This is a genomic window from Streptomyces sp. NPDC051173 (assembly GCF_040689515.1).
Taxonomy (GTDB): Bacteria; Actinomycetota; Actinomycetes; order Streptomycetales; family Streptomycetaceae; genus Streptomyces.
Genome location: NZ_JBFBBD010000010.1, coordinates 1 through 114,322 on the forward strand (window position 1 = coordinate 1; position 114,322 = coordinate 114,322).

The 114,322-nt window shown below is 71.8% G+C and carries 99 protein-coding genes, 1 pseudogene and 1 riboswitch (1 of these 101 cut by a window edge); of the genes and pseudogenes, 36 read left to right on the top strand and 64 right to left on the bottom strand.

Going from position 1 to position 114,322, the window contains the following annotated elements; all coding sequences use genetic code 11:
* Positions 1–157: 157 nt before the first annotated feature.
* Complete coding sequence (locus AB0435_RS08740; protein ID WP_366006612.1) at positions 158–1,300, bottom strand: glycosyltransferase family 4 protein; 1,143 nt, start codon at positions 1,298–1,300, stop codon at positions 158–160.
* A gap of 155 nt (positions 1,301–1,455) precedes the next feature.
* On the opposite strand from AB0435_RS08740, the gene AB0435_RS08745 reads away from it, so the two are divergent.
* A complete protein-coding gene (locus AB0435_RS08745; RefSeq protein ID WP_366006613.1) occupies positions 1,456–2,703 on the top strand; it encodes a glycosyltransferase 87 family protein in 1,248 nt (415 codons plus the stop codon).
* A 7-nt stretch (positions 2,704–2,710) separates the two neighbouring features.
* Here AB0435_RS08745 and AB0435_RS08750 read toward each other — a convergent pair whose 3' ends face one another.
* The 5 genes from AB0435_RS08750 to AB0435_RS08770 form a co-directional block, all read right to left on the bottom strand.
* Positions 2,711–3,988: a hypothetical protein gene (locus tag AB0435_RS08750; RefSeq protein ID WP_366006614.1), complete on the bottom strand. Its 1,278-nt coding sequence runs from the start codon at positions 3,986–3,988 to the stop codon at positions 2,711–2,713.
* A 158-nt stretch (positions 3,989–4,146) separates the two neighbouring features.
* Entirely contained in the window at positions 4,147–5,193 is a 1,047-nt protein-coding gene (locus tag AB0435_RS08755) for an NlpC/P60 family protein (RefSeq protein WP_366006615.1), read from the bottom strand.
* Between the two features lie 251 nt (positions 5,194–5,444).
* Positions 5,445–6,512, bottom strand: a complete 1,068-nt coding sequence (locus AB0435_RS08760; RefSeq protein ID WP_366006616.1) for an NlpC/P60 family protein — start codon at positions 6,510–6,512, stop codon at positions 5,445–5,447.
* A 275-nt stretch (positions 6,513–6,787) separates the two neighbouring features.
* Complete coding sequence (locus AB0435_RS08765) at positions 6,788–8,092, bottom strand: NYN domain-containing protein (RefSeq protein WP_366006636.1); 1,305 nt, start codon at positions 8,090–8,092, stop codon at positions 6,788–6,790.
* A gap of 94 nt (positions 8,093–8,186) precedes the next feature.
* On the bottom strand, positions 8,187–8,426 hold the full coding sequence (locus AB0435_RS08770) for a hypothetical protein (protein ID WP_366006617.1): 240 nt from the start codon (positions 8,424–8,426) through the stop codon (positions 8,187–8,189).
* A 198-nt stretch (positions 8,427–8,624) separates the two neighbouring features.
* Between AB0435_RS08770 and AB0435_RS08775 the strand changes: the two genes are divergently transcribed.
* Entirely contained in the window at positions 8,625–9,389 is a 765-nt protein-coding gene (locus AB0435_RS08775; RefSeq protein ID WP_366006618.1) for a rhomboid family intramembrane serine protease, read from the top strand.
* Between the two features lie 10 nt (positions 9,390–9,399).
* Positions 9,400–9,681, top strand: a complete 282-nt coding sequence (locus AB0435_RS08780) for an Lrp/AsnC ligand binding domain-containing protein (RefSeq protein ID WP_366006619.1) — start codon at positions 9,400–9,402, stop codon at positions 9,679–9,681.
* 46 nt (positions 9,682–9,727) lie between these two features.
* On the opposite strand, the gene AB0435_RS08785 is transcribed toward AB0435_RS08780, so the two are convergent.
* From AB0435_RS08785 to AB0435_RS08810, 6 genes are all read right to left on the bottom strand, one after another.
* Positions 9,728–11,107: an aminotransferase class V-fold PLP-dependent enzyme gene (locus AB0435_RS08785; RefSeq protein WP_366426524.1), complete on the bottom strand. Its 1,380-nt coding sequence runs from the start codon at positions 11,105–11,107 to the stop codon at positions 9,728–9,730.
* Between the two features lie 189 nt (positions 11,108–11,296).
* Positions 11,297–11,413: riboswitch (SAM riboswitch) on the bottom strand.
* Positions 11,414–11,617: 204 nt separating this feature from the next.
* Positions 11,618–12,682, bottom strand: coding sequence for an anthranilate phosphoribosyltransferase (gene trpD, locus AB0435_RS08790; RefSeq protein WP_366006621.1), 1,065 nt, complete (start codon positions 12,680–12,682; stop codon positions 11,618–11,620).
* Positions 12,683–12,847: 165 nt separating this feature from the next.
* Entirely contained in the window at positions 12,848–14,473 is a 1,626-nt protein-coding gene (locus AB0435_RS08795; RefSeq protein ID WP_366006622.1) for a cytochrome b N-terminal domain-containing protein, read from the bottom strand.
* Positions 14,470–15,528, bottom strand: a complete 1,059-nt coding sequence (locus AB0435_RS08800; RefSeq protein WP_366426525.1) for a Rieske 2Fe-2S domain-containing protein — start codon at positions 15,526–15,528, stop codon at positions 14,470–14,472. Before AB0435_RS08800 ends, AB0435_RS08795 begins: the two co-directional genes overlap by 4 nt.
* Positions 15,525–16,337 (bottom strand): c-type cytochrome, encoded by an 813-nt coding sequence (locus AB0435_RS08805; RefSeq protein WP_366006624.1) that lies wholly within the window; start codon positions 16,335–16,337, stop codon positions 15,525–15,527. The genes AB0435_RS08800 and AB0435_RS08805 overlap by 4 nt, the downstream gene beginning before the upstream one ends.
* 77 nt (positions 16,338–16,414) lie before the next feature.
* Positions 16,415–17,035 (bottom strand): heme-copper oxidase subunit III, encoded by a 621-nt coding sequence (locus AB0435_RS08810; protein WP_361523343.1) that lies wholly within the window; start codon positions 17,033–17,035, stop codon positions 16,415–16,417.
* 295 nt (positions 17,036–17,330) lie between these two features.
* On the opposite strand from AB0435_RS08810, the gene AB0435_RS08815 reads away from it, so the two are divergent.
* Positions 17,331–17,738: a hypothetical protein gene (locus AB0435_RS08815; protein WP_366006625.1), complete on the top strand. Its 408-nt coding sequence runs from the start codon at positions 17,331–17,333 to the stop codon at positions 17,736–17,738.
* A gap of 214 nt (positions 17,739–17,952) precedes the next feature.
* On the opposite strand, the gene AB0435_RS08820 is transcribed toward AB0435_RS08815, so the two are convergent.
* The 4 genes from AB0435_RS08820 to coxB form a co-directional block, all read right to left on the bottom strand.
* On the bottom strand, positions 17,953–19,200 hold the full coding sequence (locus AB0435_RS08820; protein WP_366426526.1) for an Ig-like domain-containing protein: 1,248 nt from the start codon (positions 19,198–19,200) through the stop codon (positions 17,953–17,955).
* Between the two features lie 181 nt (positions 19,201–19,381).
* Positions 19,382–19,780: a cytochrome c oxidase subunit 4 gene (locus AB0435_RS08825; RefSeq protein ID WP_366006627.1), complete on the bottom strand. Its 399-nt coding sequence runs from the start codon at positions 19,778–19,780 to the stop codon at positions 19,382–19,384.
* Positions 19,777–21,510, bottom strand: a complete 1,734-nt coding sequence (gene ctaD / locus AB0435_RS08830; RefSeq protein WP_366006628.1) for a cytochrome c oxidase subunit I — start codon at positions 21,508–21,510, stop codon at positions 19,777–19,779. Before ctaD ends, AB0435_RS08825 begins: the two co-directional genes overlap by 4 nt.
* Complete coding sequence (coxB, locus tag AB0435_RS08835) at positions 21,507–22,478, bottom strand: cytochrome c oxidase subunit II (RefSeq protein ID WP_366006629.1); 972 nt, start codon at positions 22,476–22,478, stop codon at positions 21,507–21,509. Before coxB ends, ctaD begins: the two co-directional genes overlap by 4 nt.
* Before the next feature lie 402 nt (positions 22,479–22,880).
* Here coxB and AB0435_RS08840 point away from each other — a divergent pair, with 402 nt between their 5' ends.
* Positions 22,881–24,263: an aminotransferase class V-fold PLP-dependent enzyme gene (locus AB0435_RS08840; RefSeq protein ID WP_366426527.1), complete on the top strand. Its 1,383-nt coding sequence runs from the start codon at positions 22,881–22,883 to the stop codon at positions 24,261–24,263.
* Positions 24,264–24,450: 187 nt separating this feature from the next.
* Here the strand turns inward: AB0435_RS08840 and AB0435_RS08845 are convergent, their stop codons facing one another.
* Complete coding sequence (locus AB0435_RS08845; RefSeq protein ID WP_366006631.1) at positions 24,451–25,425, bottom strand: carbohydrate kinase family protein; 975 nt, start codon at positions 25,423–25,425, stop codon at positions 24,451–24,453.
* 188 nt (positions 25,426–25,613) lie between these two features.
* Here AB0435_RS08845 and AB0435_RS08850 point away from each other — a divergent pair, with 188 nt between their 5' ends.
* Together AB0435_RS08850 and AB0435_RS08855 are read left to right on the top strand one after the other, a co-directional pair.
* Entirely contained in the window at positions 25,614–25,832 is a 219-nt protein-coding gene (locus tag AB0435_RS08850; RefSeq protein WP_366006632.1) for a hypothetical protein, read from the top strand.
* Positions 25,833–25,932: 100 nt separating this feature from the next.
* Complete coding sequence (locus AB0435_RS08855; RefSeq protein WP_366426528.1) at positions 25,933–27,483, top strand: hypothetical protein; 1,551 nt, start codon at positions 25,933–25,935, stop codon at positions 27,481–27,483.
* Positions 27,484–27,568: 85 nt separating this feature from the next.
* Here AB0435_RS08855 and erpA read toward each other — a convergent pair whose 3' ends face one another.
* A complete protein-coding gene (erpA, locus tag AB0435_RS08860) occupies positions 27,569–27,925 on the bottom strand; it encodes an iron-sulfur cluster insertion protein ErpA (RefSeq protein WP_215080573.1) in 357 nt (118 codons plus the stop codon).
* A gap of 246 nt (positions 27,926–28,171) precedes the next feature.
* Here erpA and nadA point away from each other — a divergent pair, with 246 nt between their 5' ends.
* Positions 28,172–29,350, top strand: a complete 1,179-nt coding sequence (nadA, locus tag AB0435_RS08865) for a quinolinate synthase NadA (RefSeq protein ID WP_366006634.1) — start codon at positions 28,172–28,174, stop codon at positions 29,348–29,350.
* Between the two features lie 238 nt (positions 29,351–29,588).
* Here the strand turns inward: nadA and AB0435_RS08870 are convergent, their stop codons facing one another.
* The 7 genes from AB0435_RS08870 to AB0435_RS08900 form a co-directional block, all read right to left on the bottom strand.
* Positions 29,589–30,533, bottom strand: coding sequence for a hypothetical protein (locus AB0435_RS08870; RefSeq protein WP_366426561.1), 945 nt, complete (start codon positions 30,531–30,533; stop codon positions 29,589–29,591).
* On the bottom strand, positions 30,442–31,410 hold the full coding sequence (efeU, locus tag AB0435_RS08875) for an iron uptake transporter permease EfeU (protein ID WP_366007546.1): 969 nt from the start codon (positions 31,408–31,410) through the stop codon (positions 30,442–30,444). Before efeU ends, AB0435_RS08870 begins: the two co-directional genes overlap by 92 nt.
* Positions 31,411–31,444: 34 nt before the next feature.
* Positions 31,445–32,713, bottom strand: a complete 1,269-nt coding sequence (efeB, locus tag AB0435_RS08880) for an iron uptake transporter deferrochelatase/peroxidase subunit (protein WP_366426562.1) — start codon at positions 32,711–32,713, stop codon at positions 31,445–31,447.
* Positions 32,714–32,774: 61 nt separating this feature from the next.
* Positions 32,775–33,905, bottom strand: a complete 1,131-nt coding sequence (gene efeO, locus AB0435_RS08885) for an iron uptake system protein EfeO (protein WP_366426529.1) — start codon at positions 33,903–33,905, stop codon at positions 32,775–32,777.
* A gap of 152 nt (positions 33,906–34,057) precedes the next feature.
* Positions 34,058–34,903, bottom strand: a complete 846-nt coding sequence (locus tag AB0435_RS08890) for a heme ABC transporter ATP-binding protein (protein ID WP_366426530.1) — start codon at positions 34,901–34,903, stop codon at positions 34,058–34,060.
* Between the two features lie 37 nt (positions 34,904–34,940).
* Positions 34,941–35,948 (bottom strand): iron ABC transporter permease, encoded by a 1,008-nt coding sequence (locus AB0435_RS08895; protein WP_366426563.1) that lies wholly within the window; start codon positions 35,946–35,948, stop codon positions 34,941–34,943.
* A gap of 94 nt (positions 35,949–36,042) precedes the next feature.
* On the bottom strand, positions 36,043–37,005 hold the full coding sequence (locus AB0435_RS08900) for an ABC transporter substrate-binding protein (protein ID WP_366426564.1): 963 nt from the start codon (positions 37,003–37,005) through the stop codon (positions 36,043–36,045).
* Between the two features lie 194 nt (positions 37,006–37,199).
* Between AB0435_RS08900 and AB0435_RS08905 the strand changes: the two genes are divergently transcribed.
* On the top strand, positions 37,200–38,591 hold the full coding sequence (locus AB0435_RS08905) for an HtaA domain-containing protein (protein ID WP_366426531.1): 1,392 nt from the start codon (positions 37,200–37,202) through the stop codon (positions 38,589–38,591).
* A 137-nt stretch (positions 38,592–38,728) separates the two neighbouring features.
* On the top strand, positions 38,729–40,357 hold the full coding sequence (locus AB0435_RS08910) for an HtaA domain-containing protein (protein WP_366007552.1): 1,629 nt from the start codon (positions 38,729–38,731) through the stop codon (positions 40,355–40,357).
* Positions 40,358–40,408: 51 nt separating this feature from the next.
* On the opposite strand, the gene AB0435_RS08915 is transcribed toward AB0435_RS08910, so the two are convergent.
* From AB0435_RS08915 to AB0435_RS08925, 3 genes are all read right to left on the bottom strand, one after another.
* Entirely contained in the window at positions 40,409–41,542 is a 1,134-nt protein-coding gene (locus AB0435_RS08915) for a methyltransferase domain-containing protein (RefSeq protein ID WP_366007553.1), read from the bottom strand.
* 11 nt (positions 41,543–41,553) lie between these two features.
* The gene (locus AB0435_RS08920) at positions 41,554–42,450 is read right to left on the bottom strand and encodes a radical SAM protein (protein ID WP_366007554.1); all 897 of its coding nucleotides are present in this window, start codon (positions 42,448–42,450) and stop codon (positions 41,554–41,556) included.
* A 137-nt stretch (positions 42,451–42,587) separates the two neighbouring features.
* A complete protein-coding gene (locus AB0435_RS08925; RefSeq protein ID WP_366007555.1) occupies positions 42,588–42,815 on the bottom strand; it encodes a hypothetical protein in 228 nt (75 codons plus the stop codon).
* A 133-nt stretch (positions 42,816–42,948) separates the two neighbouring features.
* On the opposite strand from AB0435_RS08925, the gene AB0435_RS08930 reads away from it, so the two are divergent.
* Both AB0435_RS08930 and AB0435_RS08935 read left to right on the top strand, forming a co-directional pair.
* A complete protein-coding gene (locus AB0435_RS08930; protein WP_366426532.1) occupies positions 42,949–43,884 on the top strand; it encodes a helix-turn-helix transcriptional regulator in 936 nt (311 codons plus the stop codon).
* Positions 43,853–43,972: pseudogene (locus AB0435_RS08935) on the top strand (DUF397 domain-containing protein); the annotation flags it as partial. The gene AB0435_RS08930 and the pseudogene AB0435_RS08935, both read left to right, overlap by 32 nt.
* Before the next feature lie 68 nt (positions 43,973–44,040).
* On the opposite strand, the gene AB0435_RS08940 reads toward AB0435_RS08935, so the two are convergent.
* Positions 44,041–44,703, bottom strand: coding sequence for a biliverdin-producing heme oxygenase (locus AB0435_RS08940; protein WP_366007557.1), 663 nt, complete (start codon positions 44,701–44,703; stop codon positions 44,041–44,043).
* Between the two features lie 145 nt (positions 44,704–44,848).
* Entirely contained in the window at positions 44,849–45,706 is an 858-nt protein-coding gene (map, locus tag AB0435_RS08945) for a type I methionyl aminopeptidase (protein WP_366007558.1), read from the bottom strand.
* Between the two features lie 69 nt (positions 45,707–45,775).
* On the opposite strand from map, the gene AB0435_RS08950 reads away from it, so the two are divergent.
* Positions 45,776–46,003, top strand: a complete 228-nt coding sequence (locus AB0435_RS08950) for a hypothetical protein (protein ID WP_366007559.1) — start codon at positions 45,776–45,778, stop codon at positions 46,001–46,003.
* A 255-nt stretch (positions 46,004–46,258) separates the two neighbouring features.
* Here the strand turns inward: AB0435_RS08950 and AB0435_RS08955 are convergent, their stop codons facing one another.
* Entirely contained in the window at positions 46,259–47,548 is a 1,290-nt protein-coding gene (locus AB0435_RS08955) for an MFS transporter (RefSeq protein ID WP_366007560.1), read from the bottom strand.
* Positions 47,549–47,682: 134 nt separating this feature from the next.
* Positions 47,683–48,309 (bottom strand): hypothetical protein, encoded by a 627-nt coding sequence (locus AB0435_RS08960; protein WP_366007561.1) that lies wholly within the window; start codon positions 48,307–48,309, stop codon positions 47,683–47,685.
* 178 nt (positions 48,310–48,487) lie between these two features.
* On the opposite strand from AB0435_RS08960, the gene npdG reads away from it, so the two are divergent.
* Together npdG and AB0435_RS08970 are read left to right on the top strand one after the other, a co-directional pair.
* Positions 48,488–49,192: an NADPH-dependent F420 reductase gene (gene npdG, locus AB0435_RS08965; protein WP_366007562.1), complete on the top strand. Its 705-nt coding sequence runs from the start codon at positions 48,488–48,490 to the stop codon at positions 49,190–49,192.
* 369 nt (positions 49,193–49,561) lie between these two features.
* Positions 49,562–49,753, top strand: a complete 192-nt coding sequence (locus tag AB0435_RS08970) for a hypothetical protein (protein ID WP_366007563.1) — start codon at positions 49,562–49,564, stop codon at positions 49,751–49,753.
* Here AB0435_RS08970 and AB0435_RS08975 read toward each other — a convergent pair.
* Positions 49,743–50,549, bottom strand: a complete 807-nt coding sequence (locus AB0435_RS08975) for a site-2 protease family protein (RefSeq protein ID WP_366007564.1) — start codon at positions 50,547–50,549, stop codon at positions 49,743–49,745. The genes AB0435_RS08970 and AB0435_RS08975 overlap by 11 nt on opposite strands.
* Positions 50,550–50,702: 153 nt before the next feature.
* Here AB0435_RS08975 and AB0435_RS08980 point away from each other — a divergent pair, with 153 nt between their 5' ends.
* A complete protein-coding gene (locus tag AB0435_RS08980) occupies positions 50,703–54,182 on the top strand; it encodes a BTAD domain-containing putative transcriptional regulator (RefSeq protein ID WP_366426533.1) in 3,480 nt (1,159 codons plus the stop codon).
* Between the two features lie 25 nt (positions 54,183–54,207).
* On the opposite strand, the gene AB0435_RS08985 is transcribed toward AB0435_RS08980, so the two are convergent.
* The 3 genes from AB0435_RS08985 to panB form a co-directional block, all read right to left on the bottom strand.
* Positions 54,208–55,038, bottom strand: a complete 831-nt coding sequence (locus AB0435_RS08985; protein ID WP_366426534.1) for an ABC transporter permease — start codon at positions 55,036–55,038, stop codon at positions 54,208–54,210.
* Positions 55,035–56,051 (bottom strand): ATP-binding cassette domain-containing protein, encoded by a 1,017-nt coding sequence (locus AB0435_RS08990; RefSeq protein WP_366006162.1) that lies wholly within the window; start codon positions 56,049–56,051, stop codon positions 55,035–55,037. Before AB0435_RS08990 ends, AB0435_RS08985 begins: the two co-directional genes overlap by 4 nt.
* A 374-nt stretch (positions 56,052–56,425) precedes the next feature.
* A complete protein-coding gene (panB, locus tag AB0435_RS08995; RefSeq protein WP_366426535.1) occupies positions 56,426–57,295 on the bottom strand; it encodes a 3-methyl-2-oxobutanoate hydroxymethyltransferase in 870 nt (289 codons plus the stop codon).
* A 157-nt stretch (positions 57,296–57,452) separates the two neighbouring features.
* On the opposite strand from panB, the gene AB0435_RS09000 reads away from it, so the two are divergent.
* The 7 genes from AB0435_RS09000 (at position 57,453) to AB0435_RS09030 (ending at position 63,119) form a co-directional block, all read left to right on the top strand.
* The gene (locus AB0435_RS09000) at positions 57,453–59,063 is read left to right on the top strand and encodes an MFS transporter (RefSeq protein WP_366006160.1); all 1,611 of its coding nucleotides are present in this window, start codon (positions 57,453–57,455) and stop codon (positions 59,061–59,063) included.
* Positions 59,060–59,731: a TetR/AcrR family transcriptional regulator C-terminal ligand-binding domain-containing protein gene (locus AB0435_RS09005; protein WP_366426536.1), complete on the top strand. Its 672-nt coding sequence runs from the start codon at positions 59,060–59,062 to the stop codon at positions 59,729–59,731. Before AB0435_RS09000 ends, AB0435_RS09005 begins: the two co-directional genes overlap by 4 nt.
* Positions 59,732–59,958: 227 nt before the next feature.
* Positions 59,959–60,978 (top strand): endonuclease/exonuclease/phosphatase family protein, encoded by a 1,020-nt coding sequence (locus AB0435_RS09010; protein WP_366006168.1) that lies wholly within the window; start codon positions 59,959–59,961, stop codon positions 60,976–60,978.
* Positions 60,979–61,155: 177 nt separating this feature from the next.
* Entirely contained in the window at positions 61,156–62,385 is a 1,230-nt protein-coding gene (locus tag AB0435_RS09015; RefSeq protein WP_366426537.1) for an MFS transporter, read from the top strand.
* A 53-nt stretch (positions 62,386–62,438) separates the two neighbouring features.
* Positions 62,439–62,675 (top strand): DUF2277 domain-containing protein, encoded by a 237-nt coding sequence (locus tag AB0435_RS09020; RefSeq protein WP_366426538.1) that lies wholly within the window; start codon positions 62,439–62,441, stop codon positions 62,673–62,675.
* A 73-nt stretch (positions 62,676–62,748) separates the two neighbouring features.
* On the top strand, positions 62,749–63,000 hold the full coding sequence (locus AB0435_RS09025) for a hypothetical protein (RefSeq protein ID WP_366426539.1): 252 nt from the start codon (positions 62,749–62,751) through the stop codon (positions 62,998–63,000).
* Positions 62,997–63,119 carry a hypothetical protein gene (locus tag AB0435_RS09030; protein ID WP_361535242.1) on the top strand — a complete coding sequence of 41 codons (123 nt, stop codon included), beginning with the start codon at positions 62,997–62,999 and terminating at the stop codon, positions 63,117–63,119. Before AB0435_RS09025 ends, AB0435_RS09030 begins: the two co-directional genes overlap by 4 nt.
* 172 nt (positions 63,120–63,291) lie before the next feature.
* Here AB0435_RS09030 and AB0435_RS09035 read toward each other — a convergent pair whose 3' ends face one another.
* Entirely contained in the window at positions 63,292–65,046 is a 1,755-nt protein-coding gene (locus tag AB0435_RS09035) for an NAD+ synthase (RefSeq protein ID WP_366426540.1), read from the bottom strand.
* A 169-nt stretch (positions 65,047–65,215) separates the two neighbouring features.
* Between AB0435_RS09035 and AB0435_RS09040 the strand changes: the two genes are divergently transcribed.
* Positions 65,216–65,692 (top strand): DUF4234 domain-containing protein, encoded by a 477-nt coding sequence (locus tag AB0435_RS09040; protein ID WP_366006155.1) that lies wholly within the window; start codon positions 65,216–65,218, stop codon positions 65,690–65,692.
* Positions 65,693–65,753: 61 nt separating this feature from the next.
* Here the strand turns inward: AB0435_RS09040 and AB0435_RS09045 are convergent, their stop codons facing one another.
* Positions 65,754–67,328 (bottom strand): multicopper oxidase family protein, encoded by a 1,575-nt coding sequence (locus AB0435_RS09045; RefSeq protein WP_366006154.1) that lies wholly within the window; start codon positions 67,326–67,328, stop codon positions 65,754–65,756.
* A gap of 96 nt (positions 67,329–67,424) precedes the next feature.
* Complete coding sequence (locus AB0435_RS09050) at positions 67,425–67,910, bottom strand: DUF6153 family protein (RefSeq protein WP_366006153.1); 486 nt, start codon at positions 67,908–67,910, stop codon at positions 67,425–67,427.
* 104 nt (positions 67,911–68,014) lie between these two features.
* On the opposite strand from AB0435_RS09050, the gene AB0435_RS09055 reads away from it, so the two are divergent.
* Together AB0435_RS09055 and AB0435_RS09060 are read left to right on the top strand one after the other, a co-directional pair.
* Positions 68,015–69,484 carry an APC family permease gene (locus tag AB0435_RS09055; RefSeq protein ID WP_366006152.1) on the top strand — a complete coding sequence of 490 codons (1,470 nt, stop codon included), beginning with the start codon at positions 68,015–68,017 and terminating at the stop codon, positions 69,482–69,484.
* Positions 69,485–69,614: 130 nt separating this feature from the next.
* On the top strand, positions 69,615–70,484 hold the full coding sequence (locus tag AB0435_RS09060; protein ID WP_366006167.1) for an alpha/beta hydrolase: 870 nt from the start codon (positions 69,615–69,617) through the stop codon (positions 70,482–70,484).
* 203 nt (positions 70,485–70,687) lie between these two features.
* Here AB0435_RS09060 and AB0435_RS09065 read toward each other — a convergent pair whose 3' ends face one another.
* Positions 70,688–72,412 carry a VCBS repeat-containing protein gene (locus AB0435_RS09065; protein WP_366426541.1) on the bottom strand — a complete coding sequence of 575 codons (1,725 nt, stop codon included), beginning with the start codon at positions 72,410–72,412 and terminating at the stop codon, positions 70,688–70,690.
* Between AB0435_RS09065 and AB0435_RS09070 the strand changes: the two genes are divergently transcribed.
* The 4 genes from AB0435_RS09070 (at position 72,395) to AB0435_RS09085 (ending at position 77,832) form a co-directional block, all read left to right on the top strand.
* Positions 72,395–72,610 (top strand): hypothetical protein, encoded by a 216-nt coding sequence (locus AB0435_RS09070; protein ID WP_366006150.1) that lies wholly within the window; start codon positions 72,395–72,397, stop codon positions 72,608–72,610. The genes AB0435_RS09065 and AB0435_RS09070 overlap by 18 nt on opposite strands.
* A 77-nt stretch (positions 72,611–72,687) precedes the next feature.
* A complete protein-coding gene (locus AB0435_RS09075) occupies positions 72,688–73,098 on the top strand; it encodes a hypothetical protein (protein ID WP_366426542.1) in 411 nt (136 codons plus the stop codon).
* Between the two features lie 237 nt (positions 73,099–73,335).
* Positions 73,336–74,697: a type I glutamate--ammonia ligase gene (gene glnA / locus AB0435_RS09080; RefSeq protein ID WP_366006148.1), complete on the top strand. Its 1,362-nt coding sequence runs from the start codon at positions 73,336–73,338 to the stop codon at positions 74,695–74,697.
* Positions 74,698–74,766: 69 nt separating this feature from the next.
* Complete coding sequence (locus AB0435_RS09085; protein WP_366006147.1) at positions 74,767–77,832, top strand: bifunctional [glutamine synthetase] adenylyltransferase/[glutamine synthetase]-adenylyl-L-tyrosine phosphorylase; 3,066 nt, start codon at positions 74,767–74,769, stop codon at positions 77,830–77,832.
* 217 nt (positions 77,833–78,049) lie between these two features.
* Here AB0435_RS09085 and AB0435_RS09090 read toward each other — a convergent pair whose 3' ends face one another.
* The 6 genes from AB0435_RS09090 to AB0435_RS09115 form a co-directional block, all read right to left on the bottom strand.
* The gene (locus tag AB0435_RS09090) at positions 78,050–78,910 is read right to left on the bottom strand and encodes a phosphatase PAP2 family protein (protein WP_366426543.1); all 861 of its coding nucleotides are present in this window, start codon (positions 78,908–78,910) and stop codon (positions 78,050–78,052) included.
* A 36-nt stretch (positions 78,911–78,946) separates the two neighbouring features.
* Positions 78,947–80,080: a LacI family DNA-binding transcriptional regulator gene (locus tag AB0435_RS09095; RefSeq protein WP_366006145.1), complete on the bottom strand. Its 1,134-nt coding sequence runs from the start codon at positions 80,078–80,080 to the stop codon at positions 78,947–78,949.
* Between the two features lie 25 nt (positions 80,081–80,105).
* Positions 80,106–81,761 carry an alpha-amylase family glycosyl hydrolase gene (locus tag AB0435_RS09100; RefSeq protein ID WP_366426544.1) on the bottom strand — a complete coding sequence of 552 codons (1,656 nt, stop codon included), beginning with the start codon at positions 81,759–81,761 and terminating at the stop codon, positions 80,106–80,108.
* Between the two features lie 127 nt (positions 81,762–81,888).
* Positions 81,889–82,737 (bottom strand): carbohydrate ABC transporter permease, encoded by an 849-nt coding sequence (locus AB0435_RS09105; RefSeq protein ID WP_366006143.1) that lies wholly within the window; start codon positions 82,735–82,737, stop codon positions 81,889–81,891.
* Positions 82,734–83,708, bottom strand: coding sequence for a sugar ABC transporter permease (locus AB0435_RS09110; RefSeq protein ID WP_366006142.1), 975 nt, complete (start codon positions 83,706–83,708; stop codon positions 82,734–82,736). The genes AB0435_RS09105 and AB0435_RS09110 overlap by 4 nt, the downstream gene beginning before the upstream one ends.
* Before the next feature lie 89 nt (positions 83,709–83,797).
* Positions 83,798–85,102 (bottom strand): extracellular solute-binding protein, encoded by a 1,305-nt coding sequence (locus AB0435_RS09115; protein WP_366006141.1) that lies wholly within the window; start codon positions 85,100–85,102, stop codon positions 83,798–83,800.
* Between the two features lie 323 nt (positions 85,103–85,425).
* Between AB0435_RS09115 and AB0435_RS09120 the strand changes: the two genes are divergently transcribed.
* Both AB0435_RS09120 and pulA read left to right on the top strand, forming a co-directional pair.
* On the top strand, positions 85,426–86,826 hold the full coding sequence (locus AB0435_RS09120) for an alpha-amylase family protein (RefSeq protein WP_366426545.1): 1,401 nt from the start codon (positions 85,426–85,428) through the stop codon (positions 86,824–86,826).
* Between the two features lie 334 nt (positions 86,827–87,160).
* Positions 87,161–89,761: a pullulanase-type alpha-1,6-glucosidase gene (pulA, locus tag AB0435_RS09125; protein WP_366426546.1), complete on the top strand. Its 2,601-nt coding sequence runs from the start codon at positions 87,161–87,163 to the stop codon at positions 89,759–89,761.
* A 13-nt stretch (positions 89,762–89,774) separates the two neighbouring features.
* On the opposite strand, the gene AB0435_RS09130 is transcribed toward pulA, so the two are convergent.
* The 10 genes from AB0435_RS09130 to AB0435_RS09175 all read right to left on the bottom strand — a co-directional run bounded on the left by AB0435_RS09130 (position 89,775) and on the right by AB0435_RS09175 (position 102,479).
* Entirely contained in the window at positions 89,775–90,473 is a 699-nt protein-coding gene (locus AB0435_RS09130; protein WP_366006138.1) for a TetR/AcrR family transcriptional regulator, read from the bottom strand.
* An 83-nt stretch (positions 90,474–90,556) separates the two neighbouring features.
* Positions 90,557–92,503, bottom strand: coding sequence for a hypothetical protein (locus AB0435_RS09135; RefSeq protein WP_366426565.1), 1,947 nt, complete (start codon positions 92,501–92,503; stop codon positions 90,557–90,559).
* A 182-nt stretch (positions 92,504–92,685) separates the two neighbouring features.
* The gene (locus AB0435_RS09140) at positions 92,686–93,477 is read right to left on the bottom strand and encodes a tyrosine-protein phosphatase (protein ID WP_366006137.1); all 792 of its coding nucleotides are present in this window, start codon (positions 93,475–93,477) and stop codon (positions 92,686–92,688) included.
* A gap of 31 nt (positions 93,478–93,508) precedes the next feature.
* Positions 93,509–94,117, bottom strand: a complete 609-nt coding sequence (locus AB0435_RS09145) for a rhomboid-like protein (RefSeq protein ID WP_366006136.1) — start codon at positions 94,115–94,117, stop codon at positions 93,509–93,511.
* Positions 94,118–94,197: 80 nt separating this feature from the next.
* A complete protein-coding gene (locus tag AB0435_RS09150; RefSeq protein ID WP_366426547.1) occupies positions 94,198–97,317 on the bottom strand; it encodes an alpha-N-acetylglucosaminidase TIM-barrel domain-containing protein in 3,120 nt (1,039 codons plus the stop codon).
* Positions 97,318–97,596: 279 nt separating this feature from the next.
* Positions 97,597–98,244 carry a response regulator transcription factor gene (locus AB0435_RS09155; RefSeq protein ID WP_366426566.1) on the bottom strand — a complete coding sequence of 216 codons (648 nt, stop codon included), beginning with the start codon at positions 98,242–98,244 and terminating at the stop codon, positions 97,597–97,599.
* A 38-nt stretch (positions 98,245–98,282) separates the two neighbouring features.
* Positions 98,283–99,560 (bottom strand): sensor domain-containing protein, encoded by a 1,278-nt coding sequence (locus AB0435_RS09160; protein WP_366426548.1) that lies wholly within the window; start codon positions 99,558–99,560, stop codon positions 98,283–98,285.
* A 216-nt stretch (positions 99,561–99,776) separates the two neighbouring features.
* Entirely contained in the window at positions 99,777–100,343 is a 567-nt protein-coding gene (locus tag AB0435_RS09165; RefSeq protein ID WP_366006719.1) for a winged helix-turn-helix domain-containing protein, read from the bottom strand.
* 588 nt (positions 100,344–100,931) lie between these two features.
* Positions 100,932–101,906 carry a hypothetical protein gene (locus AB0435_RS09170; RefSeq protein WP_366006718.1) on the bottom strand — a complete coding sequence of 325 codons (975 nt, stop codon included), beginning with the start codon at positions 101,904–101,906 and terminating at the stop codon, positions 100,932–100,934.
* Positions 101,907–102,107: 201 nt separating this feature from the next.
* Positions 102,108–102,479, bottom strand: a complete 372-nt coding sequence (locus AB0435_RS09175; protein ID WP_366006717.1) for an arsenate reductase family protein — start codon at positions 102,477–102,479, stop codon at positions 102,108–102,110.
* A 118-nt stretch (positions 102,480–102,597) separates the two neighbouring features.
* Between AB0435_RS09175 and AB0435_RS09180 the strand changes: the two genes are divergently transcribed.
* Positions 102,598–102,867, top strand: coding sequence for a hypothetical protein (locus tag AB0435_RS09180; protein WP_366006716.1), 270 nt, complete (start codon positions 102,598–102,600; stop codon positions 102,865–102,867).
* A 167-nt stretch (positions 102,868–103,034) separates the two neighbouring features.
* Here AB0435_RS09180 and glnA (AB0435_RS09185) read toward each other — a convergent pair whose 3' ends face one another.
* On the bottom strand, positions 103,035–104,444 hold the full coding sequence (glnA, locus tag AB0435_RS09185) for a type I glutamate--ammonia ligase (RefSeq protein WP_366006715.1): 1,410 nt from the start codon (positions 104,442–104,444) through the stop codon (positions 103,035–103,037).
* A gap of 252 nt (positions 104,445–104,696) precedes the next feature.
* Between glnA (AB0435_RS09185) and AB0435_RS09190 the strand changes: the two genes are divergently transcribed.
* Positions 104,697–105,164: an RDD family protein gene (locus AB0435_RS09190; protein ID WP_366006714.1), complete on the top strand. Its 468-nt coding sequence runs from the start codon at positions 104,697–104,699 to the stop codon at positions 105,162–105,164.
* A gap of 173 nt (positions 105,165–105,337) precedes the next feature.
* Here AB0435_RS09190 and AB0435_RS09195 read toward each other — a convergent pair whose 3' ends face one another.
* The 4 genes from AB0435_RS09195 to lipB all read right to left on the bottom strand — a co-directional run bounded on the left by AB0435_RS09195 (position 105,338) and on the right by lipB (position 108,403).
* A complete protein-coding gene (locus AB0435_RS09195) occupies positions 105,338–106,018 on the bottom strand; it encodes a DUF4191 domain-containing protein (protein ID WP_366006713.1) in 681 nt (226 codons plus the stop codon).
* Positions 106,019–106,028: 10 nt separating this feature from the next.
* Complete coding sequence (locus AB0435_RS09200; RefSeq protein ID WP_116211337.1) at positions 106,029–106,277, bottom strand: hypothetical protein; 249 nt, start codon at positions 106,275–106,277, stop codon at positions 106,029–106,031.
* 219 nt (positions 106,278–106,496) lie between these two features.
* Positions 106,497–107,459 (bottom strand): lipoyl synthase, encoded by a 963-nt coding sequence (lipA, locus tag AB0435_RS09205; RefSeq protein ID WP_366006712.1) that lies wholly within the window; start codon positions 107,457–107,459, stop codon positions 106,497–106,499.
* Positions 107,460–107,620: 161 nt separating this feature from the next.
* Complete coding sequence (lipB, locus tag AB0435_RS09210; RefSeq protein ID WP_366426549.1) at positions 107,621–108,403, bottom strand: lipoyl(octanoyl) transferase LipB; 783 nt, start codon at positions 108,401–108,403, stop codon at positions 107,621–107,623.
* 309 nt (positions 108,404–108,712) lie between these two features.
* Between lipB and AB0435_RS09215 the strand changes: the two genes are divergently transcribed.
* Positions 108,713–110,164, top strand: a complete 1,452-nt coding sequence (locus tag AB0435_RS09215) for a regulator (protein ID WP_366006710.1) — start codon at positions 108,713–108,715, stop codon at positions 110,162–110,164.
* 293 nt (positions 110,165–110,457) lie between these two features.
* On the opposite strand, the gene AB0435_RS09220 is transcribed toward AB0435_RS09215, so the two are convergent.
* The 3 genes from AB0435_RS09220 to AB0435_RS09230 all read right to left on the bottom strand — a co-directional run bounded on the left by AB0435_RS09220 (position 110,458) and on the right by AB0435_RS09230 (position 113,398).
* Positions 110,458–111,783, bottom strand: a complete 1,326-nt coding sequence (locus tag AB0435_RS09220) for an NAD(P)/FAD-dependent oxidoreductase (protein WP_366426550.1) — start codon at positions 111,781–111,783, stop codon at positions 110,458–110,460.
* Between the two features lie 172 nt (positions 111,784–111,955).
* Positions 111,956–112,855, bottom strand: coding sequence for a TIGR01777 family oxidoreductase (locus AB0435_RS09225; RefSeq protein ID WP_366006708.1), 900 nt, complete (start codon positions 112,853–112,855; stop codon positions 111,956–111,958).
* A gap of 21 nt (positions 112,856–112,876) precedes the next feature.
* Positions 112,877–113,398, bottom strand: a complete 522-nt coding sequence (locus tag AB0435_RS09230) for a DUF4240 domain-containing protein (protein ID WP_366006721.1) — start codon at positions 113,396–113,398, stop codon at positions 112,877–112,879.
* A gap of 187 nt (positions 113,399–113,585) precedes the next feature.
* Between AB0435_RS09230 and AB0435_RS09235 the strand changes: the two genes are divergently transcribed.
* Positions 113,586–114,322, top strand: partial view of an SDR family oxidoreductase gene (locus AB0435_RS09235; RefSeq protein ID WP_366006707.1) — the 5' portion only. Its footprint extends 193 nt past the window's final position; 737 of the gene's 930 nt are visible here — the first part of the coding sequence; it begins with the start codon at positions 113,586–113,588; the stop codon falls past the right edge of the window.

The following is a 114,322-nucleotide window of genomic DNA, read 5'->3' on the forward strand; positions in this document are numbered from 1 at the left end:
TTCGGGCGCGTCCTCAAACGCCGGACGGGCTGGATGGTGCGGACCGTAGCCGCATATCCAGCCCGTCCGGCGTTTGAGGACAACGCGCGAAGGGCGCTGGGGTCCGGGGTCTCCCCGGGTTTCGGGAAGGGGCGGGTAGGGGAAGGAAAACCGCCACCTACAGAAGCTCGCGCAGCCGCCCCGCCAGCAGATCCCAGCGCCACCGCTCCTCGACCCATTCACGCCCCCGCTCCCCCATACGAGCCCGCAGCGCGGGATCCCGCAGCAGCGTCACGATCCGGTCGGCCGACTGCTCCGCCGAACCACCCCGCACCACAAACCCCGTCTCGCCGTCCAGCACCGCATCCGGCGCCCCGCCGGAATCCCCCGCCACCACCGGAAGACCCGTCGCGGACGCCTCCAGGTAGACGATGCCGAGCCCCTCGACGTCCAGCCCGCCCCGCCGCGTGCGGCACGGCATCGCGAAGACGTCGCCCGCGCCGTAGTGCGCGGGCAGTTCCTCCCACGGGACGGGGCCGGTGAAGCGGACGGCGTCGGCTACCCCCGTCCCGTCGGCCAGCTCGCGCAGGTCCTTCGCGTACGGGCCGCCGCCGACGATCAGCAGCACCGCGTCCGGCACGGCCGCCAGGATCCGCGGCATGGCCCGGATGAGCGTGTCCTGGCCCTTGCGCGGGACGAGCCGCGAGACACAGACGACGACCGGGCGGTCGGCGAGCCCGAGGCGGGCCCGTACGGCGTCGCCGCCGGAGTCCGGGTGGAAGGTCTTCTCGTCGACGCCGGGCGGCAGTTGGACCATGCGGGCGGCCGCCTCTGCGGTCAGCGCGCCGGCGATCCTCGACCGGGTGTACTCCCCCAGATAGGTGAGGGTGTCCGTGCCCTCCCCGATCCGCCGCAGCAGCTGCCGGGAGGCCGGCAACTGCGCCCAGCCCGCCTCGTGGCCATGGGTGGTGGCGACCAGCCGCCGGGCGCCCGCCCGGCGCAACGCGGGCCCCATCAGCCCCAGCGGGGCGGCGGCGCCGAACCACACGGAGGAGCAGCCGTGTTCCCGCAGCAGCCCGGTCGCGCGCCGGGTGACCCGGGGCGTGGGCAGCAGCATGGTCGTGCGGTCGCGGACGACCTGGAAGGGCTGTTCGGCGTCGAAGCGGGCGGTGGCCTCCGCGCCCTCCTGGCCGCGCTTCCAGGTGGAGGCGTAGACGACGATCTCCGACGGGTCCAGGCGCAGCGCCATGTTGTGCAGGAATGCCTGGATACCGCCGGGCCGGGGCGGGAAGTCGTTGGTGACGATCAGGGTCTTGTGCATCGGGCCCGACAGTACCGGGTGCGCGGGGGCGGCGATCGGGCGGCAACGGCGCGGTGCCCGGGCACGTCACCGGCCACCGGCGGCCCGGAGGGGCATCATGCCTTCCAGCAGCGGGTGCTCGCGGCGTGTGAGGACCGTGAAGAACGAGGTGAATGATGGCGGGCGCTGGATTGCGGCTCTCGATCGCGGTGTGGGCCGTCACCCGGGCCGTGCTGCTGCTGTGCGTGTTCCGGGTGTGGGTGATGCCGGGTTCGGACGTCTCCGTCGACATCGAGGTCATCTACCAGGGCTGGTACGGGGTGCTGCGCACCGGCATGTTCCCGTACGACGACGTGACCTGGCAGTACCCCCCGGCCGCCGCGCTCGCCGTGCTCGCTCCCGGGCTGCTGCCCTTCCTCGACTACGCCCCGGCGTTCTTCCTGATGTGCTTCGCCGCGGACGCCGCGGTCCTCGCCCTGCTGCTGTACGCGGTGCGGGGCGGCCGGCGCAGTGTGAAGGGGGTCTGGGTGTGGGTGGTGGGGGTGCCGCTGCTGGGGCCGATCGTCTATGCCCGCTATGACGTGATGGTGACGGCCGTCGCGGTCGCGGCCCTGCTGGCGGCGGGGCGCAGGACCCGGCTGGCGGGGGCGCTCATGGGCTTCGGCGCGCTGCTGAAGGTCTGGCCCGTGCTGCTGCTCGTCGGGACGCCCCGGGGCCCCCGCACCCGTGCGGCCTGGAGTGCGGCGGCGCTGGGCGCGGTGGCCGTCGGGCTGTTCTTCGCGGTGACGATGCCGGGGGCGCTGGCGTTCCTGAACTTCCAGCGGGCCCGTGGCACGGAGGTGGAATCGCTGGGGTCGCTGGTCTTCCATCTGGGCCGGCACGTGGGGTGGCACGGTCACGCCCGGCTGAACTACGGCTCGGTGGAGTTCCTCGGCCGGTACGTGCACACCGTCAGCAGGCTCGCGCTCGCCCTGACCGTGCTGGCCTTCGGCTGGCTGCTGGTGTGGCGGCTGCGCGCGCGGAGGTTCACGGCGTGCACGCCCTCCGACGCGGCCTTCGCGGCCGTCCTGCTGTTCACCACGACGAGCCGGGTGATCAGCCCGCAGTACGTGATCTGGCTGATCGGTCTCGCCGCCGTCTGCATGACGATGCGGGCGACACGTCAGGGCCTGCCCATCGCGCTGGTGCTGCTGGCGGTTCCGCTGACCCAGCTGGAGTTCCCCATCTGGTTCTCCCATGTGGTGGCCAGTGACAAGCTGGGCGTGGCGACGCTGACCCTGCGCAACACCCTGCTGGTGGTGGCCACGGTCATCTCCTGTGCCCGGCTGTGGCGGGAGACGGTGACCGGGGCGGGCCCCTCCGGGGCGACGGACCCGCCGAAGGACCCGCCCACGGAGAAGGAGGCGGCGCTGACCGCCGGCTGAGTGCCGCTCAGCCCAGCTGCTGGGTCACATAGGCGCGCCACCGCTTGGTGAAGTCGGCCTCCGAGACGCCCAGCACCTGGCGCAGCGCCGCCGCCGTCGCCCCCGCCCGCCGCTGGTGGCCGCCCACCGCGCGGTAGAAGGCGACGAGCTTCTCCTCGCCCCAGTGTTCGGCGATCATGCGGCAGGCCAGCCAGCCCTCCTCGTACGCGCGGGCCAGCCTCCCCTGCTCCCCCGCGAAGCCGAAGCCGGCGTCCGTGGGCAGGTCCTTGGGCGGCCTGCCCTCGCCGACGGCGCGCGCCAGTTCGGGGGCGGCCTGGCGGGCGGTGCGCCCGGTGCCGCGGTAGGCGGTCCAGTCCGCGAAGCCCTCGGAGAGCCACAGCGGGGTCGCGGCCGAGGTCAGCGAGCGGGTCGCGACATGGGTGGTCTCGTGGGTGAGGACGATGCGGCGGCCGAAGTCGCCGAGCGTCCCGTACGCCTCGGGGTTGACGATGATCCGGTCGGCGGGGGCGTTGCCGGAGCCGCCGACCTCGCCGGTGGTGACGGCGGCGATGCCCCGGTAGTTCGCCGCCTGCGAGTCCAGGAGCTCGGCCATCCGGTCGACCGACGCGGGCATCTCGACGACGACCCTGCCCGGCCAGTCGCCCTTGTGCCGCGCTGGGGTGGCGGTCGTCCCGTCGAGCTTGGGCGGCGCCGTGCCCGGGGTGCCCGTCCCGCCGCGCCAGGCGGCGCTCACCGCGGGCACCGCGGCGTCGGCGAGGTCCGCGAGGGCCTTCAGCCGCGCCTGGTCCTGGCCGACGCCGAGGACCAGGCTGTGCGCGCCCCGCACGGCCGTGACCGGGCCCTGCTGCCAGAGCTGCCGGGGGCCGTGCCGGGTGTCCTCGGCCGCCACGTACCACCGGTCGTCCTTGCGCACGGCCGTGAACCGCTCGGTGGTGGTGACCGGGACGGTGTCGTAGCCCGCCAGCCGGTAGCGCAGTTCGGCCTCGACGGCGACGCGGTGGCCGTCGCCGCCGGAGGGGGCGAAACCGCCGGTGCGCACCAGGTGGTACTCCCAGGAGGCGAGGGGCACGGCGGCGAGGTTGGCGAACTGCGCGCGCTGCTCAGTCCCGAAGCCCGTCGCGTCGGGGTCCAGGGCCGCGAGGAAGGCGCGCTCGTCGCGGTCCCGCAGCGCCTTGGCCCACCGGTCCAGCAGGGCGGTCACCGCCTTGCGCTCGCCGTCCTGACCATCGGGGAGCCCCACGGAGCCGCAGCCGCACAGGACCTGGAGGACGAGCAGGCCCGCCACCAGCGAACGGACGAGCGCCCCGTGCGGGGCGCGGGGAACCGCGCCGCTAGAAGGCAGGCCGCGGGGCCGTCCGCCAAGGACTCCGCTCCACCTCCACCGGCCCGTCACGCCCCGCATCGTACGAGCCCCGCGCCCCGTGCCGTGCGCTCAGGTGGCGTTCATGGCCGGGTGACGGACGAAATCGGCATCATGTTGGCCGGGTCGTAGCGGACCCGGGCGCCCGGGTAGGGGGCGTGCACGACCTGCCCGTTGCCGACGTACATGCCCACGTGGCTGGCGTCGTTGCGGTAGATCACCAGGTCCCCGGGCTGGGCCTCGGCCAGGGAGACGTGGCGGCCCGCGTTGCGCTGCGCCTGCGAGGTGCGCGGCAGGCCCACCCCGGCGCGCCCGTAGGCCCACTGCATCAGGCCGGAGCAGTCGAAGGCGCCCGGCCCGGTCGCACCCCAGGCGTAGGGGGTGCCGACGGCCGAGCGGGCGGCCATCGCGGCGGCCGCCCCCCGCGAGGAGAGACCGGCGAGGTTCGGCAGTCCGGCGAGCGAGCCCTCCGAGCGGTCCCCGCCGGAGCGCGAGGCCCGCGCGTACGCCTCGCGGTCCCGCTCGGGCAGTGCGTTCAGCAGGCGGCGGGCCGTGGCGAGCTTGCCCTCGACCTCGCGCTTGTGCTGCTCGACGGCCTGCCTGCTGTCCTCCAGCTGTGCCAGGACGCGGACGGCCTCCGCGCGCTCCTGGCGCAGGGTACGCTGCGCCTCCAGGAGCGACTTGAGCTGCTCGGCCTGACGGCCCGTGACCCGGTCGAGGACGGCGGCCCGTTCCAGATAGGCGTCGGGGTCCGAGGACAGCAGCAGCTGGATCGCCGGGTCGACGGCGCCGTTGCGGTACTGCGCGGTGGCGATCATGCCCAGCGCCCGGCGCATCCGGTTGACGTGCTCCTGGCCGCGGACGACGCGGTCGGTGGCCTGGGCGACCTTCTGCCGCAGGGTGCCGGTGCGCTCGCCGGCCGCGTTGAACTTCTCGGTGGCCGCTTCGGCCTGCTCGTAGAGCCGGTCGACCTGTGCCTTCACCGTGCCGGTCCCCTTGGCCGTGCCCGAGGGGTCGCCGGGCGCGGCCCCGGCGGGTGCCGCCAGGCCGGCGGCCGCGGTGGCCACGGCGGCGGACAGGACGGTGACCCGGGTGAGACCGGGCTGCGCGGGACGACGGTGTGACGCCACGGGCTGCCGCACTCCTTCCGTTCTTCCACTGGGTGCGCGGTGCCCTCCTGCCGCCCGGAGACGGGCGGAGCACTGTGCCGGGTGCCGCGCGCCAGACAGTAGCGGCGCGGTCACCCCCGGTTCAAAGACCCTGTGGAGCGGGAACGTTGACGCCCCGCCGGAGACGCAGGTCACCGGCGGGGCGCGGAGTCAGCGGGGCTCGCCGCGATTCGCCCGAACGGGCGGCACGTCAGCCGTTCGGCCCAAGCGCGTCAGCCTATGCGCACACCGAACTGGAAGGGCATGTTGCCCATCGACTCGTAGCGCACGTTGGCGCCCGGCTTGGGGGCGTGCAGCGTCATGCCGTTGCCCGCGTAGAGGCCGATGTGGTGCAGGTCGCCGTAGAAGAGCACCAGGTCGCCGGGCTGGAGCTGGCTCTGGTCGTAGATGCGGGTGCCGTCGTTGGCCTGGTCCTGCGAGACACGGTCCAGGGTGACGCCCGCCTGCGCGTACGCCCAGGAGGTCAGGCCCGAGCAGTCGAAGGAGTCGGGCCCGGTCGCGCCCCAGACGTACGGGGAGCCGATCCGGCCCTGGGCGGCCGCGAGCGCGGCGGCGGCGCGGCCCGAGCCGGCGGGAATCTTGATGTCCGGGCGGCTGTCGCCGCGGCTGGCGCGGTCGCCACCGCCGCCGCTCTTGCCGTCGCCCTGCCCGGCACCCGTTCCGTCGCTGCCGGTGATCTCGGCGCGCTCCTTGGCGGTGAGGGTGTTGAGGAGCTCCTTGGCGTCGGCGAGCTTGCCCTGGACCTCATCCTTCTTGTCACCCAGCGCCTTGCGGGTGTCGGCGAGGTCCTTGAGCTTGCCGGTCGCCTCCTCGCGCTGCTGCTTGAGGGTGCGCTGCTTCTCGGATATCTGCTTCAGGGTGTCGGCCTGCTTGGCGCTCAGCTGGTCGAGCGTGGAGGCCTTCTCCAGGAAGGTGTCCGGGTCGGAGGAGAGGAGCAGCTGGAGGGAGGGGTCGATGGCGCCGCTGCGGTACTGCGCGGTGGCCACGGAACCGAGGCTGTCGCGGAGCTTGTTGAGCTCCTCCTGGCCGCGGGCGACCTTGTCCTGGAGGTCGCCGACCTGCTTGTCGAGCTTGTCCTGCTTCTCCTTGGCCCCGTTGTACTTCTCGGTGGCCTGCTCCGCCTCTTCGTAGAGCTTGTCGACCTTCGCCTTGGCGTCCGACTTCGACGGCGAGTCGGCGTGCGCGGCCTGGGCGGAGAGGGCGACGGCCGCGGCGGCGGTCGCGGTCAGCACGGTCACGCGGGTGCGGCCCGGCTGCTTGGGTCGACGGTGGGACGCCACGGAGACGGGCTCCTTCTTCCTCAGCCGCCTGCCGCGCGAAGTCCGCGGTTCCGGCGGGACCTTCACCGTCACCCCGAATGGATGATCACCGCGCGAAGGTTCGAGGCCCGACCTTAGTGACCTCCCCATGATCCGTTCAAATCCCCGGGCGGAAAATCTCGCCCCACAAGCGCATCCTTTACCCGCGCGACACAGTGGGTTACGTCTGATAGACACTCAGACACCAAGCGGAGGCTTGCATTCCACCCGCATCGGGAGAAGCCACGCGCAAGCGGTCAGGTGCGGGCGAGCCGCTTGAGCAGCAGTGCGGAGGCCACCGGGCGGGCGCCCGCCTTCGCCACCCCGTCGGCGACCTCGCGGTCGGTGGAGACCACGACGACCGGCCGGCCCGGCGGCTCGGCCCGTACGAGCTGGCGGATCAGCTCGTCGGCCGTCACACCGGGCTTGCTGAAGAGCACCCGCACCCCGCGCGGCGGCGCCAGCAGCACGGGCGCGGCCAGCTCCGCGCCGTCGAAGACACAGGTCATCTCCGCACCCGTCTGCGCGGCCAGCATCGACAGGCCGCCCAGCAGCCGCAGCCGCTGCTTGTCGAGCGGCATCGTCGGATATCCGGTCTTGGTGACGTTGTAACCGTCGACCACCAGATGCGCCTGCGGCAGGGCGAGGAGCTGGTCCAGGAGCGCCGGGTCCATCTCCGAAAGGGCGCGCGTGGCGATGTCCTTGGGCGTCATCCGGCCCGGCTCCACGGCGTCCACGGTGTCCGCGGGCCGCGTGGACGCGGGCGGCAGCGCCAGCTCGCGGCGCAGCCCCTGCGCCGCGTCCAGGACGGTGTCGAGCAGCAGCCGCAGCCGCATGTCCTCCACGCTGCGGCCCTCGCGCACCGCCCGGCGGCTCGCCTCCAGCCCCGCCTCGGCCTCCGCGAGCCGCGCCTTGAGCCGCCGCGCCTCGCCCAGGGCGGCCGCCTTCTCGGCGGCCCCGGCGGCCCGTACCGCCTCCAGCTCGCCCTCCGCCTTGCGCAACGCCGCCTCGCCGCGCCGCACATCGCTCAGCGCGCTGCGCAGCTTGCGCTGCATCGCGTCGTTCTCCTTGCGGGCGGCCTCCAGCTCGACGCGGATCCGGTCGGCCTCCGTGCGCGCGTCGGCACGGGCCTCGGCCAGCTCCTCGCGCAGCCGCCGCAGCTCGCGCTGGGCCTCCTCGCCGGCCCGCTCGGCGCTCGCCCGCTGGGCCTCCTCGCCGGCCGCGGTGACCAGCTTGACCCAGCCCGTGGGCCGCAGCACGAAGGCCATGGCCGCGACGTCCTCGGGGTCCGCCGCCGCGGGCGGCGCCCCGGCGTCGAGCGCCTCGGCCAGCTCGGAGCCCGTCTCCCGCAGCCGGGCGGAGATCCGCTGCCGGAAGGCGGCGTCGTTCTCCACGGCGGCGGCCATGGCGTTGCCCGCGAACTTGGCCCGGCGGCTGGGGGTGAAGCGGGCGTACTGCCGCAGCGCGGGCGGCAGTTCGGTGACCGTCAGACCGCCGAACGCCTCGGCGACCAGATTGACCACCCGCCGCCGCACGCCCTCGGGCAGGGGCCGGTCGAGCACCTCGGCGACGCCGTCGGCCCCACCGGTGTCATCCGGTTCACCGGCCGCGTCCTCGCCGCCTGTGTGCTCAACCACCGCTCACCGCTCCCGTTCTTCAGGCGCTCGCGCCCGGCCTGTCCACCAGCTCGATCTGGTCGACCGCGTTGCACCACCGGCAACGTACGGACTCGATCGTCTCACTGACCACGTCCCGCTCCTCCACCCGAGGCGCTCCGGCCAGGTCGAGGTGCACGTATTCCACAGCCTTGGTGGTCCGCGTGACGTCGAACCGGGTCAGATTGCCGCACAGCGTGCAGCGCCAGCGCGTCCGGTCCGTCGGCTGGGGAACGCCCATGATTCGTCGTCCGTCCTCGTCAACTGCGTCGTGCGCGACAGCGCCGTGGGGCCCACGGCGCTGTCACCGCCAGGGTGCTTCCCGTAACCCTACGGCCTGATGGTCATGCGGCGCGGGGTACAGCCGGGCCCGGGCCGTCCGGCACCGGCCCGGCGAGGCACTCTGTGCGCTTTGCTGCCCGTACGCCATGATCTGGCCATGCTCGGAAAGGCAGCGCGCCGGAGCCCACCGCCCCACCGCCGGGACAGGCCCTGGGTCACCTACGCCCTCATCGGCGTCTGCTGCGCCGTCTTCCTCGTCGGCCCCGCCTCGGGCCTGACCGCTCCCCGGGGCACCCACGGGAGCGCCGCCGATCTGCTGGTCGCGCAGACCGCCTACTTCGAGCGCTGGGGCGTGGTGCCCGAGGAGCTCTGGCACGGCTCGCCGGGGCGGCTGCTCACCCCGCTCACCGCTCTCTTCGTGCACGGCAACTGGCTGCATCTGCTGGGGAACATGCTCTTCCTCCATGTCTTCGGCGCCATGGCCGAGGAGCGGATGGGCCGGGCCTCCTTCGCCTTCTTCTACCTCGCCGCCGGGGTGCTGGCCCTGCTCGGCTACGCGGCCGTGCACGCCGACTCCGTCCAGACGCTGGTGGGGGCGTCCGGGGCGATCTCCGGGGTGCTCGGGGCGTTCCTGTGTCTCTTCCCCAGGGCCCGGGTCACCAGTCTCTTCCCGTTCCTCTTCTTCCTGCCGCTGCGCTTCCCCGCGTGGGCGGTGCTGCTCTTCTGGTTCGTCCTCCAGTGGCTGGCGGCCCGCACCGCGGGCGACCGGCCCGGGGTGGCCTACCTCGCCCATGTGCTGGGCTTCTCGCTGGGCTTCCTGTACGCGTGGGCCCGGTACAGGTGTGCGGCTAGAGTGAAGAGAACGGCCGCGTCCGGCGACGGGCCGCGAGCCCCCGGGGACCCACCCCCCGGCCCCCGATAGGAGCCCAGCCGTGATCACCTCGATCGTGCTCATCAAGACCGACGTCGACCGGATCCCCGAGATCGCGGAGCAGATCGCCGCGCTGGAGGGCGTCAGCGAGGTCTATTCGGTGACCGGCGCGCAGGATCTGATCGCCCTGGTGCGGGTGGCCCGCCACGACGACCTCGCGGACGTCATCCCGGGCCGCATCAGCAAGGTCCCGGGCGTCGCCTCCACGGAGACGCACATCGCCTTCCGCACGTACTCCCAGCACGACCTGGAGGCGGCGTTCGCGATCGGGCTGGAGGCGTAGCTCTCCCGCGCCTGCGGACGCACACCGGACCCAGGACACGCGGCCGTCAGGCGGGGACGCAGCGGCCGTTCTCGGTGCGGTAGGACCACCGCGCGCCCTCGCGCACCAACTCCCCCACCGCCCGCACGAACCGCTCCACGTGCTCGTCCGGCGTCCCCGCCCCGAAGCTCACCCGCACCGCGCCCCGCGACTGCCCCTCCGGCGCACCGCACTCGCCGGGTGCGTCGCCTTCGCCGCCGAGCAGCGTGCGGACCAGCGGGTGGGCGCAGAACAGCCCGTCGCGCACCCCGATCCCGTACTCCGCCGACAGCGCCGCCGCGAAGTGCGAGCTGTTCCAGCCGTCGACGACGAAGGAGAGGACGCCCACGCGCGGGACCTCCCCTTCTCCGTCGCCGAAGAGCGACAGGACGCGGACGCCCGGCACCCGGGCGAGGCCCTCGCGGACGGCCGCGACGAGCTGCTCCTCCCGCTCGACGAGCCGGTCGAAGCCCGCCTCGCTGAGCGCCTTGCAGGCCGACGCGATGGCGTAGGCGCCGATGACGTTGGGCGAGCCGGCCTCGTGCCGGGCGACGGTGTCGTGCCACTCGACGTCCACACCGCCCCCCGCGCCCCGCGTCACCGCCCGGCTCGCGCCGCCGCCCGCGAGGTACGGCTCCGCGTCCCGCAGCCAGTCCGGCCGCCCGGCCAGCACCCCGGCGCCGAAGGGCGCGTACAGCTTGTGCCCGGAGAAGGCGATCCAGTCGGCGCCCAGCTCCGTGAGGTCCACCGGGTGGTGCGGCACCAGCTGCGCCGCGTCGACGACGATCCGGGCGCCGTGCGCGTGGGCGGCGGCCGTCAACTCCCGTACGGGCCACAGCTCGCCGGTCACGTTGGACGCGCCCGTCACACAGACCAGGGCGGGGCCGTGGGGCTCGCGGTCGGCGAGGGCACGCTCCAGGATCTCGACCGCCTGGCGGGGGCAGCGGGGCGCGTCGAGGTAGGTGACGGTGACGTCCGCGCGCCGCTCCCACGGCAGCAGCGCGGCGTGGTGCTCGGACTCGAAGACGAACACCCGGGTGCCCGGCGGGAGCACGGCCGCCAGGAGGTTGAGCGAGTCGGTGGTCGAGCGGGTGAAGACGACCTGGTCACCGGCGCGGCAGCCGAGGAACGCGGCGATCTCCGCCCGGCTGTTCTCGAAGAGGTCGGTCGACAGCTGCGAGAGGTGCCCCGCCCCGCGGTGCACGCTGCCGTAGTACGGGGCGTACGCCGCGACGTCGTCCCACACCCGCTGGAGGGCGGGGGCGCTCGCCGCGTAGTCCAGGGCCGCGTAGGTCACCTCTCCCCCGGTGACGAGCGGGACGCGGACGTCGTGGCCGAGGACGGGCAGGGGGGCGCGGTCGGCGGTGGGCACGACGGTGGGCTCGGCGGCAACAGGGCATGCGGACATGGCGAATTCTCCCGGGTACAGGCGGAAAGGCGGTGTACACGCACCCGCGAGAGACCTCTGCGGTGTGCGGAAAGGACGACCCAGCGCACGGCGGTGCCGTGGCGGGACGCGGGGGGAACGGGCCTTCGGCCCTATCGCATTCGCTGAATCATGGAGGATCTCCCTCGACAACCAGGATCCCTGGCGAGGGATCCGCGCTTGCCGCAGACCTCGTTGCCTGCGACCTGGTCATCACCCGGGGCACCCCGCCACGGAAGGAGGGTTGCCGGACAGCGGGCCGGGGCCGTGTCGCTGTCACTCGTGACCTGGCGGAGAGTATGGCACAACTGATCGTCGCGAGAAAAGGTTGTCCGCATCGCGGGATTCCGTCTGCGCACCACCGCCGCGCGGCGGCGTCCTCACGCCGGGCTGGCTGAATTGCGCACCCACATCAGCCAAATCCAGCCCGTCCGGCGATTGAGGACACGCCCGAAGGGCGTTCCCGCCGCAGGCGGCAACGCACCCGCAGGTTCAGACGTTGCTGGCCACCACCCACCGGTCAAGCACGCGCTTCGCCGCCCCCGAGTCCACCGACTCCGCGGCGCGGGCGATGCCCGCCGCGATCTGCTCGGTGAGCGGCGCGTCCGTCGGGTCCACCGCCACCAGCGCCGCGGCCGCGTTCAGCAGCACCGCGTCCCGCGCGGGGCCGGTCTCACCGGCCAGCAGGCGGCGGGCGACATCGGCGTTGTACGACGCGTCGGCGCCCTTCAGCGCCTCGACGGGGACCAGCGGGATGCCCACGTCCCGCGGGTCGAAGGGCTGTTCCTCGACCCGGCCGTCGCGGACGGTCCAGACCCGTGAGGTCGCGGTGGTGGTCAGCTCGTCCAGCCCGTCGTCCCCGCGGAAGACCAGCGCCGAGGAGCCGCGCTCGGCGAGCACCCCGGCGAGGATCGGGGCCATGCGGGCGTCGGCGACACCGGTCGCCTGGGCCCGCACCTGCGCGGGGTTGGTCAGCGGGCCGAGCACGTTGAAGGTGGTGCGGATGCCCAACTCGCGCCGCGCGGCCGCGACGTAGCGCAGCGAGGGGTGGAACTTCACCGCGAAGCAGAAGGTGATGCCCGCCTCCTCGGCGACCTCCACCACCCGCCGCGGCGTGAGGTCCAGATTGACGCCCAGCTTCTCCAGGACATCCGAGGCGCCGCTGGAGGAGGACGCCGCGCGGTTGCCGTGCTTGACGACCTTGACGCCGGTGCCGGCGACGACGATCGAGGCCATGGTGGAGATGTTGACGGTCTTGGCGCCGTCGCCGCCGGTGCCCACGATGTCCACGCTCGGGCCGGGCACGTCGATGAGGTTGGCGTGCGAGTACATCGCGCGCACCAGACCGGAGATCTCGGCGACGGTCTCGCCCTTGGCCCGCAACGCGACGGCGAATCCGGCGATCTGGGCGTCGGTGGCCTCACCGCGCATGATCCGGTCCATGGCCCAGGCGGTGTCGTCCGCGCCGAGGTCCGAACCGCTCAGCAAGGTGTTCAGCAGACCCGGCCAGGAAGGTGCCACCGCGCTGTCGCCGCCCGCCGGGGTCACAACGTTCATGGTCCACGCTCCTGGTGGTCGGTCGGAGAGCCGCGGCCGTCCGGGGCTCTGCCGGTCCAGCCTATCCAGGCCCGGGTACGGCGAAGAGCCCCGTCCACGCGCTGGACGGGGCTCTTGCTGTGGCGATCAGCGATCACTGACCGGCCGGGGCCGGTGCGAGGCGGATCAGTGGTGGCCGTGGCCGCTGGTGATCTCCTGGAACTCCTCCGCGGTGGCCTTGGGGATCTGCGTCCCCTCGCCGTAGAAGCCCTTGGAGAGCTTCACACGGAGCTTCTGCGTGGCGCCGAGCTTGCGCTCGACACCGTTCTCGTCGACCTCGGGGGTGAGCTCGAGCGGCTTGGGCTGCTCGTGCGCCGTGAGGGTGTGCAGCTGCTCCTGCGAGAGCGGCTCGTGGACCTCGACGAACTCACCGTGCGGCAGGCGCTTGATGATGCCCGACTCGCGGCCGTGCAGCACCTTGTCCCTGTCACGGCGCTGGAGGCCCATGCACATCCGGCGGGTGGCCACGAAGACCAGGACCGGGACGGCGAAGAAGCCGATGCGGACGAACCAGGTGATGGCGTTGATCGAGAGGTGGAAGTGGGTGGCCCACAGGTCGTTTCCACCACCGACCAGCAGCACGAAGTACCAGCTGATCCACGCGGCGCCGAACGCGGTGCGCGTCGGGGCGTTCCGCGGGCGGTCCAGCAGGTGGTGCTCACGCTTGTCGCCGGTCACCCAGGACTCGATGAACGGGTAGACGGCGATGGCGGCCAGCACCGTCGGGAAGATGATCAGCGGGATGAGCACGCCCAGGACGAGCGTGTGGCCCCACAGGTTGATCTCCCAGCCCGGCATGACACGGATCAGGCCCTCGGAGAAGCCCATGTACCAGTCGGGCTGGGCACCGGTGGACACCTGGTCCGGCCGGTACGGGCCGATGGCCCAGATCGGGTTGATCGTGGCGATCGCGGAGACGGCCGCGATCACACCGAAGACCAGGAAGAAGAAGCCTCCGGCCTTGGCCATGTAGACCGGCATCAGCGGCAGGCCGACGACGTTCTTGTTCGTCCGGCCGGGGCCGGGGAACTGCGTGTGCTTGTGGTACGCGACGAGGATTATGTGCGCCACGACCAGGCCGAGCATGATGCCCGGCAGCAGCAGGACGTGGATCGAGAAGAACCGCGGCACGAAGTCCGAGCCGGGGAACTCGCCACCGAAGAGGAACATCGAGATGTACGTACCGATGATCGGGATGGAGAGGATCGCGCCCTCCATGAACCGCACACCGGTGCCGGACAGCAGGTCGTCCGGCAGGGAGTAACCGGTGAAGCCGGTGAACATGCCCAGCACGAACAGCAGGAAGCCGAACAGCCAGTTGATCTCACGCGGCTTGCGGAACGCGCCCGTGAAGAAGACGCGCATCATGTGGACGAACATGCCCGCGAGGAAGATCAGCGCGGCCCAGTGGTGGATCTGCCGGACCAGCAGACCGCCACGGACGTCGAAGCTGATGTTCAGCGTGGAGGCGAACGCCTCCGACATCCGCATGCCCTGCATGGGGACGTAGGGACCGTGGTAGACGGTCTCTTCCATGCTCGGGTGGAAGAACAGCGTCAGATACACACCCGTGAGGATGATGATCAGGAAGCTGTAGAGGCAGACCTCGCCCAGCATGAAGGACCAGTGGTCCGGGAAGATCTTGCGCAGGTTGGCCTTGGCCAGGCTGTAGATGCCCAGTCGGCCGTCGGCCCAGTCGGCCACCCGCTCGCCGGCTGGCGCCTTGCGCCTGTTGTCTGTTGCAGTACTCATCCGCGCTCCCAGAAGGCAGGACCGACGGGCTCGGCGAAGTCGCCCATCGCCTCGAGGTAGCCCTTGTCATTGACCTTGATCCGCAGCTGCGGCAGAGCGTGTCCGGCCGGACCGAAGATCACCCGTCCGCCGTCGGACAGGTCGAAGGTGGACTGGTGGCACGGGCAGAGCACGTGGTGCGTCTGCTGCTCGTAGAGGCTGATCGGGCAGCCGACGTGCGTGCAGATCTTGGAGAAGGCGACGATACCGTCCGCCGACCAGTCGAGTTCCTTCTTGTCCTTGATGTTCTCCGGACGGAGCCGGACGATCATCAGGGCGGCCTTGGCGATCTCCTTCTGGAAATCGTGGTCCTCCTCCTTCATGCCCTCGGGCATGGCGAAGGTGAGGGACCCGACCTGGATGTCCTCGGGGCGCAGCGGCTGATTCGTGTTCTGGTTGATCAGCATCTTGCCCTCGGACCAGGCGGTCTTGCGGAGCTTGGTGCCCGGCAGCGGACCGAGGTCGCGGAGCAGCACCACACCGGAGAGCGGCACCAGGGCCAGCGCGCCGAACATGGTGTTGCGGATCAGCTTGCGGCGGCCGAACGCCGACTCCTCGGCACCGGCCGCGAAGTCCGCCAGGACCTTGGTCCTGACCTCGGGCTCGGCGGCGATGGCGTGCCGGTCGTCGGCGACCTCCACGTCGGACATCAGGGTGCGGGCCCAGTGGACCGCGCCCGCGCCGATGCAGAACAGCGCCACGCCCAGGGTCAGGCCCAGCGCGAAGTTCAGCGCGCTGATGTGGCCGATCGGGAAGACGTAGATGTTCTTGTGGACCGGGACGGACACGTACGAGGCGATGAACCCGACCGTGGCCACCATCGACAGCAGGAACAGGAAGGCGACCGCACGCTCGGAGCGCTTGGCGGCCCGCTCGTCGATGTCCTGGACGCGGTGCTCGTGCGGCGGCAGGCCCGGGTCGGCGAACGGGTCGCCGGCGGGCTCGGTCAGGGCACCGGTGTGCGTGTGGCCCTGCGCGCTCGGCAGGTGCTCTTCTGGAATGTCTTGGCTACTCATGACTTCTTGGCCTTTGCGGTCCGGGCGGCAACCCAGATGGCGACGGCGATCAGCGCGCCCAGGCCGAAGATCCACGCGAACAGGCCCTCGCTGACGGGGCCGAGGCCACCGAGTTCGAGGCCGCCCGGGCTCTCCGACTTGCTGCTGTTGACCGTGTCGAGGTAAGCGATGATGTCCTTCTTGTTCTTCTCCGACATCGTGGTGTCGGGGAAGGAAGGCATGTTCTGCGGGCCGGTCTGCATGGCCTCGTAGATGTGCTTGGGGTTGACGTCCTCAAGCGACGGTGCGAACTTGCCGTTCGAGAGGGCGCCGCCCTTGCCGGTGAAGTTGTGGCACTGGGCGCAGTTCGTCCGGAAGAGCTCGCCACCCTTGGCGATGTCCGCGCCGTCGGGGCTGTACTGGTCCTTGGACGGAACCGACGGGCCGGCGCCGAGCGAGGCGATGTAGGCCGCGAGCTGGTCGATCTGGGCCTGGTCGTAGATCGCCTTCTTCTTCGGCGCCTGGGCACCCTGCTGCTGGAGCGGCATGCGGCCGGTGCCGACCTGGAAGTCGACGGCCGAGGCGCCCACGCCGACGAGGCTCGGGCCGTCGGAGGTGCCCTGACCGCCGGTGCCGTGGCAGCTTGCGCAGCCCACGGAATAGAGCTTCTTGCCCTCCTCGATGGCAAGGGACTGGGCGGCGGTGTCATCGGCCTTGGCCGTGTCCGCCGGCGCGAACGCGGCGTACAGCCCCCCAGTTACCGCCAGCGCGAAGAGTAGGACGACGACCGCCGCCAGCGGATGGCGTCGTCGTGCGGAGAGCTTTTTCACGGATTACCCCGGTGTCAGGATCTTCTGCGTCGATGCTGGACTGTTTGGTCCGGTCGGACCGAAACCGAAATCTTCGATTACTTGATCAAGTAGATCGTGGCGAAGAGGCCGATCCAGACCACGTCGACGAAGTGCCAGTAGTAGGACACGACAATGGCCGCCGTCGCCTGGTGGTGAGTGAACCTCTTGGCCGCGTACGTCCTGCCAAGGACCAGCAGGAAGGCGATCAGGCCGCCCGTCACATGCAGTCCGTGGAAGCCGGTCGTCAGATAGAACGCCGAGCCGTACGGGTCGGAGGACAGGGAGAGCCCGTCCTTCTTGACCAGGTCCGTGTACTCGAAGATCTGACCGCCGATGAAGATGGCACCCATCACGAACGTGATCGCGAACCAGGTGCGCAGCTTCTTCACGTCGCCACGCTCGGCGGCGAAGACACCGAGCTGGCAGGTGAGGGAGGAGAGCACCAGGATCGTGGTGTTCGTCGCCGAGAACGGAACGTTCAGCGAGGACGCCATCTCCTTCCAGTGGTCCGTGCCGGTCACCGATCGGAGGGTGAAGTACATCGCGAAGAGGGCCGCGAAGAACATCAGCTCGGAACTCAGCCAGATGATGGTTCCGACGCTGGTGAGGTTCGGCCGGTTGACCGACGGGTGCGCGTGCCCGGTATCTACTGCTGTTGCTGTCGCCACGACCGACATTATGTCGGTCGCTTATCTCGCGCTCACTCCGGGGGGTGCCGTTCGGTGTGTCAAGAGCGTATGCGCTGCTCGTACGGCCCAGGCCGGCGATCCCCCAAAGGGGGGAAGCGTGGCCTCCGCGGGCCCGTGCGGCCCCGGTGGGCGGCGCTGGTGACGGGCCGTCGGGCCGGCTCGCGACGCATCCGGGTTTTCCCGCCCCTCCTCGGGCGCGGCGCCCGCGGAGTAGCATCCGCGCATCGGTGCGTTCCGCGCCCGAGCCACAGCCGTGCCCTTCGTCCACAAGCCTGGAGGAACGATGCAGCCGACCGCCACGGTGCTGGTCTACAGCGACGACGCGGGCACCCGCGAGCAGGTGCGGCTGGCCGCCGGGCAGCGTCCCGCCGCCGATGTGCCACCGGTGCGGTATCTGGAGTGCGCGACCCTTCCCGCGGTCCTGAAGGCCCTGGAGGAGCGCCGGATCGACGTGTGCGTGCTGGACGGCGAGACGGCGCCCGCGGGCGGCATGGGCGTCTGCAGGCAGCTCAAGGACGAGGTGTTCCGCTGCCCGCCGGTGCTGCTGCTCATGGGCCGCCCGCAGGACGCCTGGCTGGCCACCTGGAGCCGCGCTGACGCCGCGGTCACCCACCCGCTGGACCCGGCCGCCTTCGCCGACACCCTGGCCGGCCTGCTGCGCGACGCCACGCGGCACGCGGTGGACGCCTGAGGGCCGATCAGGGCCCGGAGCGGACCAGGGCCTGTCGGCGGGTCGTTGCTTGGCTGCGGGCTGTCTGCCTCCCCCAGAGGTGCCCCCACGGGCTGTTATTGCGCACCCAGCAGCATCAGCCACATCCAGCCCGTCCGGCGATTGAGGACACCGCCGCGCAGCGGTGGTGCGGACGACGACCACTCGCAGAACCGACCAGGTCCGCCGGACAGGCCTAGAGCTGGGGGCGGAGGCGGGCCGCATCGGCGGGGCTGCTCCCGTCGCGCTTGCCGGCCGCCAGGGCGCTGCCCTCGCGCCACTGCTGCCACGACAGGTTCCAGTCGCCGAAGCCGTTGTCGAAGGGCGTCATGGTGGCTCCGGCGCTGCCCACGACCTTGACGACGTCGCCGAGGTGGATGGTGTCGAAGAACCACTTGGCGTTGTCGGTGCTCATGCCGGTGCAGCCGTGGCTGACGTTCTCGGCGCCCTGCGACCCCTCGGACCAGGGGGCGGCGTGCACGTACTCGCCGCTCCAGGTGACCCGGGTGGCCCAGTAGACGGGCAGGTCGTACGAGTCGTCGCTGCCCTCGGCGATGCCGATGCTGGTGCCGCGCATCCGTACGAAGGATTCCCGGCCGAGGACCACCTTGACCCCGTTGCGGGTGGAGTAGCCGGGCTTGCCGGTGGTCACCGGGATGGACCGGATCTCCTGGCCGTTGCGGAACACGGTCATGCTGTGGCCGGCCGCGTCGGTGACGGCCTCGATGCGGTCGCCGATGGTCAGCTTCACGGGCTTGGAGGACCCTCCGTAGAGGCCGCCGCCCACCTTGATGCCGTCCAGGCCGGAGCGGGCCTCCACGGTCGCGTGGGCGGGCCAGTAGTCCTTGGGCCGGTAGTGCAGCGTGCGGTTGTCCACCCAGTGCCAGGCGCCCTCCACGGAGGGCTCGGAGTCGACCTTGAGGGCCCGCTCGATGGTGGTCCGGGCGGCGGGGTCCTGGACGGGGGCGCTGAGTTCCGCGGTGATGGGCTGTCCGACGCCGTACGTGCCGCTCTGCGGGCCGAAATTCACCCTCAGCAGGCGATCTGCCGCACTGGTGTCGAAACCGATCGTCCGGCGCCCTGGAGCGCCGTTCTCGTCCTCGGTGCTCACCCGCACCGTGTAGTGGGCGCCGGCCGCCAGGGCGCCGGTGCTGTGCCAGTGGGTGCCGTCGGGGGCGAGCTCGCCCTGTACGAAGCGCCCGGCGGCGTCCGTGGCGGTGACGTCGGTGATCCGGTCGGAGCCGCTCGCCCGCACCTCCAGCGGCTTGCTGGGGTCGGCCTTCTCCCCGTCGCCGGCGCTGGCGAGCATGACCTGCCCGGTCGCGTCGTAGGGCTTGTCTGCCAGCGGGTTGGACGAGTCGCCGCACGCGGAGACCCCCAGGGCCAGGGAGACCATCAGCAGGGCCCCCCGGAACACCGTGCGGCATCGAGGTGAGTGACTCATGGTCACACCGTAGGAAGGAACGGGGGGCACGGCCTGCGGGATGCTGCGAACGGGTGCACTTGGCGGCGGCGGGCCGCCACTGCTCCATCCGTGGCACCGCCCCGGGCCCCCGGGGGAGAACGCGACCGGGCCCCGCACACCTTGCGGTGTGCGGGGCCCGGCGTACGCGGTCCGGCGGAACCTACTGGTTCGCGTTCTCGCCGCGGTAGAACTCGAACACCCAGCCGAAGAGGCCGACCAGGATGACCGGGGCGGAGAAGTACATCAGCCACCAGCCGAAGATGACGCCCATGAAGGCGAGCGCGCCACCGACGGCCAGGGCCAGCGGCTGCCAGCTGTGCGGGGCGAAGAAGCCCAGCTCACCGGCGTCGTCCGCGACATCGGCGTCCACGTTGTCCTGGGCGCCCACGTCCACCCGGCGCGCGGTGAACGCCAGGTAGTAGCCGACCATGATGCACAGGCCGAAGGCCAGGAACAGCGCGGTGGTGCCGGCCGGCTCCTTCGACCACACGCCATAGACGATCGCCATGGCGAGGACGAAGACGGAGAGCCAGATGAACATCCGGCCTTGGACCTTCACTTGCCGGCCTCCTTGCCACCCGCGAGGGCCTTGTCATGCGAACCGGCGAGGTTCTCCTCGAGCTCCAGGGCCGCGATCTCCGGGTGGTGCAGATCGAAGGCCGGGGCCTCGGAGCGGATGCGCGGCAGCGTGAGGAAGTTGTGCCGCGGCGGCGGGCAGGAGGTCGCCCACTCCAGCGAGCGGCCGTAGCCCCACGGGTCGTCGACCTCGACCTTCTTGCCGTACTTGGCGGTCTTCCAGACGTTGTAGAAGAACGGCAGGATCGACAGGCCGAGCAGGAACGAGCTGATCGTCGAGATCGTGTTCAGCGTGGTGAAGCCGTCCGCCGCCAGGTAGTCGGCGTAGCGGCGCGGCATGCCCTCGACACCCAGCCAGTGCTGGACCAGGAACGTGCCGTGGAAGCCCACGAACAGCGTCCAGAAGGTGATCTTGCCCAGGCGCTCGTCCAGCATCTTGCCGGTGAACTTCGGCCACCAGAAGTGGAAGCCGGCGAACATCGCGAAGACGACCGTACCGAAGATCACGTAGTGGAAGTGCGCCACCACGAAGTACGAGTCGGAGACGTGGAAGTCCAGCGGCGGCGAGGCCAGGATGACACCGGTCAGACCACCGAAGGTGAAGGTGATCAGGAAGCCGATGGCCCACAGCATGGGCGTCTCGAAGGAGAGCGAGCCCTTCCACATGGTGCCGATCCAGTTGAAGAACTTCACACCGGTCGGGACCGCGATCAGGAAGGTCATGAAGGAGAAGAACGGCAGGAGCACGCCGCCCGTCACGTACATGTGGTGCGCCCACACCGTCACCGAGAGACCGGCGATGGCGATCGTGGCGGCGATGAGGCTGCCGTAACCGAACATCGGCTTCCGGCTGAAGACCGGAATGACCTCGGAGATGATGCCGAAGAACGGCAGGGCGATGATGTACACCTCTGGATGGCCGAAGAACCAGAAGAGGTGTTGCCACAGCAGTGAGCCGCCGTTGGCCGCGTTGAAGATCTGCGCACCGAATTTACGGTCCGCCTCCAGGGCGAACAGCGCGGCCGCGAGCACCGGGAAGGCCAGCAGGACCAGCACACCGGTCAGCAGGACGTTCCAGGTGAAGATCGGCATGCGGAACATCGTCATGCCGGGAGCGCGCATGCAGATGATCGTGGTGATGAAGTTGACCGAACCGAGGATCGTGCCGAAGCCGGAGAAGGCCAGACCCATGATCCACATGTCGGCGCCGACGCCCGGCGAGCGGACCGCGTCCGACAGCGGGGAGTAGGCGAACCAGCCGAAGTCGGCCGCACCCTGCGGGGTGAGGAAGCCGGCCACCGCGATCAGCGAGCCGAAGAGGTAGAGCCAGTAGGCGAACATGTTCAGCCGCGGGAACGCCACGTCGGGCGCACCGATCTGCAGCGGCATGATCCAGTTCGCGAAACCGGCGAACAGGGGCGTCGCGAACATCAGCAGCATGATCGTGCCGTGCATCGTGAACGCCTGGTTGAACTGCTCGTTCGACATGATCTGCGTGCCGGGACGGGCGAGCTCGGCGCGCATGAGGAGCGCCATCAGGCCGCCGATGCAGAAGAACGCGAACGACGTGACCAGATACATCGTGCCGATGGTCTTGTGGTCAGTGGTGGTGAGCCACTTGATCACCTGATTACCGGGCTGCTTCTGGCGTACGGGTGGTGCTGCCGTGGCCGTCGCGGCGGCGGCACCCTGGGGTTCGTTGAGGATGCTCACTTGTTCTTGGTCTCCGCGTTCTTCGCGTGATCCGTCTGCGCGATGCCCGCCGGCTGGTAGCCGGTCTGGCCCTTCTTCGCAAGATCCTTCAGATGCTGCTGGTAGCGCTCAGGAGAGACGACCTTGACATTGAAGAGCATGCGGGAGTGGTCCTGGCCGCAGAGCTCGGCACACTTGCCGAAGAAGGTGCCCTCCTTGTTCGGGGTCACCGTGAAGCTGTTGGTGTGCCCCGGGATGACGTCCTGCTTCATCAGGAACGGCACCACCCAGAAGGAGTGGATGACGTCCCGCGAGGTCAGGACGAACTCCACCGTCTCACCCTTGGGCAGCCACAGGGTCGGGCCCGGGTTGCCGTTCTGCGGGTTCCGCTCACCGGGGGTACCGACCTCGTACACACCCTCCGCGCCCTGCGGTGCCTTCTTCAGGAACCGGTCGGGAATCGCCTCCAGCTCCTTGTTGTCACGGAGCGGCTGCGCCGGGGTGGCCGTGTTGCCGTCGACGTTCTCCATGTAGTTGAACGCCCAGCTCCACTGGAAGCCCACCACGTTGATGAGGTGCTTCGGCTTCTCAGGGTTGGTCAGAAGCTTGTTCTCATCGCGCGCGGTGAAGTAGAAGAACACCGACACGATGATGATCGGAACCGCGGTGTACAGCGCCTCGATGGGCATGTTGTACCGGGTTTGCGTGGGGATCTGCACCTTCGTCCGGCTACGCCGGTGGAAGATGACGCTCCAGATGATCAGGCCCCACACAAGGACGCCGACCACGAGGGCGGCGGCCCAAGAGCCCTGCCACAGGGAGAGGATCCTCGGAGCCTCTTCCGTGACGGGAGTGGGCATTCCGAGGCGGGGGAAGTCCTTGGATGTGCAACCGGAGGCGGTCGCCAGGACAGCGCCCGCGGCCAGCGCCTGCAGCAGCTTCCGCCGCACCGGGCGCCGCGACGAGCGGTCGGAGCCGTTGGGACTCACGTAGCGCCTTCCCGAGAGTCTCGCCCGTGCGGCCGGCTGCGGCCGTCTGCTGGTCGGTCGCCGGCCCGCTGCGGGCAGGGGTTTGGATGTTTATGCGGACCAAACCCTACTGGACGCTATTTGGGGTCGCGCGGGGAGGGTGCCCAACGCGCCGGGTCACTCCCCGAAGGGATGGAATCTCGGCGTCCGGAGGCTATCTGGAAGACCGTCAGGAAGGGCACCCGACGCGCGGTGAGGTCACGCGATGGAGTGTCTTCCCGGCGCGCGACCGGCCGCCGCGGGCAAGCCGTTCAGCTAGTGGATCAAGCGTGGGCCGACCGGGCGCGGCGGGGCCTCGTACGGGCGGGGCGGGCGGGCTCCCGCCGAGGAGCCCGGTCATGACGGGCCGCGTTAGCGTAGGGCGTGCCCTACTTCGACGCCGCTTCCGCCGCGCCCCTGCACCCCGTCGCCCGTCAGGCCCTGTTGGCCTCGCTCGACGAGGGGTGGGCCGACCCCGCCCGGCTCTACCGCGAGGGGCGGCGGGCCCGCCTGCTGCTGGACGCCGCGCGCGAGGCCGCTGCGGACGCCGTGGGCTGCCGGCCGGACGAGCTGGTGTTCACCCCTTCGGGCACGCGCGCGCTGCACGACGGCATCGCCGGCGCCCTCGCGGGCCGGCGGCGGACCGGCCGCCATCTGGTGGTGTCCGCGGTGGAGCACTCCGCCGTCCTCCAGTCGGCCGCGGCGCTCGAAGCGGCCGGTGGCACCTGCACGCAGGTGCCGGTGGACCGTACGGGCCGGGTGGCGCCGGGCGCGTACGCGGCGGCCCTGCGGGCGGACACCGCGCTCGCCGCCCTCCAGTCCGCCAACCACGAGGTGGGCACGGAGCAGCCGGTCGCCGAGGTGGCCGAGGAGTGCCGGGCAGCGGGCGTGCCGTTGCTCGTGGACGCGGCGCAGTCGCTCGGCTGGGGGCGCGTCGCGGACGGCTGGTCCCTGCTGACGGCCAGCGCGCACAAGTGGGGCGGGCCCTCGGGCGTGGGGCTGCTGGCCGTGCGCAAGGGGGTGCGGTTCGCGCCCCAGGGACCGGCGGACGAGCGGGAGTCGGGGCGCGCGCCCGGCTTCCCGGACCTCCCGGCGATCGTGGCGGCGGCGGCCTCCCTGCGGGCCGTGCAGGCGGAGGCGGCGGCCGAAGGGGCCCGGCTGCGGGCGCTGGTGGACCGCGTCCGGGCGCGGGTGCCGGAGCTCGTACGCGACGTGGAGGTCGTCGGCGACCCCGAGCGGCGGCTGCCGCACCTGGTCACGTTCTCGTGCCTCTACGTGGACGGCGAGAGCCTGCTGCACGCCCTGGACCGGGCCGGTTTCTCCGTGTCGTCCGGTTCCTCGTGCACGTCCAGCACACTGACGCCCAGCCATGTGCTGCGGGCGATGGGGGTGCTGTCGGAGGGCAACGTCCGGGTGTCGCTGCCCTCGGGCACGGCCGAGGAGGACGTCGAGCGGTTCCTGGAGGTGCTGCCCGGGGTGGTGGCGTCGGTACGGGAGCAGCTGGGCGCCCCGACGGAGGCGGCCGCTCCGGCCGGGGAAACGGCGGAGCTGGTCATCGACGCGCTCGGCAAGCGGTGCCCGATCCCGGTGATCGAGCTGGCGAAGGCGTTCCCGGGGGTGCCGGTGGGTGGGCTGGTCACGGTGCTGTCCGACGACGAGGCGGCTCGGCTGGATGTGCCGGCGTGGTGCGGCATGCGGGGGCAGGAGTATGTGGGTGAGCGGGTGGTGGAGGGCGGGGTCGCTTATACGGTGCGGCGGCTCTCCTGATTCGGCCGCCGGCTGCGGGTCCGTGGCGCCTGCGGCGGGCTTTTTCCCCTACCCGCCCCTTCCCCAAACTGGGGGCAAGCCCCCAGACCCCCGAAGCACGCTTCGCGCGCTGTCCTCAATCGCCGGACGGGCTGAAAACCCGCCCGTCCGGCGATTGAGTCCGCTCCCGCCGTAGGCGGCAGCAGACCTAGCCCAGGCGGCCCTTCACCTCGGCCGCGGCGTCCTCGCCGTACGCCTTGGCGAAGCGCTCCATGAAGTGGCCTCGGCGGAGCTCGTACTCCTGCGTGCCCAGCGTCTCGATGACGAGCGTGGCCAGCATGCAGCCGAGCTGGGCCGCGCGCTCCAGGGACAGCTCCCAGGTGACGCCTGCGAGGAAGCCCGCGCGGAAGGCGTCGCCGACGCCGGTCGGGTCGACCTTGGCCTCCTCCTGGGCGCAGCCGACCTCGATGGCCTCCTCGCCGACGCGCTCGATGCGCACGCCCCGCGCGCCCAGCGTGGTGACGCGGGTGCCGACCTTGGCCAGGATCTCGTCCGCCGACCAGCCGGTCTTGGACTCGATGAGGGCCTTCTCGTACTCGTTGGTGAAGAGGTAGGCCGCGCCGTCGACCAGCTGGCGGATGTCGTCGCCCTCGAGCCGGGCGAGCTGCTGGGAGGGGTCCGCGGCGAAGGGGATGCCGCGGGAGCGGCACTCCTCCGTGTGGCGGAGCATCGCCTCGGGGTCGTCCGCGCCGATGAGGACGAGGTCGAGGCCGCCGACGCGGTCCGCGACCGGCTGGAGCTCGATCTGGCGGGCCTCGCTCATCGCGCCGGTGTAGAAGGACGCGATCTGGTTGTGGTCGGTGTCCGTCGTGCAGACGAAGCGCGCGGTGTGCAGGACCTCGGAGATGCGGACGGAGGCGGTGTCGACGCCGTGCCGGTCGAGCCAGGCACGGTACTCCGCGAAGTCCTGGCCGGCCGCGCCGACGAGGACGGGACGCAGGCCGAGGAGGCCCATGCCGAAACAGATGTTGGGGCCGACGCCACCGCGGCGCACGTCCAGTTCGTCGACGAGGAAGGAGAGGGAGACGGTGTGCAGCTGGTCCGCCACGAGCTGATCGGCGAAACGGCCGGGGAAAGTCATCAGGTGGTCGGTGGCGATGGAGCCGGTGACAGCGATACGCACGGCGGGTCTGCTCCTGCGGGGCGAGGTGAACATGGCGGCAAGACTGGACGAACGGGAAAACGGGAAAAGCCACACCACGCTATCGGGTCCCGACCCCGTCCCAGGGGGGCAAATCAAGCCACCGAAGGGACAAAATTACCTAATAGTAGCCCTTTCTCGGTGTGCTCCATGGTGCGTACGGTGCCGGTATGCCGAACCCTGTGAAGCACGTCACTTTCCCCGAGACCGAACGCGACCCCGAGTCGCTGGAGGAGCTGCGCGGGCTCTGCGCCCGGATGGCCCCGCACTGGGCGACGCCCAAGGCGGCAGCGGCCGTCGTCCCCGTACCGCCGTCGCGGATCCACGGGGTGTCGGTGCCCGTGCGGTCCGCCCGGCTGCTCGACGCCATGTCGGAGTACGGCGACTGAGCACTGGTGGAACCGCTCGCTCCTCCGCTCCGTCCAAGCGGCGTCCCCTTCTCGGGGGACAGGGCAGTACAGACATTGAGCGGAGCGAAGGAGCGATGTGGTGAGCACCGAGGGCGGCACACCGGACAGCAATGCCCCCGCCGATCGCAACCCGGACCCCAAGGGGCGGCGGAAGCACCCGCGGCTGGCGGTGGCGTCGGTGGCGGCGTCGGTGCTGCTGGCCGGTGGCGGCGGCGCGTACTGGGCGTCGACCGCGTCGGACGGGGACGCCAAGGCGTCCGGCGGGCCGGGCGGTGACGGCCCTCCCCCGCCCCTGGTGCTGGACGGCTACCGCACGGGCGGCGGTTCCTCGCAGGGCATCGCGGTGGGCGAGCCGGATCCGAACGGCGTGCGCTACCGCGCGGAGGGCCAACTGCCGCAAGGGCCGCGGAAAGCGGCGGTGTACTCGCCCGGGGGCGATGTCGGCAAGGACCAGGTGGCGGCGCTGGCCAAGGCCCTGTCGGTGCAGGGCGCGCCCCGGCTCGAAGGGGGCGTGTGGCGGGTGGGCGGCGCGCCCGGTTCCGACGAGCCGACCCTCCAGGTGAAGCAACAGGGGCCGGCCGTCTGGTCGTTCTCGCGGTACGGCTCGCCGGGCGGCGGCTGTGTGCACCCGCCGGGCGCGGGTCCGCAGGAGAGCGCGGACAAGGGCCTGGACAAGTCCCTCGCCTCCCCGTCCATGAACTGCCCGCAGTACAGGGGCATCGCGCCCGGTGACGCGCGGGCGGTGACGCAGGAGAGGGCGAAGAACGCCGCGGCGCCCGTGCTGAAGGTCCTCGGCCAGTCCGACGCGAAGCTCGACGCCCACCAGACCTTCGGTGCGGTACGGGCCGTGCGCGCCGACCCGGTGGTGGACGGCACGCCCACGTACGGGCGGCAGACGACGCTTGAGGTCGGCTCGGACGCGCAACTGGTCAAGGGTGCCGGGCAGTTGGAGACCCCGCGGAAGGGCGCCGAGTATCCGCTGGTCAACGCGACCGAGGCGCTGAAGGAGCTCAACAAGCACAGCGGTCCGGGGCAGCCGGTGGCCGTCGGCGGCTGCGCGACGGCCGTGCCCGCCACGCCGGACGCCACCGCGCCCTGCCCGCCGGCGTCCGCCGCGCCGGGCGGGGAGCCGGCGACGGTGCGCAGCGCGTCGTTCGCGCTCGCCCAGCTCTACGTGCGGGGCCGGGAGACGCTGGTGCCGTCGTGGGTCTTCCAGGTGCGGATGGCGGGGGCGACGGACAAGGAGGCCACCGTGCCCGTCGTCCAGCCCGCCGTGGACCCGAAGTTCCTCGCGGCGCCGTCCGCCTCGCCCTCGACGCCGTCCGGCCCTCCGGCGACGGGCGCGCCCAGGACGACGGCGGTGCGGGTCTACGCGTACGACCAGGACGGCAAGAACCTCGTCCTGCACTTCTGGGGCGGGGTGTGCGACACCTACGCGGTGTCGGCCGAGCAGTCGTCGGACGCGGTGACGGTGAAGGTCACCGGCACGGAGAAGCAGCCCGGCCGGATGTGCGTGATGATGGCGGAGCGCTTCGACCGGACGGTGACGCTGGACCGCCCGCTGGACGGGCGGAAGGTGGTGGACGCCGTCACGGGCGGGACCGTGCCGGAGTCGGACCGGGGGAAGTAGCCCGCGGGAACGCCGAAGGCGGCGCCCCTTTCCGGGGGCGCCGCCTTCACGCGTCGTTCCGGGCCGTGCCGAGCGGCCGGTCCGCTTAGCTGAAGGAGTCGCCGCAGGCGCAGGAGCCCGTGGCGTTGGGGTTGTCGATCGTGAAGCCCTGCTTCTCGATGGTGTCGACGAAGTCGATGGAGGCGCCGCCCAGGTAGGGGGCGCTCATGCGGTCGGTGACGACCTTGACACCGTCGAAGTCCTTGACGACGTCGCCGTCGAGCGCGCGCTCGTCGAAGAAGAGCTGGTAGCGCAGACCGGAGCAGCCACCGGGCTGGACGGCCACGCGCAGGGCGAGGTCCTCACGGCCTTCCTGCTCCAGCAGGGCCTTGACCTTGGCGGCCGCGGCGTCGGACAGGAGGATGCCGTCGCTCACAGTGGTCTTCTCGTCCTGAACGGACATCTGCTTCACTCCCGGGTTTTGTGCGGACTGCTTGCCCTCGGCTGCAACCGCCGGTCTCCCGGATTCATTCCGGGCCTGGCATGTCACTTCTCGCCTTTCATGCTCGCACACCACACACCCGATCGGGAATGCGTCACATCGACACTATGGGCATCGTCAAAGTGACGTGAAGCGGTTATGATAGATAGCGTCAAATTGACGACAAGGCCGTTCAGGGCCGTCAGCGGAACAGAAAGGGTGCGTGTCGTGACCACCGCCCAACCCTTGGATGTCCAGCCCACCCCCCTCGCGCTCCTGCTGCTCGGCCGCGAGGCCGACCCCAGGAGCGAACGCGGCGTGGAATGTCCGGGCGACCTGCCGGCTCCGTCCGACCCGGACCTCGTCGAGCGCGCCCGGGCCGCCAAGGCCAGGCTCGGCGACAAGGTCTTCGTGCTGGGGCACCACTACCAGCGCGACGAGGTCATCGAGTTCGCGGACGTCACCGGGGACTCCTTCAAGCTCGCGCGCGACGCGGCCGCCCGGCCCGACGCCGAGTACATCGTCTTCTGCGGCGTCCACTTCATGGCCGAGTCCGCGGACATCCTCACCACCGACGCCCAGCAGGTCGTCCTGCCGGACCTGGCGGCCGGGTGCTCGATGGCCGACATGGCCACCGCCGAGCAGGTCGCGGAGTGCTGGGACGTGCTGACCGAGGCGGGTGTCGCCGAGGTGACCGTCCCCGTCTCGTACATGAACTCCTCCGCCGACATCAAGGCGTTCACCGGCAAGCACGGCGGCACGATCTGCACCTCCTCCAACGCCGAGCGCGCCCTGAACTGGGCCTTCGAGCAGGGCGAGAAGGTGCTCTTCCTGCCCGACCAGCACCTCGGGCGCAACACCGCCGTCCGTGACCTCGGCATGTCCCTGGACGACTGCGTGGTCTACAACCCGCACAGGCCGAACGGCGGGCTGACCGCCGAGCAGCTGCGGGACGCGAAGATGATCCTGTGGCGCGGACACTGCTCCGTGCACGGCCGCTTCTCGCTGGACTCCGTACGCGACGTGCGCGAGCGCATCCCGGGCGTCAACGTGCTGGTGCACCCCGAGTGCAAGCACGAGGTCGTGGCCGCGGCGGACTACGTCGGTTCGACGGAGTACATCATCAAGGCGCTGGAGGCCGCCCCGGCCGGCTCCAAGTGGGCCATCGGCACGGAGCTCAACCTCGTACGCCGCCTGGCGAACCGTTTCGCCGACGAGGGCAAGGAGATCGTCTTCCTCGACAAGACGGTCTGCTTCTGCTCGACGATGAACCGGATCGACCTGCCGCACCTGGTGTGGACGCTGGAGTCCCTGGCCGACGGCAAGGTCGTCAACCGCATCGAGGTCGACCCGGAGGTCGCGGCGTTCTCGAAGCTGGCACTGGAGCGGATGCTCTCGCTGCCGTAGGCGGCGGGTTGTGGGGGTGCGGGTCCGTTGCCGCCTGCGGCGGGAGCGCCCTTGGGGGTCCCCCCCGGACGAAGTCTGGGGGAGCGTCCTCAAACGCCGGACGGGCTGGATTTGGCTGATGTGAGCACACAATTCAGCCCGTCCGGCGTTTGAGGACACGCGGCGCAGCCGCGTTGGGGTCCGGGGTCTCCCCGGTTTCGGGAAGGGGCGGGGCTGGGGAACAAAGCGCCGCACGCGACTACTCCCCCTTGACCCCCGTCACGCTCTCGATCCGGTTCAGGAAGACCACCGCTCCCGACGACTTCGGGATCCGTACCGCCGACTCCGAGACCTTCGTGTACGTCACGGACCGCTTGAGGTCACCGCTCAGGAGAGCCTTCATCCGGGGATCGGTGATCGCGGGCCGCAGGCCCTGGGCCATCGTGCGTCGTTCACGGTGATGCGCGGTGAAGAAGGCGAGCGCGCCTCCGTCGGCGGTGCGCAGGGCCGGCGTGGGGAAGCCGTCGGGGCCCTCGGGGGTGTCGATGAACTCCGTCCAGAAGGTGGGGGTCCGCCTGATCTTGTCGCGGTCCTCGCGCAGGCCCGTGGTGCGCGGCCCCGGCGCGAACGTCCGGCCGGCGCCGGTCCGCAGGAAGTCGGTGTACGCGGCGCTCACCGCGTCCGGCGCGACGGCCGGACGCGGGTCCTTGCCCTTGGCGGCCGGCACGGCCTCGGCGTAACCGTCCTTGTCGGTCGCGAAGGACGGCACCTTGTCGGGGCTGAGGATCGACAGATAGGCGGCCCGCCAGGGCTCCTTGACGCCGTCGCGCAGGAAGACCACGAACCAGCGGTTGCCGTCGCGGTTGCTGCGGGTGTCGGCGAGGAAGAACTTCGGCCAGCCGGCCTGCTTGGGGATCGTGAAGCGGGCGTCGTCGAGGACGAGGGGCGGATACGAGGGGTTGCCGCCCGGCGTCAGCGCGCTCTGCGTCGTCATGTCGGCGTTGCCGATCTCGGCGAGCGGACCGCTCTCGACCCGGGCTATGACACCCGGGTCGAGCTTGCGGTACGCCTCGTTGTAGCCCTCCGTGAAGCGCTGGAGGACCTTGGGGGCCTCAGCCCTGTCCACCGCCGGGATGATCTCCCGCTCGCCGTGCACCGTCACGCATCCGGTCGCCGTCAGCAGCAGCGCCGACACGGTCAGCACCGCGGGGGCTATCGGCGATCGGCGGGACGGCCGGGGTCTCATGGGACGTCGACTCCTTGGTGGCGGCTCGGGACGGCGCCACCCTACCCGGGGCGAAGAAGACCACGAGGGTGGGTATCAGATACAGCGCCCACACCGCGACCTGGAGCCAGGTCGGGTCCGGCTGGAAGTTGAAGACGCCCTTGAGCAGGGTGCCGTACCAGCTGTCGGCCGGGATCTGCTCGCTGATGTCGAACGCCTTGCTGCCCAGCCCCGGCAGCGCGTCGGCCTCCTGGAGGTCGTGGAAGCCGTACGCGAGCACACCCGCGGCCACCACGATCAGCATGGCGCCGGTCCAGGTGAAGAACTTCGCGAGGTTGATCTTCAGCGCGCCCCGGTAGAACAGCCAGCCCAGCACCACGGCCGTCAGCAGGCCCAGCAGCGCGCCGACCAGCGGCCGTACGCCGTCGTCCGTCGCCTGCACGGCCGTCCAGATGAACAGCGCGGTCTCCAGGCCCTCGCGGCCCACAGCGAGGAAGGCGGTGACGACCAGCGCGGTGGTGCCCATCGCGAGCGCCGCGTCGAGCTTGCCGTGCAGCTCCTTCTTCAGGTGCCGCGCGGTGCGCCGCATCCAGAAGACCATCCATGTCACCAGGCCCACCGCGACGACCGACAGCGAACCGCCGAGCATCTCCTGGGCCTTGAACGTCATGCTCCGCGAGCCGAACTGGAGCAGCGCGCCGAAGCCCATGCTCAGCAGCACGGCCACGGCGATGCCGAGCCACACCGGCTTCAGCGCGTCCTTGCGCCCGGTCTTGACCAGGTAGGCGACGAGGATGCAGACGACCAGGCTGGCCTCCAGACCCTCGCGCAGGCCGATCAGGTAGTTGCCGAACATGCGGCGTCCCCTCCTGTTTCCGCTGAAACGTCGATCACGCGAAGAGCGCCTTGCCCCACCAGTCGTCCTTGCCGCGGACGCCCGGCGGGACGGCGAAGACCGCCGAACCCACGTGCTGGATGTACTCGTTGAGGGCGTCCTTGGCCGCGAGCCGCGTCTGGAGCGGCACGAAGCCGTCCCGTACGTCCTTCTGGTACGCGATGAAGAACAGGCCGGCGTCCAGGCGGCCCAGGCCGTCGGTGCCGTCGGTGAAGGAGTAGCCGCGGCGCAGGATCGTCACGCCGCTGTTGCTGTCCGGGTGGGCCAGCCGCACGTGCGCGGTGTCCTTCATCGCCCTGAGGTCGGGCTCGTCGTGCTCGCGCTGCTTGCCCTGCGGGGCGCCCTCGGCCTTGTCGCGGCCGAAGACGTCCTCCTGCTCCTTGAGCGAGGTGCGGTCCCAGGTCTCGATGTGCATGCGGATGCGGCGGGCGACGAGGTAGGAGCCGCCCGCCATCCAGTCGGGGCCGTCCTTCTGCCCCACCCAGACGAACTTGTCGAGGCGGTCGGTCTCGGTGCCCGCGATGTTCCGCGTGCCGTCCTTGAAGCCCATCATGTTGCGCGGGGTCTGCGCGTCGGGCGTCGTCGAGGACGTCTTGCCGAAGCCCAGCTGCGACCAGCGGATCGCGACCCGGCCCATGCCGATGCGGGCGAGGTTGCGGATCGCGTGCACGGCGACCTGGGGGTCGTCCGCGCAGGCCTGGACGCACAGGTCGCCGCCGCTGCGGGCCGCGTCGAGGTTGTCGCCGGGGAAGGCCGGCAGGTCGATCAGGGCCTTGGGGCGGCGGGACTTGAGCCCGAAGCGGTCCTTGCCGTCCTTCTCGAAGAGGCCGGGCCCGACGCCGAAGGTCAGGGTCAGCCGGGAGGGCTTGAGGCCGAGGGCCTCGCCGGTGTCGTCCGGCGGCAGCTCCTCGTTGTCGCTGATCGCGCCCTCGCCGACCTCGTGACCGGCCGTCATCGCCGCGGCCGCGGCCGTCCACTCCTGGAGCAGCTTGACCAGCGCGGCACGGTCGGTGGTGGTCACGTCGAAGGACGCGAAGTGCAGGCGGTCCTGCACGGCGGTGGCGATGCCGGCCTGGTGGTCGCCGAAGAACGGCACGGCGTCGCCCGCGGAGGCGGCGGGCGAGGCGTCGTCACCGCTGCGCAGCGCGGCGGCGGTGCCCCCGGCGACGGCCGCGCCCAGTGCGAGCCCGGCACCGCCCCAGCCGAGTATCGAGCGGCGGGAGGGCGCGGGCTTCTTCCCGCCGGTGGACGTCTCGTCCGTCATCTTCGGGTCCGTCATCTTCTCGTCAGCCATTTTCTCGTCAGCCATGGAAGTCGGTCCCCGATTACTTGGCGACGGCCGCGGCGAGCTTGGACAGCGGCTCGGAGAGGGCGTTGACGGCGTCGGACAGCTTCTTGCGGTCGTCCTTGCCGACCGTGTCGTACGACTTGAAGCTGTCGCCGTCGCGGTAGTCGCCGAGCGCCTTCTTCACCGCGTCGAACTGCTTGTCCAGTTCCTTGGTGAGCTCCGGGTCGTGCTTGGAGGCGACCGGCTTCAGCAGGCCGTACGCCTTCTCGGCGCCGTCCACGTTGGCCTCGAAGTCGATCAGGTCGGTGTGGCTGTAGCGCTCCTCCTCACCGGTGATCTTGTTCCGGTAGACCTCGTCGAGGAGTTCCTTGGCGCCGTTGGCCATGCTGGTCGGGGTGATCTCGGCGGTGCCGACGCGCTTCTGCCAGTCCTTGAGGTCCGTCATCAGCTGGTCGGCGAGCTTCTTGTCGTCGTCCGAGATCTTCTTGTCGTCCCAGAGCGACTTCTCCAGCTTGTGCCAGCCGGTCCACTTCTGGTCCTTCTCCAGGCCGTCCTCGCGGACGTCCACCTTCGGGTCGATGTCACCGAAGGACTCCGCGACCGGCTCGGTCCGCTCCCAGCCGGTGCGGGAGACGGCGTACTGCTTCTTCGCCTCGTCCAGGTCGCCGTTCTTGACCGCGTCCGCGAACTTCTGCGCCGCGGGGAGCGTCTCGTCGGCCTGCTGCTGCACGTACTTGCGGTACTCCGCGACGGCCTTGTCCAGCTCCGGGTCGCTCTTCTTCTCCGCGCCGCCGCCCGTCACGGTGATCTTCTGACGGATGCCGTCGCCCTTCATGCCGGGCTTGCAGGCGACCTCGTACGAACCGGCCTTGATGGTGGCGGTGATCTCCGCCTTGGTGCCGGGGCCTATGTTCTCGCGCTCGGTCACGATCCGGTCGTCCGGGGTGTAGACGTACACCTCGGTGACCTTGGAGCCCTTGTTCTGGACATTGATCTTGACGTGCCCGGCCGGGAAAGAGGTCTTGGAGACCTCGCACTTGTCGTCGGATGCGGTGACGTTGACGGCGTCCGAGCCCTTGCCGTCCGACTTCTCGGCGCAACCGGACACGGCGGTCAGGGCCGCTGCCGCTGCGATGGCGGTGACGACGGAGGAGCGGAGGGCTCGCATACGGGGCTCCAGGCATGCTCAAGGAGGGCGGACTCAAGGAAGGCGGAACTGAACTCGGCCGAGCGTGGCCGAAACAGCATGGCCTAATTAGGCTGCCCTAACTTATCTGAGGCTTGCCTATCCTGTTCCCCAAACAGCGCGTGATTCTGCTCTCACGGGGCAAAATCTCGTCCCGCCCGTCTCGGTATCACCAAAGGGTCACCGGTGCGCGGATGATCAATTACCTCCACCGGCTGTGCGTAGACATGACTCAGCAATTCCGCGTCGAAGACCTCGGACGGCGGACCCTCGGCCGCGATCCGGCCCCGGTGCAGCACGGCGACCCGGTCCGCGTACGCCCCGGCGAGCCCCAGGTCGTGCAGGACGACCACCACCGCGTCGCCCGCCGCGGCCCGCTCCCGGCACACCCCCAGCACCAGTTCCTGATGGCGCAGGTCCAGTGCGGCGGTCGGCTCGTCGAGCAGCAGCAGCGGGGCGCGCTGCGCGAGGACGCGGGCGAGCGAGACCCGGGCCCGCTCGCCGCCGGACAGCGCGGCGAAAGGCCGGTCCGCGAAGCCGGTCACCTCGGCGGCGGCCATGGCACTGCGCACGGCCTCGTCGTCCTCGTCCTCCGCGTCGGTGCCGGCCCAGGGCGCGCGGCCCATCCGTACGACGTCCCGGGCCGCGAAGGGGAACGACAGTTCCGCCGACTGCGGTAGCACGGCCCGGCGCAGCGCGAGGTCGGCGGGCGTCCAGGCGGCGGCGGGCCGCCCGTCGATCCACACCTCGCCCGACTCCGCGGGCAGGTCGTGGGCGAGCGCGGCGAGCAGGGTGGACTTCCCGGCGCCGTTCGGCCCGACGAGCACGAGCACTTCGCCTCCGGCGACGGCCAGTTCGACCTCGGAGAGGACGGTACGGTCCCCGAGCCGCACCCGCAGGGCACGGGCCTCGGCCCGCACGGTCCCGATGGGGGAGGGCAGCGGCAGATGCCGCGTGCGCGACCGGAAGAGGGAACGCATCAGGCCGGGCCTCCTTGCGTACGGTGCCGACGAGTCATCAGGCCCAACCTCCTTGCCTGCGCCGCGTCCGCCGCAGCAGCCAGAAGAAGAACGGGCTTCCCAGCAGTGCCGTCAGGACGCCCAGCGGGAGTTCCGCCGGACGGGCCGCCGTGCGGGCCGCGAGGTCGGCGGCGACCAGGACGAGCGCGCCGCCCAGCGCGCTGCCCGGGACGAGGAAGCGGTGCCCCGGGCCCGCCGCCATGCGCAGCAGGTGCGGCACCAGCAGCCCCACGAAGGTGACGATCCCGGCCACGGCCACCGCGGCCGCCGTCAACAGCGCCACCACCAGCACCAGTACGAGGCGCAGCCGCTCGACGTCCACCCCGAGGTGGCGCGCGGGGCGCTCGCCGAGGGCGAGGAGGTCCAGCTTCCGGGCGAACCAGGGCGCGACGGCCAGCCCCGCCACCGCGCACGGCAGCACGGCGAGCACTTTCGGCCACGTCGCCTGGGCGAGCGAACCGAGCTGCCAGAAGGTGATCTGGGTGACCTGAGCGCTGTCCGCGAGGAAGAGGAACAGGCCGATGAGGGCGCCCGCGAAGGCGTTCACCGCGATGCCGGTGAGGATGAGGGTCACCACCTCCGTACGGCCGCCGGACCGCGACAGCGCGTACACCAGCAGGACCGTCACCAGCCCGCCCGCGAACGCGCAGCCCGCCACCGTCCAGTTGCCGAGGAAGGTCAGCCCGAGCGCGATCGAGGCGACCGCCCCGACGGCCGCGCCCGCCGAGATGCCGATGACACCGGGCTCGGCGAGCGGATTGCCGAACACGCCCTGCATCAGCGCGCCCGCGCACCCCAGCGACGCGCCGACGAGCAGCGCGAGGGCCACGCGCGGCAGCCGGACGTTCCACAACACGCTCTCGCCGACCCGGTCCAGCGCGTGGCCGCCGAGGCCCGTGCGGTGGAGCAGCGAGCCGAGGACGTCGCCGACGGGGATGTCGTACGCGCCGAGGCCCGCCGAGAGGAGGCACAGGGCGAGGAGGGCCGCGGCCATGCCGAGGGCCAGGAGCGGGCCCGTACGGCGGCGCCGGGGCGGGGCGTCCTCTCCGGTGGCCGAGCCGGTGGCCGACCGTTCGCGCGGCTTGGCCAACAGGGCCACGTCAGGCCCCCTTCGGGTGGATCTGCCCGATCAGGGAGGCGAGGACGGTGTCGGTGCGGGGCCCGAAGTTCAGCAGGACGCCGTCGTCGACCGAGGCGACGCGGCGGTCCATCCCGGCGGGGGTCTGGGCGACCCCCGGGATCTTGAGGAGGCCGTCCACGCCGCCGACCGAGTCGAGGCCCTTGCTCATGACGAGCACCACGTCGGGGGCCGCCTTGGCCAGGGCCTCGCTGGTGATGGGCGTGAAGTCCCTCTTCAGCCCCGACTCCTTGCCCGCGTCCACCCCGCCCGCCGCCTCGATGAGCGAGTCGGCACCGGATCCCGCGCCGCCGAGGAGATAGACGGAGGCCGAGCCGCGCAGATAGAGGAACGCGACCCGCGGCTTCTTCCCGCCGTCGTGCGGGATGTTCTTCCTCGCGGCGTCGACGCGCTGCTCGGTGCGGTGGCGCAGTTCGTCACCGGCGGGGCGGACGCCGAGAGCCGCGGCCACCTTGTCGATGCGCGGGCCGACGTCGTCGAGCTTCTTCGCCGGGTCGAGCACGACGAGCGGGATCCCGGCGGCCCGGATCTGGTCGACGGCCTCGGCCGGGCCGGTGGTGGTCTCCGCGAGGACGAGCGTCGGCTTGAGCGAGAGGACACCCTCCGCGGAGACGTCGTGGGCGCGGGTGACGACGGGGAGCTTCTTCGCCTGGTCGAAGGTGGCGGTGACGTCACGGGCCACGACGTGGTCGCCGAGACCGAGGGTGAAGACGGTCTCGGCGAGCGCCCCGGTGAGCGGCACGATCCGGTCGGCGCTGCGTACGGTCACGTCGTGGCCGTCCACCGACCGCACCGTGACGGGAAGTTGGGGATGCGGCGCGTCCTTGAGCGGTTCGACGCGGTCGGCGGCGGCCGCGCTCCGCGACGGGCTTCCGTTTCCGCTTCCGTTCTTCGAGCAGGCGGTGAGGCCGGTGAGCGCGGCCAGGAAAGCCAGCAGGGCGATGAGTGTGCCGAGGCGGCGCGGGGTACGTATCGGAGGGCCCGCCGACTGCCGTTGAAGCACGGTTCCGCCTTTCGCTCCGGCCGGGGGTTTCCGACCTGATGGGATGCAGCTTAGGTTAGCCTTACCTAAATTGCCATCCGGTGAAGCCTGTCGACCCGCCCGAAAGGGGCCCCCTCATGTCGCTCCCGTCCAGACCCGCCCGCCTCCCGGCCCTCGGCCTCCTCACGGCGCTGCTGGCGGCGCTGGTGCCGATGTCCGCCGCGCACGCGGCGGAGTCCCGGGAGATAGCCGGCGGCCGGCTGGACTGGGGGATCAAATCCTCCTTCCAGAGCTATGTCACCGGACCTGCCGCACACGGCAGTTGGGAGCTCCGGGACGGTGCGGCGACGGAGGGCGACAACCAGTTCCGCTTCCACTCCGCCAAGGGCTCGTACGACTCCGACGCCGGCGCGTTCGACGCGTCCTTCCAGGGCGGGGTGCACTTCACCGGCCACAAGAAGCCCGACGGCTCGTACGACCTCGACCTCACCCTCAGCAGCCCGGCCGTCGGCGTCTCCGGCGGCAAGGGCACGCTCTACGCCGACATGACCGGCAAGTCCAGGGGGACGGGCGAGGTCACCACGGCCACCCACGTACCCTTCGCCTCGCTCGACCTCTCCGGTGTGAACCTGCGCGGCGACGACACCGCCGCCGTCACGCTGACGAACGTCCCCGCCACGCTCACCGCGGAGGGTGAGAAGGCGTTCGCCGGTTACTACAAGGCGGGCACGGCCCTCGACCCCGTGAGCCTGTCCGCCGACGTCGGGGATGCTTCGGCCGCTACGAAGTCTGACGAATCGGATCTGCCCAAGGGCGAGTTCAAGGAAGCCGCCGTCGACTGGGGAGTGCGCCGCACCTTCCGTGAGTACGTCTCGGGCCCCATCGCCCAGGGCTCCTGGAAGGTGGGTGACGGTGCCCAGGACGGCGGTGCGCTGTTCCGCTTCCCGAAGGGCAAGGGCGCGTACGACGGGGAGAAGAAGGCACTCGACGCGTCCTTCGACGGCACCCTCCACTTCACCGGCAAGCACCTCGATCTCACCCTCGGCGGGGTCAAGGCGGCCGTGAAGGACGGCAAGGGCACGCTGTCGGCGGACGTCACCGGCGGGAGCGGCGCGGGCAAGGCCCTCCCCCTCGTCACCTTCGACGCGTCCGAACTGACCGAGAAGGACGGCCTCGCCGCTATCACCGCGGCCCCGGCGAAACTGACGGCCGAGGGCGCGAAGGCGTTCGGCGGCGTGTACAAGGAGGGCGCGGACATGGACCCCGTCTCGCTCGCCGTACCGCTGACGACGAAGGCGAAGCTTCCGGCGCTGCCGAACCTGGGCAAGTCCTCACCTTCTGCGCCGCCTGCGTCCGCGCCTGCACCTGAATCGGCCGAGGAATCCTCTTCGTCCGACTCCTTCCCGGTGCTTCCGGTTGTGGTCGCGGGGGTGGGTGCGCTGATGCTGGTGGGCGTCGTTTTCCTGGTGATCCAGCGGCGCCGAGCGGTGCCCGCAACGGGCGCATCTGATTCCGTTTCAGGCGAATGACTGGCCTGCCTGGTGTTGTCCGTGACGTCCTCCCATGCGTCACGGCCGACCCAGGCCTTCCCCGCTCCCCGGCGACCTGATGTCATGGAGGTCAAACTCTGACCCAGTTGTCTCAAGTTTCTCTAGGAGAACCAAACATGACCGTCACCGCACGCCGTGCCGCGCTCGCTGCGCTGGCTACGGCGACTGCCCTTGGGGCGACTGTGCTGACTGCGCCCGCGTTCGCGGCGGAGCCGCCGAACGCTCAGCCGCAGGGCGAGGCGTCGGCGTCGGCTTCGGCGTCAGCCTCAGCCGGTGCGTCGAAGCCGGGCGGCGCTTCGAAGTCGGTCGAGGCCCCGTCGTCGAGCCACGCGTCGAAGGCTGAGCCGGAGCTCAAGGACGGCAAGCTCGAGTGGGGGGTGAAGCAGTCGCTTCGTGACTACCTCAAGGGCGGAATCGTCGACGTCGCCGACGGGGCGCAGAAGGCCGAGGGCACCGGCGTCTACACGTTCGTCGGGGACAAGAGCACTTACGACAAGTCGACCGGCTCGTTCACCACGACCTTCAAGGGCAGCGTGCACTTCCGGGGGCACGGGGATGCGGAACACGGCTACAAGCTCGACCTCAAGCTCTCCGACCTGAAGGTCGTCACCGCGACCAAGGAGAAGAAAGGTGAGATAACGGCCACTGTCACGAAGGGGAACGAAAAACCCCTGGAGAAGGTCATCGCCACGCTGGACTACGTCGAGCACACTGCCCCGGGGGGCGTCCACACCTTCAAGAAGATACCCGCGAAGCTGACGGCGGACGGGGTGGCGGCATTCACGTACGTGGGCGACGAGAAGCCCTACAAGGTGGGCGAGGAACTCGACCCGCTCGACTTCTCGGTGAAGCCGACGGCGAGTGGCCAGGACGGCGGTGGCGATGGTGCGGGCCATGGGCAGGGCCAGACCGGTGGCGATGCGGGCAAGGCCGACGGGGAGAAGAGTGAGAAGGGTGTGGAGCTCTTCGACGGCAACCTCGACTGGGGGCTGTCGGAAACCTTCCGGAAGTACATCGACAACGCGAGCGGTAAGGCCACTGTCTCCGGCGGCGCGAGGTCGTTCAAGGGGGGCTACCGCTTCCCCAAGGGTGAAGGCACGTACGACGCCAAGACCTCGACCCTTACGGTCACGTTCAAGGGTTCTGTCCGCTTCACTGCTAACGGGGGCAGCCTGAACTGGAATTTCTCCGACTTCAAGGTTGAGGTGCATGACAAGGTCGGCTCGATCAGGGCCAACGTCACGGCTGAGGGTAACTCCGCCCTCACCAACGATGTCGTGCTTGCCAACCTGACGATCACGGACTCCCCCAAGCCCAAGGACGGCGTGGTGGGCCTGTCGGCACTCCCGGCGACGCTGACGAAGGATGGGGAGAAGGCGTTCACCTTTAAGAAGGACCCGATCGTCAAGAGCGGCGACGCCCTGGACCCGCTGACAGTCAACGTCGCAACAGACAAGAATGCCAAGCTCCCTGACGTCCCGTCGGACACCGGCTCGGACAAGAGCACGGACACGACCGGCTCGACCGGCACCACCGGCGCGACCGCCACCAACACCTCCGCCACCACGGGCTCGACCGGCTCCACCGGCGCTACGGCGACCGACATCACCGCCTCCGGCTCGCTCGCTTCCACCGGCGCGAACACGCCCACCGGCCCGCTCCTCGGCGGTGCGGCAGCGCTGATCGCCGTCGGTGGCGGCGCGGTCTACGCGGCGCGCCGCCGCAAGGCCGGCCAGCAGGGCTGATGTCCAGGGCCTCGCCCACACGCCTTCGTGTGGGCGAGGCGGCCGTCAGGCCTACTTGATGACGGCGGACCACTTGCCCCGGGTGAGGTGGCAGGTTCCGTCAGGTTCGATCTTCACGCGACTGCCGTGGACCGGTAGGCCACCCTCGGCGTTCTGCCGGTGCCGGATGCGTTCGAGGACGTCCCAGAGCCGGCGGGGGCCGCTCTGGTGAACGGTGGGCGGGTCCAGCCGTGCGGCGGTCGCCCGCGCCCATGATCCGTCCTCGTGGACGAGCCATGCGGTGCGCTGCCCGCCCTCCTGCCGGTAGTGGGTTTCCACTCCGGGGACGGAGAGTTCGAGCATCGACCGCAGCTCCCACGCGTCGGTGAGGTTCAGGACCGGGTACCGGCCTCGGGTGACGTGTTCTCCCTCCGAGTCCTTGATCGCGTCGAGTTGGCTCCCGAGTCCGGGCGGATAGTCGTCGCCTCGGCGGGTGTGCATAAATCCGGCCCAGTCGCGTTCGATCTGTCCGACCGCCCCGCCGTCGTCGGTCTTCCATGCCGTGAGGATCATCGACGTGTTCGCGATGGTCGTCACGAGACGTCCGCCGGGCCGGAGCGCGGACAGCCACGAGGCCGGCACGGGCCAGACGGAGACCATGGACACGATCCGGTCGTAGTCGCCCGGGACCGGGCCTGTCGCATCACACGTGATGACGTTCGGCCGAAGCCCGATGCGGTCGAGGCGGTCCCGCGCGGCCTCTGTGAGATAGGGGTCGACGTCCAGTGCTGTGACGTGTTGTTCCCCGAATACGCGGGCGGCCAGAGCGGTTCCGTAGCCCGAGCCCGTGGCGACGTCGAGAAGATCGGCGCCTTCGTACAGTCGGCCGTAGCGGTACATCTTGACGACCAGGCCGGGCAGCGTCGAGGACGATGTCGGCCGCCCGACGGCGGTCCCGTCGCCCCCGGCCCGGTCGGCGTGGAGCGGTCCGATCCGGGTGACGAGCGTCTGATCCGCGTAGGCGGCGGCCATCCACGCGCCCGGCTCTCCGGGCCCATCGCGCAAGACCCATCCGCCGCTGTCGGCCCGTTCCCACCACCGGGGTACGAAGATGTGGCGGGGAGTCGCAGCGATCGGCACACCCCACCGCGAGACGGGATCGACCACCTGCGTGGCGAGTTGCTGCGCGTGTGGCTTCCAGTCCACGGGCATCACTCTCACTTCTTGTCGCTGTCACCGACATCGGCGTACGCGGGGTCACATGCTTCCTGCTCCGCGGGGGCGCAGTCACCCCCGTCCAGCGCCGGGAGGCAGTCGGGGTCGCACGGGTTCTCCGCGCGAGCCGGAATGCTCTCCAGCACGTGCCGCCACTCGGCGCTTCCCAGGATGTCCGCAAGAGGCCGCTCCTGCACCGTGCCACAGGGCAGGAACCGGGACATGGCGCAGGGAACGACTTTGCCGTCGGGGAGGACGGCCACTTGCCCCGTGCCGCACCTGCCACACAGTTCCGAGGTGTCAGGGGTCCCTTCGGTCGCTGCCCGGCCGATGGCGCGCACGCGATCGACCCTCACGTGGGTGACGCCCAAGGCCCTCAGTTCCGCACGGGCCGGCTCGACCCGCTGTCCTTCGAGGACGTGCACGATGCCCGCGCGGACGGGGACGCCCCGGCGGACGGCTTCCTCGATGTTGTCGCAGGTGCGTCGGTAACTCCCGACCCGCGTGGTGATCTTGTCGTGCTCGTTCGCGTGGTCACTGTAGTAGCTCGTCGCGAGCGATACGCCGTCACGGGCAAGCACGTCCCACCACTCGGGCCGAACGTGGAAAAGGTTGCTGTAGACCTCGACTCGGAGTCGCAGAGACAGGGCGTGCTCGACCAGGTCGATCCACTGGGGGTAGAACGTCGGTTCACCGCCAATGAGTTGGAAATGAGGGATGCCCATCGCTGCCGCGTCGCTGATGACGTTACGCCACTGGTTGAAGGTCATGGTGCCGTGAGTACCGCGCGGGCCCGAGGCCGCGAAGCAGTGCTCACAGCTGAGCGGGCACTTGCCCGTGACCTCGACCTGAATGCTCTTCTGTGCCGGAGCGACCGGCCGTTCCGCGACTGTCGCCATGTCTGCCTTCCTGGTGCCGACTGTGCCGACACAAGGCCTGTCCCTGTGTCGTCGTGCGATGTGGTGCACCCGTCCGGCCGGACCTGCCAAGCCGACGGCCGGACGGGCGTCTGGGGCCCGCCCTAGGGGTGCAGGTATCAGCCCATGTCCCGCGGCCCGAGGCCGAGCGTGCGGCGTTCCTCGTCAGTGGCCAGGCGGATCGCCGCCGCCGGTGCCGTCCACCGCTCGGTGCTCCCGACCCCCGCGAGCGTGTACCTCTCGCCGTCGAACGCGTGGGACACGCCCAGCCGGCCGGTGGTCTTGTCCACCACCAGGGCGCCGGATCGGTAGCCGGTCCAGAGGGCAGCGCCCGTCGTCTCCGTCATTGCGTTCGAGCCTCCGTGTGTTCCGCTCATGAGGAGCGGGCATCAACCGTGAAGCTCAGATTCCACCGGTGCCGCTAGGCTGACCAGGGCTCCAGCCATTCCAAGTGAGGCTGGAATATGGGGAGTTGAACACATGAGCGATGAGTCGGGCTCGCCGGAGTCGCCTGTCGGGACGTTCGGTGCGGAGATCAAGTACGCCCGTGAGGCGCGCGGGTGGTCGCAAGCCGTGCTCGCCGAGAAGCTGTGCTGTCAACAGCCTTACGTCAGCAAGGTGGAAACGGGGCAGCAGCTGGCCAGCCCACAGTTCGCCGAGCAGTGCGACAAGGTCTTCGGTACGCCGGGGGTCTACGCCAGAATGCGCCAGCGAGCGGCGGACGCGGGCAACCCGGCGTGGATGATCCCATATCTCCAGTTGGAGCGTGAGGCGGCCGACGTCTGCGACTACTCGCCCGTCCTGGTGGCAGGGATATTGCAGACTCCCGAGTACGCCGAAGCTCTCTATCGGGCGGCCCGGCCAGGTGATGCGACACCGCAGATCAAGCAGCGCGTAGACGACCGAATGCGGCGCCGGGAAGTGTTCGACAGGCCCAAGCCTCCATCGTTCTGGGTCATCCTGCACGAGGCTGCGCTGTGGTCCGGTGTGGGCGGCGCTGACGTGATGTTGAGGCAACTCCGGCACTTGGTGGCGGTAACCGAGCACCCGCGCATCACGGTTCAGGTGCTCCCTTTCGATGGAGCCCCTCCCAGGGGAACGCCGTTTATCTTGCTCAGGCAGCAGGACGGAACCGAAGTCCTGTACGCGGAGAGCTATGTGCAGGGGCAGGTGTATGACCAAGCGGCAACAGTCGCCGAAGCGCGCGTGACCTATGAGCGGATGCGCGCCAACGCCCTGTCACTCGATGACTCCCTCTCCCTCATCCGGTATGTCATGGAGGCGTACGAATATGAGCACCACCCTCGACCTCACCCGCGCGATATGGGTGAAGTCCAGCTACAGCGACGGGAACGGCGGAACCTGCGTCGAATGGGCCCCCGCATTCGCGGTCTCCGGCGTCGTCCCCGTCCGTGACAGCAAGACCCCGCAGAACCCTGCGCTCATGCTTCCGTCCGGCGCCTGGTCCTCGTTCGTCTCCGCCGTCAGAGGCGGCGCGCTCTGAACCCCCGCCGGGCCGGGTGGCGCGGGCCTGAGCCCGAGACCCGGCCCGGCAGCGGATCCGCCGAAGAGCTACGCGCTCAGCGGGAATTCCCGGCCCAGTGCGAGGAACACCTCCGTGTTCAGCGCGAAAGCCCGCTTGCACTCGTCGATCACCCGCTGCTTCTCCAGGTCGTCCACCGGCAGCGCGTCGAGCAGCTCGCGATACTCCCGCTTGAACGCCGCGGGGTTGCCGATGCCCTCGAAGACATAGAAGCGGACGCCGTCGCCCTTGCGGGCGAAGCCCCACGTCTTCTCGGCGGTGCCGCGGATGATCTGGCCGCCGGAGAGGTCGCCCAGATAGCGGGTGTAGTGGTGGGCGACATAGCCGGCGGGCCAGGCGCGGGCGCACTCCGCGACGCGGGCGGCGTACGCGGCGGTCGCCGGGAGCGGCTCCAGGCCCGTACGCCAGTCCGGGCCGCCGAGGTGGGTCAGGTCGCGCTCCAGCTCGGGCGTGCGGGCGAGCTCGGGGCGTATGAAGGGGCCCGCGACCGGGTCGTCCGCGAGGGCCGCGGAAGCGGCTTCCAGGGCGCGGTAGACGAACCAGAGCTGTTCCGTATAGCGGCGGTAGGCAACGACGCCGAGCCGCCCGCCGAGCATGTCGCTCATGAACGACGAGTTCTCGGCCTCCGTGTGCTGCTCGTGGGAGGCGGTGCGGATCAGCGTGGAGAACGGCGTGGTGGCGGGCGCGTCCAAGGCGGACCTCCGGAGACCGAGGGGCGGGGGCGGCGGGACGAGCGCGCGGGGGCGCGCCGACGTCACCGATTCTCTCTACTTAGGCTTACCTAAGTCAATGGTTTCCCGACGTGCTGTCGGTAAAACCTTACCGCCCCCGGCCGCCCTACGGGAGGGTGAGAATCTCCGCCCCGGAGTCCGTCACCACCAGCGTGTGCTCGAACTGCGCGGTCCGCTTGCGGTCCTTCGTGACGACCGTCCAGCCGTCCGCCCACATGTCGTACTCGTACGTCCCCAGCGTCAGCATCGGCTCGATGGTGAAGGTCATCCCGGGCTGGATCAGGGTGTCGTGGTGCGGGCTGTCGTAGTGCGGGACGATCAGGCCGGAGTGGAAGGACGAGTTGATGCCGTGACCGGTGAAGTCGCGGACGACGCCGTAGCCGAAGCGCTTGGCGTACGACTCGATGACCCGGCCGATGATGTTGATCCGGCGGCCGGGCCTGACCGCCTTGATGGCGCGGTTGAGCGCCTCGCGGGTCCGCTCGACCAGCAGGCGGGACTCCTCGTCCACGTCACCGCACAGGTAGGTGGCGTTGTTGTCGCCGTGCACGCCGCCGATGAAGGCCGTCACGTCGAGGTTGACGATGTCGCCGTCGCGCAGCACGGTCGAGTCCGGGATGCCGTGGCAGATCACCTCGTTCACGGAGGCGCACAGCGACTTGGGGAAGCCGCGGTAGCCGAGCGTGGAGGGGTAGGCGCCGTGGTCGCACATGTACTCGTGCGCGACGCGGTCCAGCTCGTCCGTCGTCACGCCCGGGGCGATGAGCTTGGCCGCCTCCTCCATCGCCCGCGCGGCGATGCGGCCCGCGGTCCGCATGCGCTCGATCGTTTCGGCGCTCTGGACCTCGGGGCCGTCGTACGGCGTCGGAGTGTCCTTGCCGACGTACTCGGGCCGCGGGATCGAGGCGGGTACGGGGCGGGAGGGGGAGAGCGTCCCCGGAGTGAGAAGCGACTGGCCAGACATGTCAGCGAGTGTATCCAGGGCGCATCGGGGAGCATGTGGGCGAGAGCCCGATGAGTGAGGGAGGCCCCGATGGCACTGTTCAAGAGGCGCGCGACCGGCAAGGCGGGGGAGTGGTACTTCTGCCTCAAGCACGGCGTGGTGGAGGAGGGGCCGGAATGCCGGGCCGCCGACCGGATGGGTCCTTATGGGACGCGGGAGGAGGCGGGGCATGCGATGGAGACGGCGCGCGAGCGGAATGAGGAGTGGCGGGAGGATCCTCGTTGGAACGATGACGGGGGGCGGCCGTCGGGGGAGTGACGGGGGTTGGGGGGCGGGTGCGTGGCGCCTGCGGCGGGCTTTTTCCCCAGCCCCGCCCCTTCCCGAAACTGGGGCTCCGCCCCAGACCCCGAAGCACGCTTCGCGCGCTGTCCTCAAACTCCCCCAGCTACCGCTGGGAGGTGCCCCCAACGGGCTGGTTGTGCTGGCTACGGTCCGCACCATTCAGCCCGTCCGGCGTTTGAGGACGCGCCCGCAGGGCGCTCCCGCCGCAGGCGGCAACGGGCCCGCAGCCGGCTACGCGGCCTCAGCCACCTCCGCCGCCTTGCGCTGGCGCAACCGCACCGCGTGCTCGTCCGTCCGCCCGTCATAAGCCAGAAGCTTCGGCAAGGCGACAGCCAGCAGGCCCACCGAGGCCACACAGGCGACACCCCCCGCCCACACAGACGTACGCGCATTGGTCAGCGAAGCCATGCCGCCCGCCCGGACCTGGCCTATCTGCGGGCCCAGGGAGTAGGACAGCATTTCTATGCCTGCCAGGCGGCCGCGGAGTTCGTCCGGGATCGTCTGGTCCCAGATCGCGGAGCGGAAGAGGCCGCTGATCATGTCGCAGCCGCCCGCCACCGCGAGGAAGAGCAGCACGAGCCAGATGTTGTGCATCCAGCCCGCCACGGCCATCGCCGCGCCCCAGCCGAGGGCCGCGAAGACGACCATCCGGCCGTGCCGGTGGACCCGTGAGGCCCAGCCGCTGGTCAGGCTCACGACGAGGGAACCGACCGCGCCGGCCGAGTACATCAGGCCCAGTGCCCAGGGCACACCCAGGTCGTCCGCGAGGAAGGGGAAGATCGCGGTGGGGAAGGCGAACAGCATGGCCGCCATGTCGATGGCGTACGTGCCGAGCAGCTCCTTGCGGCTCCACGCGTAGCGGCCGCCCTCCAGGATGCCGCGCAAGGACGGCTTCTCCGCCTCGCGCGCCGCGGGGGAGGGGGCGAGGCCCAGGAGCAGCAGGCCGGAGACCGCGTACGAGGCGATGTCCAGGGTGTACGCCCACGGCAGCCCCGCGAACGCGATGATCAGGCCGGCCAGGGACGGGCCCGCGATGGCGCCGATCTGCCAGCGCATCGAGTTCAGGGCGATGGCCGCGGGGAGCTGGTCGTGCGCGACGATGCGCGGCACGATCGCCTGCATCGCGGGGCGCTGGAGCCCGCTCAGGGCGCTGGTCAGCGCCGCCACCACGTACAGCGGCCAGATCAGCGGGTCCGGCAGCAGCGTGTTGAGCAGCAGGATCACCGACAGGACCCCGAGCCCGGCCTCGGTCCACAGGATCAGCTTGCGGCGGTCGAGGGCGTCGGCGAGTGCGCCGCCGTAGAGGCCGAAGACGATCAGGGGGACGAGCTCGACCGCGCCGACCGCGCCCACGGCGAGTGCCGAGCCGGTCAGCTCCTTGAGCTGAAGGGGCACCGCGATGAAGGTCAGGAACGTGCCGAAGACCGTCACCAGCCCGGCCAGCCACATCCGGCGGTAGTCGGGGGAGGAGCGCCAGGGGGACAGGTCGGGCAGCAGCGCGCGCAGGCGGCGGCCGGGCACGGGTTCAGAAGGGACAGAGGGGGCGGAGGGTTCGGAAGGGGGGTCTTGCGCAGTCACGGGAGACCATGGTCCGTAACCGGGCCATGTGGAGCAAACTGTTTTCTTCGGGTTTCTTCTGGTTTCCCCGGGATCTGTCACCAGCGGGGCGGCGGAGGAGCCGTCAACTGGTCCGCGAGCCGGGCGAGTCGGTCGCGGAAGCGGCGGCCGCGCCGCGTGGGCAGGCTGTTCTCCCCGGCGGCGGCGCTGACCAGGTGCTGCACGGTGTCGAGGTCGAGCTCGGTGGTGGTGGAGGACGGCGAGGGGGGCACGGTCAGCCGGTCGTGGGCGAGGGTGCAGAGCTCGGAGTCCGTACCGTCGGGGGTGCCGTCCAGGGCGAGCACGGTCGCCCCGCCGCGGCGTACGTCGTGCACCCGCTCCAGCAGCTCGGCGCCGGGCCGCCGGGCCGTCACCACCAGCAGCGTCTCGCCCCGCCGGGCCGCCGCGAGCCGGCCGAGCCCGACCGACAGGTGCGCGGGTCCGCCGGGCGGGACCCGGTGGCGCACGAGGGTGGGCGACAGCTCGGGCAGGCCGGACCAGGCGGCCTCGTCGTCCAGGTGGGCGGCCAGGTGCCAGGGCTCGTACTCCGCGGTGCCGACGAGGAGCAGGCCGCCGTGGTGGCGGGTGACCGAGGTCCGGAGCGTTCCCGCGAAGCGGCGGGTGGACTGGAGCCATTCCGTTCCGGCGAGGACTTCGCGCAGGAGCGCGACGCGTACGGCATCCATGCGGTCGATTGTGGCGGGGGTGGGGGCGGGGCCGTGCCGGGGATGCGGCGTTCTCACCCGTACGGGCTGGGGTGGTGGGCTGCGGGTGCGGGTTGCTTGCGCCTGCGGCGGGCTTGTTCCCCAGCCCCCGTAACCGCCGGAGGCGCTCCCTCCGCGGGTGCGTGACAGGATCGCTGCCATGACTACTTCTGACGACACGAAGAAGGCTCCTGCCAAGGACCCTTGGGAGCTCCCCGACGTTTCCGGCCTGACGGTCGGCGTGCTCGGCGGCACCGGTGACCAGGGGCGCGGGCTCGCCTACCGGCTGGCGAAGGCCGGGCAGCGGGTGATCATCGGGTCGCGTGCCGCCGAGCGCGCGCGGACCGCCGCCGAGGAGCTGGGCCTGGGCGTCGAGGGCGCGGACAACGCCGAGTGCGCGCGGCGCAGCGACATCGTGATCGTCGCCGTGCCGTGGGACGGGCACGCGAAGACGCTGGAGTCGCTGCGCGAGGAGCTCGCCGGGAAGCTGGTGATCGACTGCGTCAACCCGCTGGGCTTCGACAAGAAGGGCGCCTACGCGCTGAAGCCGGAGGAGGGCAGCGCGGCCGAGCAGGCCGCCGCCCTGCTGCCGGACTCCCGGGTGACCGCCGCCTTCCACCACCTGTCGGCCGTGCTGCTGTCGGACCCGGAGATCGCCGAGATCGACACCGACGTGATGGTCCTCGGCGAGGTGCGGGCTGACACGGACATCGTCCAGGCGCTGGCCGGCCGCATTCCTGGCATGCGGGGTGTTTTCGCGGGGCGTCTGCGCAATGCGCATCAGGTGGAGTCGCTGGTGGCGAATCTTATTTCCGTGAATCGGCGGTACAAGGCGCATGCGGGGCTGCGGGTGACGGACGTGTAGGGGCTCGCCGTTGTCGGGTGCGGGTGGCTGTCGCCTGCGGCGCTTGTTCCCCAGCCCCGCCCCTTCCCGAACTGGGGCGCGTGCCCCAGGCCCCCGGCTGCGGGCCGGTTCGCCGCCTGCGGCGGGGGCGGCCTGCGGCCGCGTCCTCAATCGCCGGACGGGCTGGATGGTGCGGACCGTAGCCGGCACATTCAGCCCGTTGGGGGCACCTCCCAGCGGTAGCTGGGGGAGGCAACGGACCCGCACCCGACGGCGAGCCGCAAAGCGCAGCGAACCCGCACCCATAACCGCCTGCAAAGCGCAGCGACCCCGTGGGGGACAATGGCCGGGATCGTACGCAACGCGCCCCCGGACAGGAGAACGTCCCCCATGCCCCGCCTCGCTCTCTACGCCATCGCCGTATGCGTCCTCGCAGCGGTGGCGGCCGCCATCTCGTTCGTTCAGGGCAGCTGGCTCGGTGTCGTCTGGATCCTGCTGCTCGGCGTCTCGTCCAACATCGCCTGGTACTACGTGCGCAAGGCGAAGAACGACCGTGCCGCCGAGCAGGCCGCTAGCCGATGACGATGTCGCCGAGCCGCGGGATGTCCGGCGTGCCCTGCCAGAAGCGGAACAGCTGCCGGCCCCAGTAGGTGTCCCACTCCGTCACGCCCAGGCCGCGCAGCAGCGAGTTGACCATGTCGAAGAAGGCGTGGTTCACCTCGGGGATCCACAGGAAGCCGAAGACCGCGAGCAGGCCGAACGGCGCGAACGGCTCCACCTGCCGCCGGATCCCGTGGGACAGCCAGGGCTCGATCACGCCGTAGCCGTCCAGGCCCGGCACCGGCAGGAAGTTCAGGATCGCCGCGGTGACCTGGAGCAGCACCATGAAGCCCAGGGCGTAGCGGAAGTGATCCGGCACGCCGTCCATGGCGTCCAGCCAGAAGGGCGCCGCGACGACGGCCGCGAAGAGGGCGTTCGTCAGCGGGCCCGCCGCCGAGACCAGGCTCTGCTTCCAGCGGCTGCGGATGCGGTGCCGCTCGATGAAGACCGCGCCACCGGGCAGGCCGATCCCGCCCATGATCACGAAGATCACCGGCAGCACGATGCTGAGCACGGCGTGCGTGTACTTCAGCGGGTCGAGCGTCAGATAGCCCTTCGCCCCCACCGAGATGTCGCCGCCGAAGAGGGCCGAGCGCGCGTGCGCGTACTCGTGCAGGCAGAGCGAGACGATCCAGCCCGAGACGATGAAGAGGAAGACGGCGAAGCCGGGGCTCGCCGAGAAGTCCGTCCACACCGCCCATATGGAGACCGCCATGATGGCGACGAGGGCGAGGAAGACGGGGCTCACGCGCCGTTCGCCGCGGGTCGCTGTTGTCATAGGTGTGCGCTCCTGAAGGTTTGGCCTGTGCTGCCGGGAATGCCCCGGGTGTACGAACGTACGGGGCGAACCGTACTTCTTCTCGCCCCGTCCGGGTAACGCGTGCGTGCGGGCGGAAAAAATCGGGTGGACGAGCCGGGGGAGAATGGATCCGTGCGTTACGGCATCCTCGGCACCACCCAGGCCCATTCCGGCGACGGCCGGCCCACCGGCGTCGGCGGCCCCCGGCTGCGCGCGCTCCTCGCGGCGCTCGCCCTGCACCCGGGGCGCACCCGCACCGCGCAGGCGCTGATCGACGCCGTCTGGGACGGCGAGCCGCCCGCCGACGCGGCCGGGGCGCTCCAGGCGCTCGTCGGACGGCTGCGGCGCGCGCTCGGCCCGGACGCGGTGGCCTCCGTGGACGGCGGCTACCGCCTGCGCGCCGAGCCCGACGACGTCGACCTCCACCGCTTCCAGCGGCTCGCCGACGAGGGGGCGGCCGCGCTCGCCGCCGGTGCCCCCGAGCGGGCCGACGCCCTGCTCGGCGAGGCCCTCGCCCTCTGGCGCGGCCCCGTACTCGCCGACCTGCCCGGCCGCTCGGCCATGGTGGGCCGCTACGAGGCCCGCCACCTCGACGCCCGGCGCGGGCGCCTCGCCGCGGCGGTCGCACTCGGGCACGCGGCGCGGGCCCTCCCCGAGCTGGCCGAGCTCTGCGCCGACCACCCCCTGGACGAACCGCTGCACGCCCTCCACCTCCGCGCCCTGCGCGCCGCGGGCCGCCCGGCGGAGGCCCTCGCGGCGTACGAGACGGTCCGTACCGCGATAGCCGACCGCCTGGGCGCGGACCCGGGCCCGGAACTGCGTGCCCTGCACGCGGAGCTCCTGTCGGGGACGGCGCCCCAAGACGCGAGCCGGGCGGGGCAGGGTGCCGCGCCGGTGCCGGGCGCCGCTCCCGCCCCGGGCGGCGCCGCACCCTCCGCCTCCGGCCGTCCCGCGCCGGGCGGTGCCCCCGGTCCGTACGGCGTGCCCGCCCCGGTCGGTGCCACGGCCGCGCACCCTCCGGCCGTGCCCGGCGCGGCTTCCGGTCCGTGCGCCCCGCTCGCGCCGTACGGCGCGCCCCGGCAGGGCAATCTCCGGGCCCGGCTCACCTCCTTCGTCGGGCGGGAAGGGGACCTGGAGCGGATACGCGGCGACCTCGGGCGGCATCGGCTGGTGACGCTGCTCGGGCCCGGTGGGGCCGGCAAGACGCGGTTGTCGCAGGAGGCCGCCGAGGCGGCCGCCGCCGTGGACGGCGGCTGGCCGGACGGCGTCTGGCTCGCCGAGCTCGCGCCCGTCGACGACCCCGGCACCGTGCCCGAGGCCGTGCTCACCGCGCTGGGCGCGCGTGAGACCGTCGTGCGCGGCACCACCGCCGAGGGCATACGGGCCGCCGAAGCCGCCTCGCTCGACCCTCTGGACCGGCTCGCCGAGCACTGCGCGCCGCGCCGCATGCTGCTCGTGCTCGACAACTGCGAGCACGTCGTGGACGCCGCAGCCCGGCTCGCCGAGACGCTCCTCGCGCACTGCCCGGACGTGACCGTGCTCGCCACCAGTCGCGAACCCCTCGCCGTGCCGGGCGAGTTGGTGCGGCCCGTGGAGCCGCTGCCCGACCCCGTCGCGCTGCGGCTGCTCGCCGACCGGGGCGCCGCCGCCAGCCCCGGCTTCCGCGTCGAGGACGACCCCGAGGCGTGCGCCGAGATCTGCCGGCGGCTGGACGGCATGCCGCTGGCCATCGAACTGGCCGCCGCCCGGCTGCGGATGCTCACCCCCCGCGGGCTCGCCGACCGGCTCGACGACCGCTTCCGGCTGCTGACCTCCGGCAGTCGGACGGTCCTGCCGAGACAGCAGACCCTGCGCGCGGTCGTCGACTGGTCCTGGGACCTCCTCGACGCGCCCGAACGGGCCGTCCTGCGCAGGCTGTCCGTCTTCTCCGGCGGCTGTGACCTCGCCGGGGCCGAGGAGGTGTGTTCGGGGGGAGCCGTCGGGGCGCGGGACGTCGCCGCGCTCCTCGGCTCGCTGGTCGACAAGTCGCTGGTCGTGGCCGCGCCCGCCGCCGGCGGCGACATGCGCTACCGCCTGCTGGAGACCGTGGGGGAGTACGCCGCCGAGCGGCTGGACGAGGCCGGGGAGCGCGCCGCCGTCGAGCGCCGCCACCTGGTCGCCTACCGGGAGCTCGCGCGCACCGCCGACCCGCTTCTGCGCGGGCCCGCGCAGCGCGTCTGGCTGGACCGGCTGGAGCTCGAACATGACAATCTGCGCAGCGCGTTGAGACGTTCCGTCGCCGCGCGGGACGAGCAGGAGGCGCTGTGCCTAGTGCTCTCCCTGGCCTGGTTCTGGCAGCTGCGGGACCACCGCGGCGACGTCCGCACCTGGGCGGAGGCGGCCGCGGCGCTGGGCCCCGACCCCTTCGCCGACCCGGTGGAGCCGGCCCCTCCGCTGTACGTGGGCTGCACCGACGCCCCGCCTCCGATGTCGCCGGAGCTGCTGACCGAGGCCCGGCGGCAGATGCGGATGATCGTGCTCGCCAACGCCGACAGCAACATGCATGTGATCGGCACGCCCGAGACGCAGCGAAAGGTGCGCGGCATCGTCGAGGCGTACGGCGAGGGGCGGCCGCAGAACTGCCGTGTGCCGGGCTTCATGTGGTTCTTCGCGATCATGCTGTCCGGCGACTTCGAGGCCATGGACGCGGCCGTGAACGCGGGCGTGCAGCGCTGCCGCGAGCTCGGCTACGAATGGGAGCTCGCCCACGCCCTCCAGCTCCGCGCCAAGGTCCTCAACGATCGCAAGGGGCGGCTGGCGCAGGGCGCCCGGGACGCCGAGGAGTCCCTGGAGATCTTCCGCCGGCTCGGGGACGCCTGGGGTGTGGCCGAGGCGCTGTCGGGGCGCGGCGAGGCATACGAGCGGCGGGGTGAGTTCACGCTCGCGGCGGAGGCGTACCGCGAAGCCGTCGACCAGGCGGTGGAGCTCGGTGCCATGGGCGAGGTGCCCGCGCTGCGCGCCCGGATGGCCGAGGCGCTGATGGAGTCGGGGGCCATCGACGCCGTGGAGGGCGAACGGCAGCTCCGCCGGGCGATCGGGGAGTCCGACAAGGCCAACCCGGAGGCATCCGCCTTCGCCCGGGTCCAGCTCGCCACCCGCATCGCCCGCGACGGCCGCACGACGGAGGCCCGGGAGGTCTTCGACGAGCTGATGGCCGACTTCTCCAAGGGTGTCCTCGTGGTCTTCCAGAGCCTGATGCACAGTCAGATCGGTTGGATCGACCTCCTGGAGGGCAAGCCCGAGGAGGCGCTGCCGAAGCTGCGGACCGCGCTCGTGATGAACGAGGATCCACTGACACAGCTCGTCGCGCCGCAGCTGCCCGTGGTCCAGCTGAAGTACGCGGCGCTGGCGTACGCCGAACTGGGCGGTGCGCAAAGAGCCGTCACCGCGGCCCGCCTGCTGGGCGCCGCCGAGACGCTGCGTCCCGTCGACTTCCCTCCGACGTCCTTCGAGCGCGAGGTCATGGAGCGCGCGGAGTCGGCGGCCCGCCCGGTGCTGGGCGACACGGCCTACGAGCGTGCGTACGCCGAGGGCGGCGGCCTCACCCTGGAGGAGGCCACCGCCCTCGTATGACGCGACGCCCGGGCGCCCCGCCGGGTCAGGTCTTCCTGCGGAAGCGGGAGACGGCCAGCGGCGCGGTCACGGCCGTGATGGCGACCGACCAGGCCAGGACCATCCACACCGAGTGGGCCACCGGGCCGCCCTTGATGAGGTGGCGCGCGGCGTCGGCGAGGTTGGACAGCGGGTTGTACTCCGTGAAGCCCTCCAGCCAGCCCGGCATGTTCGTGGTGGGCGCGAAGATGGAGCTGCCGAACTGGAGGGGCGTCAGCACGATCATGGCGATCCCCTGGACGGCCTGCGGCGTCTTCATGGTCAGGCCCAGCAGGATGAAGATCCACATCAGGGAGGCGCCGAAGACCATGGACAGCGCCACCGCCGCCAGCAGGTGCAGCACCGAGGTGCTGACGGTCAGGCCCAGGGCGAAGCCCATGACCAGCAGGATCGTCGTCGCGATGAGCATCCGGCCGACCTCGACGACGATCTTCGCGACGAGGACGGAGGACCGGGCTATCGGCATGGTGCGGAAGCGGTCCATCACCCCCTTCTTGAAGTCGTCGTTGATGCCGGTGCCGACGGCCATGGAGATGTTCATCCCCATCATCGCCATCAGGCCGGGGACCAGGTAGTTCAGATACTCCCGCTCGTTGCCCTTGCCGCCGATGGAGCCGCCGAAGACGTAGGTGAACAGCAGGATGAAGATGATCGGCATGAGCACGGCGTCGAACATCGACTCCGGGTCCTGCTTGATCTGGAGCATGTTGCGGCGCGCGAGCGCGCCGATGTGGCGGAGGTTGGCCCGGAGGCCGATCCGTCCCTCGCCGGTGACGGCCTTCACGGGCGCGCCCGCCGTTGCCGTTGCGGTGCTCACGCGGCGACCTCCTGGAGTGCGTCTGCGTCGTCCTGTCCCGCCGGGGCGGATGCCTTCTGGCCGGTGACGGCCAGGAACACCTCGTCGAGGCTGGGCAGATGGGTGCTGATGTCGGCGACGCCGAAGCCGCGCTCGCTCAACAGGCCGATCACGGCCGTCAGTTGCTCGTCGCTGAGCAGCGGGACGCTGACCGTGCCCTCCGCCTCGTCGGCGGTCGCGCCGGTGATGCCGTCGAGACCGGCCTGGGCCAGCGCTCCCACCATCCGGGACAGCTCGCCGCGGTCGGCGGGCCGGATCACCAGGGTGCGGCCGCCGACCTTCGCCTTGAGCTCGTCGACACGGCCGCCCGCGATCACGCGGCCCCGGTCGATGACCGTCAGCTCCTGCGCGAGCTGCTCGGCCTCCTCCATGTACTGCGTGGTGAGCAGGACGGTGGCGCCCTCGGCGACCATCCGCTGGACCTCCTCCCACACCTCGTTGCGGGTGCGGGGGTCGAGGCCGGTGGTCGGCTCGTCCAGATACAGCACCGCCGGCTGGCCGATCATGGACGCGGCCAGGTCCAGCCTGCGGCGCATGCCGCCCGAATACTGCATGGCGGGCCGCTTGGCCGCCTCCGTGAGCGAGAAGCGCTCCAGCATCGCGTCGGCGCGGCGCCGGGCGTCCTTGCGGGAGAGGTCGAGCAGCCGCCCGATCATGTAGAGGTTCTCGAAGCCGGAGAGCTTCTCGTCGACCGAGGCGTACTGCCCGGTCAGACCGATGACCCGGCGCAGCTGCCGGGGCTGGGTCAGTACGTCGTAGCCCGCGACGCGGGCGGTGCCCGCGTCGGGCCTGATGAGGGTGGACAGGGCGCGGACCAGAGTGGTCTTGCCCGCGCCGTTGGGGCCCAGCACGCCGAGGACGGTGCCCTCGCGTACGTCCAGGTCGACCCCGTCCAGGGCCTTGGTGGCACCGAAGTGCTTGACCAGGCCCCGGACTTCGACGGCGTTCCCGCCGGGGTTGTCTTTTCGCGTCATGGGTCTACGGTCGCAGCACCCACTGACAACGCACCGACAGCCGGCCGACAGCCGGCCGATGGCTTGGGGGCGCCTGCGGCGGGAGCGGCCTGCGGCCGCGTCCTCAAACTCCCCCAGCTACCGCTGGGAGGTGCCCCCAACGGGCTGGATTATGCGGACCGTAGCCAGCACATTCAGCCCGTCCGGCGTTTGAGGACAGGGGGTCTGGGGGCTTGCCCCCAGTTTCGGGAAGGGGCGGGTAGGGGAACAAGCCCGCCGCAGGCGCGAACCGGGCCGCGGACGACCACGAACCGCAAAGCGCAGCGAACCCGCACCCGGCAACGAACCCGCCCCCCCAAGACCCCGCCGGCCAAGCGCAGCGGATAGGCAGCGGATCAGTGGAAGGAGTGCTCCTCCGCCGGGTACACCTCGCCCACCACATCCGCACCGAACGCCCGCGCCGCCTCACCCAGCGTCTCGCGCAGCCGCGCGTACTGCTTCACGAAGCGCGGCACCCGCCCGGACGTCATGCCCGCCATGTCCGTCCACACCAGCACCTGCGCGTCGCACTCCTGCCCGGCGCCGATGCCGACCGTCGGGATGTGCAGGGTGCGTGTGACCTCCGCGGCCAGCTCCGCCGGGACCAGCTCCAGGACCACCGAGAACGCGCCCGCGTCCTGGACGGCCTTGGCGTCGCGGAGCAGCTGCTGGGCCGCCTCCTCGCCGCGGCCCTGCACGGGGTAGCCGCCGAAGGCGTTGACCGACTGCGGGGTGAGGCCGATGTGGGCCATGACCGGGATGCCGGCCTCGACGAGCAGCCGGATCTGCTCGGCGGACCGCTCGCCGCCCTCCAGCTTGATCGCGCCGACGCCCGCCTCCTTCACCAGCCGGGTGGCGTTGCGCAGCGCCTGGACGGGGCCCTCCTGGTACGACCCGAAGGGCAGGTCGGCGACGACGAGGGCGCGCCGGGTGCCGCGTACGACGGCGGCGGAGAGCACCGCGATCTCGTCCATCGTGACGGGCACGGTGGATTCGTAGCCGAGGTGACAGTTGCCCATGGAGTCGCCGACCAGCAGGACGGGGATGCCCGACTCGTCGAAGACGGAGGCGGTCATCGCGTCGTAGGCGGTGAGCATGGGCCACTTCTCGCCGCGCGCCTTGGCGGCGGCGATGTCGCGGACGGTGATCCGCCGGGAGCTCTTCCCTCCGTACAGCGCCTTGGGGTTGGCCGGGCTGCTGTCCGGGGTGTTCGGGACATGCGTCATGACGGTGGCTCCTGTGATGTCGTCTCGAGGCGCCCTTACGGCGTCCCCGGATCACCTCCATGCTGACACGCCCCGGCCGGGCAGACCAGAGCCGTCCTTCGCAAAGACTTTCCAATACGAGACGGGTGCGTATCGAAAGGAACGTAGGCTGGTCCGCATGTCGACTGATACTCCGGTCCGCCGGGTTCCCGAGGCGGTCCACCGCAGACGGTGGGCGATCCTGACCGTGCTGCTGTTCAGCCTCCTGATCGTGGTGCTGGACAACTCGATCCTCAACGTGGCGATGAAGACCATCGCCTCCCCGGCCCCCACCGGCCTGGGCGCGACGCAGAGCCAGCTCGAGTGGGCGATCAACTCCTACACCCTGGTCTTCGCCGGAATACTCTTCACCGCGGGGCTGCTCGGCGACCGGCTCGGACGCAAGAAGGTCCTGCTCTTCGGCATGGTCGTCTTCGGCGCCGGCTCGGTGCTCTCCGCCTTCGCCGGCTCCTCCGGCGAGCTGATCGCCTTCCGTGCCGTGATGGGCTTCGGCGGTGCCTTCGTGATGCCCGCGACGCTGGCCATCATCATGAACGTCTTCGAGCGCGAGGAGCAGCCCAAGGCCATCGGCATCTGGGCCGGAGCCGTCGGGCTCGCCATCGCCATAGGGCCGATCACCGGCGGCATCCTGCTCGACCACTTCTGGTGGGGCTCGGTCTTCCTGGTGAACGTCCCGATCGTGATCGTCGGCCTGATCGCGATGGTGCTGCTCGTCCCCGACTCCAAGGACCCGAAGCCCGGCCGCCTCGACCCGGTCGGCGTGCTGCTGTCCGTCGTCGGCCTCGTCCTCCTCGTCTACGGGATCATCAAGGGCGGCCAGCTCGCCGACTTCACCCGGCCCGAGGTCTACGGCACGGTCGGCGGCGGCCTGCTGATCCTGATCGCCTTCGTGCTGCACGAGCGGCGCAGCGACCACCCGGCCATCGACGTGCGGTACTTCCGCAACCCCGCCTTCTCCGCCGCGGTCTCCTCCATCTCGCTGGTCTTCTTCGCGCTGATGGGCACGACCTTCTTCATCGTCTTCTACACCCAGAGCGTGCGCGGCTACACCCCGCTCCAGAGCGGCCTGCTCCTGCTGCCGCTGGCCGCCGCCCAGATGTTCTTCGCGCCGCGCGCCCGGCTCGTCGTCGACAAGTTCGGCGCCAAGGCCGTGTGCACGTCCGGCATGCTGCTGGTCTCCGCCACCACGGCGGGCTTCCTGCTGCTCGGCACCGACACCCCGATCTGGGTCCTGGAGGTGCTGTTCTTCCTCCAGGGCACGGCGATGGCGCACATCATGCCGCCCGCCACCGTCTCGATCATGCAGTCGCTGCCCCGCGAGAAGGCGGGCTCCGGCTCGGCCGTGAACAACACCTTCCGGCAGGTCGGCGGCGCGCTCGGGGTCGCGGTGCTCGGCTCCCTGCTCTCCACCACCTACCGCGACGGCATCTCCGGCGACCTCGACGCCGTCCCCGGCCTGTCCGACTCGGCGCGGCACGCCGCGGGCGAGTCCATCGAGGCCACCCTGGGCGTCGCCGAGAAGCTCGGCCCGCAGGGCAAGGCGCTCGTCGGCCCGGCCAACGACGCCTTCATCCACGCCATGCACGTCACCGTGCTCGGCTCCGCCGGCGTCGCCCTGCTGGGCGCGGCCGTCGTCGCGCTCTTCCTGCCGGGCCGCGAGGCCACCGCCGAGGGCGGGGCGGACACCCGGCCGGGCGCGGAGAAGGAACAGGCGGGAGCGGGCGCATGACCGAGCGGGCACCGGGCGGGACGACGACAGCGGCGGGCGGGGCGGTCCCCGCCCCGGCGGCGGAGCCCACCGAGCGGCGCGGCCGCCCGCGCAACGCCGCCGTCGACACCACCGTCGTCGAGACCGTCCTGCGCCTCCTGGAGGAGGGCGTCACCATGGGCGAGCTGTCCATGGAACGGATCGCCCGCGAGGCGGGCGTCGGCAAGGCCACCCTCTACCGCCGCTGGGCCGGCAAGGAGGAGCTGATGCTCGACGTCCTGCGCTCCCTGGACGACGCCGACCCCGAGCTCCCCGGCACCTCGGCCCGCGACGACCTCGTCGTCCTCCTGGAACTGCTGCGCAGGCGCGGCCTCGCCAAGCGCTCCTCCGCCGTCCTGCGCACGGTCATCAGCCAGGTCCAGGCCCACCCCAGGCTGTGGAAGGAGTACCACCAGACCGTCATCCTCGCCCGGCGCGCGACGGTCCACGCCGTGCTGCGCCGCGGCATGACCACCGGCGAGCTCCGCGACGACCTCGACATCCAGCTGCTCTCGGACCTCTTCGTCAGCCCGATGCTCTCCCGGGCCATGCTCCACGAGTGGGAGGAGCTGCCGGAGGGGCTCGCCGAGCAGATCGTCGACGCCGTCATGGAGGGCGCGCGCCCCCGGCCGGAGGGCCCCGCCCGCTGACCCGCCGGACCCGGCCGCCGCCCCGCGAGGACCCGCGGGGCGGCGGCCGTACTCGAATATGCCCGTTGTGTCACAGCCCGCCCGCGCGGCCCGCCCACCGGAACCCGGCCGGGCCGCGGACACGTCCTTGAGACCGACACCCCACCCCGGGGTGGAGGGACCGTCCCGGCACCGGTGATCACCTATCGTCGTGCGGGGGCCGCAGCGGATGATCAGTGAGGCAGTCGATGGCGCAGGCGTACATGCAGGAGACGGGTCGAGACGGGAACGGTCCGGAGCGGGCCGGCGCCCGGGCCCGGCGCCTCATGGGCCAGTGGCGCGGCCCCGGCGTCTGGCGCCGCGGCCTGGTCGTCGCCGCCTTCGCGGCCCTCCTCGGGCTGCTGATGCTGCTGCACACCCACCTCCCCAACCGGGTGGGCAACCTCGGCAGCCTCACCGAGACCTTCCTGCCGTGGCTCGGCCTCGGCATACCGGTGCTGCTCGTCCTCGCCGTGGTGCGCCGCTCCGCGACCGCGCTGATCGCCCTGCTGCTGCCGGCGGTCGCCTGGGTCAACCTCTTCGGCGGGCTGCTCAGCGACAAGTCCGGCAAGGGCGGCAACTTCACCGTCGCCACCCACAACGTCAACGCCGAGAACCCCGACCCGACCGGCACCGCCAAGGACGTCGCCGCCTCCGGCGCGGACGTGGTGGCGCTGGAGGAGCTCAAGGCGTCGGCCGTCCCGACGTACGAGAAGGCCCTCGCGAGCACCTACAAGTACCACTCCGTGCAGGGCACCGTCGGCCTGTGGAGCAAGTACCCGCTCCAGCTCGTCCAGCCCGTCGACATCCGCATGGGCTGGACCCGCGCCCTGCGCGCCACGGTCAAGACGCCGCAGGGGCCCGTCGCCGTCTACGTCGCGCACATGCCGTCGGTGCGCGTGAAGTTCAACGCGGGCTTCACCGCCGGGCAGCGCGACAACAGTGCCGAGGCGCTCGGCGAGGCCATCGCCAAGGAGCCGGAGAAGAAGGTCCTCCTCCTCGGCGACCTCAACGGCACCATGAACGACCGCTCGCTCGCCCCCATCACCTCGCAGCTGCGCTCCGCGCAGGGCGCCGCGGGCGACGGCTTCGGCTTCAGCTGGCCGGCGAGCTTCCCGATGGCGCGGATCGACCAGATCATGGTGCGCGGCATGGACCCCGTCTCCGCCTGGACCCTTCCCAAGACGGGCAGCGACCACCTGCCGGTGGCGGCGCGGATGAAGCTCTGACCTGAAGCTCTGACCGAGCCGTTCACCTGATCGTTCGCAAAAGAGATCTGATCGTTCGCAAAAGAGAACGGCGGCGGGAACATCCGCCGGGGAGGCTTTGTTCTTCGGGGGAACTTTCCGTGGGCGGCAGGCCCACGTCCCCCCAGGAACACATCCCCCTCGAAAGGCTGTCCCCTCATGCCCCTGGCGCTGCTCGCCCTCGCGGTCTCCGCCTTCGGTATCGGCACGACCGAATTCGTGATGATGGGGCTGCTGCCCAACGTCGCCGACGACCTGGGCACGTCCGTCCCCACCGCCGGCTACCTCGTCTCCGCCTACGCCCTCGGCGTCGTCATCGGCGCCCCGCTGCTCACCGCCCTCGGCTCCCGCGTCCCGCGCAAGCTCATGCTCGTGCTGCTGATGGGGCTCTTCACCATCGGGAACCTCGCCTCCGCGCTCGCCCCGTCCTTCGGGCTGCTCATCGCCGGACGCGTGCTCGCGGGGCTGCCGCACGGCGCCTTCTTCGGCGTCGGCGCGGTCGTCGCCGCCCGCCTGGTGCGCGAGGGGCGGCAGGCGCGGGCGGTCGCCACGATGTTCCTCGGCCTCACGGTCGCCAACATCGTCGGCGTCCCCACCGCCACCCTGCTCGGCCAGCACCTCGGCTGGCGCGCCACCTTCCTCGTCGTCGCGGCCATCGGGATCGTCGCCATGGCCGCGCTCGCCGCCCTCGTCCCGCGCCTCCCGCGCGAGCGCGGCGAGGGCCTCGGCCAGGAGCTGCGCGCCCTCGGCGACCGCCAAGTGCTGCTCGGCCTGCTCACCGCCGTCTTCGGCTTCGCCGGGGTCTTCGCCGTCTACAGCTACCTCGCCTCGATGATGACCGAGGTCACCGGCTTCGCCGAGTCCTCCGTGACCGTCGTGCTCGCCCTCTTCGGCATCGGCATGACCCTCGGCGCGCTCGCCGCGGGGCCCCTGACCGACCGGGCGCTGCGCCCCACGCTGTACGGATCGCTGGCCGCGCTGGCCGCCGTCCTCGTCCTCTTCGACTTCACCGTCCATGTGAAGTGGGCCGCCCTCGTCACCGTCGTGATCCTCGGCGCGGTCGGCTTCATGACCACCACGCCGCTCCAGATGCTCGTCATGAACAAGGCGCGGCAGGCCCCCACCCTGGCCTCCGCCTCCAACCACTCGGCGTTCAACCTGGCCAACGCCGGTGGCGCCTGGCTCGGCGGCGTCGCCATCGCCGCCGGCTGGGGCTGGAGCTCCCCGACCCTGGTCGGCGCGGTCCTCGCGGTCGTGGGCCTGGCCGTCGCGGTCACCGCCGGTCTGCTGGACCGCGACCGCGCCGGCGCGGCGGGCGGTTCCCGGGTCGTCGCCTCCGGCGAGCGGCCGGGCGACCGGGCCCCGGAGTCCGCGGGCATCCCGCACTGACAGCCCTTGGCCATGGGCGGCGGGCCCCCGGTGACGCGCGGCACACTGGGGGCATGTGCCGCAGTATCAAGACCCTCAGACCGCCGGTGACGCCCGAGGTGGGCGACGAGGACATCCACGCGGCGGCCTTGCAGTACGTACGGAAGGTGTCCGGCTTCCGGGCACCCGCCGCGCACAACCAGGCGGTCTTCGAGCACGCCGTGGAGGCCGTAGCGCTGGCCACCAAGGCGCTGCTCGACGGCCTGGAGATACGGGGCGGCCCGGGCGCCGGACGCCGCCTCGCGGGGTGAGCGCGGCCCCGGCCCGACCGGTAAGCGGAATCGGAAGAGGCGAGAGAAGGAAGGGGAGTGGTCCCGGCAGGCCATGACACAGCCGACGCTCACCGAAGGCCAAGTATCAGCGATCCGCCAGTTCTGCGTGCAGGGCGGAATCCACCTGGAGGTGTCGTCCGGGGTGCCGGTCGTCATCCCGGTGCGCAGTGGATTCCCGACCTGTCCGGAGTGCGGCCGGCTGCCGTCGTCCGTGATGCTGGAGCCGGGCACGCTCACGGGCGGCCGGATCACCTATGAAGGATGCGGGCACGTCTTCAAGATCCCACGGGGGGAGCAGACATGAGCGGTGACGAGCGGCAGCCACAGCAGCCGTGTCAGCACTGTGAGGGCAAGGGGCTCATCGCCCAGCCGGACGGTTCGGTCGTGGTCTGTCCGGAGGCGAACGGCCCGGGGCACTACTAGCTAGCTAGGGCCTGTCCGGCGGATCTTGTGGTCGGTGCTGCGGGTGGTCGTCGTCCGCACCACCGCTGCGGGCTGGCAAAGATCCGCCGGACAGGCCCTAGCCGGCCGAACCGGCGAGGCGTTCCTCGGCGGCCGGGCGGGCCCTCGGGCCCGTCCGGTGTCCGGGGCCCGGTCAGGACGTCTCGCGCCAGCGGTTCGTGATCGGCAGGCGGCGGTCCTTGCCGAAGCCCTTCGCGGAGATCTTCGTGCCCGGCGGGTACTGCCGACGCTTGTACTCCGCGGTGTCGACCATCCGCAGCACCCGCGCGACCAGCTCCGCGTCGAAGCCCGCCGCCACGATCTCCGCCCGGCCCTGGTCCCGGTCGACGTACCGCTCCAGGATCCGGTCCAGCACCTCGTAGTCCGGCAGCGAGTCCGTGTCCACCTGGCCCGGCCGCAGCTCGGCGCTCGGCGGCTTGGTGATGGAGTTCTCCGGGATCGGCGGGGTCTCGCCGCGCTCCCCGGCCGCCCGGTTGCGCCAGGTGGCGAGCCGGAAGACCGCGGTCTTGTAGACGTCCTTGATCGGCCCGTACGCGCCGACGGAGTCGCCGTACAGCGTGGAGTAACCGCAGGCCAGCTCCGACTTGTTGCCCGGCGCGAGCACGATGTGCCCCTCCTGGTTGGAGACCGCCATCAGCATCGTGCCGCGCAGCCGCGACTGGAGGTTCTCCTCCGCGAGGCCGGTGAGCCCCAGTGCCCCCATGTACGCGTCGAACATCGGCGCGATCGGCACGGTCCGCAGGTGCAGGCCGGTGCGCCGGGCGAGTTCCTCGGCGTCGGCGAGGGAGTGCTCGGAGGAGTAGCGGGACGGCATGGCCACGCCGTGCACGTTCTCCGCGCCGAGCGCGTCGCACGCGAGGGCGGCGACCAGCGCCGAGTCGATGCCGCCGGAGAGCCCGATCACGACGCTGCGGAAGCCGTTCTTGGTGACGTACGCGCGCAGGCCGGCGACCAGCGCCTCGTACACCTCCTGGTCGTCGCCGAGCCGCTCGGCGACCGTGCCGGCCGCCTCCGCCCGGTACGGCGGGAGCGGGTCGGCGGTCAGCACGACGTGGTCGATGCGCAGACCGTCGTCCACCACCCCGGACGGCGTCTCCGGCGCCGCGGCCGGCAGGTCGAGGTCGATGACCACGCAGCGCTCCTCGAACTGCGGGGCGCGCGCGAGGACTTGGCCGTCGCGGTCGACGACGATGGTGTCCCCGTCGAAGACCAGCTCGTCCTGGCCGCCGGTCATCGCGAGGTACGCGGTCGTGCAGCCCGCCTCCTGGGCGCGCTTGCGGACGAGCTCCAGCCGTGTGTCGTCCTTCTCCCGCTCGTACGGCGAGGCGTTGATCGACAGCAGCAGCCCGGCACCCGCGGAGCGGGCGGCGGGCACCCGGCCGCCCTCCTGCCACAGGTCCTCGCAGATGGCGAGCGCGACGTCGACGCCGCGCACCCGCACCACCGGCATGGTGTCGCCGGGCACGAAGTAGCGGAACTCGTCGAAGACGCCGTAGTTGGGCAGGTGGTGCTTGGCGAAGGACAGTGCCACCTCGCCCCGGTGCAGCACGGCCGCGGCGTTGCGCGGCGCGCCCGCCGGGCGGCCCAGCCGGGGCTGCGTCCGCGTGCTGCGGTCGAGGTAGCCGACGACGACCGGCAGTTCGCCCAGGCCCTCGGCGGCGAGCCGGGCGGCGAGCGAGCGCAGTGCCTCCCGGCCGGCCTCGACGAAGGAGGAGCGCAGCGCGAGGTCTTCCACGGGATAGCCCGTCAGCGCCATCTCGGGGAAGGCGGCCAGATGGGCGCCCTGCTCGGCGGAGTGCCGGACCCAGCGGACGATCGACTCGGCGTTCCCGGCGAGATCACCGACGCAGGAATCGATCTGATTCAGAGCGAGACGAAGTTGAGGCACGCCGCCCAGTCTAATCGTCTGTCTGACGCGATCTCCGGAGTCATCGCCGTGGCGAGGGCATGTGATCTTGTGACAAGCTTCGCGATGTCCATCGGCATATGCCATGGGCATGACTTGTCGAAGTTCTTCCTAGGAGACCGCGTTGAGCACGCAGGGCTACCCTCCGGCCATGCCCCCGCAGAACCCGTACGGCGGCGCGGGCTACCCGCAGCAGGCGCCGATGGGCTACCCGGCCCCGGGGCCCGCCGCCTACGGCCTGTCGATGAAGCTCCGCAACCCCGTGGGTGCCTGGCTGGGACTGCCGCTGATCACCCTCGGCATCTACGGCATCGTCTGGCACTACAAGGTCAACAAGGAGATGGCACAGTTCGACAGCCGGCGGCACATCAACCCCGCCATGTCGGTGCTCGCCATCACGCTGGGCATCTTCCTGATCCTCCCGCCGTACGTCTCGATCTTCAACACGGGCCGGCGCATCTCCGAGGCGCAGCGCGCCGCGGGCCTGTCGCCCTCGTGCAGCGGCGGCCTGGGCCTGCTGCTCGCGTTCCTCGGCTTCCACGTGCTCTACTACCAGATCGAGTTGAACAAGGTCGCCGACCACTACGGTCAGGTCGAGCCCGGCACCCAGGTGCCGCTGGCCGTCTGAGCCACGCCGTACGACGCCCGCGGGGCCCGCGCCGAACCGGCGTGGGCCCCGCGGGCGTTCGTCAGCGCCGGTAGCCGAGGACCGTCATCATCCCGGACTCCGCGTGGTAGACGTTGTGGCAGTGGAGCATCCACAGGCCCGGGTTGTCGGCGTCGAAGTCGACCTCCAGGCGCTGTCCCGGCCGGACGATCGCGGTGTCCTTGCGCGGCCCGCCGCCGGGCAGCGCGAAGGTGTGGCCGTGCAGGTGCATCGGGTGCCACATCGTCGTCCTGTTCACGAAGGCGAGCCGGACCCGCTCGCCCGCCGCCACCGGACAGCGCTGATCGGGCGCGTACTTCCGGTTGTTGATCGCCCAGTCGTACTTCGCCATCGAGCCGGTGAGGGCGAGACCGATCGTGCGGTCCGGCCGGCGGTCGCGGAGCAGTACGCTGCGGTCCGCCTTGAGCCGGCCGGCCGTCAGCAGGGTGCCGTCCAGCTCCCGCGGCCGGGCGGACGCGTCGGGTGCCGCGCCCCCTCCCGTGCGCAGCACCGCCAGCGCGGCGGCCTTCTTGCCCTCGGCCAGCGCCGTCAGCGGGAACACCCCGTCCCGCACCTCGACCAGCACGTCGTACCGCTCGCCCATGCCCAGCAGCAGCGCGTCCGTCTCCGCGTGCTCGACGGGGAAGCCGTCCGTGTGCGTCACCGTCATCCGGTGGCCGCCGAGCGCGACCCGGAAGGCGGTGTCGCCGCCCGCGTTGACGAAGCGGATGCGGACGCGGTCGCCGGGCTTCGCGGTGAAGGTCTCCGGGGCGTCGGGCGTCCGTCCGTTGACGAGGTAGTGCGGGTACGCGACGTCGCCCGCGTCCCCGCCGAGGAGCGGGCTGGTCGCGCCCATCATCATCCGGGGCGGGCCGGCCGGGGCGGGGGAGGGCTGCCCGGCGCCCATCGCCATGCCGGGCATCTTCCCCATGCCGTGCCCGCCGTGGTCCATGCCGCCCATGTCGCCCATGCCCCGGCCCAGTTCGGCCAGCACCCCGTCGGGCGTGCTGCCGTCCACGCCGTCGACCCAGTCGTCCAGGACGACCACCCACTCCTTGTCGTAGGAGAGCGGCTCCTTGGGGTCCTCCACGATCAGCGGGGCGTAGAGCCCCCGGTCCTGCTGGACGCCCGAGTGCGGGTGGACCCAGTACGTGCCGGGGTGCGTGACGGTGAAGCGGTAGTCGTACGAGGCCCCCGGGCGGACCGCGCGCTGGGTGAGGCCGGGGACGCCGTCCATGTCGTTGCGGAGCGCGAGCCCGTGCCAGTGGAGGGAGGTGGCCTCGGGCAGGTGGTTGGCGAGGGTCAGCGCGAGGGTGTCGCCCGCGGTGACCCGGATCTCCCGGCCGGGCAGCCGGTCGCCGTACGCCCAGGAGTCGACCGTGCGGCCGCCCAGGTCGAGGCGGGTGCGGGTGGCCGTCAGCTCCACCTCGCGCACGGGGCCGGTGCCGCGCTTCGCCTCGGCGGCGGCGACCTCCTTGCCGTCCGGGGCGAGGTAGTCGGCGGAGGGCGTGGCCGCGGCCGGCGGGCTGTCCGGGCTCCCGGAACAGGCGGCGAGCAGTCCGCTTCCGGCGGCGGCGAGTCCCGCGCCGAGCACGGCGCGGCGGGTGGTGGAAGGCATGGGGAAAGGCACCTCGTGGTGTCGGGTCCTGCGAAGGTCCTGGGAAAGGGGCAGCGGCGCGTGCCGCCGCGCACGAGGGCGCGGCGGCACCCGCTGCTACACGCGCAGGACCGACAGCCGGGCGAGGGCCTTGTGCCGTGGTGGCGGTGGGATGGGCCGGAGGGCGAGGAGCAGCCGCGCGCGGACCGCGGGCAGGGCCGCGGCGGCCCGGCGCAGCGCGGCCGCCCCGAGGAGGAGGACGAGCGCGAGGAGGGCGGAGCCGAGCACGGCGAGGCAGACGGACATGGGGTCCATGCCGTGGCTCTCGCCGTGGACGGAGGCATCGGTCCGCGGGGGAGCGGCGTGGTGGCCCTCCGCCGCCATCGGCGCCATCGCAGGCATCGCCGTCATCGAGTGCGAAGTGTGCGAGGCCGTCGCCGTTTGGGAGGCCGTTCCCCCGCCCCCGCCGTGCTCCGCCGGGTGCCCCAGCGTGTGCATGGTCACGATGCCCAGGAGCAGCGCGGCGCACAGCAGCAGCCGGCCGCACCAGGCGGTGGCCCTCCGCTGCCCTGCCCTCACCCGTCCCCCGAACTCCTGACGCATTCCGTGGCACCTTACCCCCTCGGGGTATGCCTGCTCCAGGTGTCGCGGATGGGATCATTGGGACGCACACGACCGACGCCCCGCCGAAGGACGCTCCACCTCACATGACCAGCACGGACCAGGTGAGGGACGACCGTCCCCTCGCCACGGGCGCCACCACCCCGGGTGCCACCCAGACGCAGTTCATCTCGTGGGTGACCCTCGCGATGATGACCACGGCGTCGGTCGCCAACCTGCGGCCCTCGCCGTCCATGGCGATCTACGGCCTCGCCGCCGTCTTCCTCTACGTCGTACCCGCCGTGGTCTTCCTGCTGCCGACCGCGCTGGTCTCCGCCGAGCTCGCCTCCGGCTGGACCGGCGGCGTCCACCGCTGGGTGAGCGAGGGGCTCTCCAAGCCGCTCGGCTTCCTGGCCGTCTGGTGCCAGTTCGCGATGACCATCGCCTACTACCCGAGCCTGCTGGCCTATGTGGCGAGCACGTTCGCGTACGTCATCGACCCCCGGCTCGCCGGCAACGGGCTCTACATCGCCCTGGTCATCGTCGTCGTCTACTGGTCGGGCGTGCTGATCTCCTCGCGCGGCACGAAGGCGGTCGCAGGGCTGGCCGGGGCGGGCCTGGTGATCGGGACGCTGATCCCGGGCGTGGTCCTCGTCGTGCTCGGGCTGGTCTTCCTCGGCCAGGGCAACGCCTCCGCCGCCCCCATGGACAGCGGCCACTTCCTGCCGCCGTGGACCGGGCTCGCCAGCCTCGTCCTGATCGTCAACAACTTCCTGTCCTACGCGGGCATGGAGATGAACGGCGTGCACGTCGCCTCGCTGCGCGAGCCCGGCAAGCAGTTCCCGCGCTCGGTCTTCGCCGCCACCGGACTCGTCCTGCTGATCTTCATCCTCCCGGCGCTCGCGATCAGCTGGGTGATGCCGGGCGAGGACCTCAGCCTGACCGCGGGCGTGATGCAGGCGTTCCAGGGCTTCTTCGACCACTTCCACGTGGGCTGGCTGACCAAGGTCGTCGGGGTGCTGCTCGTCGTGGCCGCGCTCGGCGGCATGCTCGCCTGGCTGGCGGGCCCCTCCAAGGGCCTGCTGATGGTCGCCCGGCAGGAGGGCTATCTGCCGCCGGTGCTGCAGAAGCTCAACAAGCACGGCGTGCAGCGGAACATCATGGTCGCGCAGGGCGTGCTGACCACCCTCATCGCCCTGCTCTACGCCTTCATCCCCGATGTCTCCAGCGCCTACTGGATCTTCTCGGTGATCACCACCCAGATCTATCTGGTCGTCTATCTGCTGATGTTCGCCGCGGTCGTCCGGCTGCGGACCACCCAGCCGGACCGGCCGCGCGGCTTCCGCGTCCCGGCCGTGCGGCTCGTCGCGGGCGTCGGTTTCGCGGCGTCGCTCGCGGCCATGTGCATCGGCTTCGTCCCGCCGGACCAGTTCGGCGGCGGGCCGCTGTGGCGCTACGTCCTCACCGTGGGCGGCGGCCTGCTGGTCATCGGCTTCCTCGCGCCGCTCGCCCTGCTGAAGTTCCGCAAGCCGCACTGGGTGGCGCCGGAACACCGCGCGCCGGCCGCCGCGGAGTAGCCGCCCCGCTACCACGGAATCCCCGGCGAGGGGGCCGTGGCGCGGGCGGCCGCCGCGCGCCGGTACGGTCGTCCTCGTCGCGCTCCGCGCGGTGTGGACGGACGGTCACAAGGGGGACAGTGTGGACGGTATGGAGCGGCCACCAGGGCACATGCTGAGGGTCGGCGGGGTGCCGCTGCACGTCGTGTGCGAGGGCTCCGGGCCCGTGTGCGTGCTGAGCGCGGGGCTCGGCATGGGCTGGTTCGACTGGGACCCCGTCGTACCGCTGCTCACCGAGCACCGCACCGTCGTCCGCTTCGACCGCCCCGGGCTCGGCTTCAGCGCGCCGCCCCTCGAACCGCCCACCGCCGCCGGGGAGGCCGCGCGGATAGCGGGCGTCCTCGACGCCCTGGGGCTCGGCGGACCGGCCACGGTCGTGGGCCACTCGCTCGCCGGCTTCCACGCCGAGGCGTTCGCCCGGCTGCACCCGCGCCGCACGGCCGGGATCGTGCTGGTCGACAGCAGCGTCGAGGAGGAGCGCGGGGCCGCGCCCGCCCGTGAGCTGCGCACCACCGCCGCGCACGCCCGGGGTCTGGTCCTCGCCGCGGCGGGGCTGCCCCGCGCGCTCGGCCCCTCCCTGCGCAAGCTCACCGTCCGGGCGGCCTCCGTCACCCGCCAGGACCCGGCCCCCGCCGAGCTGGTGCGCCGCACCTACGGGACCGGCCGGGTGCTGCGCGCCCTGCTGATGGAGAACACCCGCTACCGCGACGTCGCCGCCGAACTCCACGAACTGCGGGACCACCACCCGATGCCACCCGTGCCGGTGACCGTACTCGCGGCCTCACCGGGCACCGGATCCGCCGTGGAACGCCGCTGGCTGGAGCGCCAGCGCGCCCTCGCGACCCGCCTCGACGGCCGCTTCGAGGCGGTGGCACCGGCGGGCCACCTGCTGATGTACGACCGCCCGCAGGCGATCGCGGCGGCGGTGCTGGCCATGCCGATGATGCCCGAGGGCGCCTGAGGCTTTTTCTGTACGTGGGCCGGAAGTCCGGCGAGGGTGCGTACGGCATCAGGATGGTGCTGCCGAAGAACGGTGTGCCGGCGCAGGAGTGGGAGCTGCTGCGGGCCGCTGTCTGACGGCGCGCGGCGCGGGCCGGGCCCGAGGACGTCGTCCGACGCGTCCTCTGTCCCGGCCCGCAGGATCGGCCGCTGCGGTTCATCGGCTCAGGCGATGGCCTTGATGCCCTTCCAGCCGCCGGTCCCCACGAGCACGGGGTCGCCGTCCTGGCGATTCCTGGTGGGGTAGTACAGGAGGGTGCCGGTGCCCTCCACAGTGGTGGCCCACAGGTCGGGCACGCCGTCCCCGTTGGCGTCGCCCGGCATCGCGAGCAGGGGGCGGTTGCCGCCGTGCCAGGAGCGCGCGCCGTAGACGGAGGTCGTGCCGGTCGCCAGGCTCGCGGGTTCGATGCCGCCGGTGTCGGCGTCGGGCTTGCCGTGGTGGACGAGGAGTTGGCCGGCGGCGTTGTCGCGGACCAGCAGGTCGGCGTGGCCGTCGCCTGTGAGGCCGCCCGGTGCGACCAGGTCACGGTGGGACCAGCCGGTGTCGGCGATCGGGTAGGCGTCGTCGATAAAGCCCGCCGGGTGCCCGGCGAGGAACCACAGGGCATCACCGACGCGGGCGAGCAGGTCGGGAGCGCCGTCACCGGTCACGTCGCCGAGCGAGGCGAACTGGCCGATCCGCGCCGTGTCGAGCTGGGGCGTGAACTGCATCAACTCCTGCCGGTTCTCGGTGTCGACGATGCCGAAGCCGGTGTTGGGGTAGACCCAGATCCTGCCGTCGGAGTGGCGGGCCGAGAGGTCCTCGTAGCCGTCGTTGGTGTAGTCGCCGCGACGGGTGATCAGAGTGTCCTTGAAGCCGCCGTCGGCGGCCACCATCATCGGGCCGAACGACCCGTCACCCGTGCCGGAGTACATCCGCAGCCGGTCGTTGCCGTCGATGGCCCACAAGTCGGGGTGGCCGTCGCCGTTGAGGTCACCGGGCTTGTCCTTGACGCCGGTGCTGGCGGCGTAGAAGAGGTAGGTGCCGGTGTCGGAGCGGTTGCCGGCGGCGTCCTCGCTGTAGGAGTAGAGGATGTGCGGGCCCGCGTTGGGCGGGGTGAAGGTGGCGCTCACGCTGCCTCCGGCGGAGGAGGGCCTGGCGACGGTGGTGGGGTTCTTCCGGTCGAAGTCGTAGACGTACTTCACCACGTCTTTCACCCCGCCGTTGGAAAGGGTGAAGGTGCCCTTGGTGCGGGCGGGAGCGCCCTGGGTCCCGTCGTCGCCGTCGGGGTACTCCTTGGAGACGACGGAAGGCGGGACGCTGGGGCGGGACTTGTCGACGGTGAACCGGCAGGGCGTGCCGGGCGCCCAAGAGGACGTCGCGCGGCCGTCGTCCGCCCGTACCTGCCACTGGTAGGTGACGCCGTCCTTGAAGGTGTCCTTGGGCACGGTCACCTTGGCGACGCTGCCACTGGTGACGTTGACGGTCTGGTTGAAGACCGCGGGGTCGCCGTCCTTGACCCACATGTTGAAGCGGGTCTTGAGGGTTCCGCCGTCGGGATCGGAGATCTTCGCGTAGAGCTGGAGGTCGGTGTTGCCGACCTTCTGCACCGGGTTGGCGTCGCAGACGACGGAGGGGTTACTGCCGAGTCCGCTGGGGTTGTCAGGGGCGCGGTTGTACTCGACGATCAGTTTGGGATCGCTGCTGAATTTCTTCCAGTCGTAGACGTTCGACTCGTTGGAGGCCTTCAGGCCGATGGTCATGTTGGCCCACTTCTTCTCCGCGGCCTCCTTCGCCATCGACGTGACGTTGAAGTCCACACCCTTGGCCGAGCAGCCCACGTAGGCGTTGCCGTGCGCGAAGTTCAGGGAAGCCTGGATCCCGAGGACGTCATGTCCGCCTGTAGTCAAGCGCTCAATTCCGCAGGGTTCATTTCCGGCAAGATCGATGACGGGGTGGATCGGGAGAAGCTGGAGCGCGATCGGCAGCTGGCAGATATCGAAGATCTGGTGTCAGTGGCCGGAGCGGCCGACGAAGCGCTTGCGCGGATGCTCAGGAAAAGGTCGCGTGAGCACTCCAGGGCGCGTCTTGCCGAGCTGACCGGCTGACGATGGTGATGCCGCGCGTGGCGGCCGGATTCTCCGGTCGCCACGCGCGGCCCTGGACGAAACTGGCCAAGGAGAAAATGCCGAAGAAGTTCCCCGCCGCCATGGGTGGCGTACTCGCTGCCGCCCTCCTCGTCGGCTGCGCCTCCGAGAAGGCCGTCAAGGACGAGTTCGAAAAACTCGACAACAAGGAGTTCGAGGTCGTCTACGAGGTCGCCGGCACCAACGTCAAGGACGTCACCTACGGCGTCGACGAACAGGGCAAGGCGGCCACCGGGACGGTCGACGATCCCGGGCTGCCGTGGAAGAAGAAGGTCACCATGAAGGGGGTCGCCACCGCGCCCAGCCTGAGCCTGATCCTGGGGGAGAAGGGCGGCGAGGCCCAGTGCGTGATCACCGTCAACGGCAAGGAAGCCAAGCGCGCCACCGCCAAGGGTGAGTTCGGCACCGCCACCTGCGTGGCCGCGTCGCCGAGCGGGCACGGGTCGTAGACCCAGCCGAGGGCGTCACGGACAGTGACCGACAGTGCGCCGCAGCACCGCCGCCACCCCGCGTGGCGGCCGTGCGGCGGCGCTGTTCATACGGGCATAAGTACGATGCACATAGGAAGCCGAGGGGAAGCGGCGTCGTCCGGAAACCCACAGGTAACCCGGGGGCGTGATACTCAAGATCCGGCCCGTGCCCACACCCGGCGAAACGAGCCGTCTGGCCTGCAAGGATAGGTAGCTATGGATAAGCAGCAGGAGTTCGTGCTCCGTACGCTCGAAGAGCGCGACATCCGGTTCGTACGGCTGTGGTTCACCGACGTGCTGGGCTATCTGAAGTCCGTGGCCGTCGCCCCGGCGGAGCTGGAGCAGGCCTTCGACGAAGGCATCGGGTTCGACGGCTCGGCCATCGAAGGTTTCGCCCGGGTGTACGAGTCGGACATGATCGCCAAGCCCGACCCCGGCACCTTCCAGATCCTCCCCTGGCGCGCCGAGGCCCCCGGCACGGCCCGGATGTTCTGCGACATCCTGATGCCCGACGGCTCCCCGTCCTACGCCGACCCGCGCTACGTCCTCAAGCGCATCCTCGCCAAGACCTCCGACCTCGGCTTCACCTTCTACACCCACCCCGAGATCGAGTTCTTCCTGCTCAAGGACAAGCCCGTCGACGGCTCCCGCCCGGTGCCCGCCGACAACTCCGGCTACTTCGACCACACCCCGCAGAACGTGGGCATGGACTTCCGCCGCCAGGCCATCACCATGCTCGAATCCATGGGCATCTCGGTCGAGTTCAGCCACCACGAGGGCGCCCCCGGCCAGCAGGAGATCGACCTGCGCTACGCCGACGCGCTCTCCACCGCCGACAACGTCATGACCTTCCGGCTCGTGATGAAGCAGGTGGCGCTGGAGCAGGGCGTGCAGGCCACCTTCATGCCCAAGCCGTTCTCGGAGTACCCCGGCTCCGGGATGCACACCCACCTCTCCCTCTTCGAGGGCGACCGCAACGCCTTCTACGAGTCGGGCTCCGAATACCAGCTCTCCAAGGTCGGCCGCTCCTTCATCGCAGGACTGCTCCGGCACGCCGCCGAGACCTCCGCCGTCACCAACCAGTGGGTCAACTCCTACAAGCGGATCTGGGGCGGCTCCAAGCGCACCGCGGGCGCGGGCGGCGAGGCCCCCTCGTACATCTGCTGGGGCCACAACAACCGCTCCGCGCTCATCCGCGTGCCGATGTACAAGCCCGGCAAGACCGGCTCCACCCGCGTCGAGGTCCGCTCCATCGACTCCGGCGCCAACCCCTACCTCACCTACGCCGTCCTGCTGGCCGCCGGGCTCAAGGGCATCGAGGAGGGCTACGAACTGCCCGCCGGCGCCGACGACGACGTCTGGGCGCTGTCCGACGCGGAGCGCCGGGCCATGGGCATCGAGCCGCTGCCGCAGAACCTCGGCGAGGCCATCGAGTTGATGGAGCGCAGCGAACTGGTCGCCGAGACGCTCGGCGAGCACGTCTTCGACTTCTTCCTGCGCAACAAGAAGCAGGAGTGGGAGGAGTACCGTTCGGAAGTGACCGCGTTCGAACTCCGCAAGATGCTTCCGGTTCTGTAGCGGGGTTCCGCCCCCGGGGGCGAGGGGGCCGGGGGTTCGCTCCCCGGCCGGGAGAAGAAGAGGGTTCGCATGACCGTGCCGCAGGGGCGTCGCAGTAGTTCGTACAGCCGGCTGCTGCGCCACGGTTTCACCGACACCGCCACCGCCGAACGCCTCCTCGACACCCCCGTCCTCGCCCCCGTGCGCTCCGATCCGCTCCTCCTCGACGCGCTCGGTGCCACCGCCGACCCCGACCTGGCCCTCCAGGGGCTCGTACGGCTCGCCGAGGCCACCGGCACCGCCGAGCGGCAGACGCTGCTGGACACCCTCGTCACCGCCAAGCCCCTGCGCGACCGGCTGCTCGGGGTGCTGGGCGCCTCCGAGGCGCTCGGCGACCACCTCGCCCGGCACCCCGGCGACTGGCACGCCCTCCTCACCTACGAACCGGCCGATCTCAACCCCACGACACCGGAGTTCGAGAAGGCCCTCACCGAAGGCGTGCGCGGCGAGCGGGGCGCCGGGCTGGCCCCCGCCGACGCGCTGCGCGCCGCCTACCGGCGCTGCCTGCTGACCATCGCCGCCAGGGACGTCTGCGGCACCGCCGACATCGCCCAGACCGCCGCCGAGCTCGCCGACCTCGCCACGGCCACCCTCCGCGCCGCCCTGGACATCGCCGCCGAGGAGCGGCCCGAGGACGCCGCGGCGTGCCGGCTCGCCGTCATCGGCATGGGCAAGTGCGGCGGCCGCGAGCTCAACTACGTCTCCGACGTCGACGTCATCTTCGTGGGGGAGCCCCGCGGCGGCACCGCCGAGGGGGCCGCCGTGCAGGCCGCCACCCGGCTCGCCTCGCGGATGATGCGCGTCTGCTCGGACGTCACCCCCGAGGGGACCATCTGGCCCGTCGACGCCAACCTCCGCCCCGAGGGGCGCAACGGCCCGCTCGTCCGCACCCTCTCCAGCCACCTCGCCTACTACCAACGCTGGGCAAAAACCTGGGAGTTCCAGGCCCTCCTCAAGGCCCGCCCGGTCGCCGGTGACGCGGCCCTGGGGCAGGAGTACGTGGACGCCGTCTCCCCGCTCGTCTGGCAGGCCGCCGAGCGGGAGAACTTCGTCGCGGACGTGCAGCAGATGCGCCGCCGCGTCATCGCCTCCATCCCCGCCGGCCAGGTCGACCGCGAGCTCAAGCTGGGCCCGGGCGGTCTGCGCGACGTCGAATTCGCCGTCCAGCTCCTGCAGTTGGTGCACGGTCGCAGCGACGCGACGCTGCGCGGCGGCGGCACCCTCGACGCCCTGACCGCGCTCGCGGCGGGCGGCTACGTCGGGCGCTCCGACGCCGCGGCCCTCGACGCCGCGTACCGCTTCCTGCGCACCCTCGAACACCACATCCAGCTCTACCGGCTGCGCCGCACCCACCTCATGCCCGAGGACGAGGCCGACCGGCGCCGCCTCGGCCGCTCCCTCGCCCGCGCCTTCCAGTGGCCGCCCGGCACCGAACCGGTCACCGAGCTCGCCAAGGTCTGGAAGAAGCACGCCCGCGAGGCCCGCCGGCTGCACGAGAAGCTCTTCTACCGCCCGCTGCTCGACGCCGTCGCCCAACTGGAGCCCGGCGAGATCCGGCTGAGCGCCAAGGCCGCCGGCCACCGCCTGGAGGCCCTCGGCTACGCCGACCCCGCCGCCGCCCTGCGCCACCTGGAGGCGCTCGCCTCCGGGGTGAGCCGCAAGGCCGCGATCCAGCGCACCCTGCTGCCCGTGCTCCTCGGCTGGTTCGCGGACTCCGCCGACCCCGACGCCGGGCTGCTGAACTTCCACAAGGTCTCCGACGCCCTCGGCCGGACCCCCTGGTACCTGCGGCTGCTGCGCGACGAGGGCGCCGCCGCCGAGAACCTCGCCCGGGTGCTGTCCGCCGGCCGCCTCGCCCCCGACCTGCTGCTGCGCGCGCCCGAGGCCGTCGCCCTCCTCGGCGACCCCGAAGGGCTGCGCCCGCGCGGCCGGGAGGCCCTGGAGCAGGAGGTGCTGTCAGCGGTGGGCCGCGCGGCGGACGCCGAGGCGGCGATCGTGGCCGTCCGCGGGGTGCGCCGCCGCGAGCTCTTCCGCACCGCCGCCGCGGACATCATCGGCGCGTACGGGCCCGCCGGGAGCGGCAACGGCACCTCCGTGCACGGCCGCGAGCCCGAGGTCAAGGACACCCACCTGCGGGTCGACACCGTCGGCGCCGCCGTCTCCGACCTCAACGCCGCCGCCGTCGCCGGGGCGCTGCGCGCCGCCGTGCGCGCCGAGTGGGGCGACACCCTCCCCGCCCGCTTCGCGGTCATCGGCATGGGCCGCTTCGGCGGCCACGAGCAGGGCTACGGCTCGGACGCCGACGTGCTCTTCGTCCACGAACCCCGCGAGGGCGCCGGCGACGAGGAGGCCGCCCGCGCCGCCTTCGCCGTCGCCACCGAGATGCGCAGGCTCCTGCAACTGCCCACCACCGACCCGCCGCTGCTCGTCGACGCCGACCTGCGGCCCGAGGGCAAGTCCGGGCCCATCGTGCGCAGCCTCGGCTCCTACGCCGCCTACTACCGCCGCTGGTCGCTGGTGTGGGAGAGCCAGGCCCTGCTGCGCGCCGAGCCGGTCGCGGGCGATGCCGGGCTGGGGCAGCGGTTCGTCGAGCTGATCGACCCCCTGCGCTACCCCGCCGAGGGCCTGGGCGAGGACGCCGTACGCGAGATCCGCAGGCTCAAGGCCCGCATGGAGTCCGAGCGGCTGCCACGCGGCGCCGACCCCACCACCCACACCAAGCTGGGGCGCGGCGGCCTGTCGGACGTGGAGTGGACCGTGCAGCTCCTCCAGATGCGCCACGGCTGGGCCGAGCCGGGCCTGCGCACGACCCGCACCCGCGAGGCCCTCCACGCGGCCTGCGCGGCCGGGCTGCTGAGCGCGGAGGAGGCGGCCATACTGGATGACGCGTGGGTGCTCGCCACGAGCGTCCGCAATGCCGTGATGCTCGTACGCGGCCGGGCCGGCGACACCTTCCCCTCGCACAGCCGCGAGCTGGCCGCCGTCGGCCGCTACCTCGGCTACGAGCCGGGCCACGTGGGGGAGATGCTCGACGACTACCGCCGCGTCACGAGACGGGCCCGCGCGGTGGTCGAGGAGCGGTTTTACGGGGCGTGACATCGGCTGGCGGGTCTTGTGGTCGGGTGCGGGTGGTTGTCGTCCGCACCACCGCTGCGCGGCGGTGTCCTCAATCTCCCCCAGCTAACGCTGGGAGGTGCCCCCAACGGGCTGGATATGGCCGATGTGGGTGCGCAATTCAGCCCGTCCGGCGTTTGAGGACACGCCCGAAGGGCGTTCCCGCCGCAGGCGGCGGACGGCCCGCAGAAGCGTGGCCTCAGCGTGGCGGCCCAGCCACATGGCGGGCCAGGCGGTACGGGAACGCGCGGTACCAGGCGTAGGACAGCGCGAAGCCGAACGCGAGGCAGAGCAGGCCGCCCACCGCGTCCAGCCAGAAGTGGTTCGCGGTGGACACGATCACCACCAGCGTCGCCACCGGGTACAGCGCGCCCAGCACCCGCACCCACACGGGCCGGGCCAGCATCGCGATGGTGACACCGCACCACGTCGACCACCCGATGTGCATCGACGGCATCGCCGCGTACTGGTTGGACATGTCGGCCAGATTGCCCGAGGCCATCGAGCCCCACGTGTGGTGCACCACGACCGTGTCGATGAAACCCACGTTGTTCATCAGCCGTGGCGGGGCCAGCGGACAGAGGTAGTAGCCGAGCAACGCGACGCCGGTGGTGGCGAAGAGGACCAGCCGGGCCGCGGCGTAGCGGCCGGGGTGCCAGCGGTAGAGCCACACCAGCACCCCGATCGTGAGCACGAAGTGCAGGGTGGCGTAGTAGTAGTTCATCCCCACGATCAGCCACGTCACCGAATTGACCGCGTGGTTGACGGTGTGCTCGACGGCGATGTGCAGGGAGTTCTCGGTGCGCCAGACCCAGTCGGCGTTGCGCAGCGCCGCCGCCCGCTGCTCGGGCACGGCGTTGCGCACAAGCGAATACGTCCAGTAGCTCACCGCGATGAGCAGCACCTCGAACCACAGGCGCGGCCGGCGCGGTGAACGCGGCTTCCACGAGACGGGTTTTCGCTGAGTGGCACGTTCCGCCGACGGCCGGTCCGCTCGCTCCTCGGTGGGTGGCGGGGCGGCCGTGCGGCCTTCCAGTTGCCTTACTGTCGCTTCACCCATAGCCAACCAGTCTGCCAGACGGCGGCCCGCGGCAGATCATCCCCAAGACTGGTCTTCGCCGCTTTGCGCCTGATTCGGCAGCACCGTACGAGCGCCCGTACGCGCGTCTGTGCGGGCCTGTTCGGGAAGTCGCGTGTCCGCGCCGCCACGGACCGTGCCCGGCGCCGAAGCCGTTGAACCCCGGACCACCAACTCCGGCAGGAACACGAATTCGCTGTGCGGCGCCGGCGTACCGCCGACCTCCTCCAGCAGCGCCCCCACCGCCGCCTGCCCCATCGCCTGCACCGGCTGCCGGATCGTGGTCAGCGGCGGGTCCGTGAAGGCGATGAGGGGCGAGTCGTCGAAGCCGACCACCGAGACGTCGCGCGGGACCGTGAGGCCCCGCCTGCGGGCCTCGCGCACCACGCCCAGCGCCATCATGTCGCTCGCGCACACCACGGCCGTGCAGCCGCGGTCCAGGAGCGCGGAGGCGGCCGCCTGGCCGCCCTCCAGGCTGAAGAGCGAGTGCTCGACCGACTCCGCCGCCCCGGCCTCCGCCACCCCCAGCTCCTCCCGCATGGCCGCCAGGAAGCCCTCGACCTTCCGCTGCACCGGCACGTACCGCCGCGGCCCCAGCGCCAGTCCGATGCGCCGGTGGCCCAGTGCGGCCAGATGGGTGACGGCGAGCCGGACCGCGGCCCGGTCGTCGGGGGAGACGAAGGGCGCCCGCACCTTGGCCGAAAAGCCGTTGATGAGCACGAACGGCACGCCCTGGGCGCGCAGGCGCTCGTAGCGCTGCATATCCGCGGACGTGTCCGCGTGCAACCCGGAGACGAAGATGATCCCGGCGACCCCCCGGTCCACCAGCATCTCGGTCAGCTCGTCCTCCGTGGAGCCGCCCGGCGTCTGCGTGGCCAGCACCGGCGTATACCCCTGCCGGGTCAGCGCCTGCCCTATGACCTGCGCGAACGCCGGGAAGATGGGGTTGTCCAGCTCCGGGGTGATCAGCCCGACCAGGCCCGCGCTGCGCTGCCGCAGCCGGACGGGCCGCTCGTAGCCCAGCACGTCGAGCGCGGCCAGCACGGACTGGCGGGTGGCGGCGGCCACCCCCGGCTTCCCGTTGAGGACGCGGCTGACGGTTGCTTCGCTGACACCCGCCTGCGCTGCGATATCGGCAAGCCGGGCGGTCACAGGACTGGACCTTACCGGTCGCATCTCAGACTGCCCACCAGACGCAGGAATCGGCGGGGATCCGGACCGTGCCGGCCGCGCTGCGCCCCTCCGGGAAGACGATGGCCAGCGCCGACGTCGCCAGCACCGGACGCCCCGGGACCGGCAGCTCCACCTCCTCGCCCAGGGTGTTGAGCGTGCACAAGAAACCGGGCCGCGAGAACGCCAGCACCCCCTCCGGCGCGTCCAGCCAGACCATCTCCCCGTCGCCGAGACCCGGCAGTTCGCGGCGGAGCGTCAGCGCCGAGCGGTACAGCTCCAGCGTCGAGCGAGGGTCGCCCGACTGCGCCGCCACCGACAGCTCCCGCCACCGCTCGGGCTGCGGCAGCCAGCTGCCGCCCGGCCCGAAGCCGTACGGAGCCTCCTCGCCCGACCACGGGATCGGCACCCGGCAGCCGTCCCGGGTGCCGTCCTGGCCGTCGCCCCGGAAGAACGCCGGGTCCTGGCGCACCTCGTCCGGCAGGTCCACGACCTCCGGCAGGCCCAGCTCCTCGCCCTGGTAGACGTACGCCGAGCCCGGCAGCGCCAGCATCAGCAGCGCCGCCGCCCGCGCCCGCCGCAGCCCCGGCTCACCGGCGCCGTAGCGGGTGGCGTGCCGCACCACGTCGTGGTTGGAGAGCACCCAGGTCGTCGGCGCGCCCACCGACAGCGTGGCCGCCAGCGACTCGTCGATCACCGTACGCATCGCGTCCGCGTCCCATGCGCACGTCAGGAACTGGAAGTTGAAGGCCTGGTGCAGCTCGTCGGGGCGCACGTACAGCGCCAGCCGCTCCGAGGTCGGCGCCCACGCCTCGGCCACCCCGATCCGCTCGCCCTCGTAGGAGTCCAGCAGGGCCCGCCACGAGCGGTGGATCTCGTGCACCCCGTCCTGGTCGAAGAACGGCAGCACCTGCGCGCCGATCAGCTTCGCCTGCTCCTTGCGGCCGATGTCCGGCAGCCCCGGCGCCTTGACCATGCCGTGCGCCACGTCGATCCGGAAGCCGTCCACCCCCAGGTCCAGCCAGAACCGCAGCACGGACGCGAACTCCTCCCGGACCTCCTGGTTCTCCCAGTTGAGGTCCGGCTGCTCGGGCGCGAAGAGGTGGAGATACCACTCGCCCGGCGTGCCGTCCGGGCCGCACGTGCGCGTCCAGGCCGGCCCGCCGAAGACGGACTCCCAGTCGTTGGGCGGGAGTTCGCCCGCCGCGCCCTTGCCGGGCCGGAAGTGGTAGCGCTCGCGGGCCGTCCCCCCCGGACGGTCCGCGAGCGCGGCTCGGAACCACACATGCTGCTCGGAGGTGTGGTTGGGCACGATGTCGACGATGATCCGCAGACCCAGCCGGTGCGCCTCCCGCACCAGGTCGTCCGCGTCCGACAGCTCACCGAACAGCGGGTCCACCGCGCGGTAGTCCGCCACGTCGTAACCGCCGTCCGCCTGCGGCGACGCGAAGAACGGCGTCAGCCACACCGCGTCCACCCCCAGCTCCGCCAGATACGGCAGCCGCTGCCGGATCCCCCGCAGATCGCCGATGCCGTCACCGTCGCTGTCGGCGAACGAGCGCACGTACACCTGATAGATGACGGCGCTGCGCCACCAGCCCTCCGCGTGCGCGGACGAGGAGTCGGCGGCCGGGCGGACGGAGGGCGCGAGATCCTGGGTCATGTACTTCCCTAGGTCGAAAAGTGCGGTCACGGAGAACAGGCGGTGCGAAGGGCCGTACGGGTGGTGCGGGCGGTACGAAGGTGTCAACGCGCGGTAGACGCGTCCGGTGACGCACCCCGGGGCCGGGTCAGCCCTTGGTGCCACCGGCGGTCAGCCCGGCGACCAGGTGCCGCTGGGCGATGAAGAAGACGGCGGCCGCGGGGACGGTGATCAGGACCGCCGCGGCCGTCATCAGACCCCACTCGGCCTTCTGCTGGCCGACGAAGGTCTGGAGCCCGACCGCGAGGGTGTAGTGCTCCTCGCTGCTCATGAACTGGGTGGCGAAGGCGACTTCGCCCCAGGCGGTGATGAAGGAGTAGAAGGCGGTGACGGCCAGGCCGGGCCGGGCGAGCGGCAGGATCAGCCGCCAGAAGGTGCCGAACGGGCTCAGCCCGTCCACCCGGCCCGCCTCGTCGATCTCGGCGGGAATGGTGTCGAAGTACCCCTTGAGCATCCAGGCGCAGAACGGTACGGACACCGAGCAGTAGGTGACGATCAGACCGGTGTAGGAGTCCAGGAGTTCGAGCTCACCCAGAATGTTGTACAGCGGCACGATCAGCACCGCCATCGGGAACATCTGCACGATCAGGAAGGTCCACATCAGCGGCCTGTGCCCGGGGAAGCGCATCCGCGACACGGCGTAGCCGGCCGTCGCCGCGACGAACACCCCGAGCAGGGTGGCGCCCACCGCCACGATCACCGAATTCCCGAACCACGTCAGGAACTTGGTGTGCCCCAGGATGTGGGAGTAGTTGGAGAGGCCGAAGCCGACGAAGCGCGTCGGCTCCTGCCAGCCGTCGCGGCCGCGCAGCGAGACGAAGACGACGAACAGCACGGGGAAGACCGCGACCAGGCTCGCGAGGGCCAGCGCCGTGTGCAGGGCGGCCGAGGCGCCGCGCGACCGCTCGCCGCGGGCCCGTGGGGTGGTGGAGCTCATCGCGTGGTCCCCTCCTGTCGAGAGAGCATCCGGCGGTAGAAGACGGCGAAGACCAGCAGCAGCGAGAGGATGAGGATGCCGTACGTGGCGGAGCCCGCGTAGTCGCGCACCCCCTGGAAGGCCAGGCGGTAGGCGTATGTCACGAGGATCTCGCTGTCGGAACTCGCGCCCTGCCCGATCAGCAGGTAGATCACCTGGAACATGTTGAACGTCCAGATGACACCCAGCAGGATCACGGTGCCGCTCACCGGCTTGAGGCCCGGCAGCGTCACGTGCCGGAACCGCTGCCAGGGCGACGCCCCGTCCATCTCGGCCGCCTCGTGCAACTCCCTGGGTATCGCCTGGAGTCCGCCGAGTATCGCCACCATCATGAACGGCACGCCCAGCCATACGTTGACCGCGACGGCCGACACCTTCTGGAGCGTGGAGTCCCCGAGCCAGTCGACGGGGTCCAGGCCGAGCTTGGTCAGGAAGGCGTTGAAGACGCCGTACTTCTCGTTGAACATCAGCCGCCACGAGAACGTCGCGACGAACGCCGGCACCGCCCACGGCAGGATCAGCAGCACGCGGTAGAGCGCCCGGAACCGCATCGGCCTGTTGAGCAGCAGGGCCAGCCCGAGGCCGATCGTGTAGTGCAGGAACACGCACGACGCGGTCCACACGACGGTCCAGCCCAGCCGGGAGTAGAAGTGGCCCTCCTGCCCCGAGAGCACCTTCCAGTAGTTGTCGAGGCCGACGTACTTGTACGTCGACGCGATGTGGTTGACGCCGATGGTCCGGCCGACGTTGGCCTCGTCGGCGTCGGTGAAGGACAGATAGATCCCGCGCCCCAGCGGATACCCGACGAGCACCGCCAGCACGACGACCACGGGCAGGACCATGGCCCAGGCGTACCAGTGCGTGTCGAAGGACCGCCGGAGCCGTGTGAACAACGTGGGAGGGCTGCCGGTTTCGGAGACTGCTGCGGTCATGGTGGGCGGCTTTCGTAGGAGAGGACCGGGGGGCGGAGCCGCATACCGGATGCGGCCGGGAAGGGGCGGGCGGGGGAGACCCCCGGCCCCTACTTCCGCACCGACCAGTCCTTCAGCAGCGCCCCCTGCCACGCCTTGGCCGTCGCGTCCAGGCCCTCCTTCGGCGACTCCTTCAGCGTCAGGATCTTCGTGTAGTGCTGGAGCCAGTCCGTGAAGAGGTCCCCGCCCTGCGGGATCTGCGGCCGCGCGTGCGCCTTGCCCAGCGCCTCGTAGAAGGACTTCCGCACCGGATCGGCCAGCACCTCGGCCGTGTAGGCCGACTTCCGCGTCGGCAGCACCCCGATCGCCGACGACACCGACTCCTGCTGGGTGGCCTCGGTCATGAACCGCGTGAAGAGGTAGGACGCGTCGAAGTTCTTCGACCCCGCGTAGACGACGAGGTTGTGCCCGCCGACCGGCGCCCCCGCCGTGCCCGTGGAGCCGGCCGGGATCGGCGCGATCCCCAGGTTGTCCCTCGACTTGTACGCGTCGCCGCCGAAGATCTCCTTCGTCGCCCACGGCCCGTCGACGAGCATCGCCAGCTTGCCGTTCTTGAAGTCGGTCTTGAGCGCGTTGTAGCCGTCCGTGCCCGCCGGCTTCGGCGCCGCACCGGACTTCACCAGGTCGACGGCCGTCTCGATGCCCTTGAGGGACGCGGCGTCGGAGATGGTGATCTTCTTGTCCGCGGCGTCGACCATGTCGCTCTTCTCGCCGTAGAGGAAGGGCAGCGAGTAGTAGCTGTCCGGGCTGAGGCCGATGCCCTCGGCGCCCGTCCTGTCCTTGATCTTCAGGGCGGCTTCCTTGACCGCTGCCCAGTCGGCCGGGGGCTTGTCGATGCCGGCCTTCCGGAAGAGCTCCTTGTTGTAGAGCAGCCCGAGCGTGTCCGTGACCTGGGGGACGCCGTACGTCCTGCCCTGGTACGCGGCGTTCTTCAGCGGCCCGTCGAGGAAGTCGTCGGGCTTGTCGAGCGCGGGCGTGCCGGTGAGGTCCTTGAGGTAGCCGAGCTGGGCGAAGCCCGGGGTCCAGCCGACGTCCGAGCGCAGCACGTCCGGCGCGCCCTTGCCCGTGGACGCCGCGGTCTTGAACTTCTGCTGCGCCTGGTCGAAGGGGACGTTGACGTAATCGACCTTGATCTTGGGGTACTTCGCCTCGAAGGCCGACACCAGCTTCTTGAAGGCCGGTGCCTCGTTGGTGGCGTCCGAGGTGTCCCACCAGGTGACCGTCCCGCTCACGCTGCCCGGGTCGTTCGCCGCCTTGGATCCGTCGCCGCCGTCACCACCGCCGTCACCGCCGCAGGCGGTCGCGGTCAGGGCCAGCGCGCCGATGACGGCCGCAACCGATATGCCTCTTCGCATATGGATCTCCTCATCAAGGAGGCCGACCAGTCGCGGACGGCCCGAGCTGTGGAGGAAGTTAACAGGCTGAAATCTCTTGCGAAAGGGTTTGCAAGAACGAAACGGCGAGATTTCCGGGTCGTAACCGGACCGTGTCCCAAGGGTTGACCGGCGGCTACCGGCCTCGTACGGTCTCGTGCGCGGCGGTTGTCGCGGTCGTGCGGACCGGAAGTTGCAGCAAGAAGAGCAAGAACCTTCATCGGCCTGCTGGATGCGGTGCGTTGCCGTACCAGGCTGTTATGTCCCGGTTCATCAGGAACCGGCCACCCCCCTCAGGAGGCGCCATGCCCCCCTTCGCCCTGCCCGGCACCGGCCGGAGAGCGCTGCTCGCCGTCGCCGCCCTGGTGGCGGGAACCCTCACCTGCGCCCCGCCCGCGCGGGCGGCGGCCCCCGGCGAACGCGACGTCACCGCCGTGCTCTTCGAGTGGAGTTACGCCTCCGTCGCCAAGGAGTGCAAGGACACCCTCGGCCCGGCCGGCTACGGATACGTCCAGGTCTCCCCGCCCCAGGAGCACATCCAGGGCCCGCAGTGGTGGACCTCCTACCAGCCCGTCGGCTACCGCGTCGCCGGGCGGCTCGGCGACCGCGCCGCGCTGAAGAACATGGTCGACACCTGCCACGCCGCCGGGGTCAAGGTCGTCGCCGACGCCGTCGTCAACCACATGGCCGCGGGCTCCGGCACGGGCACCGGCGGCACCGTATACACGAAGTACGACTACCCGGGCACGTACGAGGACCGGGACTTCCACGGCTGCCGCAAGCCCGTCAGCGACTACCGCGACCGCGGCGACGTCCAGAACTGCGAACTCGTGGGCCTGGCCGACCTCGACACCGGCGCGGAGCGCGTACGCGACCGCATCGCCGCCTACCTCGACGACCTGCTCTCGCTCGGCGTCGACGGCTTCCGCATCGACGCTGCCAAGCACATCGCCACCGAGGACCTCGCCGCGATCAAGTCCCGGCTGAGCAGACCCGACGTCTACTGGAAGCAGGAGACGATCTACGGAGCGGGCGAGGCGGTCCAGCCGGACGAGTACCTGCGCAACGGTGACGTCCAGGAGTTCCGCTACGCACGCGACCTCAAGCGCGTCTTCACCGGCGAGCGGCTGGCCTATCTGAAGAACTTCGGCGAGGGCTGGGGCTATCTGCCCGGCGCCCAGGCGTCCGTCTTCACCGACAACTGGGACACGGAGCGCAACGGCGACACCCTCAGCTACAAGGACGGGGCCAACTACACCCTCGCCAACGTCTTCATGCTCGCCTGGCCCTACGGTTCCCCCGACGTCCATTCCGGCTACGAATTCACCGACCGTGACGCCGGACCGCCCAACGGCGGCTCGGTGACCGCCTGTTGGCAGGACGGCTGGAAGTGTCAGCACAAATGGCCCGAGATCAAGTCCATGGTGGCCTTCCGCAACGCGACTCGGGGCGCGGCGGTGGGCGACTGGTGGGACAACGGATACCAGGCGATCGCGTTCGGGCGCGGCGACAAGGGCTATGTGGTCGTCAACCACGAGTCGTTCGCGCTGAGCCGCACGTTCAAGTCGTCCCTGCCCGCGGGTGATTACTGCGATGTGCAGAGCGGACGGCGGGTGGCGGTGGCCCCGGACGGCACGTTCGCGGCGACGGTCGCCCCGAACACGGCGCTGGCGCTGCATGTGGGTGCGCGTATGTGTGCCCCGTAGGGATTTTTCCCCAGCCCCGCCCCTTCCCGAAACTGGGGGCAAGCCCCAGAGCCCGAACCTCAGGCCCGTTGCCGCCTGCGGCGGGAGCTCCCTTCGGGAGCGTCCTCAAACGCCGGACGGGCTGGATGGTGCGGACCGTAGCCGCATATCCAGCCCGTCCGGCGTTTGAGGACAACGCGCGAAGCGTGTTGCGGGGTCTGGGGCGCAGCTCCAGTTTCGGGAAGGGGCGGGGTTGGGGAACAAAGCGCCGCAGGCGAGACCCACCCGCAACCGGGCCTGGGGCAGAGCCCCCACGCGGGCAAAAACCGTCCACCCACCTCAGCGAAGGAGCCCCATGAGACGCCTGGTCACCGTGGCAGCAACCATCGGTTTGCTGCTGCCACTCGCAGCCGCCACCACCCACGCGAACCCCGCCCCCGCCCCACCCCAAGCCGCCGTCCAATGGATCGACCGCACCACCGTCGCCTGGCCCAAGAACCTCGGCGACCCCACCCACCCCCACCGGCTCGTCCACGGCACCGGCACCTTCGCCCTCACCCCGCAGCCCGGCGGGCTCACCTCGGGCCAGCGTGCGAAGTACCCCCACCTCGCCGCCTACGACGCCTTCCGTATCGCGCCCGGCGACCGGTCGCACGTCCCCGACGCGCTGCGAGGCCAACTCGCCGCCGTCACCGATGACATCACTGCCGGCGTGCAGATACCCGGCGTCCTCGACGACCTCTACGCCGCGCCCGCGGCCAAGGCCGAGCTCGGCCCCGCCTTCCACCACGGCCGCCCCACCCTCTCCGTCTGGGCGCCCACGGCGCGTCGCGTCGCCCTCGAACTCGACGGCCGCACCGTGCCCATGAGGCGCGACGCCACCAGCGGCGTGTGGAGCGTCACCGGCCCCCGCGAGTGGACCGGCAAGCCCTACCGGTACGCGGTCACCGTCTGGGCCCCGACCGTACGGAAGACGGTCACCAACCTCGTCACCGACCCCTGCTCCACCGCCCTCACCGCGGACTCCGCGCGCAGCGTGGTCACCGACCTCGCCGACCCCGCCCTCGCCCCGCCGGGCTGGCAGGGGCTCCGCAAGCCCCGGGCCGTGCCCCTGCGCGACGCGCGCATCCAGGAGCTGCACATCCGCGACTTCTCCGTCGCGGACCGCACCTCGGCGCACCCGGGGCAGTACCTCGCCTTCACCGACCGGACCTCGGCCGGCATGCGCCACCTGAAGGACCTCGCCGACGCGGGCACCTCCTACGTCCACCTGCTGCCCGCCTTCGACTTCGCCACCGTCCCCGAGAAACGCGCCGACCAGGCCACACCCGACTGTGACCTCGCCGCCCTGCCCGCCGACTCCGAGCGGCAGCAGGAGTGCGTGGGGCGGACAGCCGCCCGCGACGCGTACAACTGGGGCTACGACCCGCTGCACTACACCGTCCCCGAGGGCAGCTACGCCTCCGACCCGGACGGCCCCCGCCGCACCCTCGAATTCCGGCAGATGGTCCAGGGCCTGGCCGGGGCCGGGCTGCGCACCGTCATGGACGTCGTCTACAACCACACGGCCGCGTCCGGGCAGGATCCCCGCTCCGTGCTCGACCGCGTCGTCCCCGGCTACTACCAGCGGCTGCTGGACGACGGCACCGTCGCCACCTCCACCTGTTGCGCCAACACCGCGCCCGAACACGCCATGATGGGCAAGCTCGTCGTGGACTCCGTGGTCACCTGGGCCAAGGCCTACAAGGTCGACGGCTTCCGCTTCGACCTCATGGGCCACCACCCCAAGGCGAACATCCTGGCCGTGCGCGAGGCCCTCGACGCGCTCACGCCCGCCAAGGACGGTGTCGACGGCAAGGCGATCGTCCTCTACGGCGAGGGATGGAACTTCGGCGAGGTCGCGAACGACGCCCGCTTCGTCCAGGCCACCCAGAGGAACATGGCGGGCACCGGCATCGCGACCTTCTCCGACCGCGCCCGCGACGCCGTCCGCGGCGGCGGCCCCTTCGGCGCGGACCCGCGCGTCCAGGGCTTCGCCTCCGGCCTCTACACCGACCCCAACGGCGCGACCCCCGGCACCCCCGGGGAACAGCGGGCCCGCCTCCTGCACGCCCAGGACCTCATCAAGGTGGGCCTCACAGGCAACCTCGCCGCGTACCGCTTCACGGACTCCGCCGGCCGGAGCGTCCGCGGCTCGGACGTCGACTACAACGGCGCGCCCGCCGGCTACGCCGCCGCCCCCGGCGACGCCCTCGCCTACGTGGACGCGCACGACAACGAGACCCTCTACGACGCCCTCGCCTTCAAACTCCCGCAGCGCACCGCTCCGGCCGACCGGGCGCGCATGCAGGTCCTCGCCATGGCCACCGCCGCGCTGTCCCAGGGTCCCGCGCTCTCCCAGGCCGGTACGGACCTCCTGCGCTCCAAGTCGCTGGACCGCAACTCCTTCGACAGCGGCGACTGGTTCAACGCGATCCACTGGGACTGCGCCGACGGCAACGGCTTCGGCCGCGGCCTGCCCCCGGCCGCGGACAACGCGGCCAAGTGGCCCTATGCGCGCCCCCTCCTCGCCGACCCGGCCCTGCGCCCCGGCTGCCCGCCCATGGAGGCGGCCTCCGCCGCCTACCGCGACCTGCTGCGGATCCGCACGACGGAGAAGGCGTTCAGCCACACCACGGCCGCCGGGGTCCAGACGGACCTCGCCTTCCCGCTCTCCGGCAAGGACGAGACACCGGGCGTGATCACGATGCGGCTCGGCAGCCTGCTCGTCGTCCTGAACGCCACCCCCGACCGCCGCGCCCAGCAACTCCCCACCCTCGCGGGAACGCCGTACACCCTCCACCCGATCCAGGCCGCGGGATCCGACCCGGTGGTCAAGTCGGCGTCGTACGACCGCACATCGGGCACCCTCACGGTGCCGGGGCGCACGGTGGCGGTCTTCCGACAAGGGGGTTGAGGAGTGAAGCCCCTCAGACCGGCAGCGGGGCCAGTGTGGAGAGGCGGGTGAGGAGGTCCGTGAAGGGGCCGAGGTCCGACTCGTCGGCGAGCATGTGGCGGAGGACCTCCGCCATGTCCTCGTCGTACGCCGCGCTCACCGCCGTGAGTGCCACGAAGTCGTGGACGAGCTGGCGCTCCAGCTCCGCGCGGGGGATGCGGCGGTCGTCCAGCCAGAGCAGGGCCGTCGTCTCCGTCAGGGAGATCCAGGAGCGGACGGCCAGCTCCAGCCGCGGGGGCGGCGACTGCACGCCGAGGTGGTGCAGCACCTCGGCGTACGCCGCCTGCCGCACTCCGTCGATCACCGCGCAGGTCCGGCTGCTCCCGGCCGCCGGGCCGCCGCGCATCAGGGCGGTGAAGCCCGTGCCGTGCTCCTCGACGAAGCCGAAGAAGCGGTTCATCACCCGCGCGAGCCGCTCGCCCAGCGGACCCTCGCGCGGCTCGTCGAAGAGCGCGGCGAGCTCGTCCGCCGCCCGGCGCAGCGCCGCCTCGTACAGGCTCTGCTTGCCGGGGAAGTAGTGATAGACGAGCGGCCGGGATATCCCGGCCGCCGCTGCGATCTCGTCGATGGAGACGTCGTCCGGGCGGCGATGGCCGAACAGGTCGAGAGCGACCGCGATCAGTTGCTCACGTCGCTGCTCGACCGCCATCCTGCGCCGTACCCGGTTCGTCATGGCGGTCATACTAATGGCAGCCCGCAGGGGCGGGTGGCGCCCAGGAGGCGGGCGGGCAAGGGGCGTTCGTCACCTGGGGCCCGTCACTGGACGGGCGTGAGCTTCTTCCCGTCGGTCAGCCGCGCGGTGAGCGCCGTCCGGGAGCCGGGCTTCGCCGGGACGGCCAGCAGCCGGCCGGGGGCGGTGGTCTGCACCGCGCCGGAAGCGGTGATCGACTGCACGTCGTCGCTGCCGGCCGCGAGCGCGTACCAATTGCCGCCGGGCGACTTCCACAGCACGCCCGACAGCGCGTGCGGGTCGCGCTCGCCGCACGCGGGGGAGTCCTCGGCGCGGCCGACGGGCGGGCTCGCCGCGCCCGGCCGGGTGCCCGGCGGCTGGAACAGCGCCAGCACCCGGCTCCCCACGCCGCGCCACGTCTCGGCCCGGGTGCACAGCCACTCCGCGCTGCCCGCCGTGCCACCGGGCAGCGGCTGGGTCGCGAAGGACCAGGAGTTCACCGAGCGCACGCCCTGCGCCCGCATGGTCTGCAAGTGGCAGGCGGTGTGCGCCCAGTCGGCGCGGGCGGCAGGGCCGGTGACGTCGTGCCGCTCGCCGGGGGCGCCCGTGGTGAGCCGGGCCGGGGTCAGCTCGCCGAGGTCGGTCACCAGGCGCCCGCCCATCTGGAGGGCCGGCCAGCTGTGGCAGTCGCTCGCCGAGGCCGGGCTGATGGTCGGGTCGGTCACCCCGTCCGCGGCCGTGCGCAGGGGCCGCGCGCTGTCGCCGGGCTTGAGGAGGTCGCGCACCGAGACCTCGCTCACCCAAGGGGCCGTCAGATAGCGGACATCGCTGTCGGCCCGGCCGACCACGACCGCGGTCGCGGAATCCTCGTCGGCCGCGTCCGCGCGGGCGAAGTCCAGGGCCGCGCCACCGGTGTCGCCGTTCCTGGCCTCGGCGTAGCGCACCAGGCGCAGCCCGTCGTGGAACACCACGACCGCCGCCTGGCCGACCTCGCCCGCGTACAGCAGCTGCGGGGGGCCCGCGGCCGGGCCGGTGGCGGTGCCCGGCGTGGCGGTCACCCGCACGCCGCCGCCCGGCCGCGCCCACACGGCGAGGGCCCGGCGCAGCAGCGCCTGGTCGTCTGTGCGGCTGCCGCGGGCGGGCCAGACGGCGAAGCCGGAGCGGTCGGCGCGCTTCCACGCGTCGGCGCTCGCTCGGGTCAACTTGGCGGGGTCCAGGGCCTGTTGGGCCGAGGCGTTCTGCGCGTACGGGGGAGCGGCGGCGCCGTCCGGGCCCCAGCCGCTGCCCGGCAGCACCAGCAGCGTGCCGCACACGGCGGCCGCCGCGGCCGCCGCGAGGGCCGCCCGGCCGTGCTGGCGGCGGCGCATCAGGTCCGTCGGCCGCGCCTGGAGGGAGCAGGGGTCGAACTCCATCGACTCCAGCAGCGACGCGTCCCTGCTCCCGGCCGGCGTGCGCAGCCCGTCCGCCTCGATGAGGGCGGACGCCGGGTCCTCGACGCCCGCCGCCTTGAGCGCCTGCCGGACGTCACGGTCGGACGGCAGCTCCAGGGCGCGCAGCACGTACGCGGCCCGGCCGGGCCCGGAGAGGGCGGCGAGGGCCTGGTCCAGGGCGAGTTCGTCGGCGCCGCCGGAGCGGGGGAAGAGTCTCAGCCCCCACACCTGCGGCAGCAGCGGGGGGAGCTTGCCCGGCTTCGGCAGCTGCCACCGCCCGCGCGGGCGGCCCGCCTCCAGCGCGGCCCGCAGCACCCGCTGCCGCACATACGCGTAGCCCGGGTCGCCCGGGGATCCGGAGCTCCCGCGCGGGGCGGGCACGGCCAGTCCGGCGAGCTCGGCCTCGGTGACCCTGTTGCGGGGCAGGGCGCGCTGCACGAGGGCGTGCGCGGTGAGGACCCGGCGGTTGCGGCCCAGGGCGGGCGGCAGCACGAGATACCCGAGCCTCACGAGACGCGGGTAGTGCTCGATGAGCGCGGCCTCCGCCTGCTCGACGTCGACGGGCGGGACGGTCCGGGGGGCTGTCGCTTGCTGCTCCACGATCCGTAGAACGAGTGAATGGTGAGATGGTCACCTCGCGCCCGTCGGGTGACCGGGTCCCCGTGGTCGGCCCTGGTGGAAAGCGCGCGGGCCGTCGTTCCCGCACCGCCGCCGCGCGGCGCCCGCCGCGCCGCGGGTTGACGATCAGGCGGCGGGCCGCACCCGGTCACCGGCCGCCGGCGGCATCAGGCCACGTAGCGCGCGCGGATGCGGTGGACCGCCTCGTCCGGGACGCCGAGCCCGTCGCGGACGTACGCCTCCACCCCGCCGTACGCCCGCTCCATCTCCTCCAGCGCCGCCGCGAGGTAAGCGGGCCGCACGCCGAGGATCGCGTCGGAGATCTCCGGGTCGCCGCCCGCCTCGGTGAAGCGGTCGATGAGCGGGGCGAACGCCGCGCGCACGGCCGGGTTGACCGAGAGGTACTCCTCCTGGACGGTGGCCTCGTCCGCGCCGAGGAGCAGCAGGATCACGGTGGCCGCCCAGCCCGTGCGGTCCTTGCCCGCGGTGCAGTGGAAGAGGAGGGGGCCGCAGTCCGGCTCGGCGAGGGCCGACAGCAGGGTGCGGTACGCGTCGCAGGCGGACTCGGAGGTCACGAAGGCGCGGTAGGCGTCGCAGAGCAGCTTCTCGGCCTTGCCGTTGCCGAGGTGCTCGTCCGCGACGGCGGGGTTGCCGAGCACCGAGTCGAGCTTGGCGGGCACGCGCTCGGTGCCCGACATGCCGGCGGCCATCACGTCCGCGACGATCAGCCGGGCGCCCGCGGGCACCTGGTCGGGGCGCTCGTGCCGCTCGTGCTCGGTGCGCAGGTCCACGACCGTGTGGATGCCGAGGGCCGCGACCGCGGGGTCGAGCTCCGGGTCGAGCCGGTCGAGCTGGCCGGAGCGCAGCAGCAGACCGGGGCGGACGGCCGAGTTGCCGGCGAGCGCGATGCCGCCGAGGTCGCGGAGATTGATGATGGTCGAGGCGTCGAACTGCGGCATGGGCGCGTCTCCCGTTGTCGGATATCTACCGTTATTGTGCCGAACGGTAGCCGAGGGCGCGCTCGCACCCCAGCCCCAGGGCCACCCCCAGTCCCAATGCGGTCAGGTGCCCGGCGTCCGTGAACGTCGGCCTCCTGTGCAGCAGGGGACGCACGCCGAACGCGAGGAGCGCGGCGTACGCGGTCGTGCGCGCGGCGCCCCGTGGAAGCAGTGCGCCGAGCGCGCCGAGGACCGCGTGGTAACCGTAACTCGGGCCGACGTCGGTGGCGGACCGTGTGCGCGGTGAGGTGCGTACGGCCCGCAGCCCGCCGTACACCAGCAGGGTCGCGCCGACGTGCCCCAGGGCGAAGGCGCCCGCCGCCCACCACGCGCCGTACGCGTACTCGGCGTAGCCGAGGACCGCCAGGAGCAGCAGGGCGTAGGGCAGTTCCATCGCCCCCTCCATGACCAGGGCGCTGGTGGCGAGGGTGTCCCAGCGCCCGCCCTCCAGATTGTCGACGTTCGTCGAACAGCGCTTCAGCAGGCGCTCCCGGCCGGCCGGGGCGAGCCAGTGGTGCGTGACGGCCGAGGCGAGGGAGAGCGCGCCCACATAGGCCGGGGCGAGGCGGGGGAGGCGTCGGGGCGTGCGGGGTGTGGTCATGCAGCCATGATCGTCCGAACGGGCCCGCTCCGGCCGGGTCCGGCGGAAACCGGGCCCGTCTTCGAGTGCCGGGCGTACGGTCAGCCGAGCCGCCACCCGCTGAATTCCGCCAGCCCGCGCGCGCCGCCGCCGTCGTTGCCCGCGGTCAGGAAGAGGCCCACGTCCTGCACCGGTGCCGCGTCCGGAACCCGTACCTCCGCGACCGTCCGCCACGACCCGCCCTCGTCCGTGGAGCACTCGCCCCGGAAGACCCCCGGGGCGATCCGCCCGAGCCTGAGCCACGCGGGTGCCCGCACCCCGGTGACGCGCCGGTAGGTGTCGAACGCGCCGGTGCCGCTCGCGTCGTACGACAGGACCACGCCCTGCCCCGGCGTCAGCGCGAGGTTCACCGCCCCCGGCGACCGCGCCGCCAGGTCGTCGCGCACGATGATGCCCGTACGCGCCCAACTGCCGGTGTCCGTCTGCGAGTCGACCCGTACCGTCGCGGTGCCGCCCGCCCGCAGCGCGCCCGCGCGGTAGAGCGCGCCGAACTGCTCGGTGCCCTTCCACAGGTCGTCGCCGGAGCCGTCGATCGCGAAGCGGTCGTCCTCCAACTGGCCGAAGACGGCGGCGTTCCCGCTGACCGTACGCCACCCGGCGGCGAGCGGACCCGCCAGGAACAGCACGTCGCTCCGTACGCTCCGCACCCGCGCCGCGCCCTGCGGGCCGTAGAGCGCGCCCGCCTCGTACGGCACCCGGCGCAGCGGGCGGTCGAGCGGCGCGGCGGGCGCGGTGACGCGCCAGCGGACCGTGCCCGTGCCGCCGGGCGGCAGGCCCGGCACCGAAGTGGGGCCCTGCGCCTCGGCCTTGAGGCCCGTCACGGCGAGGTCGACGCGGCCGGTGGCCCGCAGGCCGTTCACGTTGGTGAGGGCGACGGTGACCGTGGCGGTGCCGCCCGGCGGCACGGCGGCCGGGCTCACGGAGGTGGAGAGCGCGCCCTGGTACGGGGCGGCCGCCAGTGTGTCCCGTACGCGTACGGCCGTGCCGTAGGCGTCGCCCACCGGCCGCAGCGCGTACGCTGTCCTCGCCCGCGTCCACGGCTCCTCCACCGCGAACCAGTCGACGGCCCGCGGCGGCCGGCCCTCGCGCAGCGCGTCCTCCAGCTCCTCCAGCCAGCGCCGCCAGCGCGGCAGATAGAAGCCGCTCAGCAGGCCGTGCCAGTCGCGGTTGGCGTAGTCGTGCAGCTTGCCGCCGTCGGAAGTGGCCCGTCCGCCCCATATGGTCAGCAGCGCCCGGCCCGTGCGCACCAGCTCGTCCGCCTCCTGCGGCCCGGTGGCCATGGCCCGCGCGGCGGCGTCCCAGGGCCCGAGCAGGAACGCCCGGTGGGTGCCCGCGACGTCCTCCGCCAGGCCCATCAGCTTCAGCCACAGCGCGGCGAGCGCCCGGAAGGCGGGCAGGTCCCCGCGACCGTGGGCGGCCCGGAGCTCGGGGAGGAGCTGCCTGCTGCGGTGCGCGAGCGCCTGGCGGGCGACGTCGGCCAGGTCGTAGCGGTAGGTGTCGCGGCCGCGCAGGTCCGCGCCGACGGCCAGCAGGCCGGTGAGCGCCGCGTCGAAGCGGACCGGGTCGTACGACACGGCGTCCGGCGCGTACTCCCCGGCCCGGTCCGTGGCCAGGTCCGGGCGGGCGGCGAAGAGGCTGTCGTGCGGGTCGCTGCGCCCGGGCGCGTGCTGCCGGTACGCGGTGTCGCGCAGCGCCGCCCACGCGTCCCGGGCCGCGGCGTCCCGGCGGCCGTAGCGGAAGTCGGCGTACGCGCGGAACCACCGCTCCCGGTCCGGCACCTCCTCGTGCCACGCCAGCTCCGAGAAGTGCTCGAAGGCGGCCGGGTCGCGGTCGGCGGCCTCGGGCAGATACGCCGTCCCGGCCAGGGCGCTGCCGGGCTTGTCCCGCCACGCGAAGAACTTCGCCTCCCAGACGTCGGTCTTGGCGCCCAGCGTCGTGCGCCCGCCGAAGTTCGGGATGCTGCCGAAGGCGTACGGTGTGCCGCCCCAGTCCTTCTCCCGGTCGGTGATCCCCTCGAAGCGGTCGGAGATGCCGTCGACGATCAGCATCCGCTCGCGGTCGACGGCGTCGAGCAGCTCGGGGACCGGGTTGTTCTCCCAGCCGAGGATCACCCAGACCGCCTCCGGGTGCGCGGCGCGCAGCGCCTTCTCGACGCCGCGGGCGGCGGCCGCGACGGGGACGTCGCCCGCAGTGCCGCCCTCGTGCAGCAGGTCCATCTTGAAGTGCGCGGCCTCGCCGAACAGTTCACGCTGGTGGCGGTAGAAGGAGGCCGCGGTGCGGGCGAAGGCCCCGGTGCGCGGGTCGAGCCAGTCGGGGCGCTCGAAGCCGTGCCACACGCCCTGCGGGACGACGCGGGCGTCCGGGTTCCGCTCGGTGAAGCCGCCGGGCACGGCCCCGTAGTAGCCCGGCAGGACGGGGGACATGCCCAGCTCGCGCAGCCGGTCGCAGATCCGCCTGCCCAGCGCGGCGCGCCCGGCGATCAGCGCGGGGGAGAGGGGGCCGCCGTACCCGCTCAGGTTCTGCAGCAGCCACCACGGCTGGTGGGAGGGGGCGGGCAGCCAGGCGCGCGCCTCGGCGTCGCTGTAGCCGCTGTCCAGCAGGACGCGGTGGTGGACCGCCTCGTGCCCGGCGATCACCAGCACCTCGTTGCAGCCGTGCAGGGCGAGGATGTCGATCATCCGCTCCCAGTAGGGCCAGTCGGCGTACGGGAAGGTGTAGCCGTCGTTGGTGTCGTTGAGCGCGAAGCGGTGCGGGAGCGCGGTGGAGCGCCGCAGCGGGGCGCTCGGCGCGGGGAGGGCGGCCGGGAGGTCGAGATGGCGCGCGCTCCAGGTGATGTGGGCCCCGCACACGTACTTGAGGTACCAGTGCACACCGGTCAGCAGCACCGCCGGGCTCGTGCCCGCCACCTCGATCCGGCCGGCCGTGCCGGTCACCTCGAAGCGCTCCCGGCCCGACGGCAACGGGGCCAGCGTGAACTGCCGCGCGTGGGCGGCCAGCAGGCGCTCCAGCGCGGCACGGGCGGGGGCGGGGTCGAAGGGGGCGGGGAGCCGGGGGGCGGAGGCGGCCGCGGGGGAGCTGGTGCCGAGTGCGGCTCCCGCGCCGATCGCTCCGACGGCCCCCAGCACCGCGCGTCTGGACGGTGGCGTCGGCAGCTCGGTCATGGCGCTCCCCACTGTGCGGTACGCGACAACGCGCGCGTGCGAGGCGCACGCTAGCGGGGGCCATCAGGGGGAGCAATGGGGGCTGACGCCCCCTTCGATTGCGCGGTGGGCGGGTCCCCTGTCCGGGGCCCGGTCCCGCCCGGCGCCCTGTCGCCGGGTCCCCCCAGCGGCGGGCCGGACGGGCTTGATCCTGGCCGGGGCCGGGTCCGGCCGTGAGCCGGCAGGCCGAGGACCGCGGTCCGTACCGCTCCGGGCGCGGCGGGCGGTTCCGGGTGGCGGTCAGCCGCGGTCCAGATACGCCAGGACCGCCAGCACCCGGCGGTTGTCGTCGTCGGACGGTGGAAGGCCGAGCTTGGCGAAGATGTTCGACGTGTGCTTCGTGACCGCCCGCTCCGTGATGTGCAGCTGCGCGGCGATCGCGGCGTTCGACCGTCCCTGGGCCATCAGCTCGATCACCTCCCGCTCGCGCGGCGTCAGCCGACCCATCGGCGTGTCCCGCGACCGCCGCGTCAGCAGCTGCGAGATCACCTGCGGATCCATCGCGGTGCCGCCCGCCGCGACCCTCCGTACGGCGTCGACGAACTGGGCCGCGTCGAACACCCGGTCCTTCAGCAGATACCCGATGCCCCCGCTGCCGTCGGCGAGCAGCTCCCGCGCGTACAGCTGCTCCACGTGCTGGGACAGCACCAGCACCGGCAGTCCCGGGGTCTCCCGGCGGGCCGCCAGGGCGCACTGCAGACCCTCGTCCGTGAACGAGGGCGGCAGCCGTACGTCCACGACCGCGACGTCGGGCTTCAGCTCGGCGAGCGCCCGGCCGAGCTCGGGGCCGCTCTCCACCGCTGCGGCGATCTCGAAGCCGAACGCCTCCAGCATCCGGACCAGCCCGTCCCGCAGCAGGAACAGGTCTTCGGCGAGCACGACGCGCAAGGGGTTCTCCATGTTCTCCATGGGATGGTGACGGGGTGTCAGCGGAGGACGCAGGGGATCTCCATCGTGACCATCGTGGGCCCGCCCACCGGGCTGCTCACGGCCAGGACGCCGTCGAAGGCGCCGAGGCGGCGCTCGATACCGAGGAGGCCGGTGCCGCCCGCCTCGCCCCGTCCGCCGGAGGACGGCGCCGCGCCGCCGCGGCCGTTGTCGGTGACGGAGATCCGCAGCGCCCCCTCGGCGTGGCGCACGTCGAGCCACACCCGCTGGGCGCGGGAGTGCTTGGCGGCGTTGGTGAGCACCTCGCTGACCGCGAAGTACGCGGCCGACTCGACCGGTTCCTCGGCCCGCCCCGGCAGCTGGACGTCCGTCTCCACGGGCAGCGGCATCCGCAGGGCGAGAGCGCGCAGGGCGTCACCGAGGCCGCGCTCGGCGAGCACGGGCGGGTGGATGCCGCGGACGAGGTCGCGCAGCTCGGCGAGGGCCTCGGCGGAGTCGGCGCGGGCCGTGGCGATCAGCCGCTTGGCCTGGGCGGGGTCCTGCTCGATCAGCGCCTCGATCGTGCCCAGGCTCATGCCCATCGCCACCAGCCGGGCCTGCGCGCCGTCGTGCAGGTCGCGCTCGATGCGGCGCAGTTCGGCGGCGGAGCTGTCCACCGCGTCGTGCCGGGTCTCGGTGAGGTGCTCGACGCGCAGGGCGAGCTCGCGCTCCGCAGTGGGCCGCAGCAGGACCTCGGCGAGCCGGAAGTGCGCGCGCAGGAGGTACTGGTTGACGAACACCCCGAGCACGCCGAACCCGAACCCGGTCACCGCCGCGAGGTTGGCCGTGAACTGGTCGCTGACGGGCACGAACGCGAACCACTGCACGTCATTGACCCGGACGATCGGCTTCCACACCCCGAGGGCCAGGACCAGCCCCCAGAACACGTAGACGATCAGCGTCGCGGGCAGCACGGCCAGCACCGCGCCCCCCGACAGGTCCACGAACAGCCACTGGATGTCACGCCACGTCGCCTTGTCCTTGAGCAGGGCCAGGCAGTGCTCCACCTGACCGGCGAACCCGGCGCGCCGCTCGGGCAGCCGCCGGTACGGCGCGGGGATGCTCACCCCCGACCACACGTCGGCCTGGCGGCGGCGCAGGTTCGCGTACGACCGCACGGCCGACAGGACGACCGGGGTGGTGAAGAAGCCGATGCCCAGCGGTATCAGCACCAGGGACACCAGCGTGAACGAGTAGAGCAGGGTCGACACCACCAGCCCGACGACCGTCAGCCACAGCCCGCGCGCCGCGGCCAGCAGTGCGTTGGCGATCTTCATGCCGGTGTCCCCCATGTGCGTCGTTCCGGGACCGCGGCTCGGCCCGGGACCGACTCTAGTCTCTGCTCGCACACGCGGTCGGTCACTGGGGTGACCACCCCGGCCATGGTGTACCTAACCCCCCTGACCTCGGAAGACGCCATTTCGGGGGCGGCGCGCGGAGCGCGCCGGGAGCCTCGCGCGAGGGCGCGGGGGAGCCCGGCGCGGCCGCCCGGATCAGAAGCCGGCGGGGGGCGCGTACTTGTAGCCCACGCGCCGCACCGTCACGATCGAGGCGCGGTGCTCGGCCCCCATCTTGCGGCGGAGCCGGGCGACATGGACGTCGACCGTACGGCCGTCGCCCACGTGACCGTAACCCCACACCGTGGTCACCAACTGGTCGCGCGTGTGCACCCGGTGGGGGTGCGCGACGAGGTGGGCGAGGAGCTCGAACTCCAGATAGGTCAGGTCCAGCGGCTTGCCCGCGACACGGGCGATCCGCTGCTCCGGGTCGATGCTCACCAGCGCGTCCCCCCGGTCGCCGGGCGCCGGGGTCGCGGGGGCGGGCTGCTCGGCCGGCACGAGCACGAGGTAGCCGATCATCGGCGGCTGGCCGGGGAGGGTGGGCACGGCGTGCTGCGGGGCGGGCATCCAGGTCGCCGCGCCGGAGTGCAGCAACTCGGCGACCGGGGGCACCTCGTCCGGGGCGACGGCCCGCAGTCGGTGCCGGTGCGCCCCATGGGCGGCGGCGCGGGTGCCCGAGGACGCCGGGGCGGACGCGGCGAGGGTACGGAGGTTCGTCATGGAGAGCTCAGCTCTTTCGCGCGGGAGACCGTCGGGGGACGTGCGTGTGCGCGGGGCCGTTGGCCGGGACCAGGTGTCCGGCGGCTGACTTCGACGTGGGGTCAGCGAGGGGAGTGGGCCTGCGCGGAAGTCGCGCGGCAACACACTCGGTCGAAGTCGTGGTGCTGGCGGGAAGGCCAGAAGGGCTCGAGGTCGCTGCGACCCGTCGCGGTGTTCTGGAAGCTGGCCATGCGCCTATTGAAGCATGCCGCGGGGCGGGAGAGCAGGGGTTACCGGGGGTTGCTACGTTCTCCGGGCGCGGGGGCGTGCCCCAGCCCCGGGCTGTCCTGCTGTTGCCGCCTGCGGCGGGCTGTTCCCCTACCCGCCCCTTCCCGAACTGGGGGCAAGCCCCCAGACCCCCGAACCGCTCGCTGGCCACGGTCCGCACCATCCAGCCCGTTGGGGGCACCTCCCAGCGGTAGCTGGGGGAGTTTGAGGACAACGCGCGAAGCGTGTTGCGGGGTCTGGGGCGCAGCCCCAGTTTCGGGAAGGGGCGGGTAGGGGAAAAAGCCCGCCGCACCCGCCAACAAGCCACAAACAAAGCGCAGGTCAGCGCTCCGCGCAAACGCGCCGCCGCCAGTCCAGCCCGTCGAGGGATATCGACCGCTCCGGATCACCGTCCCACGACGCCGACAGACCCGCTTCCGCGAGCGCGGCCACGACCTCCCGGCCCACCTCCGCCACGGCCTCCCCGTCCCCGGACGCGTGCGTCCCGTACGACAGCCACATCCCCTGCCCCGCCACCGCGGCCCTCGTGTCCTCGTAGTGGAAGAAGACGAATCCGTGGTCCCCCTCCGCCGCCTCCCCGCCGATCTCCGCGAACCCGCACCGCGAGCAGCAGGTGAAGTGCATGCGGGCCGTGATCCCGGCCGAATCCAGCGCCGCGAAGGCCGCCGCGACCCGGTCGGCGTCCGTCACCTCGGGCCAGTCGGCCTGCTCGGCCAGCCGCTCGCGCCACAGCCTGCCGACGATCCGCCGCGCGGTGGCCACGGGAAGCGGCGTGGCGCCGTCCGCGTAGAAGTGGTCGGAGACCTCGTCCGCTATCTCCTCGGCCGGGTCGAAGCCGCACCGGATCAGCAGCCGGGCCTGCTCCTCGGCCTCCTTCAGCAGCCGGGGCCCGAGCTCGGCCTCCAGCTCCGCCACGGGCACGTCCGCGAAGTCCGCCCCGAGGCCGGTGCCGGGCTCCTCCGCGTCCAGCTCGACCCGCTCCCAGGCATACCCCTCCGACCAGCCCTCCGTGCCGTGCGCCCACGCCACGAAGACGGCCGCGACCTCGTCCGCGCTCGCCATCCGCACCCCGAAGTGCCGCTCGGCCGAGCCCTCGCGGTACTCCACCTCGTACGGCCCGTCGCCCTCGTGCCACGTCTGGAGATAGTGGTCGCCCCCGCTCTCGTCGGCCGTGCGCTCGGCCACCACGAACCGGTCACCGTCCGCGCCCAGCCGGCCGATCAGGCGGGCCAGCTCCTCGGCGCCGATCTCCGAACGGACCTCTCCTGACTCGGTGTTCACGGTGATGGGCAGCATGGTTCCCCCCTCGCTCCGGGGACCGCTCGCGATCAGCGGCCCGCTTGGAGGAATCCTGTCACCCCCCACTGACAATCCGGCGACGGCGGGGTGCCGGATCGTCAGCGAGGGGTGTACTCCACGGCGCGGACTGCTTCTCGACCACCGTGTTCCGCCAGTTGCCCGGCGTCCGACACGGATACCGCGCGGCCGCGTCCGCCGTCAGGCCGTCGTCGACCTGGACAGCGCTTCCCGTACCGCCTCGTCCGTGCGGCCCACCACCGCGGACCCGTCGTCCGCCGTGATGATCGGCCGCTGGATCAGCTTCGGGTGCTCCGCGAGTGCCGCGATCCAGCGGTCCCGCGACTCCGCGTCCCGCGGCCAGTCCTTCACCCCGAGCTCCTTGGCCTCCGCTTCCCGCGTCCGCGTGATGTCCCACGGCTCCAGCCCGAGCCGGCCGAGCACGGCGCCGATCTCCTCGGCGCCCGGCACGTCCTCCAGATAGCGGCGGACGGTGTAATCGGCCCCTTCCGCGTCGAGCAGCGACAGCGCGCCACGGCACTTCGAACAGGCGGGATTGATCCAGATCTCCATGCCGGACACCGTACCGCGAGAGTCCTCAAGTGCCGTCTGACCTGGGCCGATTGTCAGTGCCCCGCAGTAAAATAGGAGGTGTTGAGCGAGGGCTCACACACGCGTCAGGAGGATGTCGATGGCCGTAGCCGCACCACCTCACCCGAACCTGCCCAGTCTCCCGACCCTGCCGAAGAAGCGCCTGCCCGCCGAGCAGCCCCGCGAGTGGTACGAGACCCACAACCGCCGCCTGAAGGCCATGCGCCTGGCGATCGCCCTGCTCCACTCGGGCGTCTACACCCCGGACCGCGCCGACAACCGCCGCATCCGCGTCGCCGCCACGCAGATAGGCGTCCACACCCCTTCGGACACGACGTGCGCTCTGGTGCGCACGCTCATCGCCGGCTGAGGGCCGGCCGCTGGTCCCCCGGCCTTCCGGGGCGAGGGGACCAGTGGCCACGTCAAATCCGTTGCTACGAGACCGCGGAACACCTGCGCACATCCGCGCCGGGCAGAACGAGGGCCGCCGTCTCCCGGAAGGAGACGGCGGCCCTCGCGCCTGACGGAAACCGCGATTTAGATGTCGAAGTACATCTCGAACTCGTGCGGGTGCGGCCGCAGCTGGATCGGGGCGATTTCCTGGGTGCGCTTGTAGTCGATCCAGGTCTCGATCAGGTCGGACGTGAAGACGCCGCCCGCCTGGAGGTATTCGTTGTCGGCCTCGAGGGCCTCCAGGACCGCCGGGAGGGAGGTGGGGACCTGGGGGACGCCCGCGTGCTCGTCGGGGGCGAGCTCGTAGAGGTCCTTGTCGATCGGCTCGGCCGGCTCGATCTTGTTCTTGACGCCGTCGAGGCCGGCCAGGAGGAGGGCCGAGAAGGCGAGGTAGGGGTTCGAGGACGGGTCCGGGGCGCGGAACTCGACGCGCTTGGCCTTCGGGTTGGAGCCCGTGATCGGGATGCGCATCGCGGCGGAGCGGTTGCGCTGCGAGTAGACCAGGTTGACCGGGGCCTCGAAGCCGGGGACCAGGCGGTGGTAGGAGTTCACCGTCGGGTTGGTGAAGGCCAGCAGCGACGGGGCGTGCTTGAGGATGCCGCCGATGTAGTAGCGGGCGGTGTCCGAGAGGCCCGCGTAGCCCTGCTCGTCGTAGAAGAGCGGCTCGCCGCCGCTCCACAGCGACTGGTGGACGTGCATGCCCGAGCCGTTGTCACCGAAGATCGGCTTCGGCATGAAGGTCGCGGTCTTGCCGTTGCGCCAGGCGACGTTCTTCACGATGTACTTGAAGAGCATCAGGTCGTCGGCCGCGGCGAGCAGCGTGTTGAACTTGTAGTTGATCTCCGCCTGGCCGGCCGTGCCGACCTCGTGGTGCTGGCGCTCGACCTGCAGGCCGGACGCCTCCAGCTCCAGGGAGATCTCGGCGCGCAGGTCGGCGAAGTGGTCGACCGGCGGGGCCGGGAAATAGCCGCCCTTGTAACGGACCTTGTAGCCGCGGTTGTCGCCCTCCGCACCGGTGTTCCAGGCGCCGGCCTCGGAGTCGATGTGGTAGAAGGACTGGTTCGCGCTGGTCTCGAAGCGGACGCTGTCGAAGACGTAGAACTCCGCCTCCGGGCCGAAGTACGCGGTGTCCGCGATGCCGGTGGAGGCGAGGTAGGCCTCGGCCTTCTTGGCGATGTTGCGCGGGTCGCGGCTGTACTGCTCGCCGGTGATCGGGTCGTGGATGAAGAAGTTGATGTTGAGCGTCTTGTCCCGGCGGAAGGGGTCGACGCGCGCCGTCGACAGGTCCGCGCGGAGCGCCATGTCGGACTCGTGGATGGCCTGGAACCCGCGGATCGAGGAGCCGTCGAAGGCGAGCTCCTCGGCCGGGTCGAACGCCGCCGCCGGGATCGTGAAGTGCTGCATCACGCCAGGCAGGTCGCAGAAGCGGACATCGACGAACTTGACGTCCTCGTCCTTGATGAACTTCTTGGCGTCGTCGCCGTTCTGGAACATCCAACTCCTCCTAGCCCGGCCGCGAGCGGTCGGGGTTGCTTCGGTGGCGCGGCCCATATGCGGTTGGGGCACGTTCATATGCGGGTCCATATGCAGCGCCGCGCTGACGCCGACCCTAGAGAGACGGGATTTCCCAAGCATGACCCATTTGTTTCGCCGAGGTTAACCGGAACGCGCCGAGAAGCAGGGTCGAAACGGCGAATACCGGACCCGGACGGAAGCGAACGTATGCGGTCGCAGTACCGTTGTCGGGTGGACAACAGGCAAGCAATGGGCTCATGGCTCTCCGGACCGCGCGCGGCCGCCGAGGAGATGGGCGTCGACTTCGGTTACCGCGGGGAGCGCCTCGGACTGCCGGAGAGCGGGCCGGGCTCGATCGCACGGCCCGGGCGGCGCATCGCGGCGATCTTCATCGACTGGGCGCTGTGCATGCTCGTCGCCTACGCCTTCCTGGCGGGCGGCAAGGCCCAGCAGGCGGGCAACTGGGCGCTGCTGATCTTCTTCGTACTCAGTGTGCTCACTGTCGGTACGATCGGCTGCACCCCTGGCAAGCGGCTGCTCGGGCTGCGTGTGATCAGCGAGAGCGGCGGCCGGCTCACGCTGCCGCGGGTCCTGCTGCGCAGCGTGCTCCTGGCCATCGGCATCCCGGCGATCATCTGGGACCGCGACGGCCGCGGCCTGCACGACCGGCTCGCCCGCGCCGTCCAGGTCCGCATCTGAGCGCCGGGAAACCCTGAGCGCCGAACTCTGAGCGCCGGGGAACGAAGCCGGCGTAAGGCGGAGGAAGCCGCGTAAGACAGGCCGCGTAAGACAGAGAGAAGACAGAGAGGCGGGGCGGAACCGAGAGGTTCCGCCCCGCCTTCGTCGCTGTGGTGCCGGGGTGCGTGGGGGCCTCAGCGGCCCTTCGGCATCCGTGTGCCCTTCGGCATCGGCCCCTTCGGGATGGGCATGTTGCTGAGCAGGTCGCCGAGCGCCCGCAGGCGGTCGTTGACGACCGTCACCTGGGCGCCGGGCAGGACGCGGGGCAGCTTGAGCAGCGTCGTGCGCAGCTTCTTGATGGGCACCTGGCCCTCGCCGTCGCCCACCACGATGTCGTGCACCGGGACGTCCGCCACGATGCGCGCCATGCGCTTCTTCTCGGCCGCCAGCAGGCCCTTGACCCGGTTGTGGTTGCCCTCGCCGACGAGCACGATGCCCGCCTTGCCCACCGCGCGGTGCACGACGTCCTGGTTGCGGTTCATCGCGACCGCAGGCGTCGTGGTCCAGCCACGGCCGACGTTTTCCAGGACCGCGGCAGCGGCGCCCGGCTGGCCTTCGAGCTGCCCGAAGGCGGCGTGCTCGGCCCGGCGTCCGAAGACGATCGCCATCGCGAGGAAAGCCAGCAGGAAGCCCAGGATGCCCAGGTAGACCGGGTGGCCGATCCAGAAGCCGATGGCGAGGAGCGCACCGAAGGTGACGATGCCCACAGCCGCGACGACAAGACCGACCTTCGAGTCGACCTTCTTGGTCATCTTGTAGGTCAGGGCGATCTGCTTCAGTCGCCCGGGGTTCTCGGATGTTTCCTTCCTCGCCATAAGGCGAAGTTTACGTGGCCTGCGGACCTGGGGCGGCCACGGCCTCCAGCAGGTGCTGCGCCTCGCGCCGGGCCTTGGCCCGGCGGCGGTCCTCCAGCACCGCGGTCCAGGCGTTCCGGCGGGCGGTGCGCTGACCACCGCGCATCAGCAGGCCCTCCAGAGCACGCAGGGCCCCCGTGACGGACGGGGGCCTCACGGAGAGGGTCGCGGGCAGTGCGGAGGGCGGAGCGGAAGAGGCGCGTACCGGCGCGGCCTGCATGTCATGGTCCCCTCGAGAGCGGAATGGGATGACTGAGCAGCGGGGGGCTGGCGGTGCGGGTGCGGGAGCACTGCTGCGGTGCGTGCCCCCATCGTCACTGAACGGTGTTACCAATAGGTGACCGGTTGGTCAAACACCTATGAAACGTTGACGCGGCCGATACCGTGCCCACTTTCGGGTGGGTGGCATCGGCCGCGTCGGGACGTACGGGCGGGTCGCTCAGACCGCCTGCGTGGCGGCGGCCGCGCGCCGGTCCATCGCCTGCTGGAAGAGCCGGCCCGCGCGGTACGAGGAGCGGACCAGCGGCCCGGACATCACGCCGGAGTAGCCGATCGCGTCGGCCTCGTCCTTGAGCTCCACGAACTCCTGTGGCTTCACCCAGCGCTCGACGGGGTGGTGGCGCGGGGTGGGGCGCAGATACTGCGTGATGGTGATCAGCTCGCAGCCCGCCTCGTGCAGGTCGCGCAGCGCCTCGCTGACCTCCTCGCGGGTCTCGCCCATGCCCAGGATGAGGTTGGACTTGGTCACCAGACCGGCCTCACGCGCCTTGGTGATGACCTCGAGGGAGCGCTCGTAACGGAAGCCGGGGCGGATGCGCTTGAAGATGCGCGGCACCGTCTCGACGTTGTGCGCGAGCACCTCGGGGCGGGCGGAGAAGACCTCGGCCAGCTGCTCGGGCACGGCGTTGAAGTCGGGGATCAGCAGCTCGACCTTGGTGTGGCCGCCCTCGCGCTCCGCCGTCATCGCGTGGATCTGCCGGACCGTCTCCGCGTAGAGCCAGGCGCCGCCGTCCTCCAGGTCGTCGCGCGCGACGCCGGTGATGGTGGCGTAGTTGAGGTCCATCGTGACCACGGACTCGCCCACGCGGCGCGGCTCGTCGAGGTCCAGCGCCTGCGGCTTGCCCGTGTCGATCTGGCAGAAGTCACAGCGCCGGGTGCACTGGTCGCCACCGATGAGGAAGGTCGCCTCGCGATCCTCCCAGCATTCGTAGATGTTCGGACAGCCGGCCTCCTGGCACACGGTGTGCAGGCCCTCGCTCTTCACGAGGTTCTGCATCTTGGTGTACTCGGGGCCCATCTTCGCCCGGGTCTTGATCCACTCGGGCTTGCGCTCGATGGGGGTCTGGGCGTTCCGGACCTCCAAGCGCAGCATCTTGCGTCCGTCGGGTGCGACAGCGGACACGTCCGGCTCCCTATGGCTTCGATTCTTCGGCGGACACCAGGGTACGCCCGTTAATTCGTACGTGTTTACGCGTATGGGGTGCGCGTGTGGGTTATGGGTGGGACAACCCATGGCCGGTGGGGGCCATTCCCCGGGTCTGCCGGGGTGTCCCGGGGTAACCGCTAGACGGCCCTCGGCAGGGGCTCCGCCGACTCCAGGACCTCTCGCAGCCGCTTCTCCACCACGGGCACCACCTCGCTCACGGGCACCCGGCGTCCCAGCTCGTTGGAGAGCGAGGTCACTCCCGCGTCCCGGATGCCACAGGGCACGATCCGGTCGAACCAGGTGTTGTCGGGGTCACAGTTCAGCGCGAAGCCGTGCATGGTCACGCCCTTGGCGATCCGGATGCCGATCGCCGCGATCTTGCGGTCCTCGCCGCGCTGACCGGCGTTCGAGGGGGCGTACTCCGGGCCGTTGAGCCGCGGGTCGAACTCCTCGTCCGCGAGCCGCGGGTCGAAGTCCAGCTCCAGCCCGCCCGCCGCCGGGGCGTCCTCCCGGGCGTCGCCCAGCACCCATACGCCGCTGCGGCCCTCGACCCGGGTCGTCTCCAGGCCGAAGTCCGCGCAGGCGCGGATGAGCGCCTCCTCCAGGCGGCGCACGTGCGCGATGACGTCCACCGGGCGCGGCAGCTTGAGGATCGGATAGCCGACGAGCTGACCCGGGCCGTGCCAGGTGATCTTCCCGCCCCGGTCGACGTCGACGACGGGGGTGCCATCCAGGGGGCGCTCGCTGTCCTCCGTGCGCCGTCCCGCGGTGTAGACCGCCGGGTGCTCCAACAGCAGACAGGTGTCCGGGACCTCGTCCGCGAACCTGGCCGCGTGCACCCGCCGCTGCTCCTGCCACGCCTCCTGGTACTCGACGGCGTCCGCCCCGAAGCCCAGGTGGACAAAGCGCAGCTCACTCACGGCAGCTCCTCTTCGAACCTTTTCGAACCTTGCAGTGCACCGTGGGTGCCGCCCGCGCGTCTCACGCCGTCTCACGCGATTCCGCACGCTGTCACTCACGCCCTTGCCACTGTACGGCGGGCCGCCGACAGCGCCGCAGGCGGCCGGTCGGCCCCACCCGGCCCCCATGGGGCCCCGGGGCGCCTTCCATGCGTATTTGATCTGTCCTCACACGATCGGATGAATGCGGGGCGAAGGCGGCGATCGGGGCGTTGCGCGGCCGCTAAGTTCGCGCCGTTCCACAACGCGATCAGGGAGACCGGCAGGCTGATGACGGAACGACCCCCGCAGCGCATCCCCAATCGCCAGCTCGCCGCATTGATCGCGGAGGCCGGCTTCTCCAACGCAGGGCTGGCTCGGCGCGTCGATCAGTTAGGGCTTGAGCACGGCCTCGACCTCCGCTACGACAAGACCTCGGTCACCCGGTGGCTGCGCGGCCAGCAGCCGCGCGGCACGACACCGGCGCTGATCGCCGAGGTCTTCACCCGGCGGCTCGGCCGACGGCTGTCCGCACAGGATCTCGGGCTGGACGCGTGTGCGCCGGTGTACGCCGGGCTGGAATTCGCCGCTTCGCCGGAAGAGGCCATTGACATCGTCAGCGGCCTGTGGCGGAAGGACTCCGGCAGCCACACCGAGCTCCGGAAGATCGCCTTCACCCCGGCGGGGCTGGTGGTGCCGAGCCGGGACTGGCTGATCGGCCGGGCCGACGAGCGCGTGGCCCGCGGCGCGGCCCCCGTGCCCGTCACGGACGGCGCCGCCCGGGTGCCCGCGCAGTCCCGTGGCCTGCCGCCGCGCCAGCGGCACGCCGAGCGCGGGCCCGGCGGCCGGGTCTCGATGGGCGACATCGCGGCGCTGCGGTCGGTGGGCGAGCTCTTCCGGACGCTCGACCACGCGTACGGCGGCGGGCACGCCCGGCAGGCCCTGGTGCGCTATCTGGAGCACGAGGCCGAGCCGATGCTCCGCGGCACCTACGGCGAGGCGGCCGGGCGGCGGCTCTTCGGCGCCGTCGCCGACCTCACCCGGCTCGCCGGGTGGACGTCGTACGACATCGCCGCCCACGGCCTCGCGCAGCGCTATTTCGTGCAGGCGCTGCGGCTCGCCCAGGCGGCGGGGGACCGGCCCTACGGCAGCTATGTGCTCGTGACCATGAGCAGACAGGCGGTCTATCTCGGGCACGGCCGGGAGGCGGTGCAGCTGGCCCGGGTCGCCCAGCAGGGCGTGGGCTCGGGGGCGCCGTCCGTGGTGCAGTCGCTGCTGCACGCGGTCGAGGCCCGTGGGCACGGCGTGCTCGGTGAGGTGCGGGCCTGCTCGGCGTCGCTCGCGCGGGCCGAGCGGGCGCTGGAGAGCGCGCGGCCCGGCGACGAAGTGCCGTACTGGGCACGCTTCTTCGACGAGGCGCAGCTGGCGGACGAGTTCGGGCACTGTCACCGCGACCTCCAGCAGTACCGGGCCGCGGCACAGCACGCGGAGCGGTCCCTGCAACTGCGCAGCGCGGCGTACGCCCGTAGCCGCCTCTTCTGCCGCGTGGTGCTGGCCACGGCGCGGCTGGGGCTGGGCGAGCTGGAGCAGGCGTGCGCGCTGGGCGCGGAGGCGGCGGCGCAGGCGTCCGAGATGCGGTCGGTGCGGGCGCTGGAGTACGTCCGGGACTTCGAGCGGCGGCTGGAGCCGTACCGGGACGCGGCCGCCGTCCGTGCCTACCGGGAGAAGGTGGCTCTGCTTTAGCGCTTCCGCGCGGGCAGGTATGGGGTCCGGGGGTGCCCCCCCGGGCCCTCTCTCGCTTTCCGGGGCTGCGCCCCGGGCGCATGCTTCCTCGGGCTTCACCCGGGCCCTGTTGCGCCCACCGGGGCGGTGCGTGAGCCCCGTTGGCGGCTGCCGGCCCGCCGTAGCTGGTCGCGCCCACGCGGCGGAGCCGCTCATGGTCACAGCCCCGCGCCCCTGACGGGGTGCCCTGGTCCGGCGGGGCCGCTCATAGGCACAGCCCCGCGCCGCCGGCGAGGCGACCCGACCCCGAGCCCCTACGCTGCCTGCAATTCATCGGCGTCCTGCGGCGCGCGGATGCCCAGGTCCCTCAGGACCGCCAGCGCCGCCCGGCGGCCCGAGAAGAGGGCGCCCTGGACGGTGCTGGTGTCGCGGTGGTCGCCGCAGACGTAGAGGCCGGACAGCAGGCGGACCGGGCGGCGTACGTCGTGCGGGGCCGGCATGGCCGGGACGGCGTCCGCGTCGTGGTGGGCGGCCAGCAGCTGCCATTCGGTGGTGGACGTGCCGTAGACGCGCGCGAGTTGGGCGCGTGCCGCGCGGTCCAGCTCGGCGGTGGGCAGCCCGGCCGCGGCGCCGAGCACCGTCGAGGTGATCAGGGCCCGGCCCGCGGGCGCCCGGGTGGGGTCGACCTCGCTGGCCACCATGGTGTGCGCGACCGGCCCGCGGCGCCCTCCCGCGATGATCAGCGACGCCTCGCGCAGCGGTGAGTCGGCGGTGGTGTGATGCAGCACCGTCACCGGGTGGAACCCCGGCATCCGCAGGCCCGGGATCAGTTCCGCCGCCGCCCGGGCCCCCGTGGCGACGACCACCGACCGGCAGCGGAACTCGCCGTGCCCGGCCGTGCCGACGGAGGTGGTGCAGGCGGCCTCGGCGCGCACGCCCGTACGGACCATGCCGGGCGGCAGCAGAGCGGCGAGCAGCTCGGGCACGGTGTCCGCGCCGCCCTCGGGCAGGCACAGGCGGCCGCGGGCGTAGCCGCGCAGCACCAGGTCGGCGCAGCGGCTGGACGTCGTGAGGTCCGGGTCGCAGAGCAGGGACGCCAGCAGGGGGCGCAGGAAGCCCTCGACCGTGCGGGACGGCAGGCCGCGCCCCGCGAGGGTGTCGGCGGTGGGCCGGTCCGGGCGGGCGAGCACCCGGTGGGCGGGCAGGGCGGCCAGCCGGGCCAGGGCGGTGCCGAGCCGGGCCTGGTCGAGGCCGCCGACGCGGGAGGCGCGGGCGGCCGTCGCGAAGGCGCGGGCCGTGGTGAACGCGCGCTTGCTGTGGCCCGGTTCACCCGTGCGCTGGTTGCGCCCGTCGGCGTGGACCAGGACCCCGGGGGCGAAGGGGCGCAGGGTGAGCGCGTCCAGGCCCGGGGTGCGGAGCAGTTCGGGGAAGGCGGTGTTGAGCAGCTGTGCCGTGCGGTCCAGCCGGAAGCCGTCGACCTGGCCGGTCGTCATCCGTCCGCCGACGTAAGGGGCGGCCTCCAGGACGGTGACCGTTACCCCGGCGGCGGTGAGCCGGTGCGCCGCGGAGAGCCCGGCGAGGCCGGCCCCCACGATGACGACGTCGGCGTCGTGTGCGGTGTCGCGTGCGCTGCTGAGCACGTGCCCTCCTGGGGTCGGTCCGCTCGCTCTGGGGCCTGATGCCCTCAACGGGCAGCGGCAATGCGCGATTTGCCTCGACCGTAGAGAGAAATTCGGTCAACAACAGTCGCGCACGGACAGAGCACGGTCGCACGGTGGTCGCACGTTCCGGAGGGCCGCGCCGGGGCCGTGTTCAGCGTGTGTCGGCCAGCGCCGCGCGTACGGCGCTCTCCACGTCCGGGAAGGCGAACGAGAAGCCGGAGTCCAGCAGCCGCCGCGGCAGTACGCGCTGGCTCGTGAGCACGTCACCGGCCATCTCGCCCAGCGCCAGCCTGAGCGCGGGCGCGGGCGCGGTGCACAGCGTCGGCCGGTGCAGCACGCGCCCCATGACCGCGGTCACCTCGCGGTTGGTGACCGGTATCGGCGCCGTGAGGTTCACGGGCCCGGACAGGCTCTCGGTGTCCAGGAGATGGCGCAGGGCGGCGACGTGGTCGTGCAGCGCGATGAAGCTCCAGAACTGGCTGCCGCTGCCCAGCCGCCCGCCGAGGCCGCACCGGAAGAGCGGGAAGAGCTTGGCCCAGGCGCCGCCGTAGCGGGACACGACGAGCCCGGTGCGCGCGAAGACGGTGCGCACGCCCGCCTCGGCCGCCGCCCCGGCCGCCTCCTCCCACTCCTGGCAGAGGTCGGCGAGGAAGCCGTGGCCGGGCGGGGTGCTCTCGTCGACCCGCCGGTCGCCCGTGTCGCCGTAGACGCCGATCGCGCTGCCGCTGACCAGCACGCGCGGCGGGGTGTCGAGGGAGGCGAGGGCCTCGGCGAGGGCGGCGGTGCCCAGCACGCGGCTGTCGCGGATCTTCTTCTTGTAGGCCGCGGTCCAGCGGTGGTCGCCGATGCCGGCCCCCGCCAGGTGCACCACGCCCTCGCACCCGGCGAGCCCGTCGGTGTCCACCCACTGCCGCTCGGGGTCCCACTCCACTTCGGCCGCGGACCGCGGCGGGCGGCGCACGAGGCGCACGGCCTGATGGCCGTCCTCGGTGAGGGAGCGTACGAGTGCCCTGCCGATGAGACCGGTCGAGCCGGTGATCGCGATCCGCATGTACCCATCCTGTCGGGTGGCTCACTGCTCCCTGAAGCGGGACCACAGTCTGGGGAAGCGTTCCGCCAGGACGGACTCGTCCTCCAGGTCGAAAGGCGTGCCCAGGGGTTCGCGCGGCGGGGCGGGCAGCGCGAGGTCCGGTGTCTCGGCGCCGGTCAGCTGTTCGTACGCCTCGTCGGCCGCGTAGCCCAGATCCTCCCCGTCGCCGTCCACCTCGTCGTCGAAGTCCTCCAGGAGCTCCGCGAGGTGGTCGGGGTCGTGTATGCCGCCCTCGAAGACCTCCCGGCCCTGGCCGATGAGCCAGCAGCGGAAGAAGTCGAAGGCGTCGTCACTGGCGCCGTTCAGCAGGACGGACGCCGCGCCCCACAGGTCCCACAGATAGGACCTGTTGTAGCGCGCCTCGAAGTGCCGGGCGAAGTCCACCACGTCGTCGGGGTCGAGCTGCATCAGCCGCTCGACCAGCAGATCGGCCTGGTCCTCGGCGTCGCCCTCGGCGGCCTCGCGCGTGGCGTCGATCAGTTCCCAGAACTCCGTCTCGTCCATCACGGCACCAGCATCGGGCCAACCACCGGGCGTCGCACGCGGAGCGGACCGGATGCGGCCGTGTCGTTACCGGCGCGTCGCCCGAAGGGGATCTCGCGATTCCCGACAGAAGGTGTCCGGATTGGGTGGCAGGGTCCCCCGTGCGAAGGCCGGCAGGACATCGGGTACGACGGAAGGACACCAGGACGTGAACACTCGGAGCGCACCGGGCGGACCGCTCGCGGGCAAGGTCGCCCTGGTCGCGGGAGCGACGCGGGGCGCGGGGCGGGCCATGGCGGTGGCACTCGGCGAGGCGGGGGCGACCGTCTACGCGACGGGCCGCACCACGCGCGGCCGCCGCAGCGAGGTCGGGCGGGCGGAGACCGTCGAGGAGACGGCGGAGCTGGTGACGGCCGCGGGCGGGACCGGCATAGCCGTGCCCACCGACCATCTGGAGCCGGAGCGGGTGAAGGCGCTCGTCGACCGGATCGACCGCGAGCAGGGACGGCTGGACGCGCTCGTCAACGACGTCTGGGGCGGCGATCACCTGATCGAGTTCGACACGAAGGTTTGGGACGTGGATCTCGGCAAAGGGCTGCGCATGCTGCGGCTCTCCCTGGAGACGCACGCGATCACCAGCCACTATGCGCTGCCGCTGCTGATCCGGCGGCCCGGGGGACTGGTCGTCGAGGTCACCGACGGCACGGAGGAGTTCAACGCGACCTACCGCGGAAACCTCTTCTACGACCTCGCGAAGTACGGGCCGATCCGGATGGCGCGGGGCCTCGCGGAAGAGCTGAAGGAGTACGGCGGGACCGCCCTCTCCCTCACGCCGGGCTTCCTTCGGTCGGAGGCGATGCTCGACCACTTCGGGGTGACCGAGGAGACGTGGCGCGACGGGGTGCGCAAGGACCCGCACTTCGCGATCTCGGAGTCACCGGTGCT

Bases quoted from the DNA above. Each gene is read 5' to 3' on its own strand.
- AB0435_RS08740 (WP_366006612.1), bottom strand. From the start codon at position 1,300: ATGCACAAGACCCTGATCGTCACCAACGACTTCCCGCCCCGGCCCGGC.
- AB0435_RS08745 (WP_366006613.1), top strand. From the start codon at position 1,456: ATGGCGGGCGCTGGATTGCGGCTCTCGATCGCGGTGTGGGCCGTCACC.
- AB0435_RS08770 (WP_366006617.1), bottom strand. From the start codon at position 8,426: ATGGGCGTTCCCCAGCCGACGGACCGGACGCGCTGGCGCTGCACGCTG.
- AB0435_RS08775 (WP_366006618.1), top strand. From the start codon at position 8,625: ATGCTCGGAAAGGCAGCGCGCCGGAGCCCACCGCCCCACCGCCGGGAC.
- AB0435_RS08785 (WP_366426524.1), bottom strand. From the start codon at position 11,107: ATGTCCGCATGCCCTGTTGCCGCCGAGCCCACCGTCGTGCCCACCGCC.
- trpD (WP_366006621.1), bottom strand. From the start codon at position 12,682: ATGAACGTTGTGACCCCGGCGGGCGGCGACAGCGCGGTGGCACCTTCC.
- AB0435_RS08795 (WP_366006622.1), bottom strand. From the start codon at position 14,473: ATGAGTACTGCAACAGACAACAGGCGCAAGGCGCCAGCCGGCGAGCGG.
- AB0435_RS08800 (WP_366426525.1), bottom strand. From the start codon at position 15,528: ATGAGTAGCCAAGACATTCCAGAAGAGCACCTGCCGAGCGCGCAGGGC.
- AB0435_RS08810 (WP_361523343.1), bottom strand. From the start codon at position 17,035: ATGTCGGTCGTGGCGACAGCAACAGCAGTAGATACCGGGCACGCGCAC.
- AB0435_RS08815 (WP_366006625.1), top strand. From the start codon at position 17,331: ATGCAGCCGACCGCCACGGTGCTGGTCTACAGCGACGACGCGGGCACC.
- AB0435_RS08820 (WP_366426526.1), bottom strand. From the start codon at position 19,200: ATGAGTCACTCACCTCGATGCCGCACGGTGTTCCGGGGGGCCCTGCTG.
- AB0435_RS08850 (WP_366006632.1), top strand. From the start codon at position 25,614: ATGCCGAACCCTGTGAAGCACGTCACTTTCCCCGAGACCGAACGCGAC.
- erpA (WP_215080573.1), bottom strand. From the start codon at position 27,925: ATGTCCGTTCAGGACGAGAAGACCACTGTGAGCGACGGCATCCTCCTG.
- efeU (WP_366007546.1), bottom strand. From the start codon at position 31,410: ATGTTCGGCAACTACCTGATCGGCCTGCGCGAGGGTCTGGAGGCCAGC.
- efeB (WP_366426562.1), bottom strand. From the start codon at position 32,713: ATGACGGACGAGACGTCCACCGGCGGGAAGAAGCCCGCGCCCTCCCGC.
- efeO (WP_366426529.1), bottom strand. From the start codon at position 33,905: ATGCGAGCCCTCCGCTCCTCCGTCGTCACCGCCATCGCAGCGGCAGCG.
- AB0435_RS08890 (WP_366426530.1), bottom strand. From the start codon at position 34,903: ATGCGTTCCCTCTTCCGGTCGCGCACGCGGCATCTGCCGCTGCCCTCC.
- AB0435_RS08905 (WP_366426531.1), top strand. From the start codon at position 37,200: ATGTCGCTCCCGTCCAGACCCGCCCGCCTCCCGGCCCTCGGCCTCCTC.
- AB0435_RS08910 (WP_366007552.1), top strand. From the start codon at position 38,729: ATGACCGTCACCGCACGCCGTGCCGCGCTCGCTGCGCTGGCTACGGCG.
- AB0435_RS08920 (WP_366007554.1), bottom strand. From the start codon at position 42,450: ATGGCGACAGTCGCGGAACGGCCGGTCGCTCCGGCACAGAAGAGCATT.
- AB0435_RS08925 (WP_366007555.1), bottom strand. From the start codon at position 42,815: ATGACGGAGACGACGGGCGCTGCCCTCTGGACCGGCTACCGATCCGGC.
- AB0435_RS08930 (WP_366426532.1), top strand. From the start codon at position 42,949: ATGAGCGATGAGTCGGGCTCGCCGGAGTCGCCTGTCGGGACGTTCGGT.
- map (WP_366007558.1), bottom strand. From the start codon at position 45,706: ATGTCTGGCCAGTCGCTTCTCACTCCGGGGACGCTCTCCCCCTCCCGC.
- AB0435_RS08950 (WP_366007559.1), top strand. From the start codon at position 45,776: ATGGCACTGTTCAAGAGGCGCGCGACCGGCAAGGCGGGGGAGTGGTAC.
- AB0435_RS08960 (WP_366007561.1), bottom strand. From the start codon at position 48,309: ATGGATGCCGTACGCGTCGCGCTCCTGCGCGAAGTCCTCGCCGGAACG.
- npdG (WP_366007562.1), top strand. From the start codon at position 48,488: ATGACTACTTCTGACGACACGAAGAAGGCTCCTGCCAAGGACCCTTGG.
- AB0435_RS08970 (WP_366007563.1), top strand. From the start codon at position 49,562: ATGCCCCGCCTCGCTCTCTACGCCATCGCCGTATGCGTCCTCGCAGCG.
- AB0435_RS08975 (WP_366007564.1), bottom strand. From the start codon at position 50,549: ATGACAACAGCGACCCGCGGCGAACGGCGCGTGAGCCCCGTCTTCCTC.
- AB0435_RS08990 (WP_366006162.1), bottom strand. From the start codon at position 56,051: ATGACGCGAAAAGACAACCCCGGCGGGAACGCCGTCGAAGTCCGGGGC.
- panB (WP_366426535.1), bottom strand. From the start codon at position 57,295: ATGACGCATGTCCCGAACACCCCGGACAGCAGCCCGGCCAACCCCAAG.
- AB0435_RS09000 (WP_366006160.1), top strand. From the start codon at position 57,453: ATGTCGACTGATACTCCGGTCCGCCGGGTTCCCGAGGCGGTCCACCGC.
- AB0435_RS09005 (WP_366426536.1), top strand. From the start codon at position 59,060: ATGACCGAGCGGGCACCGGGCGGGACGACGACAGCGGCGGGCGGGGCG.
- AB0435_RS09010 (WP_366006168.1), top strand. From the start codon at position 59,959: ATGGCGCAGGCGTACATGCAGGAGACGGGTCGAGACGGGAACGGTCCG.
- AB0435_RS09015 (WP_366426537.1), top strand. From the start codon at position 61,156: ATGCCCCTGGCGCTGCTCGCCCTCGCGGTCTCCGCCTTCGGTATCGGC.
- AB0435_RS09020 (WP_366426538.1), top strand. From the start codon at position 62,439: ATGTGCCGCAGTATCAAGACCCTCAGACCGCCGGTGACGCCCGAGGTG.
- AB0435_RS09025 (WP_366426539.1), top strand. From the start codon at position 62,749: ATGACACAGCCGACGCTCACCGAAGGCCAAGTATCAGCGATCCGCCAG.
- AB0435_RS09030 (WP_361535242.1), top strand. From the start codon at position 62,997: ATGAGCGGTGACGAGCGGCAGCCACAGCAGCCGTGTCAGCACTGTGAG.
- AB0435_RS09040 (WP_366006155.1), top strand. From the start codon at position 65,216: ATGCCCCCGCAGAACCCGTACGGCGGCGCGGGCTACCCGCAGCAGGCG.
- AB0435_RS09045 (WP_366006154.1), bottom strand. From the start codon at position 67,328: ATGCCTTCCACCACCCGCCGCGCCGTGCTCGGCGCGGGACTCGCCGCC.
- AB0435_RS09050 (WP_366006153.1), bottom strand. From the start codon at position 67,910: ATGCGTCAGGAGTTCGGGGGACGGGTGAGGGCAGGGCAGCGGAGGGCC.
- AB0435_RS09055 (WP_366006152.1), top strand. From the start codon at position 68,015: ATGACCAGCACGGACCAGGTGAGGGACGACCGTCCCCTCGCCACGGGC.
- AB0435_RS09060 (WP_366006167.1), top strand. From the start codon at position 69,615: ATGGAGCGGCCACCAGGGCACATGCTGAGGGTCGGCGGGGTGCCGCTG.
- AB0435_RS09070 (WP_366006150.1), top strand. From the start codon at position 72,395: ATGTCCGCCTGTAGTCAAGCGCTCAATTCCGCAGGGTTCATTTCCGGC.
- AB0435_RS09075 (WP_366426542.1), top strand. From the start codon at position 72,688: ATGCCGAAGAAGTTCCCCGCCGCCATGGGTGGCGTACTCGCTGCCGCC.
- glnA (WP_366006148.1), top strand. From the start codon at position 73,336: ATGGATAAGCAGCAGGAGTTCGTGCTCCGTACGCTCGAAGAGCGCGAC.
- AB0435_RS09085 (WP_366006147.1), top strand. From the start codon at position 74,767: ATGACCGTGCCGCAGGGGCGTCGCAGTAGTTCGTACAGCCGGCTGCTG.
- AB0435_RS09090 (WP_366426543.1), bottom strand. From the start codon at position 78,910: ATGGGTGAAGCGACAGTAAGGCAACTGGAAGGCCGCACGGCCGCCCCG.
- AB0435_RS09100 (WP_366426544.1), bottom strand. From the start codon at position 81,761: ATGACCCAGGATCTCGCGCCCTCCGTCCGCCCGGCCGCCGACTCCTCG.
- AB0435_RS09105 (WP_366006143.1), bottom strand. From the start codon at position 82,737: ATGAGCTCCACCACCCCACGGGCCCGCGGCGAGCGGTCGCGCGGCGCC.
- AB0435_RS09110 (WP_366006142.1), bottom strand. From the start codon at position 83,708: ATGACCGCAGCAGTCTCCGAAACCGGCAGCCCTCCCACGTTGTTCACA.
- AB0435_RS09115 (WP_366006141.1), bottom strand. From the start codon at position 85,102: ATGCGAAGAGGCATATCGGTTGCGGCCGTCATCGGCGCGCTGGCCCTG.
- AB0435_RS09120 (WP_366426545.1), top strand. From the start codon at position 85,426: ATGCCCCCCTTCGCCCTGCCCGGCACCGGCCGGAGAGCGCTGCTCGCC.
- pulA (WP_366426546.1), top strand. From the start codon at position 87,161: ATGAGACGCCTGGTCACCGTGGCAGCAACCATCGGTTTGCTGCTGCCA.
- AB0435_RS09130 (WP_366006138.1), bottom strand. From the start codon at position 90,473: ATGACGAACCGGGTACGGCGCAGGATGGCGGTCGAGCAGCGACGTGAG.
- AB0435_RS09140 (WP_366006137.1), bottom strand. From the start codon at position 93,477: ATGCCGCAGTTCGACGCCTCGACCATCATCAATCTCCGCGACCTCGGC.
- AB0435_RS09145 (WP_366006136.1), bottom strand. From the start codon at position 94,117: ATGACCACACCCCGCACGCCCCGACGCCTCCCCCGCCTCGCCCCGGCC.
- AB0435_RS09150 (WP_366426547.1), bottom strand. From the start codon at position 97,317: ATGACCGAGCTGCCGACGCCACCGTCCAGACGCGCGGTGCTGGGGGCC.
- AB0435_RS09160 (WP_366426548.1), bottom strand. From the start codon at position 99,560: ATGAAGATCGCCAACGCACTGCTGGCCGCGGCGCGCGGGCTGTGGCTG.
- AB0435_RS09165 (WP_366006719.1), bottom strand. From the start codon at position 100,343: ATGACGAACCTCCGTACCCTCGCCGCGTCCGCCCCGGCGTCCTCGGGC.
- AB0435_RS09170 (WP_366006718.1), bottom strand. From the start codon at position 101,906: ATGCTGCCCATCACCGTGAACACCGAGTCAGGAGAGGTCCGTTCGGAG.
- AB0435_RS09175 (WP_366006717.1), bottom strand. From the start codon at position 102,479: ATGGAGATCTGGATCAATCCCGCCTGTTCGAAGTGCCGTGGCGCGCTG.
- AB0435_RS09180 (WP_366006716.1), top strand. From the start codon at position 102,598: ATGGCCGTAGCCGCACCACCTCACCCGAACCTGCCCAGTCTCCCGACC.
- glnA (WP_366006715.1), bottom strand. From the start codon at position 104,444: ATGTTCCAGAACGGCGACGACGCCAAGAAGTTCATCAAGGACGAGGAC.
- AB0435_RS09195 (WP_366006713.1), bottom strand. From the start codon at position 106,018: ATGGCGAGGAAGGAAACATCCGAGAACCCCGGGCGACTGAAGCAGATC.
- AB0435_RS09200 (WP_116211337.1), bottom strand. From the start codon at position 106,277: ATGCAGGCCGCGCCGGTACGCGCCTCTTCCGCTCCGCCCTCCGCACTG.
- AB0435_RS09215 (WP_366006710.1), top strand. From the start codon at position 108,713: ATGACGGAACGACCCCCGCAGCGCATCCCCAATCGCCAGCTCGCCGCA.
- AB0435_RS09225 (WP_366006708.1), bottom strand. From the start codon at position 112,855: ATGCGGATCGCGATCACCGGCTCGACCGGTCTCATCGGCAGGGCACTC.
- AB0435_RS09230 (WP_366006721.1), bottom strand. From the start codon at position 113,398: ATGGACGAGACGGAGTTCTGGGAACTGATCGACGCCACGCGCGAGGCC.